We start from the raw sequence: 115,343 nt of genomic DNA on the forward strand, positions 1-115,343 counted from the left end.
GATGATCCACCTAATTTTTCACGTGAGCCTTTAGTATTACAAAGATAGCGATTCTCTCGGACAAAAGAAAAACCCTCTTCATCTTTCGACCAAGAGGGCTTTCTTTCGATTTTTGTGTACCCAGGGCGGGAATCGAACCCGCACGTCTTTAAGGGACACTGGATTTTGAGTCCAGCGCGTCTACCAATTCCGCCACCTGGGCGTGAACTCGGGTGCAAAAGTAGGTGTTTTTTCTCAAACTCCAAACAAAATGACTTTTTTTTTACAAGAAAATATGAAATTATTTACACGAATGATCCGCATTCCCAGTAATCACAAGAAAATCAATGGGTATCCACGGGGTAATAATCCTGCTCCGCCAAAGGCTCTCCAGTTCCCCTTTATTACTCCGTAATCGAATAGGCCGATAAACAGAAGGGGAATAAAAGGGGAGATTATTACCCCGGAATTACTCTAGATTTACGCAAGTATTACTTCGAGAGGCCTCCTATTGCCAGATTGGTCATTTTGATTACCTTTGTAACACAGAGACATTCTATTAACATGAAAAATATAACACGATTAGTTTTCACCCTGTTATTGCTCATTCCCGTTCTGGTTTCCGCACAACAAAAAGGTGTCGTGAAGGGACGTATTCTCGATAGTAAGAACAATGAACCGATACCGTTCGCCAATGTCGTCGTATGGAAAACGACCATAGGCACCGCAACCGACGAAAAAGGGTATTTCCGCATCGAGAATGTCCCGTTGGGTTTCAATCGACTGGAAGTAAGTAACGTGGGATATACCACGAAGTTGTCGGAAGAATTTATGGTCAACACAGCTTCGGAACGTACCGTGAACGTGATGCTGGAAGAAAGTCAGGTAAACCTAGAACAAGTGACTGTCAAGGCCAACCCGTTCCGCAAGACAGCCGACAGCCCGGTATCCCTGCAACGTATCGGGATTGCGGAGATAGAGAAAAATCCGGGAGGGAACCGAGATATATCGAAAGTGTTGCAATCCATGCCGGGCGTGTTATCTTCCCCAGCTTTCCGGAATGATTTTATCGTACGGGGAGGAGGCCCCAGCGAGAACCGTTTTTATCTGGACGACGTGGAATTACCCAACTTGAATCACTTCGCCACGCAAGGAGCATCGGGTGGGGTGGTGAGTATCGTGAATATTGATTTCGTGAAAGAAGTGAATTTTTATTCAGGTGCTTTTCCCTCTTCCCGAGGCAACTTGATGAGTTCCTTGCTCGACTTTAGACAGATTGCCGGGAACCCCGATAAAATAAAAATACGGGGAACATTCGGAGCCACCGATTTCGGTTTGTCACTCGACGGACCATTAGCCCCTAAAACCACATTTATCATGTCCGCCCGCAGGAGTTACCTAAAATTCCTGTTCGACATGATCGGGCTTCCTTTCCTACCCGTGTACAACGATTTTCAGTTCAAGACAGAAACCAAGTTCAACCAAAAGAACGAGTTGACGATTCTCGGCATCGGGGCATACGACGTGAATAACCTGAATAAAGGGATGAAAGACCCTGATGACGACCAGAAATACATGCTGAATTACCTGCCGGAAAGCGTGCAATGGAGCTACACGATCGGCATCACGTACAAGCACTACGGGAATCGCTGGAATAATCTTTTCGTTCTCAGTCGCAGTACCCTGCAAAACGAGATTGAGAAGTACACCGACAACAACAAGAATAGCGCCAAACTGGTGGATTACAATTCCGGTGAAACGGAAAATAAATTTCGCTTCGAACATAATCGTCTGTTGCGACACGATATCAAATTGAACGCCGGGGTCGGGGTAGAATACGCCTCGTATAAAAACAAAACCGAACGAGAACTTTACGCCCTGGGAGAATTGAATAACGTACACTACGACCGGGATTTCAATTTCTTCAAATGGGCAATATTCGGGCAGGTAAGCAAGAATTTCTTTTTAGAACGCTTATCCGTTTCTGTCGGCATTCGGGCTGACGGGAACAGTTACACGTCAGGGATGAACAACCCGTTCAAACAGTTATCCCCCCGTCTCTCCCTCTCCTACTCGCTTTCTCCTGAATGGTTCGTTAACGCCAACGCGGGACGCTATTACCAACTCCCTTCGTACACGACCATGGGATACGCTGATCAGCAGGGGAACCTGATCAACAAAGAGAACGGGATGAAATATATCGGCACGAATCATTACGTGGCGGGTATTGAATACCGTCCCGGTAGTCGCACGAAGATCACGCTGGAAGGTTTCTACAAGACATACGACCACTACCCCGTCTCTCTGTTGGATAGCATCGTGCTTGCCAACAAAGGAACCGACTATGTGGCGGTGGGCGATGAACCCGTGAAATCTCTCGGAGAAGGACGGGCGTACGGGGTTGAATTGATGATCCGCACGCAGGAGTTTTTCGGGATCGTGGCTTCCATGGCCTACACGTATTACTATTCCGAATTCAAGAAAATGGATCACACCTTGCACCCCACCTCGGAATACATCCCCAGCAGTTGGGACAATCGCCATATCCTCTCCCTCACGGCCACCCGTAAGCTGGGACTTTGGGATATCGGTATGAAATGGAGATTCACGAACGGGGCTCCTTTCACGCCTTACGACCTGGAAACCAGTTCCCTCATCGCGGCTTGGGACGTGAAAAGACAACCTTATCTCGATTATTCTCGTTTTAACAGTGAACGGGCATCCTCTTTCCACCAACTGGATATTCGGGTAGACCGGAGTTTTTATTTCAAAAAATGGTCGTTGATTCTGTATGCCGATATACAGAATATCTATAACCATAAGACGAAAAGCCCTGATTTACTCGTGCCACAGGAGAATTCGGACGGGAGTTACAAGATTGATCCCGAACGCCCCGACCATTACTTGATGAGATACATAAAAAACGACACGGGAAGCCTGCTCCCGTCCGTGGGTATCATTGTTGAATTTTAAAACTATAACCGATTAACAAGATGATGAAGAATATTATTTTTGACCTGGGAGGTGTTGTTGTTGAATGGAATGCAAAACGAGTAATCGACACGTTCAACGGGAATCCGGTACTCGTGAATTTCGTCAAAGAAAACGGGCTTTTCCGGGGTTACTGGACGGCATACGACAAAGGCGTTCTGAGTCGTCAGGAGTTAATTACCAAAGCTTCCGTACTATCCGGCTGCCCTATTGAAGATTGTGACGAATTCGTGGAACACGTGAAACATACGCTAGTGACGATACCCGAAACGGAAGCATTGATCAAAGAACTTTCCAAACGAGGTTATAAACTGTATTGCCTCTCCAACATGTCTCTCGATTTCTATGAATACCTGAAAATCCGAGAAGTTTTCAAGTTTTTCGACGGGCAAATCATATCCGCTATCGAGCACATGGTGAAACCCGACCGGGAAATTTACGACCTGATCCTGAATCGTTATCACCTGAAACCGGAAGAATCCCTGTTTATCGACGACCTCGAAGCCAACGTGAAAGCCGCACAAGCAGTGGGAATAAACACGGTACATTTTACGGAACGACACAAAGGCTACCAAGAGATCAAGAACAGGCTTAGAGTAGAGATATTAAATACTAAATTTTAAGAAGCTATCTTCAAAACAACTAACCCCTCCGGTTCCCCCTACACAGAGGGAGAGTTGATTACCAAGCGATTTTCCCCGCCTGTGTAAGGAGAAGACAGGGGTGGTAATTCAAGATCATGGGACTTTTAAACAACTTCTAAAATTTAGAGTGTTTTCTTTTTCGCAAAAAGTAGTAGAAACGCCAGCACAGCATCGCCCCCGTGAGAGTTAACCCAACGGGATATCCTACCCATATACCCTCAATTCCTCCATTCAACACGAATCCACAAATATAAGAAACGGGTAAAGCGATCACGAAATAACCGATAAAAGAGATTACCGCCATGGAAGTCACGTCTGCAACGCCCCGTAGCGCATTGGCAAAGATAATTTGTAAACTGTCACCAAACTGGTAGAATACCAAAATAACCATTAACACGGCTACCAGATCAACGACCTCTTCCGACGAGGTGTACAACCATCCGATATGCCCCCGCACGAGTAAAAAGAATAAAGAAACAGTGATCGCCAACATAGCCAGTAGATGCGTTCCCGCCAAAGTCGCCCGTCTTACTCCAAGCAAATCCCCCCGACCATAAAAATTACTCACTCGAATAGAGACTGCGGCACCCACACCGTAATACACCATGTATCCTAACGTCGATATAGAAGCCACTACTTGATGAGCTGCCAAGGCTATTGTTCCTAACCAACCGATCATCACCCCGCTGATACTGAACAAAGCTGTTTCCATTCCCATTTGCAAACCTACCATCATTCCCATCTTGTTCAATATTTTCAGATCCCCCGTATTGTATGACGTTCCCCGATACCCGACAAGATAACACCGGTAAGGTCGTTTGCGGAAAAAAAGTATTGCGAAGGCAACAAACATAAAGATTCTCGATGCCAACGTGGATATTCCCGCCCCCGTCAATCCCAGGGCTGGAAGTCCCGCAACACCATAGATCAACATGGAATTTCCGATTATATTCAACCCGTTCGCCGACAACATTATCCACATCGGGGTCTTCGTGTCCGTGATCCCGTCGGCAAACTGCTTAAAACTGTTGAACATCATGACGAAAACAAGAGAGGTCAGTTGCAACAGAAAATAAGGACGTATCAAGGGCAACAACTCCTCCGGCTGTCCCATCCTATGAATGTTCAGAAACATTACACCCATAGCCATAGAAAGAAATATACCAATCATTAAATTGGCTAACAAACTATTACGCAACAATCCACCCACTCGAAACTTATCTCCCCGACCAAAAAACTGCCCGACCAAAGGGGTCAGCCCGTAGGAGAATCCCATCCCGAACAAAATAGGAATATTAAACACGCTATTCACGAAAGAGGCCGCAGCCAAATCGGACGTGCTGAAATGTCCTACCATGATATTATCCACCAGACCGACCACCACGATCCCCAATTGTCCCAACACGATAGGAACCCCGATCTTGATTGTCGCCAAATAATCCTGTCTATATTTCCGTAACCAACTCATAAAAAAGTTTGTAAAGTTTATAAGGTTCATAAAGTTTATAAAGTTACGGGCGTGCTTCTGACTGTATTGAACGGCAGCAATAACTGCCATGAACAAAGCGCCCCGCAGGGGGCTACAGACCTTACGAACTTTATAGACTTTATGGACCTTATAAACTCTATTACATATATCCTTTCGCCTTCAACGCCTCCTGCACTTTCATAGCGATATTCATCCCCCATTGTTGTCCGACTTTCATACTTTCCGATGTAATAGCAGGTTGAGCAGCAGCCATTTTTTTACCAATAGGAGATTCGTAAAATTTCACGATTTCTTGCAAATCTTTCAAGGTTAAATGTTTTTGATAGATCGGGGCCAACATTTCTACCAGATCATCTACCAATGTTTTCATCATCTCCTTTTCCGTCTCGGTCCAAAATTCAGCGGGCACATTGGGAAGTTGTTGTTTCATCATCGCAAACATCTGCGGAATCATCACTTTAAACGTAGCATCACTCCCGGATGACACGATCATTTTCTTTAGCTCTGCAACATATTCTTTCGAAGGTTGATTCTGTGCCGTTTGAGCCATTGTTACCACACTGACTCCTAAAACAAAGACAAGAATAAATAAAATCTTTTTCATAATATCACGTTTTAAATTGTGTAGCAAAGGTATCTTTTTTATACAAAAGTGTCGCTGATACGAGAAAAAACAGAAATAATTTATACCTTGCATCCTCAATATAAAGAACTGAACTATGAGATACGTATTTTTACTTTTTGTCACCCTATTATTAGCCAGCAACACGGTGTTCGCCGATGGCCCGTTATTACAGAAATTACAGCAAATCAAAGAAATATCCGATATTAAAGAATTAAAAGTTCCGTCATACACGGAATATTATGAATTTTGGTACGAACAGCCCATAGACCACGAGAACCCATCGAAAGGTTCTTTCAAACAAAAGGTATTACTAGGACACCGGGACTTTAAGGCTCCCATGGTGGCCATTCTGGAAGGTTATGGAATTTTCTCTCCCATGCCTAGTGAATTATCCCAACTATTCAAAACCAACCAACTCACGATCGAGCATCGTTTCTTCAACAAGAGTAAACCTGAAGGGGATACCCCTTGGGCCGACCTGACCTTAAAACAGGCTGCCACGGATCAACACAAGATCATTCAAACCTTGCGCCAAAAAGTGTATCCCAACACGAGATGGGTTTCAACCGGAATCAGCAAGGGAGGACAAACAACTGTTTATCACCGCTATTTCTACCCGAATGATGTTGAATTAAGTGTTCCCTACGTAGCCCCGATCAATTTGGAAAAAATTGATCCCCGGTTAGAAAAATTCCTTTCCAAACTGGGTGGGACCCCGGAAAACAGGAAATTACTAGAAGGCGGGGGAAAAGAAATCAAATGGCAAATATTCGATTTCCAAAAGAGATGTTTTGAAAATCTGGATCAACTTATGCCCCGTCTGGAACAACTTATGCAGGCAAAAGGATATACGTTCAATAAAGTAGGAGGAACGGAACGGGCTTTAAAACTCACGATCCTAGAATTCCCATTCGCATTCTGGCAATGGGGTAATAAGATCAACGAGATGCCCCAACCGGAAGAAGACGATTATGACGAAATTTTCAACTACTTGGTAAAAGTCTCTTCCCCGGATTTCTTCGACGATCGTTCTATCCAGAACTTACAGGCTTTTTATTACGCGGCATTAACCGAAACAGGAATGTACGCTTATAATATCAAGCCATTCAAAAAATTCTTCAAGGACGAACCGGAAAACATCATTACTTTCGATTTTGCCATGCCCAAGGGATACGAAAACACCCCGTTCAACACGAAGCAGATGCAAGACATCAACCAATGGCTACAAACCGATGCCGAAAATATCCTCTTCATTTACGGGGGACTTGATCCGTGGAGTGCAACGGCTGTCGACTTAAAGAAAAACACGAAATGTTTGAAATACGTGAAAGGCGACATGGATCATAAATGCCGGATCGCCAGTTTCGAGATCCTTACCCGTGAAGCCATTGTAAAACACTTGAAAGCATGGCTCACAGGTACAGAAGTCGAAGAAGAAATAGAAGAACTAGTCTACTAATTGACGAATAATCACGCTCGTTGCTCCGAGTTGTTGATTGACAAATTTTAAAGCACTTTGCCCGGCCGCTTCTGCGATTGCCGGGCTATTTATTAAAGAGTCCAGCAACGAGGTGAATTGCTCCTTATCGTTGATCGAGAAAGCTCCACCGCAGGCGATCAGATCAACAGCCTCCTTGAATTTGTGGTACTTCGGACCAAAAACAACCGGGATGCCATATATCGCAGCTTCCAAGGTATTATGAATGCCCTTACCAAAACCGCCCCCGATATAAGAAATAGAACCGTAACGATAAATAGAGGACAGCACCCCGATCGTATCCACCACAAGAATCTGACATTTCGTCACGTCTGCAGTCTCGTCCGTATAACGGGCCACCGGTTTTCGACATTTGCCCAATATATCACGGATATGCCCCTCCCCGATCTCGTGAGGCACGATAATCCATTTGTAATTCCCCTCCTGTTTGTTGATGTAATCCAGAATAATATCCTCGTCTCCCGGCCAAGTACTCCCGCAAACAACCGCCCGTCGATCATTACAGAAAGCCTCGACTTTTTCAATCCGTTTCGCCGCATCAGCAATCTGCTTAACCCGATCAAAACGTGTATCCCCGGTTTGTTGCACGTGAGTGATTCCTATGGATGACAGCAATTTCACAGACTCCTCGTCCTGCACGAAAAGCCGGGTAAAAAAGCCAAGCATCCGACGATGCAGGTTCCCCCACTTCTTGAAAAAAGGCTGTTCTCGACGGAAAATAGCCGAAATCAAGTAGGTCGGAATATCCCGTTTATGTAACTCGTTCAAGTAATTATACCAATACTCGTACTTCACGAACACGACTGCATCAGGACGCCATGTTTCCACGAAATGCCGAGCATTCGAAGGTGTGTCAATCGGTAAGTAATATATGTAATCCGCTCCCTGGTAATTCTTGCGAATCTCGTAACCGGAAGGAGAAAAGAATGTCAACAAAACTTTCGTGTAAGGCTCGATCTCTTTCAGTTTTTCTATTACCGGACGTCCCTGTTCGAACTCACCCAAAGAGGCCGCATGAAACCAAACCAAACGCCCTTTTCCACGCTCCACGGATCCCATTCGTTTCCATATTCCTTTTCGTCCTTTTACCCACAATGACGCCTTCTCGTTAAAAAGAGATGCTACCCCAATAGCACAACGATATGCAATGATTCCGATATTATAGACCATAGACATTTTAGATTTTAGATTTTAGATTTTAAATTGTATCTATGACTCCGAGAATAATTTAAAATCTAAAATTTACAATTTACAATCAATTCACGGCTTCAAAGGTATAAAATTTATCGCCCAATGGTATAACTTTTGTAAATAACGTTAAGCAGGGGAGAATGAATGAGTTATTCCATTAAATTTACTCTCTGAATAAAAAGTATGTGTCAGTACAACAATAAAAATAATTAGGTTATGAAGATCAGAGGTCTATTAACATGTATGATTGTAAGCCTTGTCATGATCCTCCCGCTGCAAGCGCAGGTCGGCAAGGAAATGAAAGCATTCCGGAACAAAGAGGGTGTAACGGTAACCCTGTTAACCCCGTCGCTTTACAGTCTTTATAAACAAGGCGATCTATCTCTTGCCGCCGAAGACGCTTTGAAAAATATCAAAGAGATTAATGTCATGCAAGTCGACATCGAACGGGCCACCCCGAAAGTTACCGAGGATATATCCCGGCGATTATCTCCTATCGTGGAGAACGAATCCAAATACAACCTTGTGCGAAGTCACCGGGGAGCTTACGGCCAAGAACGTCTTTACGTGACGCAGGCTGATGAACGAATTACTTCACTCGTGCTATGGAGCGAGGATGCGGAAATGCTGTCAATCATCGAACTGAAAGGGAATATCCGTTTAGATAAGGTAGATGAAATTGCCGATGCCTTAAACGTTAAGGGGCTTGACCGGTTGGCCTACATCAATATGCCTGCCTCCCGGCAAACAGGAACTAGCACCGATTTCATCAAAAAAATGGAAGAACGCTTCGGGATAAAAAGAGATTCCATTCTCGGGAAAGACCCCTTTGGCTCATTGAGAGAGAGCTTTGGCAATATGGATGATATGCTCAAAAAAGCCGAAGAAATGTTCCGCGATATGGGCCCCTTGTTCGGGGGAGCATCGGACACGGATGTCATGGGCGAATCAATTTCCAATGGTCTGGAAGTGATCCAGGAAAACGGGAAAACTCGTATCAAGGTAAATGCCAAGAACTCGGAAATATCCTATCTCATTGATGGTATTGAATACGCTCCGGACTCGCTCAAGAACGGTATCCCTGACGAAATCGCCACCGTGAACATGATCACATCCCCGACAAACGCCAAAAAATCATACGTGATCATCAACACCAAACAGAAAAAAGGGCAATTCATCAGTTATGCCAACGGCGTGTTAAAATACAAATACAACAAACAGGAATACACGGTAAACCCGGAAAAACTGGAAGAACCGGCATTAATTATCAATAACCGCCTGACAAAAAGTTTCAACATTGATCCGATACAAATCATCCAAATCCGTCCGGCTTCTGAACTGGAACGCCAGTTACTGGGAGCCCCGTCGGCACAGGTGATTATCGTCACGGATAAAATGGGCTTCCTTTTCTAACATTTTTCCTTAAAAAACCGTATAGCAGCAGACACGGGGTTGTTTAACAAGTCCATTTTTCTACAAACTCACTACCCCTTCGCCTCCTCCCCTTACACAGGGGGAGGATTAGTTACCAAGCGGTTTCTCCGCCCGCATAAGGAGGGGGCAGGGGTGGTAGTTATGCGTCAATTGACTTGTTAGAGACCCGTGATAAACTAATAATCAACGATTACGCTATGAGACTGGCTGCTATTACGAGAACAGGAGGCTGTTTCCTGTCATTCATTCTATTTACTTTGATGCCTCTATCCGGGTATTCTTCCCGGAACACGGGGACATACCCTGCCGGGCAAGGAAGAACTTCCATGAATACCTTACCGGATAAAGACGAGCCTGAGAAATTCAAACCTTATAAAAGAACGAGCGAACAACAGAACCTGCAACAAACATTACCCTCCAACGATGAATGGTGGCAACTGTTCAAAGATCCAATGCTCGACACGCTTATTGATAAAGCCGTCCTCAAAAACTACGACGTGCGTAATGCCATTCGCAAGATTGAAATGGCAAAAGCCAAACTACGAGTAGATCGTAGCCCTTATTACCCGACCATTTATTTTTCCGCCAGTTACGCACCGGAAAAAAGTAGTCTTAGTGCTGACAAAAAGAATATCATTGAACGGAACGGAACCGCTACCGTGAATCTGAACTGGGAACTCGACGTATTCGGGAGAATCCGAAAAGAGAGTTCTTCCCAGAAAGAATTCTATCTTGCGGCCCAAGAAGATTACCGGGGGGTCATGGTATCTCTCGCTGCTCAGCTATCCACGGCTTACATGAATCTCCGGTGTGCCCAGAAACAACTGGAAGTAACCCGCAAGAATATCGAATCGCAGAAACAAGTTATGGAACTCACCGAGTCAAAACTCAAAGTCGGACTGGCTTCACAACTTGACGCCGCACAAGCAAAAAGTCTCTACCTGCAAACCAAAGCATCGCTTCCGGGCATAGAATCGACGATAGCCCAACAGATCAACCTGATAGGTGTTCTACTTGGCGAACATTCCGTGGCCATCCGGGATTCCTTACAGAAACCCCGACCGATACCGACCAATCCCCGCCAAGCAGCTAACGGCATTCCGGCAAACTTGATCCGCCAACGTCCTGACGTGCGTTCTGCCGAAAGAACGATTGACGGGTTGGCCGAAGCCGTGGGAGCGAGTCGTGCCGACTGGTGGCCCAAATTCCTGGTAACCGGATTCTTCGGGTATTCCTCCGAGAACTTCGAACAGTTCACGAATAAAGAGAACATGATCTGGCAAATCGCCCCCTCTATAAAATGGACCATCTTCAGCGGACGTAATCTAGTCGAATCCAAAAAATCCGCTCAATTACAACTTGACGAAGAGATCAACTCGTATAACCTGACGTTGCTGACAGCCCTGCAAGAAGTAGACAACGCCCTGGTTACCTACAACAAATCACTCCAACAAATATCCGCTTTGAACGACGCATACCAACAATCGCAATTAACTCTTGATCTGGCCGTAGAACAATATAGAAACGGGTTGACGAGTTATCAGAACGTGTTGAGTTCGCAGATCAGCCTCTTGAATTACGAAAATTCCCTAGTGGAGGCCAGAACAGCATCACTCCGTTACCTGATTGAACTTTATCAGGCTCTCGGAGGTGGCTGGCCAGTCAGTGAATTTTAGATTTTAAATTCCAACCACACGAGACCAGCCCTCATTTTAGAACAGAACTAGACTTAATGAACGTTATAAACTAAACTATATGAAAGCATTCGCTAGTATTTTCATTGTAACCCTGCTTCTTTTTGCCGGATGTGGGAAATCGAAAAAACAACAAGAAGCCGCTCCGGCCCCGAAAGTAGAAGTAGATCATCCTCAACTCCGAACAGTTGTTTACACGTTCGAGTATCCGGGATACTTGCAAGCCGAACAAACGGTAAATCTCGTAGCCCGGATATCGGGATACTTGGAATCTTTCCAATTTACCCCCGGTCAACGGGTACGTGAAGGGCAAACCCTTTTTGTCATCGAACCTCAACCTTACAAGGACAAAGTGACACAGGCTGAAGCCAACGTGGAAAGCAGTAAATCAAAACTAGCCTACACGAAAGCCTCTTACGAGCGGATGCAGGAAGCCGTGAAAACAAAAGCAGTCAGCGAAATAGACTACTTACAGGCACAATCTGATTACGGGGAAGCCGTCGCCGCATACGAGGATGCCCGAAGTCAACTCAGCTTGGCAAATATTGACCTGTCATATTGTATCGTAAAAGCTCCTTTCACCGGACGCATTTCCAGGAACCTCGTGGACCCGGGCAACATGGTAGGGACCGATGACAACAACTCGGCCCTGGCTACTATATATAAAGACAACCAGATGTATCTTTATTTCAACATGGCCTACCCGGACTTTGCACAACTTCCCAAAAACACTCCTTCGGCACTCCCGATCACGATTCAGGATGTGAATAATCCCGAAAAGACGTGGATTGCCGCCCTTGATTACAGTTCCCCGAATATCGACCTTAACACAGGAACTCTCAACCTGCGGGCCATTGCCCGAAATCCGAATGGGGATTTACTAAGCGGCATGTACGTGAAAGTGATCGTTCCTTATAAAAGTGTTCCGAAAGCCATCGTCATCCCGGAATCCTCCTTAGGCACCAATCAGGGCGGACGCTATGTTTATCTGGTAGGAGCGGACAACACGGTTGAATTCCGACAAGTGAAAGTCGGCGTCCTTACCCCTGATGGTATGCGGGAAATCATTGATGGTCTCACGCTCGAAGATCGCTACGTGACCAAGGCCCTCATCAACGTTCGTCCGGGAATGAAAATCGAACCCATTCTGTGATTCGGCGATTGCCGATTAGAAGATTTCCACACGACCTCCCCACTCAAAAATCACCGAATCATTTAATCATTTAATCACTTAATTATGATGTCTAAGTTCTTCATAAACCGTCCGATATTTGCCACCGTTCTGTCAATACTGATCGTGGTTGCAGGACTGGTCACGTTAAAGTCACTTCCCGTAGAACAATATCCCACGATAACCCCACCCACGGTTGTCGTGGAAGCACAATATCCAGGAGCCAATGCTACCACGATCGCACAAATGGTCGCCACCCCGATAGAACAACAAGTGAACGGGGTCGAAGGTATGCTTTATATGTCATCCACTTCTTCTAGCGCGGGCGTCTACCGCCTCACTGTCACGTTTGAAGTCGGTACCGATCTTGATATGGCAACCGTTCTCGTACAAAACCGAGTAAACATGACTCTCAGTTCACTTCCCCAAGAAGTAACCAAAATTGGAGTTACAACAACCAAAGAATCGACAAACGTGGTGATGTTCCTCACGCTGACCTCCGACAACCCTAGTTATGACGCCTTATACCTTTCCAACTACGCGGAACTGAATCTCGTGAACGAACTGTCGCGGGTCAAAGGTGTGGGAAGTGTCGGTTCATTCGGAGCTGGAAATTACAGTATGCGCCTCTGGCTAAACCCCGATCTTTTAACAATCCGAGGTGTCAGCCCACAAGAAATTCTTGCGGCAATCGAAAGCCAAAACATACAAGTAGCCCCCGGAGCCGTAGGTGCACCGCCACTTGCCGGCCCCGTATCATTCCAGTACACGCTGGAAACCCAGGGACTTCTGGTCAATGAAGAAGAATTCGGAAATATTATCATAAAGACACTCCCCGACGGGAAATACCTCCGCCTGAAAGATGTAGCCACAATAGAATTGGGTAGTCAATCTTATTCAACTACCGCATTATTGAAAGGCCAATCCGTGGCTGCTATCGCCATTTACCAACTCCCCGGAGCCAACGCGTTGGATGTTGCTCAACGCATCAAATCACGGGTACAAACTCTTTCCTCCTATTTACCCCAAGGAGTACACTTGAATATCACACTTGACACCACGGAATTTATTCAGGCATCGGTGAAAGAAATATATAAAACTCTCGGCACTGCATTTATTCTCGTGCTTATCGTGATCCTAATATTCCTGCAAAACTGGCGAGCCATGCTTATACCCCTGATCGCCATTCCCGTATCGCTTGTCGGGACATTTACGTTTATGGGACTCATGGGATTCTCGATCAACACGCTGACACTTTTCGGATTGGTACTAGCCATCGGGTTGGTGGTCGACGACGCGATTATTATTGTAGAAAATAGCTATCGACTCATCGAAACCGGGAAATACCCCGATATGAAGTCCGCCGTAACCCAAGCCATGAAAGAAGTTTCAGGAGCCATCATCGGCATTATTCTTGTCCTGCTGGCCGTGTTTATCCCCACCGCATTCATCGGGGGGATCACGGGAATGCTTTACAAACAATTCGCCCTGACCATTGCCGCAGCGACCGTTATCAGCGGTTTCAACGCATTAACATTAAGCCCGGCACTATGCGCCTTGTTCCTGAAGCCTGCAAAACCATCCCGTTTCTTCTTGTTCAAGGGGTTCAACAAGTTCTTCGAGAAAACGACAAACGGGTACATGTGGGTAGTCCGCGGTTTTATCCGGAAATCAGCATTGACCATCCTCGCCTTTTTAATCCTCGCGGTGTTAGCCTTCGTTGGATTCTTACGCCAACCGACAACTTTTGTCCCGAACGAAGATCAAGGTTATTTCGTCGTTTCCATGCAACTTCCTGACGGGGCTTCCCTTTCCCGCACGCAGGAAGCATCCGGTAAAGCGGGTGACATACTAAAACAAATAGACGGGGTGAGGACTTATATTACCATAAACGGATTCTCGATGATGGATAATGCTCAAAATTCCAACGCGGCATCCATATTCGTCATGCTCGAAAACTGGGATCAACGAAAGAGTAAAGCATTAGGCGTCGATGCGATCACCGCCCAATTTAATGAACTGGCCTATGCGGAAATTCCAGAAGCTCAAAGTTATGCCGTCTCTCCCCCTCCGATCCCCGGATTAGGCGAAAGTAGCGGCTTCGAACTTATGCTCGAAGATATCAACAACTATGGTTCGACCTCCCTTCAACAGGCCATCGACCATTTGGTTGATGCAGGAAATCAAACGCCAGGTTTAGCCATGCTCCGGTCAACATTCAGTGCCAGTGTCCCACAGTATTACCTGAATATAGACCGGGACAAAGTAGAACTCATGCAAATCCCGATAGGAAACGTGTTCAATGCCCTATCGGCTTACATCGGTTCCATTTACGTGAACAACTTCGTAAAATTCGGCAGGACATTTCAAGTAAAACTTCAAGGAGAACCTTCCAGCAGAAGAGTTATAGACGACGTTCTTTTCCTAAACGTTAAAAACTCACAAGGCGAAATGGTGCCCTTCTCGGCTTTCACGACTGTCGAACAACGCCTGGGTACGGAACTTCTACCCAAATACAATACTTATGCGGCAGCTTCCATATCAGGAAGTGCGGCCCCCGGATATAGTTCCGGACAAGCCCTAACAATCATGCAGCAAGTGTTCGATAAAGAACTTGGTAACACCTTCGGGTACGAATGGACCGGGCTGGCCTACCAAGAGGAAAGTGCAGGATCGACCACCACGATAATCTTTATTCTCGCTATCCTTGTGGCATTCCTTATTCTTGCCGCACAATATGAAAGCTGGACCTCCCCTTTTGCCGTCATCATGGGATTACCGATCGCATTATTAGGTGTTATCATCGGATGTCTCGTCATGAATCTCCCGATCAGTGTTTACACCCAGATCGGTATCATCCTGCTTATAGCCCTCACGGCTAAAAATGCGATCCTGATCGTGGAATTTGCCAGGGATTATCGTGCAGCCGGAAAACCGATCGCCGAAGCAGCCCTTGAAGCCGGGAGGGTACGTTTACGCCCGATTCTCATGACTTCGTTCGCTTTTATTCTCGGAGTCTTCCCGTTGGTCATATCCACCGGAGCCGGGGCAGCAAGTCGTATCTCGTTGGGAATAGCCGTTTTCGCCGGGATGTTGATGACCTCCTTGGTAGGCACGCTCTTTATGCCTAATTTTTACTATGTTATGCAGTCTCTACAAGAACGTTTTACCCGCAAACCGAAACAAGCACTTAAAGAATAACAACTATTTTCAAATTTAACACCAGATTTCATTTGATGAATATAAATATTACGCATTTAGACATAACTTTTTCTTAAATGTTACGTTTAGCATAATACTAAACTAACCAAACTATGCAAGCCGAAAAAGAACTCTACATAGTGCTGTATGGCCTCGCATTCATAGCCATACATGCACTGTTTTTTTCTTCCTGTTTGTCGGAACCGGATAGGAAATGTCCTCCGGTATATCGGATTTCATTAAATGTAAAAGATAAAAATTACTTTAACATTTCCGATATTTCACAGATTCAACCGAAAGATGAATCCCAACCTTTCCGGGCTTACATCGGGGACCTCACTTATCAATTGCAACATCTGGAAAACCAAGAAACTGTTATCGAATTATCCCCGTCTCTCGTGGAATCCGATGAACAGTCGTACACGATCAACGTAAGTGACATTCCCGAAGGGAAATACTTACTGACAGCATTGGGGAATATTGATAAAATTCCCCTACTAAGAGAGACGATAATTCCATTACATGCCAACAATCAAGAACAGTTTGATACCTATTTCGGACACGACACGCTTACACTTTCGGAATCAACCTCGGAATACACCCTCGCCATGAACCGTACGAAAGGTTTATTGGTAATCCTTGTGGAAAATGCCCCCGATTCACTCTCCAGAGTAGACGAGCAGATCAGTCATGTCGGACAATACATAGACCGGCTTGCAACTCCGTCAGGAGATATATCCGTGAACAAATCCTTCACGCAAGTATCGTCGCCCTCGGCAACATTATCAACTTTCACGGCACCGACCCTTGCCGGAAAGAAATCCACTCTCCGCCTTTCACTTTTTGCCAAAGACAAAGTAACACCTTATTCTATTCTTCCGGATCTGGAATTCACGACAGCACGCAATGAAATCTCTGTCGTCAAACTAAACTTCACTCCCGACGGTATTGAAATATGGATGTACTTGTATGGCAGTTGGCAGAAATTACACAATTTAGATATTACCTTATAGACTAAAATTCCAACTAATCTAAACTTAATTAATCATGAGAAAATTTTATTTAATTGCATTAGCAAGCATCAGTATGTTTGCTTGCTCGAAAAATGATTCGCAAGAATCAACAGACATACCCTCCGAAGGCATTGTTTTTGAACTAGCCACGGTGAACAAACTGGAAAACGGGATCACATCAAGAACACGCCCGTTGTATAGCCAGGAAGCGATTCAGGAAGTCGAAAGAGTTTCTATCCTCGCTTTCAAAAAAAGTGGAAATGACTATTTGTATGACACCACTTACGTTGTCCCCAACTGGTCAAAAGGGAGTACATTCATGCGATTCACGATCGAACCTCTCAACCGGCTTCAAAAGACCGATTACCAGTTTCTTGTCGTGGGACGTGAACTAACAGACAATTACACGTTGGCAACCCTCACCCGGGGAACTTCTAAAATCACGGATGTAACGGCAACGGTGCCGACACCGGGACAAGAGTCCGAAATATTCGCGGGAGATAAAAGCGTAACGGTAAGTTCGGAAGGAGTTCGTGTCAGTATCGAAATGACCCGAAAGATCGCCGGAATCCTCGGATACTTCAAAAACGTACCGGCCATGATCGGAAGTGACAACGTGAAATCATTACGCCTGGTAATGACCAATGCCGACAAACAAGTCAATCTTTACAGCGGTATCGGCTCAACTCCCACTGCAACAGATTATGAAGTATTCAACATTGACCTCTCCGGGCAAACAGTCACCCCCGAAGGTGTCTTTGCCGGGAGTGATTTAAGCGGACAGGGTGTCGTGAAAGTAGCAAATTCACAACTTACGGGAAAATTTGTTCTACCTGTAAGCAACATCACGATGCAACTCCGATTATACGGGGCCACGAATAACATCCTAAAAAGCTGGAATGTTCTTAATAGCGGCAACGTTACCATGGATATTCTCGCTAATCATTTTTATGCTCTCGGTCAAAAAGTAACCAAAGGAGACACGACCGGAGGAGGCACCCCGGATACGGGAGATGATGACGCCCCCATAGACTTGTTAAAAGATCAGGTTATCGCTATCACAATCAACCCCAACTGGGCTCAATTCCACAATTTAGTCATACAATAATGATACCTATTTACTGATAATTCCGATGTGCTCGGAATTATCAGTATCCAAAACTCAATCATTCCACTTTTAACCACAAAGGAAAGAATCATGAGAACCAGGATATTACATATTATTCTATCATACCTGATAGTCACCTTGTTCACGGGATGTACCCGGACGGAATCCCCGGAAGACTCCGAGATAACTCTTCCTGTCGACTTGTCTATCAATCAAAAGATAACGACCAGAGCATTAGGAGACCCTACACATTCTGTCAATCGGATTCTGGTTTTACCTTTCCAAAAAATCAATCCTTCATTTCCCGACAATAATCTTAACAATTTCACCCCGCTCTACAATTTCGCACGCCAATGGGATATTGCGACATTCCCTTCCGGCAACCTAACCTTAAAACTCCCGAAAGATTTTACTTATCAAGTGATGGTTATCGGGTACAACTCCGGTGATTTTGATTTCAATAACCAAGCTAGCATAAATAACAAATTCACCATCGGATCGGCAACGACACCTACCCGTTTAGATAATTTTCACCTTTACCCGAAACAACCCAACGTGATCCCGGAATTCTTTACCACGTTCTGCACGGCCACAAATAACGGGACTTCTCTTGGAACAACATTCACGCCAAGCAGTAACACGAACATATCCTTAACCGGACAACTGAAACGCCTTGTCAGCGGGCTAATTGTACAAATTGCGGGTATTCCCGGCTACGTGAAATCGCTCTCTCTTAGTGCCGAAAGAATGGTAAAAGCAACCCGTGTAAGCGATACTATTCCCTCTCTTATACAAACTACAGGGGACGGCGAAAGCCGACTTATACAAAAGTTAGTACCTTCAAACAATAAAGTCCTTTTTAGCAACCTTTTACTTCCAACAAAAAGTAACTATAACACGAAATTATACCTAAACGTAAATTACGGTTCTACGACAGAAACCTATATGATAAAAGTAGCGGATTCGGCCATTTCAAACGGGAACAGCATTTCACTTAACCCCAATCACGTGGTTAAGATCGAAGGCTCATACAACAAAATCAATCTGGGATTCACGTTAAGTTACACGATTAACCTGGATGACAATAAATGGGACGGCCTACAATAACTCCAAAATACGCTAAACATGAAAAAGTTATTATACATCATCGGAATGCTTCTACCATTTACTTTCATCGGATGTCATGCCGAAGAAGAAGAAACAATCCTCGAAATTCCATCAAGCAACACCTCTTCCAATATTCCTGCCGATCACTTTGTAGTAACATTTACCTCCCTTTCGCGAGCCGCCATTTCCGGACCTGACACACGGGTACAGTCGTTACTCTACGTTCTTTACAAATCCTCCGGAGAATTTGTCAAAGAACGAGTCATTCTTATTCCCGGCGGGGCGACCCCATCATGGCCTCTCCCGATCGTTCAAGACACCTTACCCTTGGGAAGCTACCAAGCCGTTTTTCTCGCCAACACGGAAAAAGCATTATTCCCTTACGCGACACCGGAAAATCCGGTAAACTATTCCAATATTCTGACAAATTACCAGACAACATTCGGTAATGGCAGAATCAATCTTCCCAACACGGAATTCTCGGACAACACGGAATATTATTGGGCCAAAGTCCCGTTCTCGAACACGAACGCAACACCTTCCGTCTTGCTACAACGCATTTTGGGAAAACTAAACGTACACCGGAACACCGTTGATGCCCAACAAGCCCTCAATCAACTGGTACAAAACATTGTAACCCAAATGAATTACAAAAACATAATCACGAACACGGCAAAATCGGTCTTAACAACAGAAGTAAAAGCCGCCCTCGGTCCCGTGGGTACAATTCTACTCGCTCCACTGGGAGGTATTACAGCCGCAACAGATACCATTGTCGGCAGGTTACTCACTCCTGTCGTCAATGCCCTGTACAACCAATTATTACAAAGTCTCGTGAACCAGATCGGTATTGCCCTAACTGGGAACTCCGACCAAAATACCTTACTCGAGAAACTCGGGACATTACTCAATCCCTGGGAATTCAACGAGGCAAACACGGCTATCGTTTCTCTTAAAAATTTTCCCAAATCAATCAATTTTGACCTCGTCGTACAAGAATATTACACCGGGATTCAGCGTTTCGGATTCAAATTCACCACCGACCAGTATTTCAAGCAAAAATGCATATACATAAAAGGCTTTTCCGGACTATATAATATACAAAAAATTAACGTGATCAAACAAGGACTTATATCCGGATTACTTATTGATAGAACTATCGACGGTTCCCTGCTTCTGAACGGCTCGTTCGTCGACATTACCGACTCTCTGAGAAACAACACATTGACAAACATTCAATATAAAGCGGGCTACTCGCTCGTGGATATCTATCTGAAATCCTATAACCCCCAAACCGGTTCGTCCCCCTTAACCCTAAGCGTGAAACTGGGTAACGTAACCAACATCACGAACTTACTGACAGGGCTTCCCGGCATTGGTGCCCTTTTGGCTATTGTTCTCACACCATTAAATAACATTACGGTCTCCGTTCCGATAAACCTTCCCGTACTTGCCATCGACAACTTAACGATTAGCGGTAAATGGAGTACTCCCACGACATATCAATGAAAGAATTATCTATATCGCTGCAGGCTTACTATTGCTATAATCTTGTGGAGAAATCCACCGCATAAATCAAAAACCGACTCTCACTACGTCCCCGTCCAAATTGAAACTGGCCATCAATCAAGCAACAACTCTTTATTCCGTTCCGGTTGCATTCACGATAAACATTCTACCTGAATAATAAAAAAACAGGCTGTCGATGAATAGACAGCCTGTTTTATATTATCGTTTATTGACTAGTAAACAATCGTCATTTCGTCAATCAAGTTCTGTGCATTAGCCATTTTGTCCACGATGAACAACATGTAACGAGTATCCAAGTTGATACATCTTTGCAAGTTTTCCTCGAAATCAATATCACCGGACATTGCCTCAGAGTTTCCGTCAAACGCTGTTCCGATCAACTCGCCGTAACCGTTAATAACCGGAGAACCGGAGTTTCCTCCCGTGATATCGTTATTCGTGATAAAGTTTACAGAGATATTATCAGCCCCGTAACGTCCGAAATTCTTAGCATTATACAAATCTTTCAATTGTTGCGGAACTTCGAATTCGCCACCTTTAGGACCTTCTTTTTCCATTACCCCCGTCAACGTCGTGTAGTAATCATAGAAAACGGCATCTCTCGGTTTGTAACTTTTCACGTTACCGTAAGTCAAACGAATCGTGGAGTTTGCATTCGGAGCCCATACCTTCTCCGGGTTCATTTCCATCAATCCTCTCACGAACAAGCGGTCGCCCTTGGCGATATTGTTACGCATAGAGTTTGTAGCTCCACCCAACTTCTGGTAGGTTTCGAAAATTGATTTCCCGGTAATATACCCCAAATCTTTCTGCAATTTTTTCATATCCGGCTTCTCAAGGAAGGCGTTAAAACGAGCCTCATCCGTGAAGATAGATTTATCGGATAATTCTTTAGCGAACTTCTCGTAGTTACCTTTGTATTTCTTGTTGATCATATTGATCACTTCCGGATGCCACTCGGCAGCCACGTTATCGTTATACATTTTGAACAACGTAGCCATCAGGTTTTTATCCACATCCTTATTGAAATCCTTGAAGAACGCTTTTGCATTTTCCCGGATAGCCTGCATAAACATATCTTTCATGGGAGCCGGAGTTTTTTCTGCATCCAAAGCTCTCTCCAACGTGTTAGATACGCGGAAAGCGAACAACGGTACTTCAGGACCTTGAAGGGCAGCTTCCTGCATATAAGAAGAAGCCTCGTTATACGGGTGCATAGCCTCGTATCCTTCCTTAATCATACTTAACACTTTACCATATTTAGCCTGACGAGCCGGATCAGCGTTTACCCAAGTCGTGAATTCACGCTCGATCTTCTCTTTCTCGCCCATCGTGTTCAAATTCTTCAAAGCGATATTCTGCTCGTGAGAATACTTCCAGTAGTTAGCACATTGCGCGTGTTTTGAAGCGTACTGAATACGAGTTTTCGGATCAGCATCCATTCCTTCTTTCATCACCCGCAATTTTTCCGTACGTACCTTGTAACGGATATCGTTGGTAACATCCATCGTCTCTTTCAAACCGAAGCTAGTCAGGAAACGATCCGTCGTTCCGGGAAATCCCATGATCATGGCGAAATCACCATCTTGCACACCCTTGGCAGAAACCGGCAAATGATGTCTCGGTTTCAACGGAACATTATTCGGAGAATAAGATGCAGGCTCCCCGTTCGGCCCCGTGTAGATACGCATCATGGAGAAGTCTGCCGTGTGACGCGGCCATACCCAGTTATCCGTGTCTCCTCCGAATTTACCCATGCTCTGTGGCGGAGCTCCAACCAAACGAACATCTTGGTAAATTTTATATACTAACAAGAAGAATTGATTCCCTTCGAACATATCCTTTACCTGAGCTCTCAAGTCAGTTCCTTGCACAGCCTTGGCAACAATTTGAGCGGAAATTCGCTCGATAGCTTCAGCACGTTCCTCTTCAGTCATGTTATCGTTCAAAACGGCATTTACCTGATCGGTTACATCTTCCATACGTTGCAGGATAGAAGCCGTGATTCCCGGATTCGGCAATTCATCCGAATGCTTGTAAGCCCAGAAACCATTCGTCAAGTAATCGTGTTCCAAGGTAGAATGTTTTTGGATCACATCGAATCCGCAGTGGTGGTTTGTCAGAACCAAACCTTTGTCGGAAATAATCTCTCCTGAACAGAAATGCCAGAAAGGACTCTCCACTTTACCTAACCCAACAATAGCGTCTTTCAATGAAGCCTGATTCACGGAATAGATATCTTCCGCTGTCAATTTACATCCTTGTGCCTGCATCTGTTCGATGTTCTTTCCAAGCAAGGACAACAGCCACATACCTTCATCCGCCCGCGCTATTGACGCTGAAAGTAAAGCAAATACAATAATAAAAACTCTCTTCATCTGTTTAAATTTCACGTTTAATATATAATCTTGATCTAATATAATTCCGGTCAAAAATTCCCACGCCTCCAACAAACGATCGCGAATATACAATTTAATTCATAGAAATTTCACGTAACTCCCCGTGATTTAATATTATTATAACATTCTATTCATTGTATAAACATGTATCCGAGTCCGCTAGATTTAGTATCTTTGTACTTGTTGGGAAGAATAATCCGGCCTCTTGCAATGCCGGAGCTTTTAGGTATCGACAAAAATTATAAACTCAATTATTAGAATAAAGAATCTCACATGAAACAGAAATTAAATTACAACATGCAAATGGACATTAAATACAATTACCTGGAAAAGATCAATGTACCGGAAATTGTAAAAGAATGTACCGATAAATGGTTCAACCAATCATTATGCGAGGTCAATTCCTCGGTATTCAGACTTGGGATCTTCGAAGGAGAATATCATCTGCATAAACACGATCATGACGACGAACTCTTTTTTGTTATTGATGGTTCCATTGTTCTGGAAACAGAAAAGGGCAATTTCGAACTGGGACAATTCGAAGGTGTATGCGTACCCAAAGGTATCATGCACAGACCTATCGCAAAACAGAAAGCCATTGTCCTGATGATCGAAAATAAAGGAATTGACCCTATCGGGAATGATTGAGTCATTATATCATCAAAACTCAAGAAAACAAAACAGGGAATGAATATCCCTGTTTCGCCTTCTTGAATTTATATATTTCACTCGATTTTTCTCTCCAGTTCTTTCTACTAACGTATTCCGTGGCAAACCTGAAAGATTAGAAACATGAAATAGTTTATTTAAGAATCTTTCCCTTTCTTACTTTATAAGAAATCTCTTCGCTAGCATTTCCCCGAGAAAAGTTAACATAATCCACATTATTCCCGGTAGATAAATGCAATTCTCCCGTGTACCATATCGCCTTTATCGGTGATCCATCACTCCCAGGAAAAATAACATCAAAAGAAATTATCTTCCCCGACTCGGCTCCTCGAAGTGAAATCAAATAAAGAAAACCATCCCGGATTTCCCAGCAAGCAGTATATCCTCGCAAACAACGAGGGGTAAACTCGTCCCGCAGCAAGGAACGAATACGGGCGTAAAGATTCATATCATATTGAAGAGGATAATTTTCTAATTTATAAGCTCGACCATCCATCCGAAGCGTGTCCGTCATCCCGAAATTCCAGTGAGAATCACGATAAACAGCTTTACATCCCTTACCTTCCCATACTCTCAGTTCACTTCCCGGCTGCGAATGCACTCGACCGCAAAGTTTCACGTAATCCCATGCGGGGACAAGCAGCACGCATTCCTTCAATTCTTGTATATAGGGGTTGGAAAAATCATTTTCAATCCATTTCCCGTCATTGTCTCTCACCTGACTAATAGAGGATTTATCCGGTACCACACGCACCGCAATCCCTAAACTGTCAATGCTACCGTCAGGCCGGGAAATTACCTGTACTTTAGCAAGCAAATACTTATTTGCCAACTCCGGGAAGCGATCCCCGTTAAACAACGTCTCGATTAATGGTAACGTATATTCCACCGAAAAAACAGTTTCTTTCCATACATTACGATAAGTCGATCGGGAAACCACTCGTCCGTTTTCCACCCGGTAGATCCATTCATCCTCGTAATCCGACCGAAATCCCATACCTCCCCGATGAATACATTCCCCTCCTACCACGTTCAGCTCACCACTAAACCACGAGGCAAAAACTTTTCCATCCTGCACATAATCGTCAAAAATACCCTCTAAATCCATAAAGACCATTTTATGATCGTCAGAACGTACTGTGCTGTAACAATCCTCGATCTTCTCCAGAAACAACGAATCATTCTGTAATCGCCACCACTCCACACTGACCGATAAATCCCGGATATAGCAAGAGTCATATAAACGATCCGACACTTTAGCCGATAACGTTGAATCCGCCCCTAAAGGATTGGAATACATCTGAAAAGTATCCTTCTCGATAAGCACCACGCTTTGCCCGGAAACTTCTACTGGAGGAAAAACAACAAAACAAGCCAAAAATACCCATAGAATAAAATACAACTTTTTCATAATTCATAGGTTATTGGTTAATAAAAATTCATCACATCATCTTTTTATAATGATAATATTCCAAACATCAGATATTCATTTTGAAGAACATGAGGCAATTTTGGATTCAAGCATGTTATTTCAATTTACTTTTTTCAACTCCTCATCAGCTTCCTTTAGTGCCTTTTTGAAATTAAATGTTCCGAACATGTCATAAACAGCCCAAGGCATCTTTATGCTGATATATTCTTTCCCAGGATAGTGTTCGTCAAAAATTAAAAATTCAGCTTGTTTAATTATTTCACAAGACTCTTTTGATAGGTTATCGTATAACTCTTTCATCGTGTTTTTGGCAAGAGAATCTAAGACTTGGAATATATTGTTACTCATCCAAAATGTAATATCAAAAACATCTCCTTCTTTGTTAAGGTGGAGAGTTATTTCAAAATCTTTCCGTCCAGATATATCTTTTACCCGTGTTTTTATCTCTGCGGGAACAATCTTCTGCCAAATATAATCCGGCCAACTCCGCACAATATTTTCTATCTCCTCTGTCATTAAATTATAATTGATACATCCCGGATACTTACTCTCGAAATGCTGATATTTCTTTTCGAATCCGGGTATACGTAACTCCCAAAATACTTCTGTCGATTCTTTGTTACTAACCCTTATAGGTATAACTGTTAAACCATTAATTACTCTCTGTGGCAAAGTATCGATAATCATACCATAATCTCGAACAACACCCGCTTTTGCCAATATACCACATAGCAGGTTTACCAATAATATTAGAATTACTTTTTTCATTTGGTTTCTATTTTTTAGGATGAATAATATATTTGTTCTTTTAAATTTAGAAGCCTTGCCAAAAGACTTTTAACAAAAGAGGAGTATAATGATTAAAATCAGTTATCTGTAATGAAAATTTATTTTCTTTGTCACTAAAATCAAGAAAATTTGTAATGCAAAATACTCCATACATTTGAAATTTACGTACTATCAAATTTGAATTATAATTATAAGCGTTTATTAGAGTTTTCAACCATTCTTGGTAATCTGAATAAATACTATCACCAGAGACTGATTTCATTCCTTGATATTCGAAAACCAAACCTTTAAAATCTCTACTCATAATCAAATCCGTTAAAACCCTTACTTCATATTCTTCACAAGCAGCATAATATCCATCAGTATAAGTTTTATAATTAAGATAAGCATAAAGATGTAATAGTTCATGTAATAGATTTTCAAAAGTTATATGATTACTACCATTAAAGCCTATTTCCGTGATAATAAAACTGGGTTTACACTGTGCTTCGTTTTTCGATTCAGAGCCAGCAGGAAACTTATAAAAATTAATTCTTATACCAGATTCCATTAAAAAAATAAGTAATTTGCGTGTTTTGCGATTGGAGTATAAGAATTCAATATGAGATAATATATTAGATCTATCATATATATTATTTATTGATTTATCAAACTCAAATATTGCTTTTATCGGATCGGGCAAAACAAATAATTCTATGTCTGGATCAAAATTTTGTTCATGATCAATCATATCCATCTCATTTACACAACCACCAAAAGTCAGTAGGATAAAAAGAAAAACAATATGTTTTAATAATTTCTTTTTCATCATCTTACATATTTCGTTATAAAAAAAGCCGCCTCAAGGATGAGAATTGAGACGGCTTCGGGGGTTAAACCATTTTTTTTCTAACCTTACTCTTTCTTCTTCTTCAGCATTTCCACAATAAACTTCTCCAGTTCTTTGCCCCGGAGATTCTTTGCCACAATACGATTTTCCTCATCAAGAATAAAAGTACGGGGAATGGTTGTTACCAAATACTCGGTAGCAATCGCAGAAGGCTGTTTCAAGTCGGACACGTTTTTCCAGTCACTACCATCCTGACCGATTGCGGTTAACCAAGCTTGCTTATTATCATCAAGAGAGACACTGATGATCTCCAAACCTCTCGGGCGATAACGTTTATAGAGTTTCAACAGATTCACATTTTCCTGCCGACAAGGTTGGCACCAAGATGCCCAAAAATCCACGATCTTCACTTTTCCCTTTGTCTCGTGCAAGGCAAGTACTCCGCCATCGGCCAACGGAGCACTGAAATTGGGTGCAATCGCCCCCACGGCAACTTTTTGCATCTCGGCTAACTTGGTTGCTACCCGTTTGCCATAGAAAGATGCTTTCGCCTTCTCGCCAAGAGCTTCGTAACGTGCGGTCAATTTCGTGTCGTCCATACCCAGCATTTTCCCGGCCACCACGTAAGCGGACACGTACGAATCGCTATACTTCTTTATTAACGCCAATTCATCAGCTAACACTTTGTTCTCTATTTTACTGAATTCCTGTTGTAACTTTGGCTGAAGCGATATATTCTGACGTGCCTGTGCATCCATTTGTTGTTGGGTTCGTAACAGACATTTATTCAAATCGTCGAATTCTTTCCATATTTTTTGAGCTTCGCTATCACTTTCAACAATCATTTCATTCGTACCAAGCGTGATCGTGTAATGAGCATTCTCCAGCATGATTGTTGCTAGTACCGGGGTCTTCTTGACGGGAGTCAAGTAAACGACTGTCATCTCTGGCATCCGACCTGTAAATTCGAATATCCCGTTCGTGACCGTTGCCTCACCAATATCGATCATTCCGTTCTCCGTGTCGGCAATCAGTAATAATTTCCCGTTGACCGTGTTAGCTAGTCGTCCTTCTATCTTGTAGCTATCTCCTTGTGCCATACTTGTAAAAAGGCACCCCAACAAGAGACTTACGGTAAATAAAATCTTTTTCATAGTTTTTAGTTTCTAGTTTCTAATTTTCCAACTACCCCCTCCGGCTCCCCCTTACACAGGGGGAGAGTTGATTACCAAGCGGTTTCCCCGCCTGTGTAAGGAGGGGCTAGGGGTGGTAGTCCTCCGTTCAAAATTCTAAACTTACTAGTTTTTAACTTTTAGCTTAAATCATCTCCCGCTAAAACCAATAAAGGCCAACACGGGAGACTTTGACTTAATTTACTATTCTTGTTCCCGCTGTCTCGGAACTTTTAATGCAGGTTCTTTCACCGGTTTCGGGGTTGCCTTCTCTATTACCAGACCGTCCACGATCATTCCGGCAGGATAGATCATAGAGGCGGGATAATAATTAGGCAAGTAATTCATAACTTCTTCTTTCGAGGATATCGCCATTATTTTCTGCAATTTCGTCAGATCAGGCATACGGAAACCCGTGGTACGAACCCGTGTCTCTTTCCCATCCTTGAGATCAACCCGGTAAACAACTAACGCTGATCCGGCTATACCTCTCACGATGTAAGCACACGATTGTCCGGCTTCCTTGGCCGCCTTGATCAACATCTTCTTCATCTTCTCGTGAGAAGTCCCTTTCTCTACCTGCACGTGAATGGTCCCGGTTCCCGTCGTAACGGTAGGACTTTGTGGTGATAGGATAAAACGAGCACTACCCGTTGTTTCCAGAGCCTGCAAGGTCGGTGTACGCCCGTTCAACATTTTCTTGAAAACGCCTTTCTCGACCAACGTCATCTCAGCTTCCGGCGTGACCCCTTCCCCATCAACCTCGTAATAACCATATAACGGTATGCCGTTATACTCTTTCATCGCCGTGTAATTTTTGATTGTCAAACGATTATCCATAATCTTACTTCCGAACTGATCTACCAGTCCTCCACGTGTCGGGGTTAGAGTACGGGAAGCGATCAAGCCGCCACGATACAACAGATTATTAGCCAAGATCGTGGCAACAGCCCCACCCTCGAACATGATCGGACCATTATAATATTCCGCTACCGGGGGAGCCGCTTTCAATTGTAACAATCCCTCGGCAAACGCTTTCACTCGTTCTTTCAACTGCTCGATCGAAGGAATTTCTGCCGGATTCAATAATGAAAGCGAAAACGAATCACCAACATTAGAGCCATCATCGGCTCTAGCCTCGGCAGAAACAGATATATTCACGAAACCACCGGGAGATTTCAATTGTACCCCTTCCGTGGTCAACCGATAAAGGTCTACTTCCGTACCGCTCACGCTCACGCTGGAATTATAAATATCCTTATACTCCTTGAACACGGCCGAAACTTCAGTCACCAATTGTTGCAAACCTGCCAAGTCGATCTCGTATTTCACTTCCCGTTCCTGCAAGCGAGTCACCGCCGGAAGTTGTTGCATATCCGCCAAAGTCGCTTCATCCGGAGACTTGGGATTTTGTTGAAGGTAATTCGTTTTTTGAGCCATAGCTCCCAACGCATACTTGTACATCATGTCCGACGATTCCCACAATCCTCGGCGAATCACGTCATAGTCGACCTCTGACGGTAACTGTGCGGGAGCAATTTGATCCATGTAACTCACGTCACTATTATTCTGATAATCACCAAGTATCACCTGCACCCCCCCGTTCATTTGCCATGGCGAAACACTAGAATGGAACAATCCTCCCAGTGAACCGACCACTTGGAAGCGTCGGTAACGGGCCACCGTATACGAGATATAATAGGGTTTCGGCCCGCCCGGCAGGATAAGAGCCGCATTATTACGCTCCTGTTCTGAACGCATGGCCGCGAAAATCACCTTGTCAGTATCTTTATCTGTAAACTCTTCCGGTTTCGGCGAGGGTAAGATAGGAGCAATATCACGTGCTTGAGCCCGGCGTTGTGTCTCGATCTGGCTCACGAATATCGTGGGTGATGAGGCCGTCACGGGAACCCAACCCGACTCCGCACCACAAACGCCCGTGAAAACACTGGGTTCATTACCGGCAGCCGTAATATTGGAGAACATCGACAACGGGGTTCCGATCATGTCCACACCCCGCACCAGTTGGTCGGGACGACCATCCACAAACACCCGATACACTTCCAAAGGTGTCACGTTGAACGAGTTCAGGCTTCCCCCTTCACCCGTGTACGTGAACCCGCTTGTCACGGTCCGGAAATAGTAACCGTATTCTTTCCCTTGTTTTTGAGCTTCCGCTACCAACATGGCCCGAAGTTCGTCTTCCGCGTAAGGACGGGTAGTCTCTATAATCAAATTGGATTGCCGGGACACGGGATCGCCCCCACCGGAAGTACGGCCATGACCGTTACTCGCCGGAAAACCATCCAACGGCACCCGGCTCATCAAGAATTCCTTCAACACACCATTCACCACGTTATCCACGCGGCGAGCCTTCACCCCCTCGTCATCATACACGTAATGACCATATAAGTCAGTATTGGCGTACCGTTTTAACAAAGGCGCACAATACACTTGAAATTCAGCAGGCAGAACTTGTTCTCCTACCATCTTCTTAAAGGTTTGACCGCCCGATTTCAAGCGATGCCCCTCCAAGCGGTGACCGAAAATCTCGTGAAAAAACACCCCGCTGGCAGGTCCCGATAAAATAGCAGGTCCCGTGTAAGGATCAGCAACTGGCGCATCACGCAACGCCATCAACCGTTTGATCATATCCTGTGCATCAGCGATCATCCGGTCATTATCCGGCAACTCGTCGGGCGTGTAAGCGAAATAGTCCATATTCAAGGGTAATTCCATCCCGTCTGCCGCCTTCAATGATGCCATTAACATCACCCGGGTAGAAACCCGATTTTGCACGACCACACTCCCCTCGCTATTCACGAAGTAAGTACGTAAAACCTGAAAGCTAAAACTGGCTGATCCTTCCCGCAACGCCGGGCAGGACTTGAACACGGCGGAAACCTCATCCATTCGCTGTTCCCAAGCCCGTTTGATATCCATTTTCTGTCTTCCGACAGCCAAAGGTGCTTCATAATAATGTTCCACGGGTGCCTCCGAAAAACAAGGAGCCTTATCCTCATCCTCCACGCTCACGGTAGCCCGGGTCTTTGCTTGATCATACATGTTACGGGCAAATTCATAACGTTGCAATATTTCCCGCCAGATCGCTTCTCGAATCGCATCCGTGGCATGATCATCCAAAGGTAAAATCACCCCTTGGGCACCTTGTGCATTGGGTCCGGCAATCCCTCCCTGCATGTTATACTTAAAATTATCCAAATCCGGACTACCCAACCGGATTTGTGGTACTAACGTCCGCATGCGGTTTTCGTTGGCGGATGTTACAGCTCCGAACGAACTTACAACCGTTATGGTATAGTCGTCCATTGCCCGCATATTCATATAATAGGGGACACTCTCCTGTTTCTTTAACTCCTCCATGTTGTATTTCAACTCCTGCTTCATCAGTTGCAAAAGACGATCCTCCTGCTCTTGCCCGAATACACCGGAAAAAGTCAATAATAGTATCCCGCTAAAAAAGAGTCTGGTTAAATGACTTATTTTTAACATACCTTTTTAGTATTTACTTAACGACCGCCGGAGCGGTCGTTAATAATATATTTTACTTGTAAGGGATAATATCTCCCAATTTAATCATACAGTTTCCTCCCATGTCAGCTCTGTCACGTAAGAAAAATCTGATGTATCGAACTTTTCGCAAACCTTCTGCTATCGGTAACAGGGTTACCTCTCCCGAACCACGTCCCAAGGTATTTATTTCAAGGAATGTAACCTTGTCCCAATTGGCTCCATCAACAGAAGTCTCTATCGTAATTGTAGAAGGCATAAAGTTTGGTGTTTCTTGGTCTGATCTGGGATTATACAGTGCCTGTGCCACCTTTATTCCACGAATCTCAGTCGGTTCAAGTAATTCCATCTGCATCTCGTAATCACGCAGAGAAGTATAGGATGTTGTAGCCCACACACTTTCCACATCGTCATCCAACAAATTATTTAACTTTGCGTACGGATCGGTAGGAGAACAATAAATTCTATTCCCGTCACTATATTCTCTCAAAGCTTCTTTCTCTATCACCTTCAAGTCCGAGGGTAATTGGGGATAATCAATATAAGTCATGTACGGTAATTCATAATTAAAATAATGAATCTCCCATCCTCCATAATAATCGATTGTCAACCCCAATATTTCATTTGCTTTGTTTAACACCTGAACACTCTTCTCTTCAGATCCCAGTAATAGACTTTTATCATATTCTGTTCCATATCGGGAATCCAGGTAACGATTTTTCCCAAATATAAGTTTTTTCAGTTTAGGGCAATAAAGTACATCTTCAAAAGTTTCGATGTCATAATCGAACTCCAGTTCTTCAACCTCCTCAACAAATTTTTCAAACTCGGCTTCCTGCTCTTTCGTGTCTGTCAACTTACCGTAACGTAGGTGAATGGCGTTCACGAATCCAGCGCTAAAATTCTTCTTGCGACTGATCGCATAAGGATCGAACTCTATTATATCCGGACAATCTTCCAGTCTTCCTTTTCGAAGTACATAAACCGTATCTGCCTGATTCATACTCACATCATCAATCGTGACAAGATTATTATAACTCGTTTCCTTATCGAACACGTAATATTGAGTTTCCCCTTGCGTATTCTTGTACTGCAATTTCATCTCTTCGATATTCTCATTCCACATATCGGAAAAGAAAATCATTTTATTCTTCAAGAAATAGGACTTCAAAACGCCTCTCGTAAAAGCCAACATAATCTCGTGTTGTCGCGTGTACGGGCGTCCATACGTCGTTTCTGTCAATGACTGGTTACCTACCGAGTCCACGGCACAAACGTCGAATCGGAAAGTTCCGTCCGTTAAGTTTTTCAACTCGAAAGAAGTAGAGGTATTCGGTAAAAATACAGAATCTTTACGATCCTCAACAGTCCACACAACCTTTATTTTATCAATTGTGGCATCCGTACCGTTTATCCATTCCAACACCAAGCCTTCCCATCTGGGAGTAACATGTACTTCCGTACATTTTGCCACATAACGGATCTTCCCGTCGCCTGCATAATCGCTATACGTATCCTCCAGACTTTCATTGCAACCAACCAGTAAAGCAACTGCAGCAAATAAATTTATTATATATTTTCTCTTTCTCATAACTTAATTCTTTTTTACATAAACTTCCAGTTCATGCAACGTAAAATGGTCTTGTTCATTAGTATTCACATTACTTGTACGAGTATCAAACGTATCATTTACCACAAGTTTCAGATAACGATAAGTTTTATTATGCGGGGGAAGCTGAATATCCACGTAAATAGGATCCTGTTTCGCAAGTTCATTTACATCACTCGGGGCTGATTCAAGTTGTGTTGTACGATACGCCCACCACTCCCTTTGTACCTCAGCGCTCGGATCTTGAGCCAAACGTCCCAAGTATTCCCACCCGTCAGCATTCGGATCTGAAGACTCCTTGTTACCGTACACGGTCACATTACATGGAAGTTTATCTTCATAAGAGCCTTTCCATACATTTGACAAAGCCTGATTAGCAGCCGTGAACCTAGCGGTCATTGGGCAAAAACAATACATACGAACCCAAGCCGGTGTTTTCTGTTCTCTTAAATCAAGTATGATCGGTTTACCAAAAGCATAGGGGCCGGCCACGTAAGTAGCACAAACTTCGGTTCCCGACCGTGTATCCGTAACAGCAGTTGAAGCTATAAAGCGTTCTTCTCCTCTCAACTCCCCATCAAACAAATACTGTACGCCTGTCTTCGCTTTTACATCCTCTATAGAAATCCCGAAATCATTAAAATCCGCAGCCGTCATGGGCCATTTTTCACTTCGGAAAGCATCAACATCCGGAAAAATCTCCTGTCTTACCCGGTATCCTTTAAAATCCTCCGTGCGAACGATCACCGTGTTTTTCAAATTTTCCTGCTGTAAAATAAAATTCAATGTATCTCCCCCCTGAAGAAGTGGGAAACTGTTCACTAGAATCGTATCTTCCTTTTGTGTCACCGGATTAATTCCCAAGTAAAAAATATGAGCCATCCCGGTTACCACTGTCGGACTTTTATAAATCACTTGAAATCCATTCCAAGAAGAAGAAACTTCCAAATCATCGAAGAAGGCCCAAGGCGCACTATCCAAGGTTTCGAACGAGTATTCCAACGATGCGGATTCTTCATTCCGGTGATTGACAAAAGAAAGATTAACAGCAACCTCCTGTCCCCGGGTAAAACCATCTAAAAGGAGCGAATCGCCACTGTAACCACAGGTTTTCAACACGTTATTCCCCTGCCAATCCTTGTAACGGACATTCATGGCAAAAATATCCCTGTTATTCGGTAAGGTATAGTGCATCATTGCTCCCCCCGCCACAGGTGTGAATTTAACTTCCAATCCTTCTGTCCCTGTCTCGAAAACAGTGTCATCGTCATTACAGGCAGAAAAACTGAATATCAATAATAATAACAAAATTGTATTTCTCATCATACTATTTTTTAATAACTAAATCTACAATTGTAAATCTAAAATCATCTACCACCCCGGATTCTGAACCATCCCGGAGATAAGAATCTCTTCGGCATCCAGAGGATCGAAGTAATCCCGCGGGGCCACGAACTTATTTTTACTCCAAACCACGATCGGGCCATTCTCGTTATTGTAGAAAGCCTGGAAACTTGTCCCAAGGATATTCCAACCGTATTGTTTTTCGTTCATCGTCTGATGAGCAATCAACCAACGGCGAAGATTCCAATAGCGATGTCCTTCAAAAGCAAACTCAACATTGTACTCCTGACGAATAATCTCGCGCATACCGATTTTTGAATCCACTTTCGCCGGGTTGTTTGAATAAGTTTTCCAAGCTTCCCTTACCGGCGGGATTCCGGCACGTTCGCGCACTTTGTCAAGCGGATCATACACCCGGCTATCCGGTTGTTCCAGATACTCGTTCCACGCTTCCGCTTGCATGAGGAACACCTCGGCCAAACGAATGATTGCCACCGTTTCATTCCCCTGCAAATTAGTCGAATAACTTTGAGTTGTATACCATGAAAAAAGATGCTTTTTCAACCAGTAACCGCTAATATTCTGCCATGTGTTGCTTACAATAAAATCAGACTGGGTTCCCCAAGGCTTTTCATTTTTATGCGCCTCCACGAGCAAATTATAATTATCCCACAGAGTATTCGTCCCTCGTTGCCAGTACATCCGGTCCCCGGCAATATGAGCGTAGAAACGAGGTTCCCGCCGCAAGTGAAGATTCACCACGGTGGTATTCAACGGAATCACATCCTCATAGAGCTGACTACTCTCGGCTCCCAACTTGTAACGATTAGCATAACTCCAAGTATTGTCGGCATCAATAGGTAAACCATGTTCCGTGTAGTACATCTCCACCATTTTCATTGAAGGCGATAAACAACCAAGAGAATTGGTTTCAAAATTCTTATCATCCCCCATCAACCGCGGTAAAGTAAAATCATGAAACCTGAAATCCACGTACTTCCATTCCAACAAATATTCCTGATTATTAAAGCGGGAGAACATACTGGTCTCAAGATCATACATCTTATTCAACAATTTCGTTTTTTTCGTACTTTGTCCGGAGAACATTTCCCGATCCCCCGATGCACATATTGCTGCTGCTTTGTCCGCAGCTTCCGCCGCCAATAACCACTTATTCCGATCATAACTAGAATTAAAAAGTAATTCCCCGTTCTTGTTCTTAAAATCAGCATAAAACGCATTCCCGTTAAACAATGGAGAAGCGGCGTAAAGTAATACTTTAGCTTTTAAAGCATACAATGCTTCAAGACAAAATGTATGTCCGTAATTACTTAATCGCTGACTATGCATAGGTACATACTTCATTGCTTCATCCAGTAAATTAATAATCTCTTTAAAACAAGAGTCCACGGGTTGACGCGGTAATTGATATTCTTTCACGTCCAAGTCCACCGGCATATTTTGAGGAACCAAACAAATAGGACCGTAATGGCGCATTAATTCGAAATAAATAAAAGCTTTAACCGCTTTCACATCAGCCTTCCACCAATTACGATCTTCTTCGGTCATATTGTAGGTCCGATCAATATTTTCAAGAAATGTATTACTATTCCTAATGATCGTGTACATTTTGTACCAAATAGCCCCGTAAGGATTTTGCGACATCTGTTGTCCGTCTGCCACTTTCAACCCGTCAAGCTGATACAGGCTTGAATTATACAAAGCCTGACAAGTCACGAATTCATCCGCACCCATGTAAGAGGTATTTGTCGCAATACTTGCGAACACATTATTCAACTCGCTGTAAAGTCCTTTCCACCATACTTCGACCTTCGATCTTTGCTCGAAAATAGACTCCACGGTTTCTATGTCTTTTTCCGGAACCATATCAAGGTAATCACACCCGGGGAGCAGGAAAATAACACAAAGTATAGATAACAAATATTTTTTCATCATAACACGTATTTAATTTAGAAACTTACATTCAATCCGACCGACCAGGTCCGCTGGATCGGGTAGTTAAAGCCACTATTACCTAATTCCACATCCCAAACCTTAAAATCCGTGATCAGGAAAGGATTGTTAACCCGGGCATAAAATTTCACACTTTGCATTCTTAACTTACGCAACAAACTTTGCGACACATTATAAGCCAACTCGATAGACGTGCAACGCAAGAAACTACATTCTCTCATGAAATAAGTGGACTTCCGGATTTCCGCACCGGTACCCCAGTTCTCCTGTGGGTTATGAACATCTATTGATTGCGTGGAAAGACGCGGCCAGAAAGGACGTTCTTTCATGTTGTCTTCACTCCAATGATCATCATAAATTGCCTTCAACATGGCCCGGTTATTCTCGAACGGACCAATACTCATAGGATTCATGAAAAAAGCTCGTTTACCCGATCCCTGAAAAGCAAAACTAAACTCGAAATTCTTGAAATTAAAAAAGCCGCTGAAACCATAAATTACCCGCGGAGTTTCCGGGAATCCGATATAAGTAGCATCGTTCACGTCAATCACCCCATCGTTATTCAAGTCGCGGTAACGGATGTCGCCCGGCATCACATCCCCACCTTGTCGGGGAGAGTTGTCGATTTCTGCCTGATCGCGGAAAAGTCCCTCCGCGATGTAGCCGATCGCTTGAGACAACTCATGTCCTTTTTTTCGTTGCCATTCCGGTTTGTTCGTGGCTTCTTCAATCTCTTTGAAAACAGCTTTATTATACGTGAATGTCCCGTTCAAGATCATCCAGAAATCAGGAGAAAAAGCGTGCTGTATTTTACCCGAAAGGTCTATTCCCCGGGAACGAGCCTTACCGACGTTTCCGATCTGGGGAGACTCCAATCCGGTAGTTGAAGGCATCGTGTAACGGTAATCAAGGATATTATGACGAACCTCTTGATAAATATCAGCATTCAATTCAACAATCCCACCGAAAAACTTAGTTTCTATACCCAAATTCGTTTGTTCTGCAATCTCCCATGTAATCTTGTCATTAGGATAAGATATTATTTTATAGATAGACATCTGCTGTCCGTTCGGAGAAGGATCTGTAGCACTCTCAGGTTTTAACAAAGGTAAATGAGTGAAATGCGGGGTACTGATAACACCGTCATTCCCAACTTTACCCCAAGAAAGGCGAAATTTCAAGAAAGAAAGCCAGTGGGAAGTATGATTTACAAAGAAACCCTCTTTAGATGCGATCCATGCTCCTCCAACCGCGGGAAAAAAGCCGTATCGGTGATTTTTGGCAAAACGCTCGGAACCATTATAACCGAAACTGGCTTCTGCAAAATACCTGTCCCGGAATCCGTAGGTCCCTCGCATAGAGAATCCCATGTTTCGCTGAGGAATACCATCCAAAACGGTTGCCGTGTTCGAATTAGTCGTTTCCTGTGCATTAAGCACGGCCGTTAAACTGGTCTGGTGTTCGCCCCAAGCCGCAACATGCAACCCTCGTATCTCGTAAGTCATCTGCGTGGCCTGAGAACTCTCACTCTTTTTAGGATCTTTATCCAGTGTCCTTGATGCTTCCAACCCATTGATAGCATTTAATATATGCACTCCGGTCTCAAAATCATATTTCGCCAAAGAATACATATAAGGAATCGTTTTATAGGCATTAGCATAGTAACCCGTTTGATTCAAGGAAACAGAAGCCCGTAATTCCAATCCTTTGAGAATAGGCGATAGGTTATGAATATACTCCGCACGAGCAACAGCCGAATAACGACGGCGATCCTTGTATCCTTGATGAAGCTGCATGTAAGGATTAACTGTATTCTGATCCACCGCACCAAAACGAAGATGCGGCCAGCCGTAAGTTTCGTCTCCCGGATAAACGGGTGCAAAATCCACCGGAGAAGCGTTGAAAGCCATGTAGTAAGCTTCGGTCACGTCGGCATAAGGCCCCCGATATTTATCCAAGTTAGCAGAAGTATTGATGTTCAAACGAATCCCTGCACTCAAGTCAATATTCAAATTTGTCCGGAAAGAGAAGGTGTTATTCTCTATATTAGTTTTGAATTGATTCAAACGATCGGTTTTCAACATACCCTCATCCCGAACATAATTGACAGAAGCGTAATATTGAACTAAACGGGAACCTCCCCGGATGTTCAACCCTGCACGGTGATTAATAGAGTAATCATGAAACATGACATCATACCAGTCATTGGCAGGATACACCCAAGAAGGATACAGCGGTGAACCGGTACGCTCGATACGTTCCACGCTATACTGCGGAGTTGCCGCAGGATTGCGAGCCAATAATGCCCGATTGTACATTTTCATGTAAGTAACAGGATCTACCACATCAATTTCCCGGGTCGGCATACTTACTACAGCCTCGTAACGAACTGAAGTATAAACACTACCTTCTTCCCCTCTTTTGGTCGTCACAAGAATAACCCCATTGGCTCCACGAGCACCATACATGGCGGTAGCCGATGCATCTTTCATCACGCTAAAAGTCTCAATATCCTCCGGAGTCATACGAGAAAGGTCCAGTTTGGAAGATTCCACGCCATCAATCAGGATCAAGGGATCAATATTAGCATTGGTTTGAAAAGAAGTTATACCCCGGATGTAGAATTTAGTATTCATCTCCTCTTCCGTCAAGGCTCCGGGAAGACCTCCCGTCTGCCACCCGACAATACCGGCGATTTTTCCGGCAAACTGACTGGTAAGGTCACTACTTGAAGACTTTAAAGTCCTCGCATCCACGGTTGTAATAGCAGATACCACACTCTCCTTTTTTTGCTCCCCGAAAGCTACGACAGTCACCTCCTCGATATTCTCGGCCGTGGGATTCAACCGGATGTTTATTTTTGTCTTTCCCTTAGGCTCCACAACTTCCGTTTTGTAACCGATAAAAGAAACCCGCAAAGCATCGGTTGGTCGAACGCTGATCGTGTAACGCCCATCGGCATCCGTGGCAACTCCCTGTGTCGTTCCCTGAATAAGCACGGTAGCCCCGGGAATCGGATTTCCTTTTTCATCCACGACCCTTCCCGTTACTTGTGCAAATTTTGGTTCCTCTTTAGGCCCCACGAGGATTTTCCCGTTTGCTTGTTGCTTACAAGTCAACTGGGTTCCCTCCAAACAAGCTTGAACGGCTTTCAACACAGTTACATCTGTTAATTTTAATGTAACCTTTTTCTGTTCTTTCATCACCGTCTCCTCATTGAATGTAACGAGATTTCCGCCTAAACGATTAATCTCGTACAAGGCACGCAAAACACTAACATCTTTAAGGTCAACAGAAATTGTTCCCGATGTCGCTTGCTGACCCAATACCCACGTGGAAGAAGAAAGCGTTATCGCTAAAAAAAGCGAAAAAACATTAAACAATTTCCCGTAGGTACACAAAAGTCCCAAAAAGACTTTTGGTTCCGTTCTTTTTTTCATAGATTTGTGATATTAAATTTAACATTGCCCTTGCATTATCGCAAGGCATCTTAAATGGAGCTGTCTGCCAAGTCGCTCCATTTATTTTTTAATCTTTTACATAGACAACATTTTCATCAATTTTAAATTTAGGACCTCCCGTGAACGTAAGCGCATCCAGTATGGTCTTCAACGATTCATCCTTACTCAAATACCCGTTAAACGTGTAATATTTATGACAACCGGCCTCGTAAATAAATTTCACCCCATACCACCGCTCAATCTGACGGGTCACAACCTCAATATTCTCTTTATTAAACATGAACATTCCTTCCTTCCACGCGATAACGTGTTCAAGATTCACTTCGCCCACACTCAAATGGTTTGTTTGCAAATTCAAATCGGCCTGTTTGCCAGGTACCAAAACAACTCTTCGAAGAGTATCGGTCAATAGAGCGACTTCAACTTTCCCGGTAAAAAGTGTCGTGGCAATAGCTGGTTCATTCTGGTAAGCTTTTATATTAAAAGAAGTTCCCAACACCCTCGTACGGATATCGTTCGTCTCCACGATGAAAGGACGTGATGCATCCTTTGTCACCTCGAAAAAAGCTTCCCCGGTTAACTTGACAACCCGTTTCCCTTTACCAAAAAGAACGGGATACTCCAACTCGCTCTCGGAATTTAACCAGACCCGGGTACCATCGCTCAACACCAACGTGTAGAATCCACCGGTTGTAGTAATAATTTTATTTATCTCGGATTCCTCGAACACGACCGAATCTTTTTGTTCTGAATCGGAATCGTAAACAAGCCTATCCTCTTGTCCCATAACAATGGCTGTTCCCAACCGCATACTATCCTGCCGAATTTTCGTCATCCCAACTTTCTCGCCATCGGCTAAAACCAAAATAACTTTATCCTGAACCTTTGGCTCGGACACCATTTTAGCCACGTACGGTTTTCTTGTTATAACATCCCTTGAAGGCTCCATATACTTGAAAAGGAACATTCCTGCCACGAGCAAAACCGCAGCCGCACTCCCCGCCCATAGGGAATAACGCTTTATTCGTCTCTGTCGATTCCGTTTATTCAAAGAATTCAATATCCCGGCATGCAACTTCCCGTAATCGGTTGCTTGATCGTAATCCAATTTCAATTTCAAATACTCCTTTAAACTCTCATCGGAAGCCATCTTATCATAAAGTGCTTGATGTTCTTCCCCGGCTTTGATCCAGTCTTCAAACACCCTCTTCTCCTCATCCGTGGCGACACCATATTTCACCCTCAAGATAACCTGTACTATTTGATGACTTTGAAATCTATCCATTTTTACTAATATTTTATCTAAAGACACCACCAAGTATCGTTTGGTATTACACGAAAGGAAAAAAATCTATATTATTTTCTTCAATAACAGCTAAAATTATGCTTACTCCCTCACAAACAATCATCTTCTAATAATATTATTCTACTTTGAGAAACAATTTATTAACAAATAATAATGCAGACAATCATATTAGCAAATATAATACTTCTGTATAGTACACATATATAAATTTACAAGAATTCATTTAGATACGAATTGATTATATTTTGTTTCTCTTTTTCGGCAAATTGGATATACAAATAACTTTTTGTAAATTCGCCCCATTCTTAGCCATCCAATATTACAAACGGATGATTCACAGAATCGACGAAAAGAATTTTCTATGCAAGGGGACAAGGCTGTCAAAAGTAATCATTTCAATTTGGAAAGTTTCATCCGGGAACATTTTGCCTCCTTATGCGCCATTGCATTCAAACTCACGGGAAACTCCGAGACTGCACAAGATCTTGCCCAAGATGTTATTATAAAATTCTGGGAAAACAGACAGCAATACGAAAGTCTCGAATCAATCGAGAATTACCTTTTTATCATGATTCGCAACGAATCCCTGAATTATCTCCGGGGACTCGCCCGGGAAAAAAAACGCTACGAAAAAGTCTCGCTAAACAACGATCGGGAAGATTCCCTGTGGGACACGATCATAGAACAAGAAGCAAATCTACTATTAAACGAAGCAATCGCGGGCTTACCCCCACAATGTAAACGCATCGTGAACCTTTCCCTCACGGGAAAAAACACGAAAGAAATCGCGGATGAACTCGACATCGCCGTGAATACCGTCAAAGTATTAAAAAGTCGGGCCATCCATAAACTAAGAGAATACTTTTTAGAAAATGACATCTGGATCGAATTTTAAGATGATATATACTACTTAGAAAATAGTAACTTGGTATTTATTCAAGAAAGCAAATTCCTACTTTCCGGTTTTCTCTCTATCTTTGCAACGGAAAAAATGAATACATGGAAAAAACAAATATAAGAGCATACTCGCAACAGGCACTAACAGACATTCTCGTGCAACTCGGTGAGAAAGCCTTCCGAGCAAAACAAATCTGGCAATGGCTCTGGCAAAAAGGAGTCACTCGCTTCGATGACATGACCAACCTGTCAAAAGGAACCCGGGAACTTCTCGCCACGCATTTCATCCTGCAAACCGCCACACTCACCCATAAGCAAGAGAGTAGTGATGGGACAACTAAGCTCGGCTTCACCTTGCCCGACGGGAACCTGATCGAAACCGTGCTTATCCCGGGACGGGACAAGGCAACCGTGTGCGTCTCTTCACAGGTCGGGTGCAAATTGAAATGTAGTTTCTGCGCCACGGGAGGACTCGGATTCACGCGCAACCTCCTGCCGGAAGAAATATATGATCAGGTAGTAGCCGTCAAACGACTTGCCGAGGAACGAGGTATGCCGCTTTCCAACATCGTGTTCATGGGCATGGGCGAACCGCTCCTCAACTACGAGAACGTCCTGGCCGCCATTGAAAAAATAACCGCTGAAGACGGACTGGCCATGTCGCCCTACCGCCTCACGTTATCCACGTCCGGGATTATCGAGGGGATAAAACGTCTGGCTGACGACAACGTACGCTTCAACCTGGCCATCTCGCTCCATTCGGCAGTAAACACGACCCGGGATAAAATTATGCCGATCAACAAAGCCTATCCGCTCCCGAAACTAGCGGAAGCCATAAAATATTTTGTCGACAAAACAGGCACTCGCCCCACCTTCGAGTATCTATTGCTCAAAAACGTGAACGACAGCCTCGAAGACGCCAAGGCTCTCGCCGTATTCTGCCGACAATTCCCGGTAAAAATCAACATCATTGAATACAACGAGGTCGACAACGCACCTTATCATCACAGCCCCGATGCCAACAGGGACCAGTTTGTCCGTTACCTCGAAAGTAAAAACATCGTGGTAAACGTTCGTCGTAGCAAAGGAAAAGACATTGACGCGGCTTGCGGGCAACTGGCAAACAAGAATAGTTTATAAAACCCGAAAACTTTACAAACCTTATAAACTTTATGAACTTTATAAACTAAATTCCAGTAACATTCACCTGCACCCTGACGTAGTACGATAATAAACTAAACACCTTACAATCAACTCGTACTATGAAATTATTACTATTAACGATATTGCTAGTCGGGAGCAATATCATCACGGCAACGGCACAACCCGACAAAGAGATCGACAACCGGGCGATCGACTCGCTCGACCTGAAAAAGTATGTCGGTCTATGGTATGAAATCGCTCGTTTCGATCACCCGTTCGAACGAGGTCTCGTTGGGGTAACCACCCAGTACATCATCAAACCGGACGGTAATATCGAAGTCATCGGATGCGGTTACCAAGACAGTCTCCGGGGAGAGAAAAAAGAGATCGTGGGCAAAGTACGCATCCCGGACACCACCCAACCGGGAATATTACGGGTAACATACTTTCTTATCTTCAACACGGATTACCATATCCTGGAAGTCGAGAAAGATTACAGCGCCGCACTCATCGGGAGCTCACAATGCGATCATCTCTGGATCGTGAGCCGCACACCAACCCTCCCTCCCAAAAAATTAAAAGATTTGGAGCAACGGGCCAGAAGGAGAGGTTATGACACCACGGCATTGATATTTGTCCCGCACGATCAGCAACAAATTCAGGAAGAATACACGCAACTCTGACTTATTTTCCATATTTTTGACCTATCAAAGGCTCAAGAATATGGAATTACTTATACTTATCACGTGTGGAATACTCCTCGTACTCAATATCATCATCTTCGGATTATACATTCGTTCCCGTAACACGAACCCTACCCGGGATATCGCCCGGGACATTACGGAACTGGAAAAAGTGATCCGTGACGAATCACGCTATAACCGGGAAAACGATGAAAACCGCTCCCGCAAAGACCGGGAAGAACTTGCCTCATCGCTCAACAACTTCCGCACGGAACACCGGGAAGCCCTGAAAAACATCACGACACAAACCCATACCGCCATACAAGCCTTCCAGAAAAATTTTGCCGAAAACATGGAACAATTCAACCGCCTGCAACGGGAAAAATTGGGTGAACTTACCCTCCGCCAGCAAGAACTCCTGCAAAACACCGAAAAGAAACTCGAAGAAATGCGGGTCACGGTTGACGAAAAATTACAAAAAACCTTGCACGAACGCATCGGACAATCGTTCGAACTGGTCAGCAAACAACTGGAAAGCGTGCAGAAAGGTCTGGGAGAAATGCAAACTCTAGCCCAAGACGTGGGCGGCCTGAAACGGGTTCTCAGCAACGTGAAAATACGTGGAACGATCGGTGAGGTACAACTTTCCATGCTCTTGGAACAAATTCTCGCTCCCGACCAGTACGAAGCCAACGTGAAAACAAAACCCGGCTCGGACAAACTCGTCGAATTCGCCGTCAAACTACCCGGCCGGGCAGAAGGGAATGAAACCGTTTATCTCCCGATTGATGCCAAATTCCCAAAAGACGTTTACGAACAATTACTCAACGCTTATGATTCCGGAGACCTGCAACACGTGGAGGCCGCATCCCGCACCCTCGAACAAACGATCCGCAACATGGCCAAAGACATCCGGGACAAATACCTAGCCCCTCCCGGCACCACCGATTTCGGGATCATGTTTCTCCCATTTGAAAGCATATACGGGGAAGTTACCCGCCGGGCCGCCCTTCTCGAACAATTACAACAGGATTACCACGTCATCGTCACGGGACCGACCACCCTTGCGGCCATCCTGAACAGTCTGCAAATGGGTTTCCGCACACTCGCCATTCAAAAACGCAGCAGCGAGGTGTGGCGTGTTCTCGGTGGTGTAAAAGCTGAATTCGAAAAATTCGGTGGTCTTTTGGAGAAAGCCCAGAAGAATCTTCAAACCGCCAACAACCAGCTCGAAGAAGTCATGGGCAAACGCACCCGGGCCATTCAACGGCAACTTCGTTCCGTGGAAGCCTTGCCCGCGCAAGACGCCAGTCTGGACCTGCCGGAAATCACCGATGATACGGATGATTCACAAATCTAACAATACATAAATCCCACTCTTACATCTACAAATAAAGAACAAAGAAAATCCAACACGCTCTACTCGCACTTGTCCTTGGATTCAATCAAATTCACTGATAATCAAGCGTCATGTCTTATAGAGATACATATCGGTTCGCACGACAGTACTAAATGAATACCTGTTCAGTAGTTTCATGAACCTTATACGAACCCTATATAAACCCTATATGAACCCTATTATAATAAGGTTTATAAAGGATTTATATAAATGATCTATAATTTTATAAACGGTACTCCTCAAGTAGTCATAACTAATTCATCAGGAATTCTTTATTAAACAGAAATACATCTCTCGATCATTTCTTCGCACGCAATACTGATTAATAAAATTTTAATCTCAAAGTCTAAAACAAAACACCTCTTACTAGATTCTTTTCACAGTTTTTATTAGCTTTGCCCTAAGGAAGAGCAAAAACAAAAGATAACATATAATTACATGGAAACGAAGAAAAACAAAACCACCTTGCTCATCATGGCAGCAGGCATGGGTTCCCGGTTCGGAAGTCTAAAACAATTGGCACTACTCGGACCGCACAAAAAAACATTATTGCATTACTCGATCTATGATGCCGTACATGCCGGGTTCGATAAGATTGTTTTTATTATTCGCCGGAGTTTCGAGAACGAATTCAAAGAAGCTGTCGGTAAATATGCCGAAAGCCTCGTGGAAACCGTTTACTGCTTTCAGGAAATGGATCAACTACCGGGTAACCTCCCCCCCATTCAACGGGAAAAGCCCTGGGGTACGGCTCACGCCATCTGGGCGGCCAAAGATCATATCCATGAACCTTTCATCGCGATCAATGCCGACGATTTCTACGGACGTGATGCTTTCGTGAAAATGCACGATTTCATCGCGGACAACCAGGATGAAAGATGTTTCAGCCTAGCCGGATATCAACTGGCGGCAACCTTGTCCGAGAATGGAACCGTATCCAGAGGAATATGCACAGTGGATCAGGATAACTTCTTGACAAGCATCACCGAACGCACGAAAATCGGAAGAGAAGGCGACACCATCAAAGACATGAATTCTGGAGTCGTTTTACAGGGAAATGATGTTGTATCCATGAATTTCTGGGGGTTCTCACCTATTCTATTCGGGGAGATCGAGAAACAATTCGTCGATTTCTACCACAAGAACAGCGACAATCCAAAAGCCGAAATCTATATTCCTTTTGTCGTTGATGAACTCATCAAACAAAAGGCTGTAAAAGTAAAAGTATTGAACACCAGTGCGAAATGGTTCGGCGTCACGTATAAAGAAGATACCGAACTAGTCAACAACGCCTTACAAAAGTTCGACGGGGAAGGGTTGTACACGGACATGGGGCAATAAGCACAAATAAAAACGGGTAAAACAACAAAAACAACTAAGCATGGACAGACTAAAGAAAATCTACGAAATGTTCGTATCAAGCGGGGATTTTGTCTCCGCAACACCATACGGCTCTGGCCATATCAACGACACCTATCTGGTGAAAGTAGACGAGGATGTCGAGTATATCCTCCAACGAATTAACGGGAACGTCTTCAAAGATATCCCGAAACTGGTTCAAAACAAGGAACTGGTATGCGGGCATATCCGGAACCGGCTGCTCCGGCACAAGGTGAGCGACATCACCCGGAAATACATCACGTATTTCTACACGGACAAGGGAAAAGCCTATTATAAAGATTACGAGGGTAATTACTGGACGCTCTCGCTCTTTATCAAAGGTTCCAAAAGCTTTGATGTCATTCCCGATGCCCAGATCGCCTATCAGGTAGGAATCGGTTTTGGCGAATTCGAGAACCGGATAGCGGATTTCGACGCGACCCTGCTTATCGAAACCATCCCGCTTTTCCACAACGTGCCCCGACGCCAGAGGGAGTTGCGAGAAGCCTTGGCAAAGGCAGAACCTGCTCGCATCGAGGCTAGCAAGGAACTACTGGATTACTTGAAAAAATTCGATCAGGAAATGCTCGAATTGCAACAAATGAAAGACGAGGGAATCATCCCGCTCCGCGTGACACACAATGACACGAAGGCCAACAACCTCCTGTTCGACCGGAACGATCACCCGCTTTGCGTGATTGACCTAGATACCGTTATGCCGGGAATCGTGCATTACGATTTCGGTGATGCCATCCGATCCGCGTGTAACACGGCCGGGGAAGAAACCCGGAATCTTGATGAAGTCGCTTTCAACATGAGTTACTTCGAGGCTTTCACCGCCGGATTCATGGAAAAAGCAAAACAACTCTTTACCCTTAAAGAGAAAAAGACGCTGGCCCGGGGATGCACGCTGATGACCTACTTGCAAGCCGTACGCTTCCTGACGGATTACCTGGACGGGGATCATTATTACCCGATTACCTATCCCGAACACAACCTGCAACGAACAAAAGTACAGGTGAAACTATTGCAGGACATGGAGGCACACTTCGACAAGATGAACCAATTCATTTTGAATCAATGATAAAAAAATGCCGGAATTACTTCCGGCATTTTTTTATTCATCTATATATCTTGATTATTTTTTCTTATTCTTGCAGCACTCGTCTGTTTTCCCGGTCTTGGAACAACAATTGTCTCCACATTTTCCTTCACATTTACTCTCTTTCGCATCCTTGTGATCTCCACATTTACCGCTGCATTGGTGATCCCCGGCTTTGTGAGCGCATCCCCCGGCACACGTGCCGCAATCTCCTTTACATCCCTCTTTTTTGTCACAGGCCTGACCTTTCTTATCGCAAGCACAAGCGTGTCCGGCTTTAGCCCCGTCTTTACAACATTTGTGTCCTTTAATCAAATTCCCGTCTTTATCACACATTCCCAAGACTTTCACGTCATGACGCTCGATAGCAGCTCTCAACGCCGCCACGGAATTCTTGTCCATACGGTAAGAGATCAACACGGTAGAATCTTTCATGTTTAACTTGTAATCCTTGATTCCTTTCTCGAAAGGCATGTCTTTATCCAACTTAGCCTTGCAGGAAGGACAATGAATTCCCACTTTAAAAATAACCGTCGTATCTTTTTTAGCCTGGGCATTAACAGTTAAACCCATCATAACGAACACTACCAGCGTGAATAAGATTTTGATTGTTTTCATAGTAAACGTATTAATTGTTAGAAACATTGTTTTCAAAAGTAATTATTTTTTTCATTGATTATTCTTTGCGATCCAAGGCAAATCTCAGACCGATATAAAATTTACGTCCGTGAAGAGGTCCCCACACTTTAGACGAGTCGAACGTGTCGCTCCAAGGATTATGAGCGTTCACGATCGGGTTCTTTTGCGTGAAATCCCCGATATTCTCGCACCCGGCGTAAATACTCCACAAACGGAAATATTTTGTTACCTGCGCGTTCATAATCTGGAAATCATCAAAACGGGACGCAATCTTGTACTCCTCCGCGATACCACCTTGATCCGGCATCCGCCCGGAACCGTTGAACTGGGTCGTGAAATCGAATTGCCATTTCTTCAGATTCGTGAAATAAGACAGGTTCACCAATCCCTTGTAACGGCTCGTCAGCGGCGTACGCTTCAAATTCCCGTTGATCGTGCTTTTCACGTCGTTATAACGATAAGCCAACGTGGCTTCCAAGCGGGGAATTAACTCATACTTCACCTCCACCTGATAACAATTTGAATAAGACTTCCCGTCCAGATTATAGAAGTTCACCTTGTTATACGCCGTTTCGTTGTCAACCACGACTTGATCATTGAACTTGGTGTGATAATAATCAAGATTGATATTCAACGTGCGACCGAACACCTCGAACTTCCGGTTCACGTTCGCCCCGAAATTCCAAGAATCCTCCATTTTCAAGTCATCCAGCAACCCCGGATTCTTACCCAATAGCTCACCGTTCACGTAAAAGTTGGCTGCTGAAGCTAACAAATAGCTATTCTCGGCCAAAATATTCGCCGTGCGCAACCCTCTCCCGAAAGTAGCCTTGATATTGGTAAACTCATCCGGCTTGTACATGATATGAGCCCGGGGCGTCCATATACTCCCGAATATGTTATGATAGTCATAACGCAATCCCGCCATCAGGATAAAACGTTGATCCAGAAATTCTCCCGTGTACTGGAAAAAAGCCCCCGGAACACGCTCTTCCCGCTTCATGTTCACGAAATCGGTACTGAAATCATCCCCGTAGTTGAAAACCGGATCTCGAAAATCCTCGTCATACTTGTCGTAATTAAAACTTAATCCGGCGGAATACATCTGTCCCGGGTTGTTCCCGAAAATAGACTGGTAAATATAATTCACGAACAAACTCTTCTGTCCGGCATTATACATCTTCGGGCCATAGTAAGAATCCTGCGTGTGGTCGGAATAATTCACCAGAATCGCCATACTCGTGTTCTCGTACTGGGGCATCAGGTAACCTAATTTCAGGAAAGCCTCGTAACGACGGGTATCAATCCCGATCTTGTAAAGCCCGTACTTCTCGTCAACATGCGCATGTCCCCCGTGAGTCGTTTGTCCCCCGAGACGTTCCTCGTCGATAAACTTTCCCCCGAATTGCAGAAACCACGTGTCATCCTTGTATGCCCAACGATTCATCACGTTATACTGTGTTTTCTCGGGCATATCCACGAACCCGTCCTTATTCCCGTCGTGAGCCTCCTTCATCCAGTCACCGTGCAAAAGGAACATCGTGCTCCATTTGTCACTAAATTTTATACTGAAATTCGAATTCACCTCGTACATCCCCTCGTCGCTCACGAAAACATTAGCAGAAAGCAGTTCCGGATCGCGGGGTTTCTTATAATCCACGCTGATTTGCCCGGCCATGGACTCGTACCCGTTGATCACCGATCCCGTACCCTTCGACACGGAGATCGCAGACATCCAGGGTCCCGGAATATAAGTCAAACCGTACAAAGAAGCCAAACCCCGGAAATTAGGCATGTTCTCGGTCATCATCTGCACGTACTTCCCGGTAAGTCCCAATAACTGGATCTGTTTTGCCCCGGTCACCGCATCAGCGTATGAAACGTCAACCGACGCGTTCGTCTCGAAACTTTCCCCCAGATTACAACAAGCCGCTTTACACAACTCTTCCCCCGTGATCAACTGCTCGATCAACGGACGGTTCGTTGTCATCACCGTGCTTTGCTTGCGAGCCGCCACGCTCACTTCATCCAATTGCTCACCGGATCTCAAAGTACAGGTCACGAACTTATCCGTGGACTTCACGTCGATCGTGTCTGACTGGTACCCGATAAAACTAACGACTAACTTCCCTACTTTCTCCCATTTGATCTTAAATTCTCCATTGGCATCCGAAACCGCACCTTTTGAAGTTCCAACCCAATAGACATTTGCCCCGGGTAAAGCGACTTCTCCATTCTCGGTCTCTTCCATGACACGTCCTTTAATGGTTTGAGCCTGCAAGCCTATCGAGGCGAATAAACACACGATTATAAAGAGATTTCTCATATAATTTCCACAATTGATTAAATTTTAATATACACGCACAACAAGATATCAAAAAGCATTTGCTTCTTTCATGAAGGTAATTCCCACACGTACCACAAGCTATCGAATTCTCATCACACGAGAACACGAGAGGAACGACCTTCCTTTCACGGACAAAAATTTAATCAACAACGGAAAATACATAGCACCTCCAAAGGCGGAGAAGTATCTATGTATACAAAGGAAGAATTAAAAGATTTGACATTTGAATTTTCGTCACAGGCAAACAACGTCATAACATCACACGCCTGTTCCATATCATTAAACTGAATCTCGAAATGAGAGGCAGCCCAATCTCCGGACACCTTATAAAACGTATGTTCTTGCTTCGCGTTATCACAATTTTTCTTGTGAGCATTATGACACGCATGACAACAAGCACACCCATGCTGACACGGGCACGGGACATCAGCAGGAATAACCATCACGTGCAAATAAGATTCCTGACAACGATGACAGTACACCTTAGTTACATTCACTCCTACCGTACCTAATAAAAAGGTAAACAGTAATAATAGAGCCGGAATATTTAATTTTCTCTGCTTCATTGTTTGCAAAAATAAAACATTTTTCAAATACTGAACCCTCGAAATATAGCATTAACAATTTATTAACGGTTTTTTTTACCCGAAATTCCTCTTCCCGATGTAAAAAATAGAAAAAAAGTATTACTTTCGAACTTCATAAATTAAGATGTAGATTATTTATATCATTCCAACAAGCTATGAGAAAAATACTATTACTTGGACTACTTGTAGTTCTTATCGCATCCTGTAGTGAAAAGACAAATGTCGAAATTATAGGAGCAATCAAAGATGCAGCCAACACGAAAGTATACCTGGAACAAATTGATGTAAGTTCAAGGACAACAATCGATTCTACGAAAATTAACAAAAACGGGGAATTCAAATTCAAACTCAACGTTGAACTCCCGACATTCTATGCCCTAAGATTTTCTAACAACGAACAGGTCACGGTTATCGCCAGCCCGGACGAAAAACTTGAAATCAGCGGGACCTTGAACGACATCAAGAATAACTATTGGGTTGACGGTTCCGAGAACTCGTTATGGATAAAACTGCTCAATTTCCAGATTGCCCGCACAAATACCTTGACGGACTCGCTAAAAACAGCTTACCAGGCTTTCCCGAAAGAAGCCGCGTATGACGCCCAACGCCAAGAATATGCCAAGGCGTGGGAAGAAGCCGTGAATAAACAAATTAACTTTACACGGGATTTCATCATCAAACACGCGACATCCCCGGCATCTTACTATGCTCTTTATCAAAAAATTGGTGATAACATGGGAGTTATGGACGAATTCGAAGACTTGCACTACTTCAAAGTTGTAGCTTCATCTTTAACCGCCCTTTACCCCGAATCACAATACACGAAAGCCATCATGAATCATTTGAAACAAATATCCAAAGCTATCCGCAACCAACAACTGGCTGCCGTGATCAATAACACGGAAGGATCTCTACCGGATATTAATTTACCCGATGCCAACGGTAAACTCGTTTCATTGAACTCGCTCAAATCAAAACTCATCGTGCTTGATTTCGGCTTGATCACGGTCAAAGAGAGTCAGGAATACATTAACCAGATGAAAGCCGTGTACGACAAATTCAAAAACCGGGGAGTAGAAATATACATGGTATGCCTCGACAAGAGCAAGTTGTTTTGGGAAGACGCTGTAAAACAAAACAAGATCAACTGGATTTGCGTATGGGATGAAGGAGCGTTACAGAGTCGGGCTGCCGCAACCTGGAACGTGAAAACAATCCCGGCAAACTATATCATTAACCAGAAAAAAGAAATTGTCGGTAAAAACTTGTACGGAAGTCGTTTGGAAGATCGTTTGAATGACTTGTTGAAAAAATAATTATTATAGAACGAACATATCATCATGCAGGGTAAGAAGGTTTATTTTCTTTCAGACGCTCACTTGGGAGCCAAACTATTGAAAAATAATCGGGAGAGAGAAATTATGCTCGTGGAGTTCTTGCAAGGCATCAAACCGGATTGCACGGAACTTTACCTGCTTGGCGATATGTTCGATTTCTGGTTCGAGTACAAATATGTCGTACCTAAAGGACACGTGCGCTTTCTGGCAGAATTAGCCAACTTTACCGATCAGGGAATTAAAGTACATTTTTTCACAGGAAATCATGACATCTGGGCCTTTGATTACCTGGCAAAAGAATGTGGCGTTATCCTGCACACGTCCATGCTCGAAACTATGATAAACGGTAAATCTTTTCTCATCGGACACGGTGATGGCCTGAATCCGAACGATAAAGGTTACATTTTTCTGCGTAACGCATTTCACAACCGTTTCCTGCAAAAATGTTTCCGTTTCATCCATCCCGATTGGGGAATCGCCTTGGCCAACAAGTGGTCGTCCCATTCCCGCCTGAAAGAAAACGGGCAAATCGAAGCCAAGGGTTACTTGGGTGATGATAAAGAGGAAATCGTCCTGTATTGTCGTAACATCCTGAAAGAACGACACGTGGATTACTTCATTTTCGGACATCGCCATTTACCCCTCAACCTTGAACTCCAACCCGACAGTCATTACGTTAACACCGGCGACTGGATTACCCATTTCACTTATGCCATGTTTGACGGGGAAAAAGTTTCTTTAGAAAAAATAGAACGCAAGAAATAAAGTATTTCGCATTGCTTTCAACCGAAATAATCTTAACTTACATGCCTGTATGTGAAACATAAGAGCAGGTAATATGTTAGTTAAGATTTTTGGAGGTGCCGTGTACGGGATCAACGCCCTAACCATCACGATCGAGGTAAACATTCTCTGGGGAGCTAAATTCATTATCGTGGGATTACCGGACAATGCGGTAAAAGAAAGCCAACAACGTATCGATTCCGCCCTTCGGGAAATCGGGTTAAAGATACCGGGCAAACGGGTAATCATCAACATGGCCCCCGCCGACGTGAAAAAAGAAGGTTCGGCGTATGACCTGCCTATCGCTATCGGCATTCTGGCTGCCAATGAACAACTTCCTACCCCCCAACTGGATAAATATATTATCATGGGCGAACTCTCGCTGGACGGTAGCCTGCAAGCGGTAAAAGGTGTTCTTCCCATTGCCATACATGCTAAAAAAGAGGGTTTCAAGGGAATCCTCCTACCCTACCAGAATGCAAATGAAGCCGCCGTGGTTCAAGATTTCGAAGTTTATGGTTTCCACCACCTCAAAGAAGTCATTGCCTTTCTGAAACAGGAACAATCATTCTCTCCCGTGTCTTTCGACCGGGAAGCCATGAAATCATTCCCCGACAACGACCTACTCGATTTCAAAGATGTAAAAGGTCAGGAAAATGTGAAACGGGCCTTGGAAATCGCCGCTGCCGGGGGGCACAACATGATCATGATCGGTTCGCCCGGCTCCGGGAAAACCATGTTAGCCCGAAGACTTCCCACGATTCTCCCACCCATGACGATCGAAGAGGCACTGGAAACGACAAAAATACATTCCGTCGCCGGGAAAATCCAAAGCGATCATTCGTTAATCACGGCCCGCCCCTTCCGCTCGCCGCATCATACCATATCGGATATAGCCTTGATCGGTGGCGGTTCATGGCCCCAACCGGGAGAAATCTCTCTGGCACATAATGGAATTCTTTTTCTAGACGAATTGCCAGAATTTCGCAGAGCCGTACTGGAAGTCCTACGTCAACCCCTTGAAGATCGGGCTATCACGATCAGCCGGGCCAAATTTAGCGTGGAATACCCCGCCAATATCATGCTCATCGCCTCCATGAACCCGTGTCCCTGCGGCTATTACAATCATCCGACAAAGGAGTGTTCATGTCCCCCGGGGTCCGTGCAAAAATATCTTTCAAGAATTTCCGGCCCGTTACTTGATCGTATCGACATACACACAGAAGTTATTCCCGTGGAACTGGATAAGATCACAAGTTCTGCAGACAGCGAACCGAGTGCCGTAATCCGGACACGAGTTATCGAAGCCCGTGCCATCCAGACCGCACGTTTTCAAAAACATCCCGGCATCTATTGTAATGCCCAGATGACCTCTCCCTTACTAAAAAAATATTGTCCTTTGGATGATAAATGCGTGTCTCTACTCAAAATAGCCATGCAACGTTTCGGCCTTTCCGCCCGGGCCTATGACCGCATCATAAAACTATCCCGCACGATAGCCGACCTCGATCACAACGATAAAATAAAACCGGAATACATCGCCGAAGCTATTCAATACCGTAGCCTCGACCGGGAAGGATGGGGAGGATGAATAAGATAAAAGTTAAAAACTAAAAGATAAAAGTTGATTACTCCCTTAACTTTTATCTTTTAGTTTTTAACTTTTAGTTTTCTCAAACCCGGCTTAGAATATCTTCCAAGCCTTGGAAGTGATTTTTATAATCTTCGGCACTTCGGCGAATGACCTCGTAGGCCTCTTCTTTATTATACACGTGAGTAATTTCCGTACGACGTTCCTCACCCGGAAGATCCTTGTATGTCAGGAAATAGTGTCTCAAACGATCAATTACCACATGCGGTAACTCGGAAATATCATTATAGATACTGTACGTGGCGTCATGTTTCAAGACGGCAATAATCTTATCATCCGCCTCGTTCTTATCCAGCATCCTAAACCCACCGATCGGACGTACTTCCGCGATAATATCCCCGTGAGAGATTGTTTTCTCCGTTAGGACACAAATATCAAGCGGGTCGCCATCCCCGTGAATATCCGCAAGTTGCGTTTGTGCCATACAAAATTCGGCAACTAGATCACCACAATACGTCTGTGGTAAGAAACCATATAGCGCAGGAACCACGTTTGAATACTTCTGCGGACGATCTATCTTTATATACCCACTAACTTTATCCAATTCATACTTCACCGTGTCTGTCGGCACCATTTCTATAAACGCGGTAACCACAGCTGGAGCATCCGTCCCGATATCCAAACCATGCCACGGATGTGACTTGTACCTCAACCCCATCAATCGGGCAATCGGGTCATTAATTTTATTTCCCATAATTTATTTTATTAAAAAATCATACACCTCTTTTACTGCTCCGAAAACAGATGCAACTCGATTTGCTCGATCAGGATATGAATCACCTTGATATGGATCTCCTGTATCCGGTCCGAATACCCGTTCCAAGGTACACAAATGTTCACATCACACCTGTTTTTCATTTTACCACCATCCTTACCGGTCAATCCGATCACCAGCATTCCTTTCCGATGTGCAGCCTCCACGGCATTAACGATATTCTCCGAGTTACCGGAAGTACTGATTGCCAGCAACACGTCACCCGCTTTCCCGTGAGCTTCCACGTAACGAGAGAACACGTACTCAAAACCAAAATCGTTCGCCACGCATGTCAAATGTGTCGGATCGGAAATTGCCATAGCCGGCAAAGCGGGACGATCCCCCCTGAAACGTCCGGTAAGTTCTTCTGCGAAATGCATGGCGTCACTCATCGACCCCCCGTTTCCGCAACTGATCACCTTACCCCCGTTCTTCAAAACCCGGGATAATATCTCTGCCGCTAATCCGACTTGTTTTAACTTCTCCTCATCCGCCACGAAATCAGCTAATACTTGCTGCGCCTCTAAAAAACTTTTCTTGATACTATCCATTCTTCTAAGGGTTTTATTTTTTACTCTATTTCTTCCATTCCACGATTTTTCCCCTCTCCTTCTTCAACATTCTCGGAGGAACAACACGTTTTATATCTTCACAAAGCAAGTCTATCAATCTTTGCTTCGCGTAATGACGGGAATATATTACGCTGACCTCTCTCAAAGGAGTGTAGGTCGTGAACGAGCGTACCTGCTTTTTCTTTTCCTCGGTCATATCCTGCGTTGCCAACTCCGGGATCAACGTGAAACCTCCTTCGCGATCCACGATCTTCATCAACGTCTCCAGTGAATTACTTTCAAACTCGAAAGGCAGATTCTTGTGCTGCGTTTCATGCATATCACACAGGTTCACCACTTGATCGCGGAAACAGTGCCCGTCACCCAGCATCCATATCTCGGGCGTGGCAATATCTTGTATTTCTACGTCTTTTTTCTTCAAAAGTTCATGATCGGGGTGAGCATAGACAAGCATTTCCTCGTAAAAGACCGGGCGTTCCACGATCTTCTCGTCATGGAATGGAGTCACGAAAATCCCCACGTCCAACATATCCTTTTTCAACCGCTTGATAATCTCTTCCGAAACCAACTCCTCCACTTCCACCTGCACACCGGGGTAACGACGAATATAATCCCCGATAAATATAGGCAATAAATAAGGAGCTAGCGTGGGAATAATTCCTATTTTCAAGGTCCCTGCCACCTCCTGTTTCTCCTCGTTTATGATCTCCTTTATCCTTTGAGTCGAGGCCAGTACTGTCCTGGCCTGCTCTATCAACTTGTAACCGATATCGGTAGGAACTACCGGTTGCCGACTCCGATCAAAAATGATTACACCCAGATCGTCTTCCAGCTTTTTAATTTGCATACTCAATGTCGGTTGTGTCACGAAACACTTGTCGGCGGCAGTTGCAAAATGCCGGTACTCATCAACAGCAACGATATACTCTAATTGTGTCAGTGTAATCATATATTATTATTTCTCCTAATCAAAAAAATCTTTCATCTTGGAGAAAATACTCTTCTTATCGCCACTACCCGGTTTAAAACCTTCCGCCTCCTTCATTTTCTCTACAAGTTTCTTCTCGTCCTTTGACAAATTCTTGGGAATCCAAACGTTTACCTTGGCCAATAAATCACCTTTTCCGTACCCGTTCACGTCAGGTAATCCCTTACCCCGCAAGCGTAATATCTTACCCGGTTGAGTTCCCGCTTCTATCTTCACTTTCACCTTCCCTTCAATTGTCGGAATCTCAACAGTCTCCCCCAACACTGCTTCCGGGTATCCGATAAACACGTTATATAATAGATCATTACCATCTCTCACCAGTTCGGGATGCTCCTCTTCTTCGATCAACACGATCAAATCACCGTTTACACCTCCGCGACGAGCCGCATTTCCCTTACCACTCAGAGACAGTTGCATTCCTTCTCCCACTCCCGCCGGAATATTGATTGTAATCACTTCTTCCGACATCAACACGCCCTCTCCATTACAGAAAGTACATTTCTCGTTTATAATCTTTCCTTCTCCCTCGCAAGTCGGACAAGTAGAAGTCGTTTGCATGGCTCCAAGAATCGTGTTCTGTACCCGTGTTACTTGCCCGGAACCCTTACAAGTGGAACAAGTAGAATAAGACTTCCCGTCTTTTGCTCCCGTCCCGTTACAATGTTGACAGGCCACATACTTCTTTACCTTAATCTTCTTTTCTACTCCGGTTGCGATCTCCGCAAGATTCAATTTCACTTTAACTCTCAGGTTAGTCCCCCGATTCACCCGACGGGCACTACGACCTCCGCCACCAAAGCCCCCGAAGCCGCTAAAACCCCCGAAACTTCCAAATATATCTCCGAATTGAGAGAATATATCATCCATACTCATGCCACCACCGAAACCGCCTTGTCCGGCACCGCCCATTCCTGCATGTCCGAACTGATCATAACGACGTCTTTTATCGTCATTACTCAACACGTCATACGCTTCGGCGGCCTCCTTGAATTTCTCTTCCGCTTCCTTATCCCCCGGGTTCTTATCCGGGTGGTACTTTAAAGCCAGCTTCCGGTATGCCTTTTTGATCTCGGTTGCATCCGCATTCTTGGATACCCCCAATACCTCATAATAATCTCTCTTTTCCATTTACCACGCTATCTATATATTATTCACCAACGACCACTTTCGCAAAACGCATCACCCTATCGTTCAAGTAATATCCTTTTTCTATACAATCCAACACTTTTCCCTTCAACTCCGGACTTGGAGCCGGAATTGTCGTTACAGCCTCATGAATATCCGTGTCAAAATCAGCATTCTCCGTTTCGATTTCTTTCACCCCGTTCTGCGTCAGGAATGTCTTGAAATTAGCATAAATTAAATCCACCCCTTCTTTCAGAGCAACAACATCCTTGGCCGTACTCATACTCTTCAACGCCCTTTCGAAATTATCCACCACGGGCAGGATATTTTGCAACAACTGCTCTCCCGCACTCTTGGTCAACTCCATCTTTTCCTTCAAAGTACGTTTCCGATAATTATCGAACTCAGCCGAGAGACGCAGATATTTATCATTCATCTCTATCAACTTTTGTCCCAACTCTTCCAGTTGTTTATCCTCCTTCTTGCAAGATTTATCCTCTTTCTTCTTGTGAGATTCCTCGTGATGTTTTTCTGAATTCACTCCTCCATTTTCCACGTCATTCGTCTGTGACTCTTCAACCTCGTTTTCCTGAGCCGATCTCTTCTCTTCTGCCATATCGTATATATTTTTTTATGAATAAACATTATAACTCGTCTTTTGCCAAGCAAAATCCCTGCCAATCAAGCAATATGCCACATTGACAAACCTCGTCAATGCCAACATGTCACGATTGGCAGCAACAAAGATATAACAATTACGTGATTTAACGATTTACGTTTCAGAGATTTTAAAATGAACCACACATAAAATCATCCATCTATATTCACCTTATCTGAAATCATAAATCTAAAATCCCAGATTAAAGCATCCCGCTATCCGCAAAACTATAATAACGATCCGGACAAACGATAATGTGATCTAGCAATACAATATCCAGCACTTTTCCCGCCTCTCGCACCTTTTTAGTCAAAACGATATCCTGAGCACTTGGGCGATCATTACCGCTAGGATGATTATGAGCTATCACGACGGAACAGGCTTTCGACTCCAACACTTTCCGAAACACCATACGAATATCTATAATCGTACTTTCTATTCCCCCGGAAAACAAACGTTCACACGATTTAATTCGGCAAGCACTTGACAACGTCATCACCCAAAACTCCTCGTGATCCAGATCCCCGATCAAAGGTTGCAGATAATCATACAAATCCCGACTCGTCGTCAACATGGGTTCCTCTCTTACTGTTGACAACGCCCGCCTACGCCCAAGCTCCATAGCCGCAATAATGGATGCTGCTTTTGCCATCCCCACGCCTTTGTAACGACTCATAAAATCCGAGACGGAAAGACGGGCCAGCAAGTTCAAATCATTGTTTGAATCCGCTAGAATCCGCCGGGCCAAATCCAAGGCAGACTCCCCTCCACTTCCCGAACGTAATAAAATTGCAAGCAACTCATTCACCGAAAGCGAAGCGACACCTTTCAACAACATCTTTTCACGAGGTTTATCATCCTCTGCCCACGAAGAAATAGGAATATAATTATCAGCCATAATTGCATCTTTATAGCTGGCAATTTAAATATTTTTCAACAATAAAAAAAATCTCGAGAAGTAAATTCTCAAGATCAACCGATACATAGAAATAAAGGTAACAGGCTTTTTTTGCTTGTTACCTCAATATCTTTAGGATAAAAAAATTACAGTTTATTCACGTGCAAAGCTAAACTAGACTTCAAGTTTGCAGCTTTGTTCTTGTGGATAATATGCTTTTTAGCCAATTTATCTAACATAGCCGAAACTTTCGGCAACAAATCTACTGCAGTTTCTTTCTCAGTCATTGCGCGTAGCTTTCTAACGGCATTTCTAGCAGTCTTTGCGTAATAACGATTATGTAATCTTCTTTTTTCAGTCTGCCTTATTCTTTTTTCTGATGATTGATGATTTGCCATCTCTACAAATTAATTTAATTCAACTTTGTAGTCCGTACGAGAATCGAACTCGTGTTACAAGAATGAAAATCTTGCGTCCTAACCCCTAGACGAACGGACCATAAAACCCACTAAAATTTCGGTAGTCCGTACGAGAATCGAACTCGTGTTACAAGAATGAAAATCTTGCGTCCTAACCCCTAGACGAACGGACCATCTTAAATACAATATCTTCAGCTTTAGTAGTCCGTACGGGAATCGAACCCGTGTTACAAGAATGAGAATCTTGCGTCCTAGCCCCTAGACGAACGGACCGTCTTTTGCTTTAGCGGTTGCAAATATACGGCAAATTTCATTCCCACCAAAGAAATCATTAAATATTTTTTCAAGCTCACGGTTTATTTCTCGACACCTCAGGTATACATTGCTAATAATCAGAACCTTAATATCCGAATTATCTTTAAAACACAACACAATAAAACAAATCACGGTCATACATTAACTAATTATCAATTAGAAACATCCCGATTTATTCAGACAAGACACGTACAACTCGTTCAATCACAGGCTCCCTTTTCTTTTCAAATGACAATCCCAAAAAAACAAAATACATGACAACATCCCGAAAAATATATAGATAAATTGTATCTTTGTTTCCTATAAAACCCATTGGAAGTTGGATTTCATTTTCAATTTTCAATTTTCAATTTTCAATTATTATGGCAAAATTATATCTCATCCCCACTCCGGTTGGAAATCTTGAGGACATCACGTTACGGGCGCTTCGCCTTTTAAAAGAAGTACCTTTGATTCTAGCCGAGGATACACGTACTTCGGCCAAGTTATTAAAACACTACGAAATTGGCACGCCGCTCTTATCTCATCATAAATTCAACGAGCATCAGCAAGTCAGCCGGATAGCCGAACGAATCGCCAAGGGAGAAGATGTAGCATTAATCAGTGATGCCGGCACTCCCGGTATATCCGATCCGGGATTTCTACTCGTCCGTACCTGCATCGAACAAGGTATAGAAACAGAATGCCTTCCTGGAGCCACCGCTTTTGTCCCAGCGCTTGTGAATTCGGGATTCCCGTGCGATCGGTTTTGCTTCGAAGGCTTCTTACCTCAAAAGAAAGGTAGACAAAAGAAATTGATCGTTCTTGCCGAAGAAGAACGCACTATGATTTTCTACGAATCACCATTTCGACTCGTTAAAGCCTTGGAACAAATGTCCGAATTCTTTGGAGAAAATCGTCGGGCTTGTGTTGCTCGTGAGATCAGCAAGCTATTTGAAGATTTCCAACGGGGAACGCTCAAGGAATTAATTACCCATTTCACGGAAGTCGGGGTTAAAGGAGAGATTGTCATCATCGTTGAAGGCAAGCCCAAGAGAGAAATCGAGGAAGAAGAAACAGAATAAAATGAGGTTGAATTCTAAGTCTCTTGCAAATATTTCTAAAAGAAAATCGTGATAAACTGTCTTTTTTATTGCGGTTTTCTTTTTTCCCAACGCACGTCTTTTTTTCTTTTCAAAAATCTCGGTATTTGTGAGAGACTTTCGAAAAGAAAATAATCCATCCTTCCGCCCCCGTGTTTGTTTATGCGCGGAGTGTCACAAATGGCGTTCTTCTTTTGATAACAGCAAAACACCTTGCAATAATTTTGGCACGAATGGCATTAATGACGGATGCTTTATGTTTTCCTTCCCCTGTTTTCTTTTTATAATATGCTTTTAGCTGCGGATCCCAGACCATAGCTGTAATAGCAGCCCGTGTGAGATACACCTTAACCTCTCTGTTTGCCAGTTGTGAAGTCCTTGTTTTACCCCGGATAGATGTTCCGGAAGTATGTTCAAAAGGAGCTACCCCACAATAACAGGCAAACTTTCTCGGATCGCTAAATCGTCGGAAATTATCTGTTACACACAACAGTACAATAGCATTGATCATACCAATACCTTTGATACTGGTGAGTAATTCATAGTTTTCCGCGAGTAAGACACTGGAGTTTATAATTTTCTCCATTTCCTGTTCCACGTAAGAGATTTTCTCTTTTATCATGGAGAGTTGTCCCTCTAAAAATGTTCTGCATGCAGAGAGATTTGTCAGCACCGAGGTCTCCGTGGTAATCTCCAACAGTTTAATGGCAGATACTTTCTGCTTCACCAGATTATCTCTGATACACATCCAGGCTCTTAACTGGACCAGATTTTTATCAGGTAATTTATATAACTTCAGTTTCCGGTGACGCGACACTGCATATGAAGCGATTCTAAAAGCATCAACCCGGTCATTCTTTCCACGCTGTAAACCGATTGATTTCTTAATGGCCAGGGGGCATTCGAGGGCTAATGAAAAACCCAGTTGCTGGCTACACAAACATAAACTGGTTACATAACTACCCATATTTTCTGCACAGAACAAGGCTCTATCAAGAGTCGTTACACGAGAACTAACCCAATCAAGTAAAGAATGAATACCAGATTCACTATTAGCAAAGCGACGGTGACATAATTCCTCCTCATCGGAAGACATTAAAGAAGCGTCAAAAGATTTTTTGCCCACATCAAGACCGACAATATAAGAATAATTCATACTTTTGTATTTACAGTATTAAACATGAAGGAGAAGCAGCTGATACATTTAACAGGCCCTGACGCCTAAAATTCTAACTGGCTAGGTTCTCCTGAAATATAGAGTTGCAGTCTGATCCAGCCTATAGTCATTAAAGACTAGTCCGAAAATTAGTTCACCGCAACTCTTTTTTCAAAGATATATTATTAACTTATGTTTTAATACTGCAAAAGTAAATGTCTGAAAAGTCAATTTACATAGAACTACCACCCCTAGCCCCTCCTTACACGGGAGGGGAAACCAATTGGTAATCAACTCTCCCCCTGTGTAAGGGGGAGTCGGAAGGGGTAGTGATTTTGTAGGAAAGAGACTTTTCTGACAGCCTCGTTTTATATCATACCTTACTTACATTTTTGACACTCAAAGTATTTCCATACTCCGGCAGCGAGCATCGCACCCAAAAACGGAGCCACGATAAACAGCCACAACTGACTTAAAGCCTTACCGCCTTCGAAGATCGCAGGAGCAATACTTCTAGCCGGGTTCACGGAAGTTCCCGTGACAGGGATGCACACGATATGAACCAACACCAGCGACAAACCGATAGCCAATCCGGCAAATCCAGCAGGAGCATTAGCACTCGTAGAACCTAAAACAACCAGGATAAAGATAAACGTGAATACAAACTCCGCCACGAAAGCCGGAACCAGATTCCCCTCTCCATACATATTCGCACCAGTCCCTTCCAAGCCCATCCCGGAAGAAATCACATAAAGAATCGCAGAACCGATGAAAGCACCGATCACCTGAAATAACATATACATTCCAGCATCTTTTCCGCTCATTCGCCCCGTCAAGAAAACCCCTAATGTAATCGCAGGATTGATATGACATCCCGAAATACCACCAATAACATACGCCATAGCCACAACAGACAAACCGAAAGCAAAAGCAATTCCCAGAAAACCGATTTCAGCACCGGCAATCACGGCACTACCGCACCCCATAAGTACAAGCACCATAGTTCCAATCATTTCAGCTACATACTTTTTCATAAACTTGTTTTTAGATTTTTACATACAAATATAATATAAAATAAGTCTGTATGTTGACAAATAAGTAAGAATGGCCCGAAATTTTCGGGCCATTCTTATAATATGTTTGCAAATTACTTGCTAAACTTCCGTCCGTGGAATTGGGCATTATCTCCTAATTCCTCCTCTATCCGAAGTAATTGGTTATATTTTGCCATACGATCGGAACGACTTAACGAACCGGTCTTAATTTGTCCTGAATTGGTAGCCACGGCAATATCGGCAATCGTGGAATCTTCCGTCTCGCCGGAACGATGTGAAGTCACTGACGTGTAACCTGCACGATGAGCCATATCAATAGCATCCAATGTCTCGGTTAAAGTACCGATCTGGTTTACCTTGATCAGGATAGAATTAGCACATCCCATGTCAATACCTTTCTTCAAGTATTGTACGTTTGTCACAAACAAATCGTCTCCGACCAACTGGCAACGATCCCCGATACGTTGAGTCAGTAATTGCCAGCCTTCCCAGTCATTCTCGCTCATTCCATCTTCGATAGAATCAATCGGGTAACGGGAAATCAACTCTTCCAAGTAAGCCACTTGCTCTTCGGAAGTACGTTTCGCTCCGGTAGCTCCCTCGAACTTGGAATAATCATAAATTCCGTCCTTGTAGAACTCGGAAGAAGCACAATCCAAACCGATCATAACATCCTCTCCCGGTTTGTAGCCGGCAGCCGTTATTGCGCTTAAAATAGATTCTAGAGCATCCTCCGTACCTTTTAACGCGGGAGCAAAACCACCCTCGTCACCCACGGCCGTACTCAAATTACGGTCATGAAGCACTTTCTTCAAACTATGGAAAACCTCCGCACCCATACGTAACGCTTCACGGAACGACTCTGCCCCAACCGGGCGAATCATAAATTCTTGGAAGGCAATAGGGGCGTCAGAATGAGAACCGCCATTGATAATATTCATCATCGGTACCGGTAAAACTTTTGCATTCACCCCACCAATATAACGATATAACGGCATCTCCAACGCGTTAGCAGCCGCTTTCGCACAAGCCAAAGACACCCCTAACAAAGCGTTCGCACCCAAATTACTCTTGGTCGGAGTTCCGTCCAACTCAAGTAGAATCCGGTCAATACCCACTTGATCCGTAACATTCATTCCCAACAAGGCATCCGCAATCACCGTGTTCACATTATTCACAGCTTTGGTTACCCCTTTACCACCATATCTCTTTTTATCGCCATCACGCAATTCCAATGCTTCATGTTCACCCGTGGATGCTCCCGATGGAACCGCAGCACGACCCATAGCTCCACATTCCAAAATCACATCCACTTCTACGGTCGGATTCCCTCTCGAATCCAACACTTCTCTTCCGATAACTTCCGTAATATACATTCTCTTAACTTTTAAAGTTCGTAAATAAATTGTTGTCACTAAGGTACGTAAAACAAATGAAAAAGTCACGAAAAAAGTTGAGAATAAACTTTTCTCTATATTTATTGTCAAACAAATATCCGACTATCTTTGCCGGACGGAATGTTCAATTGTGTATGAAGTATATGAGTAAAGTAAAAGAAGCTGTATTAGTCATCTTCTTGGTCATGTTCGCCCTTTCGGCTTTTGCCCAGACGGGAAGCGTCAGGGGACGAATCATAGATGCCAAGACGAAGAAACCTTTAGAGTTCGTAAATGTAAGTATCCGGATTGCAGGAAGCAAAACCCCGTTGACAGGAACGGTCAGCGACTCAACCGGCATATTCCGTATTAACAGAGTAAAAAACGGGAGCTACATCCTAACCGCCTCGTTCATCGGTTATCGCCCCGTGGAAAAAGAATTCACGATCTCTGCCAAAGAGAGAAACGTGAACGTGAAAAACCTGTTGCTGGAAGAGGACAGTCAAGTTATCGACGAAATTCAAGTGGTCGGCCAACGAGCACAAATGCGTTTCGAAATCGACAAAAAAGTCTTCGACGTGGAATCCAATATCGCACAAGCGGGAGGTTCTGCAAGTGAAATCCTCGAAAACATTCCTTCGGTGGAAGTCGACAACGAGGGAGAAATATCCTTACGGGGAAATTCTAGCGTGACCATCTGGATCAACGGGAAAGCATCCGGCTTATCTGCCGATAATCAAGCCCAAATACTGGAACAAATCCCCGCAGAAAGCATCGAACGGATAGAAATTATCACGAATCCCTCCGCTAGATTCAGTCCGGAAGGCACTTCAGGTATTATCAACATCATCTTGAAAAAAGATCGTAAAGCAGGATATTACGGAAGCTTACAAGTCGGTGCGGACGTGTTAGGCGGGTACAATGCCAGTGCCAGTATCAACTATAGTAGTGGAAAAATAGAGAGCTACCTCAATGTTGGATATCGCCAGCGTAAATCGGAAGGAGAAGACTACACCGACCGGATTAACCTAGACGATAAAGGCAACCCGGTTTCCTTCTTGAATCAAAGAGGAAAAAATGATCGGAAGGGAGGTTCCCTCTTTACCCGGGCTGGCTTCACGCTTCACCTTACTGCCACCGATCATTTCAGCGTGGAAGGCTTCGGGCATTTCGGTGACCGGAAATCAAACAACGAGATTCGTTACAAGAGCGACGTACCCGGTTCATTTATCACCAGCGAGCGTTTCTCCCACTCAGACAACTCCTCTAAAGGGGGTAATATAAATCTGGACTACAAACACGAATTCAGCGAGACAAGCAATATCGTGGCCCGAGCCTCATGGGATCTATGGGTTTCAGACGGGAGCAGCATCTACAAACAACACTCTCTCTTTGCGAATGACCGGGAGACCTCGTCCTGGCAAAAACAAAAAGACGACAATCGTTCTCAAAGTTGGGAATTTCAAGTAGATTACGTGAATCAATTCTCCAAAGAAAGTAAATTGGAAGCTGGTTACAAGGGGTCACTCGGTTACCAGAAAAGCCCGGTCGAAACCTATTCCGGCCCCACGGAAGCAAGTGCAACTTTTGATGAACTATTATATAACAAATATACCTACGATCGAAATATCCAAGCCCTGTACGCCACCTATTCCACCAAAATAAACAACTTCGGGGTACAACTCGGATTACGGGGCGAATACACGAACACGGAAACAAAATCACTGGCGTACGGCGAAAATCCGGACAACGCCATACCTTACAAGGATGATTACTTCAGCCTGTTCCCCAGCTTGTTCTTATCGTACAGTCTTCCGGGCAACAACGAGGTGCAAGTCAATTATACACGACGAATTTCTCGTCCCCGGGGATGGCAATTGAATCCATTCCTGAACATGACCGATTCTCTCAATATCTCATTCGGGAATCCCTACCTTACTCCGGAATTCTCCAACTCTTTCGAGTTGAATTACATCAAGAACTGGGAGAAACACACGCTCTCGTTATCCACCTACTACCGGAACACGGACGACGTGATCCAACGGATTCGCTACCGGGAAGGCGATGTTATGAAGAGTACTTCTGCCAACATCACGCAATCTTCCTCGGTAGGGGCTGAAATCGTGGCAAAAAACAAATTACTCAAATTCTTGGACGTTACCACAACCTTAAACTTCTATTATAATGAACTGGAAGGCTTTTCCTATCAACCCAAAGGAGCAGACGTACCGGTCACGGGAGAACGGGATGATAACTTTTCATGGACAGGCAAGCTTATCGCCAACGTCATGCTCCCCTACGCGATCTCCTTTCAAGCTACCGGAAACTACAACTCTCGCCAGATTATCGCGCAAGGACACCGGGAATCAAGCTACCGCATAGACCTCGGGGCTCGTAAATCATTCTTTAACCGTAAGGTCAATTTCAGCGTGAGCGTTCAAGATATACTGAATTCCCGCAGCTGGCACAACGTTACTTCCGGAAATGGATTCAGACAGGATAGCGATAGCTGGAGAAAAGGAAGAATGGCTCGCTTTACACTAAGTTACAACTTCGGAAACATGAAAGCCTCGAAACAAAAACCCCAACGCTCTTCAGAAGAAATGAACATGATGGAAGAAGAATTCTAATCCATAAACTTAACGATCAAAAAATAACCCCGGACTTTTGTCCGGGGTTATTTTATATCTGAATTTCAATTTATTCAGCTTTCGGAGCCTCTTCAGCAGCAGGAGCTTCAGCCACCGGAGTTTCTTCCGTAGCAGCAGGAGCAGCCTCTTTCTTCGCGCTGGATCTTCTACGACGAGTAGTTTTCTTAGCTTCTTCTTTCTTCACTTCCGTGTAAGTCGTGTTATAATCAACCAACTCGATCATACACATTTCTGCGTTATCACCCAAACGGTTACCCAATTTCAAAATACGGGTATATCCTCCCGGACGATTTGCAATCTTCTCTGCGATGTCACCGAACATTTCTGCAACAACTTCTTTACGACGAAGGTAAGAGAAAACGGTTCTTCTAGAGTGAGTTGTGTCGTTTTTGGCTTTTGTCAAAAGCGGCTCAACATATACCTTCAAGGCCTTAGCTTTAGCTAGTGTCGTTTGGATTCTCTTGTGAAGAATCAAAGAACAAGCCATGTTAGAAAGTAGAGCATGCCTGTGAGAGCTAGTTCTACCTAAATGGTTAATTTTCTTATTATGTCTCATTTTACTTATTCTTTGTCTAATTTATACTTGGCAACATCCATACCGAATTCAAGGTTATTGTTCTCCAGAAGAGCCTCCAATTCTGTCAAAGACTTCTTACCGAAGTTTCTGAACTTCAACAAGTCATTCTTGTTGAATTGAACCAACTCGCCCAAAGTTTCCACCTCTGCAGATTTCAAACAATTCAACGCACGTACGGAAAGATCCATATCCACGAGTTTTGTTTTCAACAACTGACGCATGTGCAACACCTCTTCATCGAACTCTTCATTTCCATACTTATCCTCTGTCTCAAGAGTAATCTTTTCGTCAGAAAATAACATGAAGTGATGGATTAAAATTTTAGCAGCCTCTTTCAACGCATCCGTGGGATTAATAGAACCATCCGTTTCGATGTCAAATACCAAACGCTCGTAGTCGGTCTTTCCTTCCACACGATAGTTCTCAATCTCATATTTTACGTTTCTGATCGGCGTGTAAATAGCATCGATAGGAATTACACCAACCTCCGCATCTGCAGGCATATTCTCTGAAGCAGGAACATAACCGCGTCCTTTTTGAATGGTCAATTCCATATCTAAGTTCGTGGAAGTATCCATGTTGCAGATCACCAATTCCGGATTCAAAATCTCGAACCCTTTCAGGAACTGGTTCATATCACCGGCAGTAAACGTCTCCTGTCCGGAAACGACAACGCTCAGCTTTTCATTCTCCACGTCCTCCACTTTTCTTTTAAACCGAACTTGCTTTAAATTCAAGATAATCTCGGTAACGTCCTCGATAACACCTGGAATCGTTGCAAACTCATGATCTACACCTTGAATTTTAATACCGGTAATCGCAAAGCCTTCCAAAGAAGACAACAAGATTCTGCGTAGTGGATTACCAATAGTGATGCCGTAACCTGGTTCCAACGGACGGAATTCGAATTTTCCGAATCTATCCGTTGATTCAAGCATGATTACTTTGTCCGGTTTCTGGAAAGCTAATATTGCCATATATATTTTTATTTTACTACTTAGAATACAACTCTACGATTAACTGCTCTTTAATGTTCTCTGGGATATCACTTCTTTCCGGAACATTAAGTAGTTTACCACTCATAGCTGCAGCATCCCACTCTAACCAAGAGTATTTGCTACTTCTACTGCCTCTCAATGATTCATTGATCACTTCCAAAGCCTTAGATTTCTCTCTCACAGCAACAACATCACCCGGACGAACATGACATGAAGGTATGTTACATACGTGACCGTTAATCGTGATATGTCTGTGAGATACATACTGACGGGCAGCCGCACGGGTAGGAGCTATACCTAAACGGTAAACAACATTATCCAAACGACATTCCAACAATTGAAGTAAAACCTCACCGGTTACTCCCTTGCTACTTTCAGCTTTCTCAAACAAATTACGGAATTGTCTCTCCAACAAACCGTAAGTATATTTTGCTTTTTGTTTCTCTTTCAACTGAGTACCGTACTCAGAAATTTTCTTTCTACGATGAGCAATTCCGTGTTGTCCGGGAGGGTAGTTACGATGTTCTAACGCTTTATCCGGTCCAAAAATGGGCTCACCAAATTTTCTCGCTATCTTAGACTTAGGTCCTGTATATCTAGCCATTTCTATTTGATTTTTAAAATTACACCCAAGGTTAACTTACACTCTTCTCCGTTTGGGAGGACGACATCCATTGTGCGGAAGTGGCGTAACGTCAATGATCTCGGCTACTTCGATACCGCAAGCGTGGATTGCACGGATTGCAGATTCTCTACCGTTACCCGGTCCTTTAACATATACCTTAACTTTCCTCATTCCCAAATCGAAAGCAACTTTACCGCAATCAGCGGCTGCGGTCTGGGCTGCATAAGGGGTGTTTTTCTTCGATCCTCTAAATCCCATTTTACCTGCTGATGACCAGGAAATAACTTGTCCGTTTGAGTTGGTCAACGAGATAATGATATTATTAAAAGATGAATGAACGTGTGCTTGTCCCACGGCTTCTACTTTAACTAGCCGTTTCTTGTTTGATGTAGACTTCTTTGCCATAATTCAATCTCTAATCAATTATTTAGTTGCTTTCTTCTTGTTAGCAACAGTTTTTTTCTTACCCTTTCTCGTGCGGGCATTGTTCTTCGTACTTTGTCCCCTTACCGGAAGACCGATACGATGTCTGATTCCTCTGTAACAACCGATATCCATCAGTCGTTTGATGTTCATCTGGACGGATGTTCTCAACTCTCCTTCTACTTTGTACCCTTCATTAATGACTTTACGTACAGCAGCTAGTTGATCGTCATTCCAATCCTTCACCTTAGTGTCAAAATCGATGCCGGCCTTTTCTAATATGGTCCTGGCACTACTTCTACCTATACCAAAGATATAGGTCAGAGCTATCTCCCCTCTCTTGTTTGAGGGCAAATCTACACCAACGATTCTTGCCATAAATCTCTTTTACTCTTTTTACTAAATTAATAATCAACCCTGACGTTGTTTGAACTTCGGGTTCTTTTTGCAAATGACGTACAAAACGCCTTTTCTTCTTACAATCTTGCAATCAGCACTACGCTTCTTAACAGATGCTCTTACCTTCATTGCTCAACAATTTAATTTTTATATCTAAACGTTATCCTACCTTTCGTGAGATCGTAAGGGGACATGTCCACTCTTACCTTATCTCCCGGAAGTATCTTTATATAGTGCATTCGCATCTTTCCCGAAATATGAGCCGTTATAATGTGCCCGTTTTCCAGTTCAACACGAAACATAGCATTTGACAATGCTTCCGTTATTACTCCATCTTGCTCTATCGAAGGCTGCTTCGCCATATACGTTTCTTTACTTTAAAAGATTATCTTCTATATATTCAAATGTCGACAAAATATCAGCTTCTCCCTTGCCGATAGCAATCGTATGTTCAAAATGCGCTGCCGGCAAATGATCCCGCGTCTTTATCGTCCAACCGTCAGACATCTGGAACACGTTACGCACTCCCATGTTGATCATCGGCTCGATTGCGATCACCATCCCGACCTTCAGCTTACAACCTTGCCCCCGCCGCCCGTAATTCGGAACTTGAGGCTCCTCGTGCAAATTTTTCCCTACTCCATGCCCAACAAGTTCCCGCACGACAGAAAAACCATTCGCTTCCGCATATGATTGCACGGCATAACCGATATCTCCTGTCCTCATCCCCGCTACTGCCTGTCCTATTCCTTTATACAAGCTATCTTTCGTCACCTGCAAAAGTTTCTTCACCTCCTCGCTAATCTCCCCCACTGCAAATGTATAGGCGCTATCCCCGTAAAAGCCATTCATCACAACCCCGCAATCAACAGATACAACATCACCTTCTTCCAAACAACGAGAGGACGGAATCCCGTGAACCACTTCATCATTCACTGAAATACAAAGCGTGTTCGGGAACCCTCCATATCCAAGAAATCCGGGAACGCCACCATTTGAACGAATAAAATCTTCAGCAATCTTATCCAGCTCTAAAGTCGAAATACCTGGGCGAATGTGTTTGGACACCTCACCCAGAGTCTTTCCTACTAATCGGTTGCTTTCCCGCAATAACTCAATCTCCTCCTGTGTCTTTAAAAAAATCATGCCGCAAAAGTACAATTTATTTTCTTAATATGCAGCAGGTCCTCCAGGATTTTTACCCTTGATACGTCCGGACTTCATCAACCCGTCATAATGACGCATCAACAAGTGAGACTCGATTTGCTGTAATGTATCTAATACAACTCCCACCAAAATCAACAACGACGTACCTCCATAGAACTGAGCAAACTGGTGGTTCACACCAGAAATCTGGGCGAAAGCCGGAAGAATTGCTACAAGTCCGAGGAATATAGATCCCGGAAGCGTGATTCTTGACATGATCGTGTCGAGGAATTCCATTGTTTTTCTTCCCGGTTTCACACCCGGAATAAATCCACCGTTCTTTTTCATATCCTCAGACATCTGCATCGGATTCACCGTGATCGCCGTGTAGAAATAAGTAAATGCGACAATCATGATAAAGAACGTGAAATTATACCAGAATCCCGTGAAATTCGAAAATGCCGCAGCAAAACCGGACAACGCCTCGATATTCGAGTACTGGATAAATGAAACAGGCAACAACATAATAGCCTGAGCAAAGATGATAGGCATAACCCCAGCCGCATTAATCTTCAACGGAATGTATTGACGAACGCCACCGTATTGCTTGTTACCCACGATTCTCTTAGCATACTGTACAGGCACTTTACGCGTTCCCTGCACGAGCAAGATCGACCCGCAGAATACCAAGAATAATATAATCAACTCGATCAAGAACGCTACCAATCCTCCTCCCTGTTGAGACACTCTGGAAGTTAACTCTGCAAAGAAAGCAAATGGCAAACGGGCGATGATACCGATCATGATAATAATCGAAACACCGTTACCGATTCCCTTATCGGTGATTCTCTCTCCCAACCACAGGACAAACATTGAACCTGCAGCCATAATAATTATGGAAGGAACAGAAAAACGCCAAAAATCAGTATATACAAAAGCCTCTACCGGTACATGAGCTTTCAAGTTTGTAAGATACGCTGAACCTTGTAATACCAGGATAACTAATGTGAGGTACCGCGTGATCTGGTTGATCTTACGTCTACCACTCTCGCCTTCCTTCTGTAAGCGCTGAAAATAAGGAACTGCTATTCCTAATAACTGCACAACAATGGATGCGGAGATGTAAGGCATAATACCTAACGCAAATACCGACGCGTTCGAGAATGCACCCCCGGAGAACATATCCAGCAGGCCTAACACGCCACTTGCTGTCTGATCTTTCAGAGCCTGCAAACCATGAGGGTCGATACCCGGCAGTACGATCTCTGTTCCTAACCTGTAAACGAGAATAAGCCCAAGCGTAGTAAGAATCCTAGTCTTGAGCTCCTCTATTTTCCAAATGTTCTTTAATGTATCAAATAACTTCATAAGTTCTTTCTTTTAAGGCATTGATCTGGGATGTTGTTAAAGTTGCTTCAAAAATAGTAATTCTATTTTAAAAACAACTTTAAACTCCCAAATTTTTAATCTTACAATTTAACTACTGTTCCGCCAACAGCCTCGATAGCGGCTACCGCTTTAGTGGAGAAAGCATGAGCTTTCACCTCAAGCTTAGCAGTTAACGCTCCGTCACCCAACACCTTAAGAAGATCGTTCTTCGACATTAATCCTGCTTGGATCAACACGTCCCGGTCGATTACGGTAAGATTATCTCTTTCAGCCAAATCCTGAAGCATCCCTACATTGATAGCTTTATATTCTACTCTGTTTACATTTTTAAAGCCAGACTTCGGTACACGTCTCTGCAAAGGCATCTGTCCTCCCTCAAAACCAATCTTTGATTTAAAACCAGATCTTGATTTAGCACCTTTATGCCCTCTTGTAGAAGTACCTCCTTTTCCGGAACCCTGACCACGACCAATTCTCTTTTCTCTGTGAGTTGATCCGGCGGCCGGTTTTAAGCTACTTAAATCCATTGTATACTCTTTAAATAGGTTTAACAAATTACTTTACTTCTTCTACGCGTAGAAGATGTTTCACTTTAGCAACCATTCCCATGATTTGCGGTGAAGTCTCGTGTTCAACACTACTGCTCAGTTTTCCGAGGCCTAGTGCGTTCAAAGTAGCGATTTGACGTTTGTCACTACCACTTCTACTCTTTACCAGTGTAATTTTAATCTTTGCCATCGTTACATTCCAGTTTAACCGTTAAACACTTTGTCAAGACTAATTCCTCTTTGTTGAGCAATCATACGAGGATCTCTCAATAACTTCAAAGCGGCAAAAGTCGCTTTCACCAAGTTGTGAGGGTTAGATGATCCTTTGGATTTTGCCAACACGTCTTTAATACCGGCACTTTCCAACACGGCACGCATAGCACCTCCGGCCACTAGTCCGGTACCGGAAGAAGCGGGACGCATAAATACGGTAGCACCACTAAATTTAGCTTCTTGCTCGTGAGGAAGAGTTCCTTTCAACACAGGTACCTTAATCAAGTTCTTCTTCGCAGCCTCGACGCCTTTTGCAATAGCAGTCGTTACCTCGTTAGCTTTACCCAACCCGTAACCTACTGTTCCATTCTCGTCGCCAACAACCACGATAGCAGAGAAACTGAAGGTTCTACCACCCTTGGTAACTTTCGTTACGCGGTTGATAGCCACCAATCTGTCTTTCAATTCCAAGTCTGCACTATTAATCTTCTGTTCCATTCTTGCCTACTTTTAAAAATTAAGACCACCGTTACGAGCTGCATCTGCTAATGCTTTCACTCTTCCGTGATATAAATACCCGTTTCTGTCAAACACAACAGAAGTAATCCCGGCTGCCTTTGCTTTTTCCGCAATCATAGCACCCAACAATTGAGCCTGTTCTGTTTTGTTGCCTTTCTTTTCAGCGATCTCTTTGCATAAAGAAGATGCTGATACCAGAGTTTTTCTGGCATTATCATCAATGATCTGAGCAGAAATTTGCGCGTTTGAACGGAATACCGACAAACGAGGTCTCTCTGCTGTTCCGAAGATTACTTTACGTATTCTTCTTTTTATTCTTATTCTTCTTTCTACCTTAGTTAAAGCCATAACATTACTTTTTTACAGGTGATTAAACTTTAGCTGATTTACCAGCCTTACGACGAAGAACTTCACCCACAAACTTAATACCTTTACCTTTGTACGGTTCCGGTTTACGGAATGAACGGATCTTGGCCGCTACCTGACCGATAAGTTGTTTATCGCAACTTTCCAGTGTGATAATCGGGTTCGCACGCTTCTCGTTAAGTACACTCACTTTCACTTCATTCGGTAACACCATGAAGATCCCGTGTGAATAACCTAATCCCAATTCCAAAACTTGACCTTCAGCGTTCGCCCTGTAACCTACTCCGACCAACTCCTGTTTGATCGTGTAACCTTCAGAAACACCTACAACCATGTTGTGAATCAAGGCACGATACAAACCGTGCATGGCTTTATGAGCTTTATCTTCTGACGGACGCTCTACGATTACGTGAGCTCCTTCCACTTTCACGATCATTTCTCCGTGTACGTCCTGAGAAAGTTCTCCCTTCGGACCTTTTACTACGACCGTGTTATCAGGATTTACAGTAACTGTAACCCCTTGTGGTATATCTATTGGTAATTTTCCTATTCGTGACATTTTCCGCCCTTTTTATTAATAAACATAACACAATACTTCTCCACCAACATTCTTCTGGCGAGCTTCTTTATCAGACATTACGCCCAATGACGTTGACAAAATCGCGATCCCCAATCCGTTCAACACGCGAGGCATTTCGTCTACATTCGTGTAACGTCTCAGACCCGGTTTTGAAACACGTGTCAATGTCCTAATGGCGGGCATTTTCGTTTCAGGATGATATTTCAACGCAATTTTAATATTGCTTCTAACACCATCTTGCTCGAATTTATAATTCAGGATATATCCTTTTTCTTTCAAGATTTTGGTCATTTCCCGTTTCATCTTTGAACCGGGGATATCCACAACTTTATGACCTGCTTTCACTGCATTTCTAATGCGAGTAAGGAAATCTGCTATTGGATCTGTCATTTCTTCAAATTTTAAATATTACCAACTAGCCTTTTTAACTCCGGGTATAAGTCCGGCAGATGCCATTTCGCGGAACTGAATCCTACTTATACCAAACTGTCTCATGTACCCTCTTGGTCTTCCGGTCAACTTGCATCTGTTATGCAAACGGACACGGCTAGAGTTCTTAGGTAGAAGGCTCAATCCGACATAGTCTCCTTCCTCTTTTAACTTAGCTCGTTTTGCGGCGTACTTTTCTACCAATTTTGCACGCTTTACCTCACGGGCCTTCATTGATTCTTTTGCCATTTTGCTTTTTTTTAGTTCTTTTTAAATGGTAATCCAAATTCTCTTAGAAGAGCAAAACCCTCTTCGTCGGTATTAGCCGAAGTTACAAACGTGATATTCATACCCATGATCTTGTGAACACTGTCCAACACGATTTCCGGAAATATGATTTGCTCTTCTATTCCTAATGTGTAATTTCCTCTTCCATCAAGCTTATTGCTGATCCCCTTGAAGTCGCGGATACGCGGAAGTGCGGCAACAATAAGTCTTTCCAAAAATTCATACATACGTTCTTTACGCAAAGTTACCCGAACACCGATCGGCATTCCTTTACGCAATTTAAAGTTAGAAACGTCCTTTGTTGATTTACAAGAAACGGGTTTCTGACCGGTGATGGTCGCAATCTCGTTCAATGAAAACTCAAGGATTTTCTTATCCTGGATGGATGATCCCACGCCCTGATTGATTACTATCTTCTCCAATCTGGGTGCCTGCATAACTGACTTGTATCCGAACTCTTTCATCAAAGTCGGTACAATCTCTTCGTTATACTTTGTTTTGTAATTTGGTACGTATTTCATTTATTATTATTTGTTACTATGCCTCACGGCATATTATTTTAAATTTGCGGCTGCAAAACTACAAATTTAAATTATAAATTGCAAGTTGCTCTAAAACAACCTGCAATTATTTATTTTATTACTTCAATTCCTGACCGGATCTCTTAGCGAATCTCACTAATTTTCCTTCAGCGTTCCGTCTGCGTCCGATCTTCGTCGGCTTGCCTGTCACCGGATCAACAACATTCAGGTTGGAAATGTGAATCGGAGCCTCTTTCTTGACGATTCCTCCTTGCGGGTGAGCTGCATTCGGCTTGGTATGTTTACTTACCATATTGATACCTTCAACAATAGCTCTTTGCTTGTCCGGAATCATTTCAAGTACCTTTCCCTGCTTCCCTCTGTCTTCTCCTGCATTTACCTGAACTAAGTCACCTTTCTTTATATGAAACTTCTTGCTCATCGTATAAATTATTTATGATTTATGATTTACGATTTATGACTTCAAGACTTCCGATCATTATTCCAATCTAAAATCTAAAATCATAAATCTAAAATCTTAAAGTACCTCGGGGGCTAAAGAAACAATCTTCGTATAACCCTCACGAACTTCTCTGGCAACAGGTCCGAAGATACGGGTTCCTCTCATTTCTCCAGCATTGTTCAACAACACGCAAGCGTTGTCATCAAAGCGGATATAAGATCCATCCGGACGTCTGTACTCTTTACTTACACGAACTACCACGGCCTTACTAACTGAACCTTTCTTTACTTCACCGTTCGGGATGGCGTTCTTCACGGTAACAACGATTTTATCGCCCACGCGTGCGTATCTTTTCTTGGTACCACCAAGTACGCGGATACAAAGCACTTCTCTAGCGCCGCTGTTATCGGCTACGGTCAATCTACTCTCTTGTTGTATCATGATTACTTAGCTCTTTCAATGATTTCAACTAATCTCCATCTCTTGGTCTTACTCAAGGGACGAGTTTCCATAATTCTCACTGTATCTCCGATGTTACATTCGTTCTTCTCATCGTGAGCAGTGAACTTCTTGGTCTTGTTGACGAACTTCCCGTAAATCGGGTGCTTCTCCTTAAAGTGAACGGCAACCGTGATAGACTTGTCCATCTTGTTGCTTACCACAAGACCGGTACGCTCTTTTCTAAGATTTCTAGTTTCCATTATTTCCTATTACTTTACCGTTAATTCACGCTTGCGCAACTCAGTCATCAATCTCGCGATGTTTCTTCTTGTTAACCGGATTAACATCGGGTTCTCAAGCGGAGAAACTGCATGGTTCATCTTCATCTTGTTCAAGGCAGCTTTCTCTGCCTCGATCTTTTCTCTTATCTCTTCAGTGGTTAAATCTTTAATCTCTGATGTTTTCATTTCTCTTACAATTTTTCGATTCGAAATTCAAAATAGTCTCACGACTACTCAGTGTAATCACGTCTAACCACGAACTTAGTAGCGATGGGTAGCTTCTGGGCTGCCAGGCGTAAAGCCTCTTTAGCGATTGCATACGGTACTCCGTCAGCTTCGAAAAGAATACGTCCCGGAGTAACTGGAGCAACGAATCCTTCTGGAGATCCCTTACCCTTACCCATACGAACCTCAGCGGGTTTCTTAGTAATAGGTTTATCTGGAAATATACGAATCCATATCTGACCCTGTCTTTGCATGTAACGGGTTACCGCGACACGGGCTGCCTCTATCTGGCGTTGTTCAATCCACATATTCTCCAACGCCTTGATCCCGAAAGATCCAAATGCAAGTTCATGTCCCCTCTGGGCATTCCCTCTCATTCTCCCTTTCTGCGATCTTCTGTATTTAGTCCTTTTTGGCTGTAACATAGCTCTTGATCTATTTAAAAGTTAAAAGACTATTTTTTTCTCTTTTTAAACCCGCCTTTTTTGCCGGCATTGTTCGGACGGTTGTTGTTCTCTTTTTGAGCCCCAACCAATGAGTTCGGAACCAGTTCACGTTTTCCGTAAACCTCACCCTTGCAAATCCAAACTTTAATACCCAGCTGACCATAGGTCGTCAACGCCTCGGCCTGAGCGTAATCAATATCAGCACGGAATGTGTGCAATGGAATTCTACCCTCTTTGTAGATTTCTGCTCTTGCCATTTCAGCCCCGTTCAAACGACCGGAAATCAAAATTTTGATACCCTCTGCTCCCATTCTCATGGTAGAAGCGATAGCCATCTTGATCGCTCTACGGTAAGCCACACGGCCTTCCAGCTGACGAGCTATATTATTACCTACAATCACGGCATCCAATTCAGGACGTTTGATCTCGAAGATATTTATTTGAACTTCTTTATCGGTGATCTTCTTCAGCTCCTCTTTCAACTTATCAACCTCTTGTCCGCCTTTACCAATGATGATACCCGGACGAGCAGTGTTGATCGTGATCGTGATCAGCTTCAAAGTTCTCTCGATAACAATTTTAGCGATTCCTGCTTTAGCGAGACGGGCGTTCAGATACTTTCTGATCTTGTAATCTTCCACCAATTTATCGCCATAGTTCTTACCGCCAAACCAGTTAGAATCCCATCCTCTGATGATTCCTAATCTATTGCTTATTGGATTAACTTTCTGTCCCATGCTAACTATTCTTTTGTAATGTTTTCTACAGCTGTCTTGCTTCCCAACACGATCGTCACGTGATTTGAACGTTTACGAATCCGGTGTGCTCTTCCTTGCGGGGCTGGTCTAAGTCTTTTCAACATACCTGCACCGTCAACGAAAATCTCTTGCACGAACAAGGAGGCCTCGTCAACACGTTTTCCCTCGTTCTTTTGTTCCCAGTTTGCAATTGCTGAAAGCAACAACTTTTCAACCTTACGAGCAGCTTCTTTAGGACAAAATTTAAGCATATCCAAAGCTTTCTGTACATCTACTCCGCGAACTAAGTCTGCTACCAATCTCATTTTTTGAGGAGATGTAGGACAATCGCGAAGAATTGCAAAAGCCTTCTCTTTCTTGGCTTCTTTATTCTGATTTGCTCTTAATCTTTTTCTTGCACCCATTTTAATACATCTTCTTTAGTTCAACTTTACCATGCATTATTTTTTCTTTTTATCAGCATGGCCTCTAAATGTACGCGTCGGCGCAAACTCTCCCAACTTGTGACCTACCATATTTTCGGTCACGAATACCGGGATAAACTTATTACCGTTGTGTACAGCGATAGTGTGCCCTACGAAGTCCGGAGAAATCATGGAGTGACGAGCCCAGGTCTTAACAACCGATTTTTTATTGGACTCATTCATTACCAATACTTTTCTCTCTAACTTGAAATCAATAAAAGGGCCTTTTTTTAACGAACGACTCATAACATCAATAATTAATCAGTTATTTTTTCCTTCTTTCTATGATATACTTGCTAGAGTGTTTCTTCGGAGCTCTAGTCTTGAGACCCTTAGAGAACAAACCTTTTCTTGAACGAGGTTGTCCTCCTGAAGCGCGACCTTCACCACCACCCATCGGGTGATCAACCGGGTTCATTACTACACCTCTCACACGAGGTCTGCGACCTAACCAGCGAGTACGACCTGCTTTACCTGAACGTTCCAACGCGTGGTCGGAATTAGAAACCGTACCAACGGTTGCACGACAAGTCAACAGTACCATACGAACCTCACCGGAAGGTAACTTGATTGAAGCATACTTTCCTTCTCTCGCCACTAACTGAGCGTAAGAACCAGCGCTACGAGCCATCACGGCTCCTTGTTGCGGTCTCAACTCGATGTTATGAATGATTGTACCTAATGGAATTTCAGATAAGAACAATGCATTTCCAACTTCCGGAGCAGCACCTGCACCACTCATCACGGTCTGGCCTATTTCCAAACCATTCGGTGCCACGATGTAACGTTTCTCTCCGTCTGCGTATACTAACAAAGCGATACGAGCCGTACGATTGGGATCGTACTCGATCGTTGCAACACGAGCAGGAACATTATCCTTGTCGCGTTTGAAATCTATTACTCTGTATCTTTGTTTATGACCACCACCTATATACCTCATTGTCATCTTACCGGTGTTATTACGTCCACCAGTCTTACTCTTTGGTCCTAACAATGATTTCTCAGGTCTATCTGTAGTCAACTGATCAAAGGTAATCGCTACCTTATGTCTCTGACCAGGAGTTACAGGATTCAATTTTCTTACAGCCATCTTAATTAAATATTGCTAAAAAAATCAATACTATCACCTTCTGCTAAGGTCACAATTGCTTTCTTGAATGAAGCGGTTCTACCAGAGATCACGCCTGCTTTCGTGTAACGGGATTTTGCATCTCCCTGGTACACCATCGTGTTCACGGACTTCACGGTCACGCTATACATCGTTTCAACTGCTCTCTTAATCTCAAATTTATTCGCTGCTTTGCTCACAACGAATGCTACTCTGTTCTGCTTGTCAGTCAATGCAGTCATCTTCTCTGACAAAATGGGCTTTACAATCACTTGCATGTCTTACTCTTCATTAAGATTAAACATTTCATTAAGGCCCTGCACTGAACTTTCAACGAACACGAGATTCTTAGCTCGCATGATATTGTAAGTTGCAAGATCGCTAACTCTCATCACATCCACGTATTGCAGGTTACGGGCTGACAACAGGACGTTGTCGTTCATTTCATTGGTAACCAACAGGATGTTCCGATTCTCAATTTTCAGGTTATTAAACAGCTGTATCATCTGTTTTGTCTTCGGAGCCTCGAAATTGAGATCCTCGACAATAGTCACCGCGTTAGAAGCGGCTTTTACAGATAACGCTGATTTACGGGCCAATCTTTTCAGCTTCTTGTTCAATTTGAAGCTATAATCTCTTGGTACGGGTCCAAACACTCTACCACCTCCTCTGAACAGAGGATTCTTGATACCACCTGCACGGGCGCCACCGGTACCTTTTTGCTTTTTCAGCTTGCGGGTACTACCGGAAATCTCATTTCTTTGTTTTGACTTGTGGGTCCCTTGGCGGTTGTTCGCTAAAAACTGCTTTACATCAAGATAAATAGCGTGCTCGTTAGGCTCAATCCCGAAGATAGCGTCATTTAACTCTACCTTCCTGCCTGTCTCTTGTCCGGCAATGTTTAATACACTTAACTCCATTACTTCTCGATAATTACGTATGAACCTTTAGCTCCGGGGATAGAACCCTTCACCAATAACAAATTATTTTCAGGTATCACTTTCAGCACTTCCAAGTTCTGAACCGTTACTCTGTCACCACCTGTTTGTCCACCCATGCGCATTCCTTTGAACACGCGTGACGGTGTAGAACAAGCACCGATAGAACCCGGCTTTCTCTGGCGGTTATGCTGACCGTGAGTAGCCTCTCCCACTCCGGCAAATCCATGACGTTTCACAACACCCTGGAAACCTTTTCCTTTAGTAGTTCCGACTACATCAACGTACTCTGTTCCCTCGAACAATTTCACGTCAATTACATCGCCTAACTTGTACTCGACATCATACCCAGAAAACTCAACAAGTTTTCTTTTCGGAGTTGTGCCTGCCTTTTTAAAATGTCCACATAGCGGTTTCGTTGTGTTTTTCTCTTTCTTGTCATCAAAACCCAACTGAATGGCTGTGTAACCGTCTGTCTCAACTGTTTTAACTTGGGTTACAACACATGGACCGGCCTCAATCACAGTGCATGGAACGCTTTTTCCCTCGGCACTGAATACGGAAGTCATTCCGACTTTTTTTCCAATTAAACCTGGCATCTCTTTTTTCTCTTTTTAAAAATAGGTTTTCAATCTCTTAATAACGACATAGGTTTTCGCCGTTATCAAACTTTAATCTCAACTTCAACACCACTCGGTAATTCAAGTTTCATCAAGGCGTCAATCGTACCTGCAGTTGAACTGTAGATGTCAATCAGTCTTTTGAACGTGCATACCATAAATTGTTCCCGGCTCTTCTTGTTCACGAACGTAGAGCGGTTTACAGTAAAAATACCTTTGTGAGTCGGAAGTGGAATCGGTCCACTTACCACAGCACCGGTAGCCTTCACTGTCTTTACAATCTTCTCTGCAGACTTGTCAACCAAGTTGTGATCGTAAGATTTCAACTTAATTCTGATTTTTTGGCTCATGTTTTTGTTTATGATTTATGATTTATGATTTACGATTCAAGGTTACCCGTGAACCGTAAATCTACAATCCAAAATTCTATACTAGGTCTACTCTACCGTTATTTTTCTCAACTACCTCTTTGGCAATTCCCTTCGGAACTTCCGCATAGTGAGAGAACTCCATGGAGGAACTTGCACGTCCTGAAGACAAGGTTCTCAAAACGGTCACGTAACCGAACTGCTCTGAAAGCGGCACCTTAGCCTCGATCACGCGAGCTCCAGCTCTTGATTCCATTCCTTCAACCTGTCCGCGACGACGGTTCAAATCTCCGATAATATCTCCCATGTACTCTTCCGGGGTTACCACCTCAAGCTTCATGATCGGCTCCAACAACACGGGTCTTGCCTTTTGAGCAGCCTCCTTGTAACCGATCTTGGCAGCCATTTCGAAAGATAACGCATCCGAGTCTACCGGGTGGAAAGATCCATCCAACAAGGTAATCTTCAAGCTTTCCAACGGGTAACCAGCCAAAACACCATTATCCATTGCTTCCTTGAAGCCTTTCTCTACCGACGGGATAAATTCTTTCGGGATATTACCACCCTTCACCTCGTTCACGAAAGTCAAACCTTCTTTGCCATCTTCTGCCGGCTCCATTCTGAAAATGATATCGGCAAACTTACCACGACCTCCGGTTTGTTTCTTGAACACGTGACGGTGATCGATAGTCCCGGTGATAGCCTCTTTGTAAGCCACCTGAGGCGCTCCTTGGTTACACTCAACCTTGAACTCGCGTCTCAAACGGTCAAGGATAATATCCAAGTGAAGCTCACCCATACCGCTGATGACAGTCTGGCCTGAATCCTCATCAGTCTTCACGCGGAAAGTCGGGTCTTCCTCGGCCAATTTAGCCAAAGCCATACCTAGCTTATCCGTATCTTTCTGAGTAAGCGGTTCAACGGCAATACCGATCACCGGTTCCGGGAACGTCATGCTTTCCAGCACGATCGGATTCTCCTCGGTACACAAGGTATCTCCGGTACGAATATCTTTAAATCCAACGCAAGCGCAAATATCACCAGCCTCGATCACATCTTTCGGCTGTTGTTTGTTTGAGTGCATTTGGAATAAACGAGAAATACGTTCTTTTTTCTCTGTACGCGGGTTGTACACGTATGATCCGGCCTCGATTTTACCGGAGTAAATACGAGTATAGCACAAACGTCCCACGAACGGGTCTGTCGCAATCTTAAACGCGAGGGCAGAAAGTGAAGCATCCGGGTCGATCTCGAAAGTCACGGGCTCTTCCGTACGCGGTCTCTTACCAGCAGCAGCCGGGATATCCAACGGGTGCGGCAAATAAGCGATAACGGCATCCAACAAATTCTGAACCCCTTTATTTTTGAAAGAGGAACCACACATCACCGGGCAGAAATCCATGGCGATAACGGCTTTACGAATCACGGCTTTCAACTCCTCCACGGTAATTGACTCCGGATCCTCGAAGAAACGTTCCATCAAAGCCTCGTCCTGAACGGCTGCAGCCTCAACCAATTTCTCTCTCCACTCTTGTGCTTCCGCTAACAAGTTTGCAGGGATCTCGGTCGCAGTCGCGGTCATTTCCCCATTCTCCCACACGTAAGCCTTCATCTCAACCAAATCGATCACACCTTGGAAAGAATCCTCGGCCCCAATCGGCAATTGCAACGGAATCGGGTTCGCATGTAATTTCTCGCGAATCTCGCGTACTGCTTTGAAAAAGTCAGCACCGGAACGGTCCATTTTATTCACGAAAGCAATTCTCGGAACACCATATTTATTGGCCTGCCGCCAAACAGTCTCCGATTGAGCTTCCACTCCACCTACAGCACAGAACAATGCTACAGCACCATCCAAGACACGCAAAGAACGCTCCACCTCAACGGTAAAGTCAACGTGTCCCGGGGTGTCAATAATATTTACTTTATATTGTTGACCTTGATAATTCCAGAAACAGGTAGTAGCAGCAGAAGTAATAGTAATACCTCTTTCCTGCTCTTGTACCATCCAGTCCATGGTAGCCGTACCATCATGCGTTTCACCGATTTTATGATTTACTCCGGTAAAATACAGGATACGCTCAGTTGTTGTCGTTTTTCCGGCATCAATGTGAGCCATGATACCGATGTTTCTTGTAAAATGTAAATCTCTCTTTGCCATTTATCTTATCCCTTCAATTAAAATCTGAAATGTGCAAAAGCTCTGTTGGCTTCAGCCATACGATGAATATCCTCTTTCTTCTTGAAAGCCGCTCCTTCTTCCTTGTATGCAGCCATGATTTCAGCAGCTAATTTTTCTGCCATGTTCCGTCCGCTTCTTTTGCGAGAGAACAATATCATATTTTTCACGGAGATAGCTCTTTTTCTCATCGGGTTAATTTCCATCGGCACTTGGAATGTTGCACCACCTACACGACGGCTCTTTACCTCTACTTGCGGAGTAATATTCTCCAAAGCTTGCTTCCAGATGTCCAACGCAGATTTCTCTTCCTTTTTGGCCATTTTTTCATCCACGATATCGATAGCATCGTAGAAAATTCTAAACGCGATAGACTTCTTTCCGTCTACCATTAAATCATTAACGAACCGGGTAACCAACACGTCATTAAACTTCGGGTCCGGTAACAGGATTCTTTTCTTTGGTTTTGTCTTTCTCATCTCTTCTAGTTTACGAATTTGTTCGTTCGCTGCCCTTTCCGGTCTTCAACGGTCTCACGACCATTTACTCAACTTTTCGGGAACAACCCATAAACAACTCCTGTCAATTACTTAAATTACTTTTTACCTTTTGCCGGAGCTGCAGCAGCACCTTTTTTCGGTCTCTTGGCACCATACTTGGAACGACTTTGCAAACGTCCGTTCACGCCGGCAGCATCCAATGTTCCACGAACCAAGTGATAACGAACTCCCGGAAGGTCTTTCACACGACCACCTCTGATCAACACGATAGAGTGCTCTTGCAAGTTGTGTCCTTCTCCCGGAATGTAGGCATTCACCTCTTTCCCATTGGTTAATCTAACTCTGGCAACCTTTCTCATCGCTGAGTTCGGTTTCTTCGGGGTCGTCGTGTACACACGAACGCAAACCCCACGTCTTTGAGGGCAAGCATCCAAAGCCGGGGCCTTGCTCTTGTCCTGGATTTTTGTTCTTCCTTTTCTTACTAACTGTTGAATAGTTGGCATACAAGTACTTTTAAATTAGTTACTTTTATTCAATTTGGCCCGCAAATGTACGAACTTTAATCATCACCACCAAACATTTCTATCATTTTTTCACAAAAAAAGCAAGAGAGTGAGAAAGTTAGCCTTCCCCCAACAAAAATAATCCCTATCTTCCACTTGAAATCACCCCTCCACGATCTTCCCGATCCCCGCAAACAATGAATGCCACAAATAATTAAACTGAGAACGATAGATATCCCTTTTCACCACCGCCTTTCCCGACCGAACCCGATCTCTTTCCGGGTTATTTCTCCGCACCAATACACCATTTATAATATCCGAAAGCGTGGACGCCTTTTTCAATCGCCCGTCTTTTTCCCTCAACAACGTGATCACGAAATCCTCGTATAAAAACTCCATTTCCGTCGTGGCCTCCCGGGCATCACCGGAAATACGGAATTTCATACGATCCACCTTCCCGGATTCTACCTCAATTTTCGTGAGAGGGGTTATCATCGGGTTCAGCAAAGCCAAATCCATTTCTCCCATTTCCCCCTCTATCTGGAAACGCCCATTCGAAGAAGCCACGGGCAAACGGAATGTGGTCCGGAACTCTCCCGCATTCATCAACTTACCACGAACTATCAATTTATAAAAAGGCTCGTTCGCCTTCACCACATTCGTCAATCCCTGAAATTCTCCACTCAGGTCATTAAAAGTGATTTTCCCCGGGGTTTCCTCGCTCTTAGACAATTCCTCGTAGGCCACGTGAACATGCAACAAATCAATTCTCTGTACCTCCAGTCCTAAAGGAAACTGCTGTACCCCCTCGTAAAACAAACGCTTTACCCGATCCGGTTGATCTATCTTTCTATTTTTAAAACTATTGACCGTGACATCCTGCACTCCCACGTATCCTACTTTCAAAAGACGAGCCGTCAACAAACTACCGAAATCCCATTGTTCTGCGGTAACATTACTGACTTTAACCTGAGTCCAGTCCTGTCCGGTTTTTATGGCATATTTACCCTTGGGCAACAGAGGTAAAAGACAGACACTATCTATCTTTATTTTCCCCTCACGACTTCCAACATACAAACCCTCCACGTTCAGAACCAGATTCCCGTTCAAAAGCTCTCGTTGCACTCGCTCCGACGAAACCCGAAGGGCTTCACAGGAAAACATTCGAGCCAAAGCCCCCGACATAACATTCCAAGCAAAACCTTCCGCTCCCACGTGTATATTCCGCCCCGTAGTCCGTGTCCAATTCCGTTTTTTCCATTGCTTGTACCGGATATCCTCCAAAGAAATATTAATCTCCCCGATCTCCAGTGCATTCAAAATCTCTCCCATCTTCCCGCGGAACACTTGCTCGTCGGTCTTTCCCGCCGTTTTACCCGTGATCTCGAACGAAGACGATTTCAAAACCAGCTTTTTAGTTTGAACAACAACTCCTGTATCTCTTTTTTTCCAATGAATACCCTTAATCGTCAGCTCATCGATAATGCCTTTCAACGTGTAGAACGGAATATTATGCTTTGCCAACAGAACACTATCCCCCATCACGTCCACCCGCTTCAATTTAACCGTTCTGCCGAGCAGATTTACACGAGCTCCACCTATTTTCAAACAAACAGCCCCTTTCGTACGAGTTGATACCCCTTGCTCCAGCCTAACTTTAATCTTATTTCCCAACCAAAATTCCACCCCCAACAACAACAAGAAAATAATAATTATCGAGCACAATACAATTTTAATAGTTTTCATCATCGCCATATTTATTTAATTAAGAAAACGAAACCGGAAACAAATAGTTACATTCGCACATTCACAAAAGGAACTTTCATCCTGCTTTTTACCATTACAGTAATAAAAACTCTCTCCTGATAGATATACTCCAAATACTTACACTAGAAACATATATATATAATTTAATATCAACTAAATATCACTACCGTATCAACACTACATACAATGCTGTTATAAAGTTATTATTATTCTATATGAACACTATACTAGTATAGCGTTCATATAGCGTTATAAGTGGAATTAACATGAAATTCCTCTAGTAATAAACAGAGAATCCAGATTGTCATCTTAGTGGCTACACGCTTGTTTCTCAACTACATGTAGCCTGACATAGTATTATTAAACACGAGTTTAAGGATCGCTCGTCTACTTTTTCAATTTTATCCGTATCAATTCACGTCCTTCACTCCCTTTCTGAAGTTCGACAGAAGATAATTGAGACTCTTTCAAATCACTCAATTGTTTCCATACATCCCCCTTCCTTCCATCTACTTGCACCTCGAAACGTTCACCAAAAGTTTTACAATCCTCCTGCTGCAATCGCCGATAAACCGAGGGGAAACGGGATTGCAAAGATTTCCGGAAAGAATCAAAAACATACGTTTTAGTAAAGCCATAAATCACCCCACTCGGATATTTCGGATCATCTTTTCTTACCTCAATCGTCACGATCTCTTGGGGATTAAGCCTTATAAACTGACCATCTGATCGCGGTTCTCCATCCACGAACCAAGCGAGTCCCTTTATTTCTTGTTTACGGACTAGCGGAGAGTATTGAATCTCGATATCATCTTTTATTGTCGGTTCCAAATTCTTGAATTTCCAGACGATTTTGTTCCCCTCTTTTTTATAACGGGACGGTGAAATCCGGATAATTTCATCTTTCGGGATATCATGATTCGTAACCTCCACGACAGCCTTACCGATGGTTCCCCACCAACCTGCACCCGTACTCAACAGGTAACTGAAAAAATGATTCCGCTTGTCATTATAAGCCGGTAACGTGTAGGTTACCTTAATCCAAACCGTTTTATCCTTGGGAAATTTCGTTTTCCATACATACCAGGGTTTATTGGCCTTTTCACGTTGCCGGAAAAGGCGAAATTCTTCGTTTTTGTCCTTTTCTCGCCGGATCTCTTTCAAATCCCCGGGAACATACATCTCAACCGCATCCACCTTTTCGTCATCCACCCAAACATGGAGATTTCCTCGAAAATCTTTATTTCCAAGATCCATGCCCCACGGGTAAAATTCCATCATCGGGAAACCGACCTCGACATCCTCGGTTTCATCGAAATTACGCATCTCGAAAATACATTCCACCTCCGAATGGTCTTTGTATAAATCCACGCGAACCTGTTCCGAAACCATCCTTACTTTCAATGAATCGCCCGGGACAATTCCTTTACCCCGTGTCGGGTTAGGTATAATATCCGCTTTCACGACCTCCAAAGACACGAGTACAAGTATACAAAAGAAGAAAACGCCTTTCATCAGATTAAGCTTCAAAATTATCTTTTAAAATTAAAACAAATTTATCAAAGAAGCAATACCTGTATTTTTTCTACCTTTGGGGTACAAATCTTAAAAAAGGAAATACACGAATATAAAATCTCAAATATGAAAACATTTATTCTCCTTCTAGCAGCCACCCTTCTACTTTTCCAGGCGGGAAATGGTTGCACGATCATCGTGGCGGGAAAGAAAGCCACGATCGACGGCAGTGTGTTGAATTCGCATACTGATGCTGGTGCCGATTGCCGCATCCGGGTGGTACCGGGACAGAAATTCCCCAAAGGAAGCATGACGCCTGTGTATTACGGAATCCAACGGGTGGATCTCCCACTGGATGATAACGGAGAAATTCTAGGTTATATCTCACAAGTGGAGCAAACTTATACTTATTTTCAATCTGCCTATTCGCACATCAACGAGTACCAGTTGTGTATCGGAGAAAGCACCACGAGCCAGCGTCCCGAACTGCAAGTCGCCAAGGGAGAAGGCAAACAGATCATGACCGTCGAACAAGCCATGATTTTCGCTTTACAGCGCTGTAAAACCGCCGAGGAAGCCTTGGAGTTAATCACCTTTCTCATGGAAAAGTACGGTTTCCTCCCGTCCTGCGGTCCCGAATCGGAATGCCTGACTATTGCCGATCCCGAAGGAATATGGGTACTCGAACTATTTAGCGTTGGGAAAGACTGGACCCCGGAAAGCGGTAAGCCGGGCGTGATCTGGGCCGCACAGCGGGTCCCCGACGAGGAGATTGCCATCATCCCCAACTGGAGCATCATCAAGGAAATTGATCTTTCAAAACCGGAACAATTCAAGGCATCTTCCAATTACATGCAAGTAGCCATAGATAACGGGTGGTACTCCCCGGAAAGCGGTAAGCCCTTTATCTGGCAAGATGTTTATGCCCCAACTCCAAGAGAATGGGCCACGAACCGTTTCTGGCTATTCGTCAACACGTTTGCCCCCTCGCTTGACCCGATCCCGTCAAGACGGACCAACAACCCGTTCGATAACCTGAACCAGTATATCCAATACGTGGAACCACTGAGCGTCTACTCCTTCTCGTTCAAACCGGAACGCAAAGTATCCGTGAAAGACTTCATGGATTTTCAACGCTCCACGTTCACGGGAACGATCTATGACAAGGAGAATGATGCCGCTTGGTATTACCCAGACAAAAACGGGAATATGGTGAAAAGCAAACTAGCGACACCTTTCCCTTCGAGTGAAACTCAAAAGCTCATGAAAACGACCCGTAGACGCCTGGTAGCTCGTGTTGACGGCGAATACGGTATGGTAGCTCAACTTCGTTCCGATCTACCGAAAGAAATCGGTGGCATCTACTGGGTTTTCCAAGACAATGCTTACACGTCACCTTATCTTCCTATTTTCACGGGAGTTACTCGTATCCCCGAAGTCTATTCCACGTACGACCCGAAGCAATACACGGACAACTCTGCCCGCTGGGCTATTGATTTCGTGGATAACCTGCTCTACCTGAACTGGCAGGACGGGAAAAAAGACCTCGAAGCGGCACGGGCCCCGATGGAACAAGATTTTTTCCGGCGTAATGCTGAAATCGAAAAAGAGTTTCTTGCCCTGCAAAAGAAGAGTCCCAAGAAAGCCGTGGAATTACTTAACAACTACACGCGGGAATGCGCCGACACAATCATGAAGACCTACGTGCAACTCAGGAATACCCTGATCACGAAATACACGAATAACAGAATGAGATAGATCAACGGCAGCCCTAGTTGCCGTTGACCAAACATCCGCAAGGAACAGGAGGAGAGATGTGTCTAACAAGTCCTTTTCCTACAAAACAACTACCCCCTTACACAGGGGGAGAGCTAACAACCAAACGGTTTCCCCTCCCGTGTAAGGAGGGGCAGGGGTGGTAGTTCGATGTAAATAGACTTGTTAGATCCCCTCTTCCTCTGAAAATAACAGTGATTTATATTCCATTTACACCGTAAATACGTATATTTGCAGAAAGGCGGCAGAGAGGATTCATCACACTAAATCGCTTCAATGGAATTAAGATTCAGCACGAAATTACAAGGGAGTATTGCTCTCACGGACTCTTTTCACACAAGCAAGCCCCTACGGGAGGATGATAGCTTGTACAAATTTATCTGGTCTCGCAAAGGTAAGACTGTGATTAACGTGGACCACCAAGTGATCACGTTACAAGAAAATGATATCGTTTCCCTAACGAATCTTCATCATCTGGAAATAGAGGAACACGACGGGGAATATCTCACACTCCTTTTCAACAGTAATTTCTATTGCATCTACGGGAACGATCACGAAGTTTCATGCAGCGGTTTCCTTTTCAATGGTACCTCCCGTATCATGCACTTCCAGCTCTCTGAGGAGGAACAAAGCACGTGCGAGGCGATAATCGCCGGGCTCCAAAGTGAATTTCAAGAGAATGATAATCTAAAAGAAGAGATGTTGCGCATCCTGCTGAAACACTTTATTATACACGCTACCCGTATCGCCCGCAAGAACTTACATATCACACCGGACATGGAAGAAAGTTTCAACACGGTTCGGCGTTTCTACGTGCTGGTAGACCAACATTTCAAGGAGAGGAAACAAGTACAGGATTACGCCGACATGCTGTGTAAATCGCCTAAAACCCTTTCACATCTTTTTTCGTTATACAATCTGAATTCCCCGTTGAAGGTGATCCACCAGAGGGTGGAAGCGGAAGCAAAACGTCTTTTACTTTACAGCTCGATGACAGCTAAAGAAATTGCACATTTCCTAGGCTTCGAGGATCAGGCTAGTTTCAGTCGTTTTTTCAGGAAGGTTTCCGGGGAGAGTGTAACGCAGTACAAGCGTCAGTTGAAAGAATCGGGAAAAATTGACAACTAAAACAGAAAAATTGCCATTTTTAGCGAAATGCGGATAGCCGATCTTTGTACCTGAAGTTAAACCATATAATTCAGGAATAAAATGAACGAGCAAGTAACAAGTATCATTCATCGTTTTTTAACGATCGCAGCATCAAGCAATGGTTTGGGTATTAAACTTATCCGGGTGGCAATCCTTATCATCTTCGTGTGGATCGGGGGGGTGAAATATTATCACTACGAGGCGGACGGTATCGTGCCGTTTGTCGCCAATAGTCCTTTCATGAATTTTTTCTATGACAAGCAAGCCCCGGAATACAAAGAATACAAAAATGCGGAAGGTGCTTACGTGGTAAAAAACCGAAAGTGGCATGAAGCGAACGGGACTTACACTTTTGCTTTCGGGCTAGGGGCATTGATCTGCACGATCGGAATCCTAGTCTTCCTGGGTATTTTCTTCCCGCGCATCGGTATCGTCGGAGACCTACTAGCGATAATCATGACTATCGGAACCTTGTCGTTCCTAATCACGACACCCGAAGTTTGGGTCCCCAACCTGGGAAGCGGGGAATTCGGATTCCCCTTGTTATCGGGAGCAGGACGCCTGGTAATCAAGGACACGGCCATACTGGCGGGAGCCGTGGTTCTACTGTCCGACTCGGCACAGCGTATATTGAAACAATTAAAATACAAGGATCATGAAACAATTTGACGCTATTATCATCGGGTTCGGCAAGGGAGGTAAAACCCTTGCCACGGAACTGGCTCAACATGACTGGACGGTTGCCATGATTGAACGGTCGGAAAAAATGTACGGGGGAACCTGTATCAACATCGGATGTATCCCGACCAAAGCTCTTATTCACCAAGCAGAACTCGCCGCACAAAAGCAAGGACTTTCGTTCGAAGAGAAGAAAGCGGACTACCGGAAAGCGATCGAATTCAAAAATAACGTGACGACAAAACTCCGCCAAAAGAACTACGATAATCTCGCAGACAACAAGAATATCACGGTTTACACGGGTGAAGGTCAATTCGTCTCGCCGGAGATCGTGAGGGTTACTACCAAAAAGGAGATGTTCGACCTGACAGCAAAGCATATCTTTATAAACACGGGAGCCGAGACCGTGATTCCCCCGATCGAGGGAATACAGGATAACCCGCGAGTATACACGAGCACGACGATTATGGAACTTGAAGAACTTCCCCGCCACCTAGTGATTGTCGGGGGTGGTTACATCGGCCTGGAATTCGCCTCCATGTACGCCTCCTTCGGATCGGAAGTGACCGTGCTGGAAGGTTTCTCGGAATTGATTCCCAGGGAAGACCGGGACATCGCCGCCAACGTGAAGGAAGTACTGGAGAAGAAAGGAATCCGGTTTATACTGAATGCCAATGTTCAGTCCATACACGATAAAGAAGGACTGGCTAGCCTGACTTACAAGGACTCGAAAAGCGGAAGATCAAACACGATAGAAGCAGATGCAGTCCTCCTGGCGACAGGAAGAAAACCTAATACAGAGCATCTGAACTTGCAGGCGGCAGGCGTGCAGGTCAACGACCGGGGAGCTATTATCGTGGACGAATACCTGAGAACGACCTTTCCAAACATCCGTGCTATCGGGGACGTCAAAGGCGGGTTACAATTTACTTATATATCCCTGGATGACTATCGCGTGATCCGGGAAGATCTGTTCGGGGACAAGAGCCGGGGAACGACTGATCGGGACCCCGTAAGTTATTCCGTGTTTATCGCCCCACCGCTATCTCGCATCGGTATGAGCGAGGAGGAAGCCCGTAAAAAGAACTTGGAGATTAAAGTGAACAAATTCACGGTTGGTTCTATCCCGCGAGTACACACGATCGGCAAAACAGAGGGGATGTTAAAGGCTATCATTGACGTGAAAACAAAAAAGATTCTGGGATGCACGTTGTTCTGCCCGGAATCCAGCGAGATCATCAATATCATTGCTATCGCCATGAAGACAGGACAAGATTACACGTTCCTCCGAGATTTCATTTTCACGCACCCGACCATGAGCGAATCGTTCAACGATTTATTCAAATAAATAGACTTGCAAAATTACCGGGGATGTCGTCAAACGCTATGATGCTTTTGATGCATCCTCTTTCTTTTTCCAGGAGGATTCGGGTAAAATAAACCAGAAGGTTGACCCTTTCCCGAAAACCGAGTCTACGCCAATTTGCCCGCCCAATTTCGTCACGATACTCTCGCAGATAGAAAGCCCAAGTCCCGTTCCTTGTTGGAAAGAATTCAGTTTCACGAAACGCCCGAACACTTCTTTCAATTTATCTTCGGGAATCCCGCATCCCGTATCGGAGACATAAAAATACAGGGAATTGTTCTTTCCTAGCTTGTAGCCGAAGCGAATGGACCCGCAGGATGTAAATTTCATGGCATTCGTCAGGAAATTATTCACCACTTGCATCAACCGGTTGGCATCGGAATAAATCATGCATTCCGGTAAATAATCAGCAAATTCAACAACGACCGAATCATTTTTCAAACGCATACGGGCCGTTTGCTCGATTTCAGTCAACAAGACATTAAGATTGATCTTGGAATACACGAATTCAAACACGCCCGCCTCTATTTTTGATAAATCCAGTATATCACCGATCAATTGCAATAATAAAGTATTGTTGTTTTCTATGATCTTGATGTATTCCCGCCGCTCGTTTTCATCCTCCGTGTACGCCAACACGTTCGAGAATCCCACGATCGCGTTCAACGGGGTACGGATTTCGTGGCTCATATTAGCGAGGAATGCGGATTTCAAATGATTAGATACTTCTGCCGCTTCTTTTGCCTTCACCAATTCTTCTTCCATTTTTTTCCGCTCGTCAATAAGCAAAGAGCCTCCCACCAACATGGTCGGATGCCCCTCTCCATCTTTCTCCCCCACGATGACAAAACTCTGGAACCAAAAATACTCGCCATTCCCATTGATAAGTCTTGCCCGGTATTCTTCTTGAATAATATCAGCACGCTTGTAAATCAGATCCCGGTAAGCGTTACGCATCCGGTCGCGATCATCCGGATGCACAAGCATATACCCCTCGTCTTCGGTTATGATATTCGGGGCTCCTGCCATACAATGATCGAGAGACACGTATTGAATATCATAGTTGATAGTCTTCTTCAATAGATCCCACGTCCAGGGAATCAGGCGTGTAGCTCCCAGTACCAACTCGTACCTCCTGTTCAGTTTTTCCAGGGATGCCTGATGTCTCTTTGTATTCTGGGAAGCCAAATATTCTTCCGTCCGATCGATGAAAAACACATCAAGCATATCTTTTTCAGAGGTCGGGAACGATAGCTTGTCGTAATAACGAATTCTATTATTTTCTTCCGGGAAGACAAAGGATGCCACCCGTCCGGTTTCTTTATTCATCATGTAATCCAGAAGCTGGTTATGAACATCCGCCTCGCTCAAGCGTTTCCCCACGATTTGTTCCCGGCTACAATGAAAGACTTTTTCAAAAGAAACATTCACGTCATGAAACACGAAATCAAAGACATTTCCTTTGAGGTCATATATCAATTGCTTGCGCATGTATATCACCGGCATATTATCCACCAATCGCCGGTACTGAGAGAGCAATTGAATTTCACGTGCCCGCAACCGTTGCCGTTGAAGAATAACGTGAAAACGCATCAACACGATAGCCCCCAATAATATAATCAAGGCAATCCCGATGACAATGTATATTTTATAACGCTGTAAAAAATCGGGTGGAACTTGGAAATAAACGGCATTACTAGGAAAACGATCAGGATCTATCCCGTGATGTACCAAATGGTGATAATTCAAATACATGCGAGGCGTTCCTCCCATCTGAAAAGGGATATCACTGGCAGTCTTACCGTTTAAAATTTCCCGTAGCGTTTGAACAACCCGACTCCCAAATTCCTGAACGGAAATAAAATATCCTCCAGCGAAAGCTCCTGTCTCGATATCCATTTCCGATAAGGTGAACACGGGCGTATCTGCGAAACCGAAAATAATCTTCTGGATATTATCAGCCAGATAATGATTTTCCGCCTGATTTCTTCCCATGAACCATGAATAGTATATAATCCCGACACCTCGATCATAACACATCAAGGTATCAAGTAATTGCTCTGTCGTCACGTCAAGCGAACAAAGCATTTCCAACTCCAAGTGCGGAAACTCTTGCTTCATCACGTAAGTCATTTCCTCGCGAGCCACGGCACTAATATACCGCCCGTCCGAGATGAACGCAATTTTCTTGATACCGGGTTGTAGTCTACGAATCAATTCGATTGTTTCCTTGATATAAAATGGCTGTTTCAGTACGGTCAAATTATAAGGAGCCGTCTCCTCTCTGGTTGAAATAAATTTCCCCTCCCCTTCCAGATCGCCATGAAGCAAGTCCTCTAGATGAACCGGAATTGAATCCCGCGAGTAACAAATCACGACAGGTACATCTTTCCACTCAGCATCAAATAAGGGCTGGCATACTATCCACCCCGGATCCCCAATAAAAACAACAGCACGAGGTGGCGTTAGATGACGTCCCAGCAACCACCCCCTTCTTTCCTCGGCTTCTTCCAATGTTTTAATTGCCGGCACCCAAAGCTCCTCCGCCTCTACCCGAATTCCACCAGACGTGAGTTCATCCCGGATATTTTGATACAAACTTTTCGTCCAGACTTCACTGAAGTTTACAGAATTAAGAACCAGTACATAATCTTTCTCCCGTGTATCTCCCGCCCAACCAGAGAAACACACAAACAAAAAGAAAAACAATACCGACACTTTCCTCATCATAGTTTTAATTCATACGCCGGCATCAAAAATACGAAATATTAATATGTTTGTCTCCCTGTTAAGCTAACTTTTCGAATATTTTTTAAGAATATCAAATGTTATAGGACAAAAACTATATATTCCCTGATCTACAACAATATAATTACGAGACAAAGCACAGTTGGAAATAAAATTCTACAACTGTGCTTTAGATACAAATTAATAATTTCTACAAGTCGTCAAATATTATTCTTAATTTATCAGACAACTCCTGCCCATACAAATTAACAGCCACGATGATACCTTCCGGATCGATCAAGAATACCCGGGGAACGGAAGAGACGCCAAAAGTTTTAGCGACTTCACTTTTTTGATCCAACACGTGTTTCCACGTAGTCTGATCTTCCTTGATCGCTTTTTTCCAAGCATCCGGATTCTGATCTATACTCACGCCCAATACCTCGAAGCCTTTCGATTGATATTCTTTATACAATTCAAAAACGTGTTTTCCTTCCCTACGGCAAGGTGCACACCAAGAAGCCCAAAAATCCAACAATACCCATTTCCCTTTTAAAGTTGATAAGTTAAAAGATTTTCCGTCTATATCCGGTAAATTAATTTCAGGTATTTTAGCTCCCACGGCCACCCCTCGCATCAAATCACGACGTTGGGATATCAAACGAACATCATTGTTATTTTCCATCCCCGCATAACTCCGCACTAAAGAGTCCAGTTCCACATATTGTAATTTTTGCATCAAAGAAGTGCGGTAGAAACAGGCCGCAACATATTTATGCTCCGAATGATTCAAAAAATCCTTCCGAAAGACTTTCCTGGCTTTTGTTGCATCGGTAAAAGCTTTTGTTGCTGCACGAACTTTTTCCCGATCCTTTGTCTCAAATGATTTCTGGTATGCCTGGGCACATTCCATCTCTACTTTTTCCAATCGACGCTCTTCCCCGTTAAAATATCCCCATAATTCATTTGTCGGAGTACCCGTAACTTTTCCATAATAAATAGAATCTCTTTTCACGGCCACTTGAATCTTTCCCGGTTCCAAAAACAATATCAAACTTCCCCGTTGATTATCAAAAAACAACTGCACGGATTGAATCTCCGAGGTCTCCCCTTTAAATTCAAAATGCCCTTTCTTGATGTCCGAAGTTCCCAATTCGTTATACCCCTCCATCGTTTTCTGTTTCATCACCACCCGCCCAGATTCCATCCCTGCAATTTTCCCTGCAATTTTGTATTGGCCCGCATGTTGCGCATGAACCACGCAACATGCAAGCACAAACACCACACAAAACAATATCTTCCTCATTTTATTTTTCTCTATAAGTTACATCTACCGGTTTCCCGAATCCGTCATGTATCGTGGGTGTTCCGAACTCATCCCCGAACACGGTCGGAACATCATAGGTACGAACCACTCCGTTTAACCCGGCACCGGACTTCACGGATCCGACGATTAATTTATTTTGCATGGTTGAATTCGGGTACATTCCCATAAATAAATTGAATTTCAACATTGTTATCGTTTCTCCTGCTAAATGAATCGGATCTATCTGGTGACCTTCCAAGTCAAAATGATAAACCGTATTTCCAACAGCATAGAATAGCCAGGGCAGACTGGGATGTACCGCAAAACAAGTTGCTTTTTCAATTTCCGGATAGTCCAGTTTCATAAATTTAGTTTGAGTAACTCCTCCATAAGCACCTACTTTCATTGCATACAAATAACGAGAATAAGGAGCTTCAGTATCTTGCAATATCGCATACACGGTACCAGCATCATATCGAGAATTTGCCATGTAAACAAATTCCTTCCCCGTTTTCCATGGGAATTCAGCCTCTTTCGCAGACATTAACTCACAATTCTTCATACTGTTCGCAATCATTACAAAACGCTTGTTTGAAGTATCGTATAATATCCGATTAGGATTGTAAGCACTATAAGACGTATTCACCCCTACAGCCGGAGCTACATTGAAATAATTCTCATTATCACCCGCAATAAAGTTAATCGGTACCCCAAAAAGCACTTGTTGACCAAATGTTGTTCCCCCGAAAACATACTTATCCGAAACAAGCAATTCCCAACCCATTCCGGCTGTTCTGTTCGAAGCAACAAAATCCACCGGATATTCTAACATTTCATAACGAATATCATTTCCCTCATCCCATTCATAGGTAGCAACATCAAGAGTGGCTGTCGTTGTCTCTGTCATAAGATAGAATCTCGGATCCGTTCCCCATTGAACATAGTACATATCAAACACGACATTTAATCCTTTGGGACCTTTTAATCGCGGGGCTTCCCGAAGTAAATCACGTACTACCACATCTTCTTTGGATGACATCGAAATCAAATCCAAACGAGCGTAACCCTCAACATCCGAAAGGACTAACCACCCTTCATTCAACTGCGTGGTTACTTTCAATTTGAACGATCCTTTCCAAGTTACCCGGGTAATTGTATCCTTAACCAAGCAATTTACATCATATTCTCCATCAGGGATTTCTACAAAATAATTCAATTCTCTCTCTTCTCCTATCACATACGATGTCGTTTGAGTTTCCCCGACCTTTAACTGAGACACTGCTTCCCATTTAAAAGAATACCGATCTGACATACGACCATCATCAGCCGTAGCCTCTATAACAGGAGTCACTCGTAGAGTATCAGCATTCCGATATTTCATTTGCATTTCAGTAGGTAATCCTGTTATCTGCAATTCGTTTATTTCGTGGTAATCATAATTTCCTTTGTCATCAAAGCAACCGAGGACCACGACCGTCATAAATATCGTCAATAAAAACAATATATTTTTCATCATATATACTCTTTTAGGTTTTTATTTGTAATAAACATCACCCATTTTCATCAATGTCACATTATCATCTTCATAAACGGGGTGACCATTTGTACTGTAATCATTCAATATTTGCACCATTTTTGCCGCAATATATTTTTGCCGAGAACTTATCATGTAGCTTGCATCGTTAAACATATCTCGCGTTAAATTCAACTCTTCACAGATCATATCTAGTTTTTTTACCGAAAATTCACCAAACTCGTACGTACTCCATTTCGTGGGTGGTGCCATGATCTCGGAGAAAAAGATCTTGTAACGAATCGCACTATACTCTTTATCTTTTGAAGAAGTCACTTTTGTTGGATAATTCAATGTAAAATACTCGTTCTCTTCCAACTCCAATATAAGATAACGCTCCTCTTTTTTTAATATTTCGGGTCTCAATAACTCTACTAGAATTGTCCCAAACGTATTACCGGCCGAAATGGTATATGAATCCGGTAAGGTTTTGAAATCAACCTCAGCCGTGGCATTCGTTTCTGCTATTTTCACTTTCACCTGTCGATCATAATTTTTTACTTCTCCCCCGGTTCTTACTTGAATATAAAGAGAATCTACAGACTTATTTACATCGACATAAGCGAATGAAAAATAGGTGGAATCTAATCCTGCAGATGGATTAAAATAGACAAAATCACGCCCAGAATAAAGATCCAGATCTTTCTGGCAACTCCACCCAACCGTCAGTAAAGTTGCAAGTACAAATATATTTTTTATCATGTCGTTCATATTTTAATTTCTATAATCAGTTTCGCTATCAGGTAACGGAAATTTATATTTTGTCTCGTCCATGACAACATCCCCACTATCATCACCAGCTGGAATAGAGGATACATTCAATCGTTTGTAATAATAAAATAATTGTCCCTCACCAAAAAACTCTTTCATATACTCTTCTTTTAAAACTTGCTGTATATCTATCACTTCTGTATCCTCAAAAGCGATCAGACCTCGATTTCTCCGGATTTGATTCAAACAAGCCCGTGCCTCTGATTCATCATCCGTCGTTTCGGCCACGATATAAAACATCTCACTGATACGAATCATCGGAACCAAATAAGAGTAGAAAGGATCAGCCTCCTCCGTTGCCTCATATTTATGGAAACAACGGAAAGTATATTTTCCATTATCCGGCTTGATCCAAAACGGTGTAAAACGCCAATCACTAGAGTTTTCCGATAAGAATATATTTAACAAACTTGTATTTGTCGGAGCCAATATCCCATTATCCAATTCCGGAGTAAAGTAATCCGTGAATATATCCCCCCGCTGTTTGTTTTCCAAACCAAACAGGACCTCTGTTGAAAATACTCTATCTTTTTTCTTATTACTACTTTCCATTATTGCGTTATATTTCACAAAGGGATACCATTTAGGCTGTATCTCGACTAATTTCCGAGCCATAGTTAATGCATTCTCATTTTGTCCCGCATACAGATACACGCGCGCCATCAAAGCTTGCACGGCATAGTAATTCAACCGATAAGTACGTAAACGCATATCATTATTCCCATCAGCGGCCGTGGTATTTCTCGGGCCTTCCGTGATTACCGGATCATTAACCAACAATTCTTCCGCTTTCTTCAAATCCGTCAACACATTATCAATGACTTCCGATGCCGGAAGAATATTTGATCCCTCGTAAGAAAATTTTTTGTTATAACAGATCGAAAGCCCTTCCGGATTTGTCTTGTAAACGGGCCCAAACAACCGCAATAGATCAAAATGCAACATTGCCCGCAAAGCCAACGCTTCCCCGTAAACAAGATTATAATTATCGCCTGTAAATACATCCTTACGCTGATCTGCATTCTCCATCAATTTATTACAATTCATAATCAAAGCATACATCTTTTGCCATAAACCATCTATGCTTGATTTCACGTCATCATCACTATAATTATAAGCGACCCATTCCTTATAAGTACCAATGGACGAAAGATTATAACGCTGAGCCAGTATTTCAACCATCCTGAACATTAAATCCCCACCATATAAATTTCTTTGATTCAACTCCACGTATACCCCTGTCAAAGATTGTTTAAATCCCTCTTCGGTTTCGTACAATTGATCTTCCAACACTTTATCTATCGGCTTCAGATCCAACCAACTATCACAGCCACTTATCATGATCACGAGTAACGCGACACATATCGTTTTTATAGATTTTAATACTTTCATATCACATCATTTAAAAAGTTACAGAAAGAGACATCGACATCGTGCGAGCAAACGGATAATCAATACCACGTTCTTCTTTCACGCTGGAAATCCGGAAAATATCATTCATATTCGCTTGTACACGAACGGCAGACACTCCTAACTTCGCCAGTTTTTTCGGATTAAAATCATACCCGGCTGAAATAGACTCTCCACTTAACACGTTTTCACGCTGGACAAAACGAGAAGAAATTTTCGTGGTTTCTGTTAACGAGATTCCTTTGAATTGAGCACGATCTCCAGCTTTTTGCCAGCGATCATATAATGCCCGTTTATCTTGGTTATATTTTAATGAACTCTCCGAAATGTTCTCCACTTTCGTGTACATAGCATTATTAAACACATCAGCACCTAGTTTATAGCGGAAATAAAAAGAGAAAGAAAAACCTTTGTAATACAGGGTACTTCCTAATACTCCTTCCAGTTTCGGTTGGCTATTTCCCACGATAACTTCATCCTTCACATCATACTCAAAAGTGTAGGTTCCGTCTTTCTTTATAAATACCTCTCGTCCCGTGGACGGATCAATACCTAAGGAACGAACGGCCCACAAAGAATTCGGGTCTCCTCCATCATAATAACGTGTCAAACTGGTATTTTTATCCCGGTAAGAACCGTCTCCACTTACATCTCCTTCCTCTCGGTTTGCTTCGTTCAATTTTTCCAAGCTATTACCTATATTTTCATAACGGGCTTTTTGCCATCTGAAATTGACACTTAACGTCCAGTTTATTCTCTCTGACGGGCGATAGATGGGTGAATATTTCAATGTCCCATTTATTCCTTTAGTAAGCTGACTTCCCATATTTGTACCCACAGAAGTAATTCCCACGGAAGAAGGAACCGTAATGTAAACTAATAAGGGATCCGTATCCTTGATAAAATAATCCATATTCAAGTTCAAACGATTACTCAACAAAGAAACGTCTATACCTATATTCTTATCTAAAGTTTTTTGCCATTTCAAATTAGGATTACCAATCGCATCGATCAGAACACTCGTCCCAAAAGAACTTTGCATCCACGTGTTAAATGAATAACTTGTCTCGGACTGATATGAACTGAAATTCTGGTTTCCAGGATTTCCGATGGAAGCCCTGATCTTAAACAAAGAGATCCAATTCACGTCACGCAAGAATAGTTCATTGTGTAAGTTCCAGGCTAAACCAACTGCCCAGGTTTCCGTGTAACGTTTATTACTACCAAAAGCAGAAGAACCATCTAAACGGAAATTCACATCTAACAAATAACGATTGTCATAAGCATATCCCCCATTAAAATAGATACTATGTGAACGACTTTCACTTTCGGAATACGTCGGTTTACTCCCTTCCGTAAAACCATTCGAAAAAGGCGGCTTTGTAAAATTTCCATTAGGGAAACCAGTAACGGTATATCCTTCACTTGTTGACAAGCTGGAACGAAGATTGGTTCCCAAAACAGCATTCACCTGATGAACTTCCCGCAATAATGCGCCATAAGTCAAGGTCAAATCTCCATCATAATAAAATTCGCTAACCGTTGTCGATGTATAACGTCCTTTTTTATCCTGTGTATAATTATCAAACGATGAATGTTGGGGAGAAACAAATTTTTCCGTTTTCTTCACCCCTTTACCGATCCCTAAACGCCCTCTAAGATACAAAGATGACATGATTCTCCATTCCAGATTTAAATTATTTCTAAAACTAAATTGATCCTCTTCATCTAAATTATTCAAACTAGCATTCCAAAGTGGGTTACCAACCGAATAAGTTGTGTTTGTATTCGGAATAACAAAATGATCCAGATAACGTTCGATCTTTCCATTCTCATCCGTTTTCCGATAATAAGGGTTTGCTCTTGAAAACTCGGAAAATGGTACAATGGGATTCTCTGCTTTATTATAATCTAATGAAAACTTATTGGCAAAAGAAATTTTACCTTTTCGATAACTCAAATCAAAGTTACCACCAATAATATTTCGACTAGACTGTTTCATCACCCCGGAAATATTATTATAGTTTATTCCCAAACCGTAACGAACGGCCTCATCTCCCCCTTCCGCATACAGATTGTGCTTGTGACTGAATCCAACCCTTAACGGTTCATGTAACCAATACGTATTAACTCCACGAGAGACTTCTGCACGACGACTGTTATATAAACTATCCAAAACTTGTTGTGTCATTCTTGATCCGGTACTTCCCGAAGAAGAAGCCGTGTAATATCCGGCCAATTTCTCAAACTCCAATTTCTCAGCTGCATTCATCAAATTATAATCAGAAAGGTCCGGCATGGAAATACTAAAATCACCAACATACGAAATTTTAAATTTACCCTGTTCCGGCCTTTTTGTTTCTATGACAACGACACCATTAGCAGCTTTTGATCCATAAATAGCAGTAGAAGCTGCATCTTTCAAGATCGTCACGGATTCCACCCGCTCCATGTTCAAGTCGGTTACGACCTGTAACGTCGTTTCGAAACCGTCCAAAATAAACAACGGCTGATTGGGATCCGTTCCGAATTGTTCCTTTAGCCCAATCACACTTGTTTTACCGCGAATCTCAATATCCGGTAACCTATTCGGGTCCGATCCGAATTGATTGTTTTCCATGATAGCAAAGGATGGGTCTAAGGTTTTCAAACTCTGGATCAAGTTTTGCGAACCCACCATCTTCAATTCCTCTTTTTTAAATGTTGCCGTTGATCCCGTGAAACTTTCTTTTTTTCTCTGATAAATACCGGTAACCACAACTTCATCCACTTCAGTCACGTCCTCTTTCATGACAATTGACAAAGGTTTCGTGTTCTCGTTGTTTACCCTTACTTCTAGTTGTTTATAACCAATGAACGAAAAGACAAGAACAAGGCTATCCTGTTTCGGTAATTCGAAATTGAATTTACCGTCAAGATCCGTGACCGTGCCAATCCGAGTGCCTTTCAACAAGATGGTAACACCCGGTAAAAACTCACCTTTCTCATCTTTCACCGTTCCGGATACTTTAATGTTTACCGTTTCCTTTTTTTCCGGTTCATCCGGCCGAACAATGATCAAATTTCCATCAAACTCGAATGTCATTCCCGTATTTTTCAATACTTTCCGCAAAACACTTTCCACGGCTTCATCATTTGCCTGAACAGAAAATGTTCCAAGTTTTTGGGTTTGTTCCGTGTTAAACACGAAATACAAATTCGTCTGTTTCTGAATCTCGTTAAACAAGACTTTCATCGAAACATTACTCAAATCCAAATTCACTTTTTGTTGTTGAGCGACCGTTGATGCCGATAAGCCCAAAGTGAAACACAGCATGAATGAAATACAAAGTTTCATTGCTAACAAAAATTTTTTGTTCTCATACCCATTAAACCATAGGTATAATCGTTTTTTTTGCATAAATTTGTAATTATAATTAATACTTGTGACTCGTCAGTTTTCCTAGGACCACGTGTCACGTTATTATCATTAAGACGGGGGATGCGCTAACATTCTCCGTTTTTCATTTTGTAACTGTTATTGTTTTGCCTTTTACAATAAAATTCACACCAACCATTTTACTAATAGCCTTCAATATAGTATCCACATCTTCATACTTTTCCATATATCCGGTAAAATGATAATTTTTCACAACCTCACTTCCATAAAACACGTCAACATTATACCAACGGGACAACCGATTCAAGATTTCCTCCAAACTTTCATCCTCGAATACCAATCTTCCGTCCCGCCAAGCCGTGTAAGCACTCGTGTTTACTGCCCTAATCCGTTTAAACGTTCCATCGTTATCAAACTCGGCTAACTCAGAGGGGTTCATAATATACTCTTTATCTGCCCCCACACCACGTATACCCACTTTACCGGAAACCAACACGGCTTGTGTACCTTGTGTGCTGTACGTGTTTACATTAAAAGAGGTCCCGTAGACCTTTATCCGTACCGTGTTTGTCACCACGTAGAAAGGTCTTTCCGAATCCTTTGCAACCTCGAAATAAGCCTCCCCGGATAAACGAACTTCTCGTTTCTTCTCATCGAATAACACAGGATATTTCAGCTCGGAAGACGCATTCAAATATACCCGACTCCCGTCAGATAGAGTTATTGTATACTCACCTCCCCGAGGAGTTTTCAATGTATTATACTGTAATACAGAAGCTGCCTTTGCCGTATTCTGGTAAACGATTCCGGTTTGCCCGTTCGTCACAGTAATATTCTCCTGTACATGAATGTCTTCCTGTTTAGAAGGTAATAATACGATCGTCTCTCCCCCCGAAGTAGTTAAAGTCGCCTTATATTCGCCCGGTACAATTTTAGACTCCATCGCAACAAGCTGCGGTTTCATGGAATTCTTTTCTTTCTGTAACCAATAAATTCCCCCCAATAGGGGAATCATTATTATGGCCACATATTTAAATACCTGACGGATACGATATATTCTCTGCCTGGAACGAACATAAACCATGTAATTTTTCAATTCCTTTTCCTCTCTTTCCACGGAAGAAACAGGCCCACTCGTCAAGTTCCACGCTTTTTTCAATTGATTAAAATAGGCCTCATTCTCCGAATCAGCATTGATCCAGCGAGCCAAATTCTGGATTTCTTCCGGAGTCGCGACTCCATCCAAAACTTTTAATATCAATTCGTCTTTACTTGATTCTTGTGTCATTTTTTATGCGTTATATCTCTATAACGACTAAAGACGAATTTACCCCTAGAGATTTCTTATAAATTTTGAAAAAAAATCACGCACAATAACCAACCTAACTCTTTTCGCAAACGAACAAAAGCCGTCGTCATCTGTGCTTCAACGGTTTTTATAGAAATTCCCAGTTGTCCTGCTATTTGTTTATTTGAAAGACCTTCCACTTTACTCAACACGAATATTTCCCGACAGCGTTCCGGTAGTTTATCTACCGCATCTTGAATTGCCCCTTTCAGATCCTCGTCCAACAAAGCCAATTCCGCTTCCGGGGTTTCAATCACTTTCGAAAAATAGAAATCCAATAATTCTTGATTAACGTAATTTGTCTCCACCTTTCGATGCTTTATTGCATCCAGACAACTGTTATATACCGATTTATATAAATATGACCTCAACTGAAATCCCTCCCTTAATTCTTTCCGACGCTCGAATAAACGACAAAATATCTCTTGTACCACATCATTCGCAGCCTCGGGATCTTTCAATATCCGTCCGGCATAATTTAGCAAAGGATTATAATACATACGAAACACGTGGGCAAAAGCTTGTTCTTTCCCATTGCGAAGTTCTATAATTAATTGTTCCGAATTATAATCCAATTCCATATATCCCTAAATAAAAGTAACTCAGGTTCACATGGTACAAATATACAACAATCTTCGGATAAAAAAATGTTCTAATCTTTCACCCACTTCACGGCGTCCGCCACGATAGCTTGTTTATACATACCCGTAATCATCATCCCATTCACAACCACAGAAGTCTTTTCACCCTCCTTTATCGCCTCTCCCCTATCGTCCAAAACAACCTTGGCTTCCCCTTTCTCAAAATGATATTTGCCCAAAGAAACCCAGCCTATTGGAACTTCAGCCGGTTCAACTTGCACTTCCGTTCCCTCTTCTCGATCATAAACCGTATAGTATCGTACTCCACCTTTTTTCCTTGCTTGCAACGATAATCCCATTTTAAAAAACTCTCCATTATAAAAGAATACTTCGTAGATCCCTTTCTCGGGTATTTGGGCCGTCCATTCAGCTTTATATTTCCCCGTCCCCACTCCTTTACAATACGCATCATGCACAATCTTTCCATAAAAACGATTATCGACCATTTGAGTCCAACGTTCAAAATTACTTTTTACCGGTTCCCAAGATTTCGTTCCTCCCCGGAACATATGAAACAATTTCTCTCCCTGAGGTTCAATCAATTTAAATCCGGGATCTCGATTATCCACGATAATTTCACCGGGCCGAGGTTGAAACACGGAAGAATCTGCCGTGAATACGCCCGTTAATGTATCGCCATCGAAGGGACGCATTTCATCACTCAGAACCCATCTTCCCATAGGCAAGTTTTGCGCCAAAGGATAAGTTATCATTAAACCGGGATAATCCATCTTAACACGAATCTCTTTGCATTCATGTCCACGAATTAAAAAACGAGAGGTTTTCTCTCCTTTTATTTTAGCACCATGAGCGATCAGCACACTTTCCAAATCTCCAGGATTATAAACCTTAAATCGAGCAAACGATGGTTTAGTCCTTCTACTTTCATTATCCTCTTCCGGCAATTCCGTTAACACGCAATCACCTAATAATAACACGGGTAAATGATCACTTTCATACCATATGCCTAATCGTTCTTTTAAGTTCACCCCGAACTCTTTCCCATATTCCTCGCAAAACAGATTGATATCTATTGTTTCAAATAAATGTTTTTCCAAGAAATGCTTGTAAAAATGAATAAACTTTTCTTCAGACTGTTCATATTTTAAACGTTCTCTCAATTCATAGGTTTTCCATTCTATAACCTCTTTCAACAACTTAGAAGAAATATGTTTATCCGTGAATGCCTGCTCTAGGCTATGATTCTGCAAGTAATTCATCACATCGCTCACTCTTTCCGGAGCCTGCAGTGCTGCACTTGAAAAATCAATGGGTACTCCTAGTATTCTGATCACTTCATGTATAGCAGGAAATTCCTTCGAAGTCATAAAAAAGGTATTTCCACTAAACAATGGGGTTATATCACATAATTCTGATCTAAAAATCATCCTGTAGTCTTGAATTAAGTTATTCGTTGCCACGGCATCCCATTCTTCACCATTGGGTTGACCTATATTCAAAAAAGGGAAATTTGCCATTCGCTCTTTCAACAGGACCATCCCGGCTTGTAAGTATTCATCTCCTAATGCCCACCCCCTAGGAAACCTCGCATAGGAAACCGGCGTTTCCGTCATAATAAACCACTCATACGGATAACGCCCTAACGGACTGTAGATCTCGGGATTCTCTCCATCAATCTCCCCCTTTTTCCTCCAGACTTCCTGTGCTTTTTTCTTGTATTCAGCCTCCATCTGGCAATACGAGGATTCCGTCATAAATTTAATATCTCTTATCACGGTCTTAATCACGTTCTCCGGAGCGGCAAAAGCTTGAAGCAAAGGAGCACTCTCTTTAAAAAAGAAAATATCATATCGTGTCCCATCTACTTCTATCGAACGATTTTCATACTCGGCTATAGATAAACTGATTCCTTGCAAAGCATGCTTATGCTGAAACAAAGTCTGCCCATTCATCCGTTCAGGAATCCCTTGAGAAACAGCTGATCTTCCTATCGCATGATCCACGGTCAACGAATAACGGGTAAAATCAACCTGACGATCATATAAGGAAGACAAGTTCACGGGAGCCACACTTTGGGGATACCACAAACACTCGGGTTGTAATAACGTTACCTCTTCTCCCACGAAAGCCTGTTTGTTCCCAAACCGATAGATACTGACACTATTTGCCTTCGTATCGTAATACTCTTTATCAGACAAATCCAGATAACAAACCCGCTCATCAATACATCCTTCATATTCCATCCTGATATTTAACGTATCATCCGGTTGTATCATCCGGCTTATTTCAATCACCTGTTCATCCCGCTTGTATTGCACCTCTTCCCCCTCGCATGTCAAACGAGTAATCATTAAAGAGGGATTTAGATACATCACTATTGACGGCAGTTCCTGCCCCGAATTATTACGAACTTTCATATGGCTGGAGGCCTCCATACTCCCCACGCACTCTTTAAAAGAAATATCATGTTCCAAAACATGCACTTTCATCTTATCATCATGCCGGATATAGGCCTGCCTATACATCTCCCTCTGTTTTGTCCCCCGGATAAAATACCCTTCATAACTAACACCGGCAAATATCGCTATGCCCAAACCAATCGTACCGATCAAAAACAAGACATTCTTCTTTTCCGCTTCTCCGGTCAAACGTTCCGCACAAAAAACGGAATAAACCAATAAAGCCCCACCCAAACTTAAAAACACAAGCCTTTGTAATAAAAATAAGTTCATATTCACCAACCCGACTTCCGGTGAAAATACTGCGGGAATCGTTTTTGCCAACGGATCCATTAGTCCGTGTAACCATCCCTCACTTCCAATCATGATTGCAATTAAAGCCAATAACACCAACACAGCTATCCCTTGTGAACGAATCCAATAGCTTACAAACATAGAAACACCTAAAAAAAAGATCAAGGAAGGAATTGTCAATGTCAAAAAATAAAATAAATACATACTAGTATCAAAAGCCCACGGTCTAATCAATAGATGTAACATCATTGTTACTAACACCGAAATGATATTCAACAAGATAATCATTCCTCCTATTCCCAAAGCTCGCCCCCACATCAATTCTCCATTCGTGGATGGCCTTGTCCACAACGGCTCCATTGTCGTCAGCCGAGAACGCTTTTCCAATTCCACCACAAAAAATACAATCAATAATGCTTGCAGAAAATTAAAAAGATAAGCATTCATATAAGGAGTACACGAAGGCAATGCTCTCAAATACCACAAGTATGGACCAGCACCCCAACTATATTCCTCGGTAACATCAATATCTCCTATCAAAAATTGAAAACATGCCACTCCCGCCACGCCTAGAATAGCAAAGATAAGGAACATCCAGCTCCTTCGTAACAATTTTGCCTCATAGCGGGCAACCATCATGATTCTTTTAGTACTCATAATTAAACGTTTTAATTCCTACAAACAGACCTTTTTTGTACCCTACCATATAGCAAGAACAACATCCGATTAACACACGTAACAAATACACCTATATCTTCATTTTTCCAGAAGTTCAATAACCATCCCATCATGTAGAGAATCCACCGCCACTCGCTTAACATAAAAAACCAAGCAAGGAAATTCCAATGTATCGCCTACTAAAAGACCTTTCAGCAAAACCTCACATTGTCCCTCTTCATCCGTTGCTGTCACCAGCAATCGGCAACGAGTATCCACGACATATACGCCATACAGTGGTGCAGAAAAACCATCGGTCACGGTCAAACACACGGTCTTTCCCTGTACTTGAGCATCAGCCTCCCGCCAACAAAATAAGAAAGACGCTAATATCGTAACCGAGTAAATTATTATTCTATTCATCATTCCTTTTAAAGATCTCTTTTTCATAAGTTTGTTATTAGTAGTTACATTTACAATCTTCTTATATAACCACTCCTTTTATATGCAAAGGAATGATCTTATTGCTTTTAGATATTGTTAAAAATATTCCTTTCATAAACACCCCTTTAGAGGAAGGTTTATATATCACTTTTACAGTTCCAATTTTTTGAGGTAATACTGGTTTTGTATCCCAAATAATTTCCATACAATCACAGGATTGTTTTATACTTTCAATTATTATCGGAAAAGGATTATTATTCTTAAATAGGAACGAACACTCCATATTATCTTCACTAGATATACGACCAAAGTCATGTATTGTCTTTTCAAAAGAAATTGAAGTAACAATATCTAGTTCTTCAGTTGGGGCACAAATTTTCTCTTTTATCGAATTATACAATAAATTATCAAAACGATCATTCATCTTTAAGGCTCGATCTGTATATTCTGTAAAACGAATTGTATCTCCTAATCTTTTATAGATTTGAGATCCTATATACAAATTATAAAAATAAGGTTGGATCTCTATTGATGCTTCAATCTCATCTTTTGCTTTTCCTAAATCCTCACTTTTTAAAGCAAGAAAAGCATTCATCGTCTTTTTTATTAAACCGACATAACATGTATCATTTAAAGCGAATCTATTACGAGAGTTTGAAACAAAACCACGATATGCCTCAATTTTATCCAACATTAATGTTAAGTCCCTTGCAGTTCTATTTCCTATTATCGATGCCTCTAACATACCACTTTTAGAAAAAACAACAATCATCGGAAAACTATACTCATATAGTAACTGTGGTATAAATTTATCCTCGTTTAAATCAACATATTGTTCTACACACACATATTTATCAGACATTCTTTGCAATAATTTTCTATCATTAAAAGCGTCCTCTTGTAGTAAATCACACGAAATACAATCTTTCATTCGAATAAAAAAAAGTACATGATCTTTATCGATCAATGAGGTATCACCAAAAATTTCCTCAAAACTTTTATTTTCAAATACAATATTGGAATGATGACGTACACATCCAAAACATAATAATATGAATAATATATATATAACTTCTTTCATTCTCACAAATAATATCATTTCAATAAATTATCATATTGGCAACGTACTTTTTTATCAATAAAGGGATTCCCTGAGACTACAATTTGGTTGTCTTTATTTATTAAAAACACTTCTATTCTGGATTCTTTAAATAATTGATTAGTTCGCATTAAAGAATAAGTTGTATCAACAAAAAGTTCTCCACTTACGACCTGATTAAATTTCATTAGATTACCTTTAAATGTTACAGGATCGCCTGTCATGACGAAATAATACAATGGACATTTGTACTCATTCTTCCCTTTAAGAAAATTCATATTTAATTCTACAAAATCGCCAATGCACAAAGAACACCCGCCATCAATTATACATACGATTCTATAAGCTACGGAATCATTTTTTATTTGGTTCTGAAACTCACCAAGTTCTATATGTTGTAATTCTCTATTTGATTTATTACCACAACCACAAGAAAGTATTACACCGCAAAAAACAAAAAACTTTTTAATCATTTCAAAGTTCATAATATACAAATTTAGGATCAAATTGACGATTCTCTTTCACTGTACAATAGAAATATTTTCCTTCACTATCCATTGAAAAAGCATACACATAACGATCTAAAACATATCGACATAACAACTCTCCATCCCAACTCAGTTTATATATTTCACTTTTATCTAAAATCACATCTGGGAGTTCTCTTTTTCCTTTATAATTTTGATTCCCCAATAACAAATAAACACAACTATCTGTTGTAACAGCTGCGCCATATCCTGAATACACTCCATTTCTCACCACTAATGGCAAACTGCCCCTCCCTTCTTCTCCCACAACATATTCAACATCATAATGATAAGGACCACTATATGATTTCAATAAACTTAAATCATCTCTCTTATAAATATCAAACCGATCTTCTCCATCTAATACACACCATAAACGATTTTTAGTCGAATCACTAAACATTATCACCTTATTTATATTTGACAAGTAATATTTGTACTCCCAAGACTTTGAATAAGTACTATTTGTAATATCAAACTCATCTTTCTTCACAAATACAAAACGGTTTACGTTATTATCCAAGTCTTTAACAATGGAATAGTATTTATTTTGTGCTAAATATCTTGTTTCATCATATTTACAAAAACTCGGAACATTCGTATATCCAGAGAAGTATATCTTTTTAAAAGAATAAGTATCTTTATATTTTAATAAAGAATCAACATTGATTTCAACGATAGAATTAGTTATTACATTATAAAGATAGAAGATAGAAGATACATTTGTTTCATCCAAAACGACTCTTGCATGGGAAAACTGGTTCGCATTCAGTCCTTTCTGTGCAAAATCCATAATCTTTTGTTTACTATTCAGGCTATACATTTCAACAAAATAACCTCCATTTCCTCTTGTTGTCACTAAGACCAAGGAATCATGTAAAACATGATAAGACAAAGAATTAGCAACTTGGATATTAATGGAATTCGATGTACAATATTTTGTTCTAGAAAAATCCTCTAATTCGAAATAAGATAATTTGACATCCTTATTTTTCTTACATGAAACTAAAAAAACTAATAATAAAAAACATAATATTCGCCTCATAAACAATACATTTTATATAGGGAGCACTAATCTGCTCCCTATAAATTAAAACTTCAATTAGGGATAACAATTGTAGCATTAGGACATGATAATTCATGTCCCCAAGAATCTGTCCTACAATTATCCTTTTCTCCTTTTGGGTCACAGGCAAATATAATTTTCCCCGTCTTCACTTTCTTTATTATACACACTAAACCTTTTCCATCTGCATCTGGGACACAAGCATCTATCTCTACATCATAAGCCAAGCCATCAGGACAAGTAAACGCAATGTACTCATCATCTCCAACAAAACTCCCAAAGAACAAAACCGTTCCTAATAAAAACAACATTGTTTTCATCCTTCCTAATAATTCATTTTTCATAACTCAAAATTTAAATAAAACATATATTAAAGAGCCACACATCAGCCCTCTATTTCTTATTCAACATCAACCATAACAACTCTCCCAACACCGGGTTAGAAGGACGCAAAGCTTCAAAATCAATCACTTTTCCTTCTTTGTCCAACAACAAGAACCGGGGAATTCCCCCTAAAGCAATCTGCTTTACAAAAGGATCTTTAAATCCTTTATCACAAATTAGTTGTACACCTTTCATATCTTTCGCCTTCAAGAAACCCAACCATTCTTTTTTGTTTAAATCCATAGAAATAGAGACCCAAGCAATCGGCTTCCCGGCAAAACGATGTTCCATATCCTTAATATAAGGGATCTCTCCAACACAAGGATTACATCCCGTGGACCAAATATCAATAAACACATACTTCCCGTTGAAATCAGCCAACGCTACCCGTTCCCCCTTCTCATTCTCAAAAGAGAATCCACTCAGATCGGTTCCCGGCAATGTAACTTTATATCTTTGCAAAGCTTTCTCTGCCTGTTCCGGCATTTCGGCCAACAAGGCTCGATTCTCTGCACTTTTTATCATAGAACGGGCATTCTCAATT

Annotated in this window: 104 protein-coding genes and 4 tRNA genes (1 of these 108 running past the window's edge); 27 read left to right on the forward strand and 81 right to left on the reverse strand. The window is 42.9% G+C overall.

The annotated features are described in order from the left end of the window. Nucleotides 1-117 precede the first annotated feature (117 nt). A tRNA-Leu gene (locus DWW52_RS13125) sits at nucleotides 118-202 on the reverse strand. Nucleotides 203-543: 341 nt separating this feature from the next. Here DWW52_RS13125 and DWW52_RS13130 point away from each other — a divergent pair. Both DWW52_RS13130 and DWW52_RS13135 read left to right on the forward strand, forming a co-directional pair. Continuing rightward, on the forward strand, nucleotides 544-2,952 hold the full coding sequence (locus DWW52_RS13130) for a TonB-dependent receptor (RefSeq protein ID WP_118715971.1): 2,409 nt from the start codon (nucleotides 544-546) through the stop codon (nucleotides 2,950-2,952). A gap of 20 nt (nucleotides 2,953-2,972) precedes the next feature. Beyond that, complete coding sequence (locus DWW52_RS13135) at nucleotides 2,973-3,593, forward strand: HAD family phosphatase (RefSeq protein ID WP_233556901.1); 621 nt, start codon at nucleotides 2,973-2,975, stop codon at nucleotides 3,591-3,593. Between the two features lie 136 nt (nucleotides 3,594-3,729). Here DWW52_RS13135 and DWW52_RS13140 read toward each other — a convergent pair whose 3' ends face one another. Continuing rightward, nucleotides 3,730-5,082, reverse strand: coding sequence for an MATE family efflux transporter (locus DWW52_RS13140; RefSeq protein WP_118715972.1), 1,353 nt, complete (start codon nucleotides 5,080-5,082; stop codon nucleotides 3,730-3,732). Between the two features lie 160 nt (nucleotides 5,083-5,242). Then, the gene (locus tag DWW52_RS13145; protein ID WP_118715973.1) at nucleotides 5,243-5,707 is read right to left on the reverse strand and encodes a DUF2059 domain-containing protein; all 465 of its coding nucleotides are present in this window, start codon (nucleotides 5,705-5,707) and stop codon (nucleotides 5,243-5,245) included. 115 nt (nucleotides 5,708-5,822) lie between these two features. Here DWW52_RS13145 and DWW52_RS13150 point away from each other — a divergent pair, with 115 nt between their 5' ends. Beyond that, on the forward strand, nucleotides 5,823-7,187 hold the full coding sequence (locus DWW52_RS13150) for a S28 family serine protease (protein ID WP_118715974.1): 1,365 nt from the start codon (nucleotides 5,823-5,825) through the stop codon (nucleotides 7,185-7,187). On the opposite strand, the gene DWW52_RS13155 is transcribed toward DWW52_RS13150, so the two are convergent. Next, a complete protein-coding gene (locus DWW52_RS13155) occupies nucleotides 7,176-8,396 on the reverse strand; it encodes a 3-deoxy-D-manno-octulosonic acid transferase (protein ID WP_118715975.1) in 1,221 nt (406 codons plus the stop codon). The two genes, DWW52_RS13150 and DWW52_RS13155, sit on opposite strands and share 12 nt — an antisense overlap. Nucleotides 8,397-8,633: 237 nt before the next feature. Between DWW52_RS13155 and DWW52_RS13160 the strand changes: the two genes are divergently transcribed. The 8 genes from DWW52_RS13160 (at nucleotide 8,634) to DWW52_RS13195 (ending at nucleotide 20,654) form a co-directional block, all read left to right on the forward strand. After that, nucleotides 8,634-9,830, forward strand: coding sequence for a DUF4252 domain-containing protein (locus DWW52_RS13160; RefSeq protein WP_118715976.1), 1,197 nt, complete (start codon nucleotides 8,634-8,636; stop codon nucleotides 9,828-9,830). Between the two features lie 218 nt (nucleotides 9,831-10,048). Continuing rightward, nucleotides 10,049-11,527 carry an efflux transporter outer membrane subunit gene (locus DWW52_RS13165; RefSeq protein WP_118715977.1) on the forward strand — a complete coding sequence of 493 codons (1,479 nt, stop codon included), beginning with the start codon at nucleotides 10,049-10,051 and terminating at the stop codon, nucleotides 11,525-11,527. Nucleotides 11,528-11,606: 79 nt separating this feature from the next. Next, complete coding sequence (locus DWW52_RS13170) at nucleotides 11,607-12,698, forward strand: efflux RND transporter periplasmic adaptor subunit (RefSeq protein WP_118715978.1); 1,092 nt, start codon at nucleotides 11,607-11,609, stop codon at nucleotides 12,696-12,698. 84 nt (nucleotides 12,699-12,782) lie between these two features. Further along, nucleotides 12,783-15,917: an efflux RND transporter permease subunit gene (locus DWW52_RS13175; RefSeq protein WP_118715979.1), complete on the forward strand. Its 3,135-nt coding sequence runs from the start codon at nucleotides 12,783-12,785 to the stop codon at nucleotides 15,915-15,917. Between the two features lie 113 nt (nucleotides 15,918-16,030). Further along, entirely contained in the window at nucleotides 16,031-16,930 is a 900-nt protein-coding gene (locus DWW52_RS13180; protein ID WP_118715980.1) for a hypothetical protein, read from the forward strand. 34 nt (nucleotides 16,931-16,964) lie between these two features. Then, nucleotides 16,965-18,038 carry a FimB/Mfa2 family fimbrial subunit gene (locus DWW52_RS13185; protein WP_118715981.1) on the forward strand — a complete coding sequence of 358 codons (1,074 nt, stop codon included), beginning with the start codon at nucleotides 16,965-16,967 and terminating at the stop codon, nucleotides 18,036-18,038. A 90-nt stretch (nucleotides 18,039-18,128) separates the two neighbouring features. Further along, nucleotides 18,129-19,145 (forward strand): hypothetical protein, encoded by a 1,017-nt coding sequence (locus tag DWW52_RS13190; RefSeq protein WP_118715982.1) that lies wholly within the window; start codon nucleotides 18,129-18,131, stop codon nucleotides 19,143-19,145. 18 nt (nucleotides 19,146-19,163) lie between these two features. After that, complete coding sequence (locus tag DWW52_RS13195; protein WP_118715983.1) at nucleotides 19,164-20,654, forward strand: hypothetical protein; 1,491 nt, start codon at nucleotides 19,164-19,166, stop codon at nucleotides 20,652-20,654. A 233-nt stretch (nucleotides 20,655-20,887) separates the two neighbouring features. On the opposite strand, the gene DWW52_RS13200 is transcribed toward DWW52_RS13195, so the two are convergent. After that, nucleotides 20,888-23,053, reverse strand: coding sequence for a S46 family peptidase (locus DWW52_RS13200; protein WP_118716169.1), 2,166 nt, complete (start codon nucleotides 23,051-23,053; stop codon nucleotides 20,888-20,890). Between the two features lie 294 nt (nucleotides 23,054-23,347). Here DWW52_RS13200 and DWW52_RS13205 point away from each other — a divergent pair, with 294 nt between their 5' ends. Beyond that, nucleotides 23,348-23,722 carry a cupin domain-containing protein gene (locus tag DWW52_RS13205; protein WP_118715984.1) on the forward strand — a complete coding sequence of 125 codons (375 nt, stop codon included), beginning with the start codon at nucleotides 23,348-23,350 and terminating at the stop codon, nucleotides 23,720-23,722. Nucleotides 23,723-23,876: 154 nt separating this feature from the next. On the opposite strand, the gene DWW52_RS13210 is transcribed toward DWW52_RS13205, so the two are convergent. The 10 genes from DWW52_RS13210 to DWW52_RS13255 form a co-directional block, all read right to left on the reverse strand. Beyond that, nucleotides 23,877-25,154 (reverse strand): hypothetical protein, encoded by a 1,278-nt coding sequence (locus tag DWW52_RS13210; protein WP_118715985.1) that lies wholly within the window; start codon nucleotides 25,152-25,154, stop codon nucleotides 23,877-23,879. Nucleotides 25,155-25,274: 120 nt separating this feature from the next. After that, nucleotides 25,275-25,943, reverse strand: coding sequence for a hypothetical protein (locus tag DWW52_RS13215; protein ID WP_118715986.1), 669 nt, complete (start codon nucleotides 25,941-25,943; stop codon nucleotides 25,275-25,277). 46 nt (nucleotides 25,944-25,989) lie between these two features. After that, nucleotides 25,990-26,772: a hypothetical protein gene (locus DWW52_RS13220; RefSeq protein WP_118715987.1), complete on the reverse strand. Its 783-nt coding sequence runs from the start codon at nucleotides 26,770-26,772 to the stop codon at nucleotides 25,990-25,992. A gap of 86 nt (nucleotides 26,773-26,858) precedes the next feature. After that, complete coding sequence (locus tag DWW52_RS13225; protein ID WP_118715988.1) at nucleotides 26,859-27,947, reverse strand: TlpA disulfide reductase family protein; 1,089 nt, start codon at nucleotides 27,945-27,947, stop codon at nucleotides 26,859-26,861. A gap of 222 nt (nucleotides 27,948-28,169) precedes the next feature. After that, a complete protein-coding gene (locus DWW52_RS13230) occupies nucleotides 28,170-31,478 on the reverse strand; it encodes a metallopeptidase TldD-related protein (protein WP_118715989.1) in 3,309 nt (1,102 codons plus the stop codon). Between the two features lie 52 nt (nucleotides 31,479-31,530). Further along, entirely contained in the window at nucleotides 31,531-33,087 is a 1,557-nt protein-coding gene (locus DWW52_RS13235; protein WP_118715990.1) for a DUF4998 domain-containing protein, read from the reverse strand. A gap of 3 nt (nucleotides 33,088-33,090) precedes the next feature. Next, nucleotides 33,091-34,428, reverse strand: coding sequence for a DUF4959 domain-containing protein (locus tag DWW52_RS13240; RefSeq protein ID WP_158582594.1), 1,338 nt, complete (start codon nucleotides 34,426-34,428; stop codon nucleotides 33,091-33,093). Between the two features lie 48 nt (nucleotides 34,429-34,476). After that, nucleotides 34,477-36,405, reverse strand: a complete 1,929-nt coding sequence (locus DWW52_RS13245; RefSeq protein WP_233556903.1) for a RagB/SusD family nutrient uptake outer membrane protein — start codon at nucleotides 36,403-36,405, stop codon at nucleotides 34,477-34,479. Nucleotides 36,406-36,419: 14 nt separating this feature from the next. Further along, nucleotides 36,420-39,863 (reverse strand): TonB-dependent receptor, encoded by a 3,444-nt coding sequence (locus tag DWW52_RS13250; protein ID WP_118715993.1) that lies wholly within the window; start codon nucleotides 39,861-39,863, stop codon nucleotides 36,420-36,422. An 88-nt stretch (nucleotides 39,864-39,951) separates the two neighbouring features. Then, nucleotides 39,952-41,169 (reverse strand): FecR family protein, encoded by a 1,218-nt coding sequence (locus DWW52_RS13255; RefSeq protein ID WP_118715994.1) that lies wholly within the window; start codon nucleotides 41,167-41,169, stop codon nucleotides 39,952-39,954. 382 nt (nucleotides 41,170-41,551) lie between these two features. Here DWW52_RS13255 and DWW52_RS13260 point away from each other — a divergent pair, with 382 nt between their 5' ends. From DWW52_RS13260 to DWW52_RS13285, 6 genes are all read left to right on the forward strand, one after another. Next, on the forward strand, nucleotides 41,552-42,085 hold the full coding sequence (locus tag DWW52_RS13260) for an RNA polymerase sigma-70 factor (RefSeq protein ID WP_118715995.1): 534 nt from the start codon (nucleotides 41,552-41,554) through the stop codon (nucleotides 42,083-42,085). A 104-nt stretch (nucleotides 42,086-42,189) separates the two neighbouring features. Beyond that, nucleotides 42,190-43,227 carry a 23S rRNA (adenine(2503)-C(2))-methyltransferase RlmN gene (rlmN, locus tag DWW52_RS13265; RefSeq protein WP_118715996.1) on the forward strand — a complete coding sequence of 346 codons (1,038 nt, stop codon included), beginning with the start codon at nucleotides 42,190-42,192 and terminating at the stop codon, nucleotides 43,225-43,227. 122 nt (nucleotides 43,228-43,349) lie between these two features. Next, a complete protein-coding gene (locus DWW52_RS13270) occupies nucleotides 43,350-43,913 on the forward strand; it encodes a lipocalin family protein (protein WP_118715997.1) in 564 nt (187 codons plus the stop codon). 40 nt (nucleotides 43,914-43,953) lie between these two features. Next, nucleotides 43,954-45,273: a DNA recombination protein RmuC gene (locus tag DWW52_RS13275; protein WP_118715998.1), complete on the forward strand. Its 1,320-nt coding sequence runs from the start codon at nucleotides 43,954-43,956 to the stop codon at nucleotides 45,271-45,273. Between the two features lie 477 nt (nucleotides 45,274-45,750). Then, on the forward strand, nucleotides 45,751-46,653 hold the full coding sequence (locus DWW52_RS13280) for a sugar phosphate nucleotidyltransferase (protein WP_118715999.1): 903 nt from the start codon (nucleotides 45,751-45,753) through the stop codon (nucleotides 46,651-46,653). Between the two features lie 40 nt (nucleotides 46,654-46,693). Then, nucleotides 46,694-47,776, forward strand: a complete 1,083-nt coding sequence (locus DWW52_RS13285) for a phosphotransferase enzyme family protein (protein WP_118716000.1) — start codon at nucleotides 46,694-46,696, stop codon at nucleotides 47,774-47,776. Between the two features lie 54 nt (nucleotides 47,777-47,830). Here the strand turns inward: DWW52_RS13285 and DWW52_RS13290 are convergent, their stop codons facing one another. The 3 genes from DWW52_RS13290 to DWW52_RS13300 form a co-directional block, all read right to left on the reverse strand. Further along, complete coding sequence (locus DWW52_RS13290) at nucleotides 47,831-48,412, reverse strand: heavy-metal-associated domain-containing protein (RefSeq protein ID WP_158582595.1); 582 nt, start codon at nucleotides 48,410-48,412, stop codon at nucleotides 47,831-47,833. 58 nt (nucleotides 48,413-48,470) lie between these two features. Next, complete coding sequence (locus DWW52_RS13295; protein ID WP_118716002.1) at nucleotides 48,471-50,759, reverse strand: TonB-dependent receptor; 2,289 nt, start codon at nucleotides 50,757-50,759, stop codon at nucleotides 48,471-48,473. A gap of 164 nt (nucleotides 50,760-50,923) precedes the next feature. Next, nucleotides 50,924-51,346 (reverse strand): hypothetical protein, encoded by a 423-nt coding sequence (locus DWW52_RS13300; protein WP_118716003.1) that lies wholly within the window; start codon nucleotides 51,344-51,346, stop codon nucleotides 50,924-50,926. A 176-nt stretch (nucleotides 51,347-51,522) separates the two neighbouring features. Here DWW52_RS13300 and DWW52_RS13305 point away from each other — a divergent pair, with 176 nt between their 5' ends. The 3 genes from DWW52_RS13305 (at nucleotide 51,523) to DWW52_RS13315 (ending at nucleotide 55,078) form a co-directional block, all read left to right on the forward strand. Beyond that, the gene (locus tag DWW52_RS13305; RefSeq protein ID WP_118716004.1) at nucleotides 51,523-52,683 is read left to right on the forward strand and encodes a TlpA disulfide reductase family protein; all 1,161 of its coding nucleotides are present in this window, start codon (nucleotides 51,523-51,525) and stop codon (nucleotides 52,681-52,683) included. Between the two features lie 24 nt (nucleotides 52,684-52,707). After that, entirely contained in the window at nucleotides 52,708-53,469 is a 762-nt protein-coding gene (locus DWW52_RS13310) for a UDP-2,3-diacylglucosamine diphosphatase (protein ID WP_118716005.1), read from the forward strand. 73 nt (nucleotides 53,470-53,542) lie between these two features. Beyond that, nucleotides 53,543-55,078: a YifB family Mg chelatase-like AAA ATPase gene (locus DWW52_RS13315; protein ID WP_118716006.1), complete on the forward strand. Its 1,536-nt coding sequence runs from the start codon at nucleotides 53,543-53,545 to the stop codon at nucleotides 55,076-55,078. An 82-nt stretch (nucleotides 55,079-55,160) separates the two neighbouring features. Here DWW52_RS13315 and DWW52_RS13320 read toward each other — a convergent pair whose 3' ends face one another. The 10 genes from DWW52_RS13320 to DWW52_RS13365 form a co-directional block, all read right to left on the reverse strand. Then, nucleotides 55,161-55,832: an inorganic pyrophosphatase gene (locus tag DWW52_RS13320; protein WP_118716007.1), complete on the reverse strand. Its 672-nt coding sequence runs from the start codon at nucleotides 55,830-55,832 to the stop codon at nucleotides 55,161-55,163. Nucleotides 55,833-55,864: 32 nt separating this feature from the next. Continuing rightward, nucleotides 55,865-56,443 carry a D-sedoheptulose 7-phosphate isomerase gene (lpcA, locus tag DWW52_RS13325; RefSeq protein WP_118716008.1) on the reverse strand — a complete coding sequence of 193 codons (579 nt, stop codon included), beginning with the start codon at nucleotides 56,441-56,443 and terminating at the stop codon, nucleotides 55,865-55,867. Nucleotides 56,444-56,468: 25 nt separating this feature from the next. Next, on the reverse strand, nucleotides 56,469-57,413 hold the full coding sequence (locus DWW52_RS13330; protein WP_118716009.1) for a LysR substrate-binding domain-containing protein: 945 nt from the start codon (nucleotides 57,411-57,413) through the stop codon (nucleotides 56,469-56,471). A 15-nt stretch (nucleotides 57,414-57,428) separates the two neighbouring features. Next, a complete protein-coding gene (gene dnaJ / locus DWW52_RS13335; protein WP_118716010.1) occupies nucleotides 57,429-58,580 on the reverse strand; it encodes a molecular chaperone DnaJ in 1,152 nt (383 codons plus the stop codon). 19 nt (nucleotides 58,581-58,599) lie between these two features. Further along, nucleotides 58,600-59,193, reverse strand: coding sequence for a nucleotide exchange factor GrpE (gene grpE / locus DWW52_RS13340; RefSeq protein ID WP_118716011.1), 594 nt, complete (start codon nucleotides 59,191-59,193; stop codon nucleotides 58,600-58,602). Nucleotides 59,194-59,437: 244 nt separating this feature from the next. Beyond that, nucleotides 59,438-60,133 carry a DNA repair protein RadC gene (gene radC / locus DWW52_RS13345; RefSeq protein WP_118716012.1) on the reverse strand — a complete coding sequence of 232 codons (696 nt, stop codon included), beginning with the start codon at nucleotides 60,131-60,133 and terminating at the stop codon, nucleotides 59,438-59,440. A gap of 146 nt (nucleotides 60,134-60,279) precedes the next feature. Then, entirely contained in the window at nucleotides 60,280-60,531 is a 252-nt protein-coding gene (gene rpsT / locus DWW52_RS13350) for a 30S ribosomal protein S20 (RefSeq protein WP_118716013.1), read from the reverse strand. Nucleotides 60,532-60,559: 28 nt separating this feature from the next. Beyond that, a tRNA-Glu gene (locus tag DWW52_RS13355) sits at nucleotides 60,560-60,631 on the reverse strand. Nucleotides 60,632-60,653: 22 nt separating this feature from the next. Beyond that, nucleotides 60,654-60,725 (reverse strand) — tRNA-Glu (locus tag DWW52_RS13360). Between the two features lie 28 nt (nucleotides 60,726-60,753). Next, a tRNA-Glu gene (locus DWW52_RS13365) sits at nucleotides 60,754-60,825 on the reverse strand. Nucleotides 60,826-61,229: 404 nt separating this feature from the next. Between DWW52_RS13365 and rsmI the strand changes: the two genes are divergently transcribed. After that, nucleotides 61,230-61,931 (forward strand): 16S rRNA (cytidine(1402)-2'-O)-methyltransferase, encoded by a 702-nt coding sequence (gene rsmI, locus DWW52_RS13375; RefSeq protein WP_118716015.1) that lies wholly within the window; start codon nucleotides 61,230-61,232, stop codon nucleotides 61,929-61,931. Nucleotides 61,932-62,109: 178 nt separating this feature from the next. Here the strand turns inward: rsmI and DWW52_RS13380 are convergent, their stop codons facing one another. The 3 genes from DWW52_RS13380 to eno form a co-directional block, all read right to left on the reverse strand. Then, on the reverse strand, nucleotides 62,110-63,105 hold the full coding sequence (locus DWW52_RS13380; RefSeq protein WP_118716016.1) for an IS110 family transposase: 996 nt from the start codon (nucleotides 63,103-63,105) through the stop codon (nucleotides 62,110-62,112). A gap of 380 nt (nucleotides 63,106-63,485) precedes the next feature. Continuing rightward, complete coding sequence (locus DWW52_RS13385) at nucleotides 63,486-64,139, reverse strand: MIP family channel protein (RefSeq protein WP_118716017.1); 654 nt, start codon at nucleotides 64,137-64,139, stop codon at nucleotides 63,486-63,488. 113 nt (nucleotides 64,140-64,252) lie between these two features. After that, nucleotides 64,253-65,536, reverse strand: a complete 1,284-nt coding sequence (gene eno / locus DWW52_RS13390) for a phosphopyruvate hydratase (protein WP_118716018.1) — start codon at nucleotides 65,534-65,536, stop codon at nucleotides 64,253-64,255. 164 nt (nucleotides 65,537-65,700) lie between these two features. On the opposite strand from eno, the gene DWW52_RS13395 reads away from it, so the two are divergent. Beyond that, the gene (locus DWW52_RS13395) at nucleotides 65,701-68,166 is read left to right on the forward strand and encodes an outer membrane beta-barrel family protein (protein WP_118716170.1); all 2,466 of its coding nucleotides are present in this window, start codon (nucleotides 65,701-65,703) and stop codon (nucleotides 68,164-68,166) included. 70 nt (nucleotides 68,167-68,236) lie between these two features. Here the strand turns inward: DWW52_RS13395 and rplQ are convergent, their stop codons facing one another. The 35 genes from rplQ to DWW52_RS13570 all read right to left on the reverse strand — a co-directional run bounded on the left by rplQ (nucleotide 68,237) and on the right by DWW52_RS13570 (nucleotide 89,799). After that, nucleotides 68,237-68,743, reverse strand: coding sequence for a 50S ribosomal protein L17 (rplQ, locus tag DWW52_RS13400; RefSeq protein WP_118716019.1), 507 nt, complete (start codon nucleotides 68,741-68,743; stop codon nucleotides 68,237-68,239). Between the two features lie 5 nt (nucleotides 68,744-68,748). Continuing rightward, a complete protein-coding gene (locus tag DWW52_RS13405) occupies nucleotides 68,749-69,741 on the reverse strand; it encodes a DNA-directed RNA polymerase subunit alpha (protein WP_118716020.1) in 993 nt (330 codons plus the stop codon). Between the two features lie 16 nt (nucleotides 69,742-69,757). Beyond that, nucleotides 69,758-70,366, reverse strand: coding sequence for a 30S ribosomal protein S4 (gene rpsD / locus DWW52_RS13410; RefSeq protein WP_118716021.1), 609 nt, complete (start codon nucleotides 70,364-70,366; stop codon nucleotides 69,758-69,760). 36 nt (nucleotides 70,367-70,402) lie between these two features. Beyond that, nucleotides 70,403-70,792: a 30S ribosomal protein S11 gene (gene rpsK, locus DWW52_RS13415; RefSeq protein WP_118716022.1), complete on the reverse strand. Its 390-nt coding sequence runs from the start codon at nucleotides 70,790-70,792 to the stop codon at nucleotides 70,403-70,405. 18 nt (nucleotides 70,793-70,810) lie between these two features. Then, nucleotides 70,811-71,188 carry a 30S ribosomal protein S13 gene (rpsM, locus tag DWW52_RS13420; RefSeq protein ID WP_118716023.1) on the reverse strand — a complete coding sequence of 126 codons (378 nt, stop codon included), beginning with the start codon at nucleotides 71,186-71,188 and terminating at the stop codon, nucleotides 70,811-70,813. Between the two features lie 33 nt (nucleotides 71,189-71,221). Then, nucleotides 71,222-71,338, reverse strand: a complete 117-nt coding sequence (gene ykgO, locus DWW52_RS13425; protein WP_072025884.1) for a type B 50S ribosomal protein L36 — start codon at nucleotides 71,336-71,338, stop codon at nucleotides 71,222-71,224. Between the two features lie 11 nt (nucleotides 71,339-71,349). Further along, on the reverse strand, nucleotides 71,350-71,571 hold the full coding sequence (gene infA / locus DWW52_RS13430) for a translation initiation factor IF-1 (RefSeq protein WP_018337664.1): 222 nt from the start codon (nucleotides 71,569-71,571) through the stop codon (nucleotides 71,350-71,352). Nucleotides 71,572-71,581: 10 nt separating this feature from the next. After that, nucleotides 71,582-72,355, reverse strand: coding sequence for a type I methionyl aminopeptidase (gene map / locus DWW52_RS13435; RefSeq protein ID WP_118716024.1), 774 nt, complete (start codon nucleotides 72,353-72,355; stop codon nucleotides 71,582-71,584). A gap of 24 nt (nucleotides 72,356-72,379) precedes the next feature. Next, nucleotides 72,380-73,723 carry a preprotein translocase subunit SecY gene (secY, locus tag DWW52_RS13440; RefSeq protein ID WP_118716025.1) on the reverse strand — a complete coding sequence of 448 codons (1,344 nt, stop codon included), beginning with the start codon at nucleotides 73,721-73,723 and terminating at the stop codon, nucleotides 72,380-72,382. A gap of 101 nt (nucleotides 73,724-73,824) precedes the next feature. Beyond that, nucleotides 73,825-74,271 (reverse strand): 50S ribosomal protein L15, encoded by a 447-nt coding sequence (gene rplO, locus DWW52_RS13445; RefSeq protein ID WP_118716026.1) that lies wholly within the window; start codon nucleotides 74,269-74,271, stop codon nucleotides 73,825-73,827. Between the two features lie 28 nt (nucleotides 74,272-74,299). Beyond that, the gene (rpmD, locus tag DWW52_RS13450) at nucleotides 74,300-74,482 is read right to left on the reverse strand and encodes a 50S ribosomal protein L30 (RefSeq protein WP_118716027.1); all 183 of its coding nucleotides are present in this window, start codon (nucleotides 74,480-74,482) and stop codon (nucleotides 74,300-74,302) included. A gap of 14 nt (nucleotides 74,483-74,496) precedes the next feature. After that, nucleotides 74,497-75,003: a 30S ribosomal protein S5 gene (gene rpsE, locus DWW52_RS13455; RefSeq protein WP_118716028.1), complete on the reverse strand. Its 507-nt coding sequence runs from the start codon at nucleotides 75,001-75,003 to the stop codon at nucleotides 74,497-74,499. Between the two features lie 12 nt (nucleotides 75,004-75,015). After that, a complete protein-coding gene (rplR, locus tag DWW52_RS13460) occupies nucleotides 75,016-75,372 on the reverse strand; it encodes a 50S ribosomal protein L18 (protein WP_118716029.1) in 357 nt (118 codons plus the stop codon). Between the two features lie 22 nt (nucleotides 75,373-75,394). Then, nucleotides 75,395-75,949, reverse strand: coding sequence for a 50S ribosomal protein L6 (rplF, locus tag DWW52_RS13465; protein WP_118716030.1), 555 nt, complete (start codon nucleotides 75,947-75,949; stop codon nucleotides 75,395-75,397). A 15-nt stretch (nucleotides 75,950-75,964) separates the two neighbouring features. Next, complete coding sequence (gene rpsH, locus DWW52_RS13470) at nucleotides 75,965-76,360, reverse strand: 30S ribosomal protein S8 (protein ID WP_118716031.1); 396 nt, start codon at nucleotides 76,358-76,360, stop codon at nucleotides 75,965-75,967. 18 nt (nucleotides 76,361-76,378) lie between these two features. Next, nucleotides 76,379-76,648, reverse strand: coding sequence for a 30S ribosomal protein S14 (gene rpsN / locus DWW52_RS13475; protein ID WP_018337673.1), 270 nt, complete (start codon nucleotides 76,646-76,648; stop codon nucleotides 76,379-76,381). Nucleotides 76,649-76,659: 11 nt separating this feature from the next. Next, nucleotides 76,660-77,208: a 50S ribosomal protein L5 gene (gene rplE / locus DWW52_RS13480; RefSeq protein ID WP_118716032.1), complete on the reverse strand. Its 549-nt coding sequence runs from the start codon at nucleotides 77,206-77,208 to the stop codon at nucleotides 76,660-76,662. Nucleotides 77,209-77,326: 118 nt separating this feature from the next. Beyond that, on the reverse strand, nucleotides 77,327-77,650 hold the full coding sequence (rplX, locus tag DWW52_RS13485; protein WP_118716033.1) for a 50S ribosomal protein L24: 324 nt from the start codon (nucleotides 77,648-77,650) through the stop codon (nucleotides 77,327-77,329). 96 nt (nucleotides 77,651-77,746) lie between these two features. Continuing rightward, nucleotides 77,747-78,112: a 50S ribosomal protein L14 gene (gene rplN, locus DWW52_RS13490; RefSeq protein WP_118716034.1), complete on the reverse strand. Its 366-nt coding sequence runs from the start codon at nucleotides 78,110-78,112 to the stop codon at nucleotides 77,747-77,749. Between the two features lie 2 nt (nucleotides 78,113-78,114). Beyond that, complete coding sequence (rpsQ, locus tag DWW52_RS13495) at nucleotides 78,115-78,372, reverse strand: 30S ribosomal protein S17 (RefSeq protein WP_118716035.1); 258 nt, start codon at nucleotides 78,370-78,372, stop codon at nucleotides 78,115-78,117. A 9-nt stretch (nucleotides 78,373-78,381) separates the two neighbouring features. Next, the gene (rpmC, locus tag DWW52_RS13500; protein WP_118716036.1) at nucleotides 78,382-78,579 is read right to left on the reverse strand and encodes a 50S ribosomal protein L29; all 198 of its coding nucleotides are present in this window, start codon (nucleotides 78,577-78,579) and stop codon (nucleotides 78,382-78,384) included. Between the two features lie 44 nt (nucleotides 78,580-78,623). Further along, a complete protein-coding gene (gene rplP / locus DWW52_RS13505; protein WP_027201668.1) occupies nucleotides 78,624-79,043 on the reverse strand; it encodes a 50S ribosomal protein L16 in 420 nt (139 codons plus the stop codon). A gap of 29 nt (nucleotides 79,044-79,072) precedes the next feature. Beyond that, on the reverse strand, nucleotides 79,073-79,801 hold the full coding sequence (gene rpsC, locus DWW52_RS13510; RefSeq protein ID WP_118716037.1) for a 30S ribosomal protein S3: 729 nt from the start codon (nucleotides 79,799-79,801) through the stop codon (nucleotides 79,073-79,075). A 5-nt stretch (nucleotides 79,802-79,806) separates the two neighbouring features. Continuing rightward, nucleotides 79,807-80,226, reverse strand: a complete 420-nt coding sequence (gene rplV, locus DWW52_RS13515; protein ID WP_118716038.1) for a 50S ribosomal protein L22 — start codon at nucleotides 80,224-80,226, stop codon at nucleotides 79,807-79,809. 36 nt (nucleotides 80,227-80,262) lie between these two features. Next, a complete protein-coding gene (gene rpsS, locus DWW52_RS13520) occupies nucleotides 80,263-80,532 on the reverse strand; it encodes a 30S ribosomal protein S19 (RefSeq protein ID WP_106481356.1) in 270 nt (89 codons plus the stop codon). Nucleotides 80,533-80,551: 19 nt separating this feature from the next. After that, complete coding sequence (gene rplB / locus DWW52_RS13525) at nucleotides 80,552-81,376, reverse strand: 50S ribosomal protein L2 (RefSeq protein WP_118716039.1); 825 nt, start codon at nucleotides 81,374-81,376, stop codon at nucleotides 80,552-80,554. Nucleotides 81,377-81,381: 5 nt separating this feature from the next. Then, nucleotides 81,382-81,672 (reverse strand): 50S ribosomal protein L23, encoded by a 291-nt coding sequence (gene rplW, locus DWW52_RS13530; protein ID WP_087421396.1) that lies wholly within the window; start codon nucleotides 81,670-81,672, stop codon nucleotides 81,382-81,384. 3 nt (nucleotides 81,673-81,675) lie between these two features. After that, complete coding sequence (rplD, locus tag DWW52_RS13535) at nucleotides 81,676-82,314, reverse strand: 50S ribosomal protein L4 (protein WP_118716040.1); 639 nt, start codon at nucleotides 82,312-82,314, stop codon at nucleotides 81,676-81,678. Further along, the gene (gene rplC, locus DWW52_RS13540; RefSeq protein WP_118716041.1) at nucleotides 82,314-82,931 is read right to left on the reverse strand and encodes a 50S ribosomal protein L3; all 618 of its coding nucleotides are present in this window, start codon (nucleotides 82,929-82,931) and stop codon (nucleotides 82,314-82,316) included. Before rplC ends, rplD begins: the two co-directional genes overlap by 1 nt. A 65-nt stretch (nucleotides 82,932-82,996) precedes the next feature. Continuing rightward, nucleotides 82,997-83,302: a 30S ribosomal protein S10 gene (rpsJ, locus tag DWW52_RS13545; RefSeq protein ID WP_118716042.1), complete on the reverse strand. Its 306-nt coding sequence runs from the start codon at nucleotides 83,300-83,302 to the stop codon at nucleotides 82,997-82,999. Between the two features lie 76 nt (nucleotides 83,303-83,378). Next, complete coding sequence (gene fusA / locus DWW52_RS13550; RefSeq protein WP_118716043.1) at nucleotides 83,379-85,481, reverse strand: elongation factor G; 2,103 nt, start codon at nucleotides 85,479-85,481, stop codon at nucleotides 83,379-83,381. A gap of 17 nt (nucleotides 85,482-85,498) precedes the next feature. Then, entirely contained in the window at nucleotides 85,499-85,978 is a 480-nt protein-coding gene (gene rpsG, locus DWW52_RS13555; RefSeq protein ID WP_118716044.1) for a 30S ribosomal protein S7, read from the reverse strand. 116 nt (nucleotides 85,979-86,094) lie between these two features. Beyond that, nucleotides 86,095-86,502 carry a 30S ribosomal protein S12 gene (gene rpsL, locus DWW52_RS13560; protein WP_087421393.1) on the reverse strand — a complete coding sequence of 136 codons (408 nt, stop codon included), beginning with the start codon at nucleotides 86,500-86,502 and terminating at the stop codon, nucleotides 86,095-86,097. 162 nt (nucleotides 86,503-86,664) lie between these two features. Beyond that, nucleotides 86,665-88,251 carry a DUF748 domain-containing protein gene (locus DWW52_RS13565; RefSeq protein WP_158582596.1) on the reverse strand — a complete coding sequence of 529 codons (1,587 nt, stop codon included), beginning with the start codon at nucleotides 88,249-88,251 and terminating at the stop codon, nucleotides 86,665-86,667. A 405-nt stretch (nucleotides 88,252-88,656) separates the two neighbouring features. Further along, complete coding sequence (locus DWW52_RS13570) at nucleotides 88,657-89,799, reverse strand: hypothetical protein (RefSeq protein WP_148315371.1); 1,143 nt, start codon at nucleotides 89,797-89,799, stop codon at nucleotides 88,657-88,659. A gap of 111 nt (nucleotides 89,800-89,910) precedes the next feature. Between DWW52_RS13570 and DWW52_RS13575 the strand changes: the two genes are divergently transcribed. From DWW52_RS13575 to DWW52_RS13590, 4 genes are all read left to right on the forward strand, one after another. Then, nucleotides 89,911-91,542, forward strand: a complete 1,632-nt coding sequence (locus DWW52_RS13575; protein WP_118716047.1) for a dipeptidase — start codon at nucleotides 89,911-89,913, stop codon at nucleotides 91,540-91,542. Nucleotides 91,543-91,836: 294 nt separating this feature from the next. Beyond that, nucleotides 91,837-92,688 (forward strand): AraC family transcriptional regulator, encoded by an 852-nt coding sequence (locus DWW52_RS13580; protein ID WP_118716048.1) that lies wholly within the window; start codon nucleotides 91,837-91,839, stop codon nucleotides 92,686-92,688. An 81-nt stretch (nucleotides 92,689-92,769) separates the two neighbouring features. Further along, nucleotides 92,770-93,378 carry a DUF417 family protein gene (locus DWW52_RS13585; RefSeq protein ID WP_118716049.1) on the forward strand — a complete coding sequence of 203 codons (609 nt, stop codon included), beginning with the start codon at nucleotides 92,770-92,772 and terminating at the stop codon, nucleotides 93,376-93,378. After that, nucleotides 93,365-94,735 (forward strand): FAD-dependent oxidoreductase, encoded by a 1,371-nt coding sequence (locus tag DWW52_RS13590; protein ID WP_118716050.1) that lies wholly within the window; start codon nucleotides 93,365-93,367, stop codon nucleotides 94,733-94,735. Before DWW52_RS13585 ends, DWW52_RS13590 begins: the two co-directional genes overlap by 14 nt. Nucleotides 94,736-94,771: 36 nt before the next feature. On the opposite strand, the gene DWW52_RS13595 is transcribed toward DWW52_RS13590, so the two are convergent. The 15 genes from DWW52_RS13595 to DWW52_RS13665 all read right to left on the reverse strand — a co-directional run. Next, nucleotides 94,772-97,483, reverse strand: a complete 2,712-nt coding sequence (locus tag DWW52_RS13595) for an ATP-binding protein (RefSeq protein ID WP_233556906.1) — start codon at nucleotides 97,481-97,483, stop codon at nucleotides 94,772-94,774. Nucleotides 97,484-97,691: 208 nt separating this feature from the next. After that, on the reverse strand, nucleotides 97,692-98,786 hold the full coding sequence (locus DWW52_RS13600) for a TlpA disulfide reductase family protein (RefSeq protein WP_118716051.1): 1,095 nt from the start codon (nucleotides 98,784-98,786) through the stop codon (nucleotides 97,692-97,694). A 1-nt stretch (nucleotide 98,787) separates the two neighbouring features. Further along, a complete protein-coding gene (locus DWW52_RS13605) occupies nucleotides 98,788-100,302 on the reverse strand; it encodes a PKD-like family lipoprotein (RefSeq protein WP_118716052.1) in 1,515 nt (504 codons plus the stop codon). Between the two features lie 18 nt (nucleotides 100,303-100,320). Continuing rightward, nucleotides 100,321-101,061: a DUF4843 domain-containing protein gene (locus DWW52_RS13610; RefSeq protein WP_158582597.1), complete on the reverse strand. Its 741-nt coding sequence runs from the start codon at nucleotides 101,059-101,061 to the stop codon at nucleotides 100,321-100,323. 12 nt (nucleotides 101,062-101,073) lie between these two features. After that, nucleotides 101,074-102,522, reverse strand: coding sequence for a RagB/SusD family nutrient uptake outer membrane protein (locus DWW52_RS13615; RefSeq protein ID WP_118716054.1), 1,449 nt, complete (start codon nucleotides 102,520-102,522; stop codon nucleotides 101,074-101,076). 10 nt (nucleotides 102,523-102,532) lie between these two features. Beyond that, complete coding sequence (locus DWW52_RS13620; RefSeq protein WP_233556907.1) at nucleotides 102,533-105,877, reverse strand: SusC/RagA family TonB-linked outer membrane protein; 3,345 nt, start codon at nucleotides 105,875-105,877, stop codon at nucleotides 102,533-102,535. Between the two features lie 166 nt (nucleotides 105,878-106,043). Further along, the gene (locus DWW52_RS13625; protein WP_118716056.1) at nucleotides 106,044-107,207 is read right to left on the reverse strand and encodes a FecR family protein; all 1,164 of its coding nucleotides are present in this window, start codon (nucleotides 107,205-107,207) and stop codon (nucleotides 106,044-106,046) included. 56 nt (nucleotides 107,208-107,263) lie between these two features. Then, entirely contained in the window at nucleotides 107,264-107,848 is a 585-nt protein-coding gene (locus DWW52_RS13630) for an RNA polymerase sigma-70 factor (protein ID WP_118716057.1), read from the reverse strand. Nucleotides 107,849-107,919: 71 nt separating this feature from the next. Next, nucleotides 107,920-111,279, reverse strand: coding sequence for a hypothetical protein (locus DWW52_RS13635; protein WP_118716058.1), 3,360 nt, complete (start codon nucleotides 111,277-111,279; stop codon nucleotides 107,920-107,922). Nucleotides 111,280-111,378: 99 nt separating this feature from the next. Then, the gene (locus DWW52_RS13640; protein ID WP_148315372.1) at nucleotides 111,379-111,729 is read right to left on the reverse strand and encodes a hypothetical protein; all 351 of its coding nucleotides are present in this window, start codon (nucleotides 111,727-111,729) and stop codon (nucleotides 111,379-111,381) included. A gap of 34 nt (nucleotides 111,730-111,763) precedes the next feature. Beyond that, nucleotides 111,764-112,804 (reverse strand): DUF1573 domain-containing protein, encoded by a 1,041-nt coding sequence (locus tag DWW52_RS13645; RefSeq protein WP_158582598.1) that lies wholly within the window; start codon nucleotides 112,802-112,804, stop codon nucleotides 111,764-111,766. Between the two features lie 14 nt (nucleotides 112,805-112,818). Next, the gene (locus tag DWW52_RS13650; protein WP_118716061.1) at nucleotides 112,819-113,307 is read right to left on the reverse strand and encodes a hypothetical protein; all 489 of its coding nucleotides are present in this window, start codon (nucleotides 113,305-113,307) and stop codon (nucleotides 112,819-112,821) included. Further along, nucleotides 113,297-114,394: a BF3164 family lipoprotein gene (locus DWW52_RS13655; protein WP_118716062.1), complete on the reverse strand. Its 1,098-nt coding sequence runs from the start codon at nucleotides 114,392-114,394 to the stop codon at nucleotides 113,297-113,299. The genes DWW52_RS13650 and DWW52_RS13655 overlap by 11 nt, the downstream gene beginning before the upstream one ends. Before the next feature lie 53 nt (nucleotides 114,395-114,447). Further along, nucleotides 114,448-114,759: a hypothetical protein gene (locus DWW52_RS13660; RefSeq protein ID WP_118716063.1), complete on the reverse strand. Its 312-nt coding sequence runs from the start codon at nucleotides 114,757-114,759 to the stop codon at nucleotides 114,448-114,450. 49 nt (nucleotides 114,760-114,808) lie between these two features. Then, on the reverse strand, nucleotides 114,809-115,343 hold the final stretch of the coding sequence (locus DWW52_RS13665) for a TlpA disulfide reductase family protein (RefSeq protein WP_118716064.1). 2,201 nt of this gene lie beyond the right edge of the window; the window shows 535 of its 2,736 coding nt (coding positions 2,202-2,736); its start codon lies beyond the right edge, outside the window; its stop codon occupies nucleotides 114,809-114,811.

The organism is Odoribacter sp. AF15-53 (assembly GCF_003479425.1).
In the GTDB taxonomy this organism is placed as follows: Bacteria; Bacteroidota; Bacteroidia; order Bacteroidales; family Marinifilaceae; genus Butyricimonas.

What these genes read in the sequence shown, in the direction of transcription:
- rplP (WP_027201668.1), bottom strand. Translation starts at nt 79,043, where the DNA reads ATGTTACAGCCAAAAAGGACTAAATACAGAAGATCGCAGAAAGGGAGA.
- DWW52_RS13315 (WP_118716006.1), top strand. Translation starts at nt 53,543, where the DNA reads ATGTTAGTTAAGATTTTTGGAGGTGCCGTGTACGGGATCAACGCCCTA.
- DWW52_RS13230 (WP_118715989.1), bottom strand. Translation starts at nt 31,478, where the DNA reads ATGTTAAAAATAAGTCATTTAACCAGACTCTTTTTTAGCGGGATACTA.
- radC (WP_118716012.1), bottom strand. Translation starts at nt 60,133, where the DNA reads ATGGCTGATAATTATATTCCTATTTCTTCGTGGGCAGAGGATGATAAA.
- infA (WP_018337664.1), bottom strand. Translation starts at nt 71,571, where the DNA reads ATGGCGAAGCAGCCTTCGATAGAGCAAGATGGAGTAATAACGGAAGCA.
- DWW52_RS13300 (WP_118716003.1), bottom strand. Translation starts at nt 51,346, where the DNA reads ATGAAGCAGAGAAAATTAAATATTCCGGCTCTATTATTACTGTTTACC.
- DWW52_RS13660 (WP_118716063.1), bottom strand. Translation starts at nt 114,759, where the DNA reads ATGAAAAATGAATTATTAGGAAGGATGAAAACAATGTTGTTTTTATTA.
- DWW52_RS13565 (WP_158582596.1), bottom strand. Translation starts at nt 88,251, where the DNA reads ATGATGAAAACTATTAAAATTGTATTGTGCTCGATAATTATTATTTTC.
- DWW52_RS13290 (WP_158582595.1), bottom strand. Translation starts at nt 48,412, where the DNA reads ATGAAAACAATCAAAATCTTATTCACGCTGGTAGTGTTCGTTATGATG.
- DWW52_RS13235 (WP_118715990.1), bottom strand. Translation starts at nt 33,087, where the DNA reads ATGAGAAAGAGAAAATATATAATAAATTTATTTGCTGCAGTTGCTTTA.
- DWW52_RS13240 (WP_158582594.1), bottom strand. Translation starts at nt 34,428, where the DNA reads ATGAGAAATACAATTTTGTTATTATTATTGATATTCAGTTTTTCTGCC.
- DWW52_RS13200 (WP_118716169.1), bottom strand. Translation starts at nt 23,053, where the DNA reads ATGAAGAGAGTTTTTATTATTGTATTTGCTTTACTTTCAGCGTCAATA.
- DWW52_RS13215 (WP_118715986.1), bottom strand. Translation starts at nt 25,943, where the DNA reads ATGAAAAAAGTAATTCTAATATTATTGGTAAACCTGCTATGTGGTATA.
- DWW52_RS13295 (WP_118716002.1), bottom strand. Translation starts at nt 50,759, where the DNA reads ATGAGAAATCTCTTTATAATCGTGTGTTTATTCGCCTCGATAGGCTTG.
- DWW52_RS13185 (WP_118715981.1), top strand. Translation starts at nt 16,965, where the DNA reads ATGAGAAAATTTTATTTAATTGCATTAGCAAGCATCAGTATGTTTGCT.
- DWW52_RS13625 (WP_118716056.1), bottom strand. Translation starts at nt 107,207, where the DNA reads ATGACACAAGAATCAAGTAAAGACGAATTGATATTAAAAGTTTTGGAT.
- rpsG (WP_118716044.1), bottom strand. Translation starts at nt 85,978, where the DNA reads ATGAGAAAGACAAAACCAAAGAAAAGAATCCTGTTACCGGACCCGAAG.
- rsmI (WP_118716015.1), top strand. Translation starts at nt 61,230, where the DNA reads ATGGCAAAATTATATCTCATCCCCACTCCGGTTGGAAATCTTGAGGAC.
- rpsM (WP_118716023.1), bottom strand. Translation starts at nt 71,188, where the DNA reads ATGGCAAGAATCGTTGGTGTAGATTTGCCCTCAAACAAGAGAGGGGAG.
- DWW52_RS13165 (WP_118715977.1), top strand. Translation starts at nt 10,049, where the DNA reads ATGAGACTGGCTGCTATTACGAGAACAGGAGGCTGTTTCCTGTCATTC.
- DWW52_RS13395 (WP_118716170.1), top strand. Translation starts at nt 65,701, where the DNA reads ATGAGTAAAGTAAAAGAAGCTGTATTAGTCATCTTCTTGGTCATGTTC.
- DWW52_RS13275 (WP_118715998.1), top strand. Translation starts at nt 43,954, where the DNA reads ATGGAATTACTTATACTTATCACGTGTGGAATACTCCTCGTACTCAAT.
- rpsQ (WP_118716035.1), bottom strand. Translation starts at nt 78,372, where the DNA reads ATGGAAACTAGAAATCTTAGAAAAGAGCGTACCGGTCTTGTGGTAAGC.
- DWW52_RS13155 (WP_118715975.1), bottom strand. Translation starts at nt 8,396, where the DNA reads ATGGTCTATAATATCGGAATCATTGCATATCGTTGTGCTATTGGGGTA.
- grpE (WP_118716011.1), bottom strand. Translation starts at nt 59,193, where the DNA reads ATGGCAGAAGAGAAGAGATCGGCTCAGGAAAACGAGGTTGAAGAGTCA.
- rplX (WP_118716033.1), bottom strand. Translation starts at nt 77,650, where the DNA reads ATGAGCAAGAAGTTTCATATAAAGAAAGGTGACTTAGTTCAGGTAAAT.
- DWW52_RS13150 (WP_118715974.1), top strand. Translation starts at nt 5,823, where the DNA reads ATGAGATACGTATTTTTACTTTTTGTCACCCTATTATTAGCCAGCAAC.
- rpsT (WP_118716013.1), bottom strand. Translation starts at nt 60,531, where the DNA reads ATGGCAAATCATCAATCATCAGAAAAAAGAATAAGGCAGACTGAAAAA.
- dnaJ (WP_118716010.1), bottom strand. Translation starts at nt 58,580, where the DNA reads ATGGAAAAGAGAGATTATTATGAGGTATTGGGGGTATCCAAGAATGCG.
- DWW52_RS13255 (WP_118715994.1), bottom strand. Translation starts at nt 41,169, where the DNA reads ATGGATAGATTTCAAAGTCATCAAATAGTACAGGTTATCTTGAGGGTG.
- DWW52_RS13245 (WP_233556903.1), bottom strand. Translation starts at nt 36,405, where the DNA reads ATGATGAAAAAATATTTGTTATCTATACTTTGTGTTATTTTCCTGCTC.
- DWW52_RS13305 (WP_118716004.1), top strand. Translation starts at nt 51,523, where the DNA reads ATGAGAAAAATACTATTACTTGGACTACTTGTAGTTCTTATCGCATCC.
- rplR (WP_118716029.1), bottom strand. Translation starts at nt 75,372, where the DNA reads ATGGCTTTAACTAAGGTAGAAAGAAGAATAAGAATAAAAAGAAGAATA.
- DWW52_RS13175 (WP_118715979.1), top strand. Translation starts at nt 12,783, where the DNA reads ATGATGTCTAAGTTCTTCATAAACCGTCCGATATTTGCCACCGTTCTG.
- DWW52_RS13580 (WP_118716048.1), top strand. Translation starts at nt 91,837, where the DNA reads ATGGAATTAAGATTCAGCACGAAATTACAAGGGAGTATTGCTCTCACG.
- DWW52_RS13190 (WP_118715982.1), top strand. Translation starts at nt 18,129, where the DNA reads ATGAGAACCAGGATATTACATATTATTCTATCATACCTGATAGTCACC.
- fusA (WP_118716043.1), bottom strand. Translation starts at nt 85,481, where the DNA reads ATGGCAAAGAGAGATTTACATTTTACAAGAAACATCGGTATCATGGCT.
- rpsE (WP_118716028.1), bottom strand. Translation starts at nt 75,003, where the DNA reads ATGGAACAGAAGATTAATAGTGCAGACTTGGAATTGAAAGACAGATTG.
- DWW52_RS13600 (WP_118716051.1), bottom strand. Translation starts at nt 98,786, where the DNA reads ATGAGGAAGATATTGTTTTGTGTGGTGTTTGTGCTTGCATGTTGCGTG.
- DWW52_RS13145 (WP_118715973.1), bottom strand. Translation starts at nt 5,707, where the DNA reads ATGAAAAAGATTTTATTTATTCTTGTCTTTGTTTTAGGAGTCAGTGTG.
- rpsH (WP_118716031.1), bottom strand. Translation starts at nt 76,360, where the DNA reads ATGACAGATCCAATAGCAGATTTCCTTACTCGCATTAGAAATGCAGTG.
- rplD (WP_118716040.1), bottom strand. Translation starts at nt 82,314, where the DNA reads ATGGAGTTAAGTGTATTAAACATTGCCGGACAAGAGACAGGCAGGAAG.
- DWW52_RS13270 (WP_118715997.1), top strand. Translation starts at nt 43,350, where the DNA reads ATGAAATTATTACTATTAACGATATTGCTAGTCGGGAGCAATATCATC.
- DWW52_RS13310 (WP_118716005.1), top strand. Translation starts at nt 52,708, where the DNA reads ATGCAGGGTAAGAAGGTTTATTTTCTTTCAGACGCTCACTTGGGAGCC.
- rplV (WP_118716038.1), bottom strand. Translation starts at nt 80,226, where the DNA reads ATGGGTGCAAGAAAAAGATTAAGAGCAAATCAGAATAAAGAAGCCAAG.
- rpmD (WP_118716027.1), bottom strand. Translation starts at nt 74,482, where the DNA reads ATGGCAAAGATTAAAATTACACTGGTAAAGAGTAGAAGTGGTAGTGAC.
- DWW52_RS13405 (WP_118716020.1), bottom strand. Translation starts at nt 69,741, where the DNA reads ATGGCAATATTAGCTTTCCAGAAACCGGACAAAGTAATCATGCTTGAA.
- DWW52_RS13635 (WP_118716058.1), bottom strand. Translation starts at nt 111,279, where the DNA reads ATGAGTACTAAAAGAATCATGATGGTTGCCCGCTATGAGGCAAAATTG.
- DWW52_RS13210 (WP_118715985.1), bottom strand. Translation starts at nt 25,154, where the DNA reads ATGAAAAAGTTGTATTTTATTCTATGGGTATTTTTGGCTTGTTTTGTT.
- secY (WP_118716025.1), bottom strand. Translation starts at nt 73,723, where the DNA reads ATGAAGTTATTTGATACATTAAAGAACATTTGGAAAATAGAGGAGCTC.
- DWW52_RS13590 (WP_118716050.1), top strand. Translation starts at nt 93,365, where the DNA reads ATGAAACAATTTGACGCTATTATCATCGGGTTCGGCAAGGGAGGTAAA.
- rpsC (WP_118716037.1), bottom strand. Translation starts at nt 79,801, where the DNA reads ATGGGACAGAAAGTTAATCCAATAAGCAATAGATTAGGAATCATCAGA.
- DWW52_RS13170 (WP_118715978.1), top strand. Translation starts at nt 11,607, where the DNA reads ATGAAAGCATTCGCTAGTATTTTCATTGTAACCCTGCTTCTTTTTGCC.
- rplB (WP_118716039.1), bottom strand. Translation starts at nt 81,376, where the DNA reads ATGGCTGTAAGAAAATTGAATCCTGTAACTCCTGGTCAGAGACATAAG.
- DWW52_RS13575 (WP_118716047.1), top strand. Translation starts at nt 89,911, where the DNA reads ATGAAAACATTTATTCTCCTTCTAGCAGCCACCCTTCTACTTTTCCAG.
- DWW52_RS13140 (WP_118715972.1), bottom strand. Translation starts at nt 5,082, where the DNA reads ATGAGTTGGTTACGGAAATATAGACAGGATTATTTGGCGACAATCAAG.
- DWW52_RS13640 (WP_148315372.1), bottom strand. Translation starts at nt 111,729, where the DNA reads ATGAAAAAGAGATCTTTAAAAGGAATGATGAATAGAATAATAATTTAC.
- DWW52_RS13260 (WP_118715995.1), top strand. Translation starts at nt 41,552, where the DNA reads ATGCAAGGGGACAAGGCTGTCAAAAGTAATCATTTCAATTTGGAAAGT.
- rplE (WP_118716032.1), bottom strand. Translation starts at nt 77,208, where the DNA reads ATGAAATACGTACCAAATTACAAAACAAAGTATAACGAAGAGATTGTA.
- DWW52_RS13380 (WP_118716016.1), bottom strand. Translation starts at nt 63,105, where the DNA reads ATGAATTATTCTTATATTGTCGGTCTTGATGTGGGCAAAAAATCTTTT.
- DWW52_RS13130 (WP_118715971.1), top strand. Translation starts at nt 544, where the DNA reads ATGAAAAATATAACACGATTAGTTTTCACCCTGTTATTGCTCATTCCC.
- DWW52_RS13610 (WP_158582597.1), bottom strand. Translation starts at nt 101,061, where the DNA reads ATGATAAAAAATATATTTGTACTTGCAACTTTACTGACGGTTGGGTGG.
- DWW52_RS13330 (WP_118716009.1), bottom strand. Translation starts at nt 57,413, where the DNA reads ATGATTACACTGACACAATTAGAGTATATCGTTGCTGTTGATGAGTAC.
- DWW52_RS13180 (WP_118715980.1), top strand. Translation starts at nt 16,031, where the DNA reads ATGCAAGCCGAAAAAGAACTCTACATAGTGCTGTATGGCCTCGCATTC.
- DWW52_RS13280 (WP_118715999.1), top strand. Translation starts at nt 45,751, where the DNA reads ATGGAAACGAAGAAAAACAAAACCACCTTGCTCATCATGGCAGCAGGC.
- DWW52_RS13620 (WP_233556907.1), bottom strand. Translation starts at nt 105,877, where the DNA reads ATGAAACTTTGTATTTCATTCATGCTGTGTTTCACTTTGGGCTTATCG.
- eno (WP_118716018.1), bottom strand. Translation starts at nt 65,536, where the DNA reads ATGTATATTACGGAAGTTATCGGAAGAGAAGTGTTGGATTCGAGAGGG.
- rpsD (WP_118716021.1), bottom strand. Translation starts at nt 70,366, where the DNA reads ATGGCTAGATATACAGGACCTAAGTCTAAGATAGCGAGAAAATTTGGT.
- rplF (WP_118716030.1), bottom strand. Translation starts at nt 75,949, where the DNA reads ATGTCACGAATAGGAAAATTACCAATAGATATACCACAAGGGGTTACA.
- rpsK (WP_118716022.1), bottom strand. Translation starts at nt 70,792, where the DNA reads ATGGCAAAGAAGTCTACATCAAACAAGAAACGGCTAGTTAAAGTAGAA.
- DWW52_RS13220 (WP_118715987.1), bottom strand. Translation starts at nt 26,772, where the DNA reads ATGAAAAAGAAATTATTAAAACATATTGTTTTTCTTTTTATCCTACTG.
- rpsS (WP_106481356.1), bottom strand. Translation starts at nt 80,532, where the DNA reads ATGAGTCGTTCGTTAAAAAAAGGCCCTTTTATTGATTTCAAGTTAGAG.
- rpsL (WP_087421393.1), bottom strand. Translation starts at nt 86,502, where the DNA reads ATGCCAACTATTCAACAGTTAGTAAGAAAAGGAAGAACAAAAATCCAG.
- DWW52_RS13205 (WP_118715984.1), top strand. Translation starts at nt 23,348, where the DNA reads ATGAAACAGAAATTAAATTACAACATGCAAATGGACATTAAATACAAT.
- ykgO (WP_072025884.1), bottom strand. Translation starts at nt 71,338, where the DNA reads ATGAAGGTAAGAGCATCTGTTAAGAAGCGTAGTGCTGATTGCAAGATT.
- DWW52_RS13225 (WP_118715988.1), bottom strand. Translation starts at nt 27,947, where the DNA reads ATGAAAAAGATTTTATTTACCGTAAGTCTCTTGTTGGGGTGCCTTTTT.
- rplO (WP_118716026.1), bottom strand. Translation starts at nt 74,271, where the DNA reads ATGGATTTAAGTAGCTTAAAACCGGCCGCCGGATCAACTCACAGAGAA.
- rplQ (WP_118716019.1), bottom strand. Translation starts at nt 68,743, where the DNA reads ATGAGACATAATAAGAAAATTAACCATTTAGGTAGAACTAGCTCTCAC.
- rplC (WP_118716041.1), bottom strand. Translation starts at nt 82,931, where the DNA reads ATGCCAGGTTTAATTGGAAAAAAAGTCGGAATGACTTCCGTATTCAGT.
- DWW52_RS13285 (WP_118716000.1), top strand. Translation starts at nt 46,694, where the DNA reads ATGGACAGACTAAAGAAAATCTACGAAATGTTCGTATCAAGCGGGGAT.
- DWW52_RS13320 (WP_118716007.1), bottom strand. Translation starts at nt 55,832, where the DNA reads ATGGGAAATAAAATTAATGACCCGATTGCCCGATTGATGGGGTTGAGG.
- DWW52_RS13630 (WP_118716057.1), bottom strand. Translation starts at nt 107,848, where the DNA reads ATGGAATTGGATTATAATTCGGAACAATTAATTATAGAACTTCGCAAT.
- DWW52_RS13250 (WP_118715993.1), bottom strand. Translation starts at nt 39,863, where the DNA reads ATGAAAAAAAGAACGGAACCAAAAGTCTTTTTGGGACTTTTGTGTACC.
- DWW52_RS13655 (WP_118716062.1), bottom strand. Translation starts at nt 114,394, where the DNA reads ATGAGGCGAATATTATGTTTTTTATTATTAGTTTTTTTAGTTTCATGT.
- rplN (WP_118716034.1), bottom strand. Translation starts at nt 78,112, where the DNA reads ATGATACAACAAGAGAGTAGATTGACCGTAGCCGATAACAGCGGCGCT.
- DWW52_RS13385 (WP_118716017.1), bottom strand. Translation starts at nt 64,139, where the DNA reads ATGAAAAAGTATGTAGCTGAAATGATTGGAACTATGGTGCTTGTACTT.
- DWW52_RS13135 (WP_233556901.1), top strand. Translation starts at nt 2,973, where the DNA reads ATGATGAAGAATATTATTTTTGACCTGGGAGGTGTTGTTGTTGAATGG.
- lpcA (WP_118716008.1), bottom strand. Translation starts at nt 56,443, where the DNA reads ATGGATAGTATCAAGAAAAGTTTTTTAGAGGCGCAGCAAGTATTAGCT.
- map (WP_118716024.1), bottom strand. Translation starts at nt 72,355, where the DNA reads ATGATTTTTTTAAAGACACAGGAGGAGATTGAGTTATTGCGGGAAAGC.
- DWW52_RS13605 (WP_118716052.1), bottom strand. Translation starts at nt 100,302, where the DNA reads ATGATGAAAAATATATTGTTTTTATTGACGATATTTATGACGGTCGTG.
- rplW (WP_087421396.1), bottom strand. Translation starts at nt 81,672, where the DNA reads ATGCAAGTGATTGTAAAGCCCATTTTGTCAGAGAAGATGACTGCATTG.
- rpmC (WP_118716036.1), bottom strand. Translation starts at nt 78,579, where the DNA reads ATGAAAACATCAGAGATTAAAGATTTAACCACTGAAGAGATAAGAGAA.
- DWW52_RS13650 (WP_118716061.1), bottom strand. Translation starts at nt 113,307, where the DNA reads ATGAACTTTGAAATGATTAAAAAGTTTTTTGTTTTTTGCGGTGTAATA.
- DWW52_RS13160 (WP_118715976.1), top strand. Translation starts at nt 8,634, where the DNA reads ATGAAGATCAGAGGTCTATTAACATGTATGATTGTAAGCCTTGTCATG.
- rlmN (WP_118715996.1), top strand. Translation starts at nt 42,190, where the DNA reads ATGGAAAAAACAAATATAAGAGCATACTCGCAACAGGCACTAACAGAC.
- rpsJ (WP_118716042.1), bottom strand. Translation starts at nt 83,302, where the DNA reads ATGAGCCAAAAAATCAGAATTAAGTTGAAATCTTACGATCACAACTTG.
- DWW52_RS13595 (WP_233556906.1), bottom strand. Translation starts at nt 97,483, where the DNA reads ATGATGAGGAAAGTGTCGGTATTGTTTTTCTTTTTGTTTGTGTGTTTC.
- DWW52_RS13615 (WP_118716054.1), bottom strand. Translation starts at nt 102,522, where the DNA reads ATGAAAGTATTAAAATCTATAAAAACGATATGTGTCGCGTTACTCGTG.
- DWW52_RS13195 (WP_118715983.1), top strand. Translation starts at nt 19,164, where the DNA reads ATGAAAAAGTTATTATACATCATCGGAATGCTTCTACCATTTACTTTC.
- DWW52_RS13645 (WP_158582598.1), bottom strand. Translation starts at nt 112,804, where the DNA reads ATGAAAGAAGTTATATATATATTATTCATATTATTATGTTTTGGATGT.
- DWW52_RS13585 (WP_118716049.1), top strand. Translation starts at nt 92,770, where the DNA reads ATGAACGAGCAAGTAACAAGTATCATTCATCGTTTTTTAACGATCGCA.
- rpsN (WP_018337673.1), bottom strand. Translation starts at nt 76,648, where the DNA reads ATGGCAAAAGAATCAATGAAGGCCCGTGAGGTAAAGCGTGCAAAATTG.